Here is a 115,343-nt window from a genome sequence, read left to right on the forward strand (position 1 = left end):
ATGATATCTGTTGCTAAAAAGATATCTAAATTTAAATTTTTAGCAATGTCATTTAGCTCTTTTATATAGGAAATCGAAAGAAACTCAGTTTCAATGAAAATCTGAGTATTTGGACTGATATTTTCTAAAAGAAGATTAAGATCAATAGTTTCTTTTGTGATAACAAAATGAATACTTTCTGCACCTTTTTTAATAGCTTCCCGTGCTTTTTGATTACCAATAGTTGCATCTGATACTTCGATCTTTAGTGAATTATTCCAGGAAGAATTTTCTGAAATTGTTGTACTAATATGCTCCAGATCTTCTTGATGATAAAAAGGTTTAATATCAATTCCTTCTAAAGATTTGAATATTAGAGCTTCATTGTAGTCAGCTCCTTTGAGATCAAATTGAATTTTTTGTTTCCATTGTTTTGCAGAAACGTCATCAAAACTATCAAATAAGGATTTAGTCATCTTTTTTGTTTTTAGGAACACTATCTTCATATTCGATAATGTAAATTTCTTCATTATCTCGTTTCATAAAGTATTCTTCTCGAGCAAATTTTTCAAGTTCACTACTGTCTTTTAGTGTTTTAATATCTTTTTGATCTTTTACAATCTCTTTGATATAGTACTCTTTATTATCCTCAAGTTCGCGAATCTCCTGATCCAATTCTTTATGAATAAGCCATGAGTTTGTATCAAGAAACAACATCCAAATCACAAAAAGAAGAACGATCAACACATATTTATTTAAAAATATTGCGAATATCGGTATCAGTGCCGGTTTGTTTTTAAGTTTCTGAAAATAACTTTTAAGCTTCAATCTCATTAAGAATTATATGGGTTATAAAGGTACAAAAGTTAATTCAAGCGTTCTTTAATAATGGTACGTACTATATCAACTGCTACATTGTTATAATTATTATTGGGGATAATAAGATCTGCAAATTCTTTGGTTGGATCAATGAATTGCTGATGCATAGGTTTTAATGTATTTTGATAACGATCCAAAACCTCATCCATATCTCTACCACGTTCTGCAATATCTCTTTTTAATCTTCGTATTAAACGTTCATCACTATCGGTATGTACATATATTTTGATGTCAAACATATCCCTGATTTTTGGGTTGGTAAGAATCAAAATTCCTTCTACAATAATTACTTTACTTGGAGCAGTTGTGATGGTTTCCTTAGTACGGTTATGCTCTACAAACGAGTATACTGGTTGGTCAATTGTTTTACCATTTCTAAGCGCGATCAAATGTTCACCTAATAAATCAAAATCTATAGATTGTGGATGATCAAAGTTTATTTTTACTCTTTCATCATAAGTGAGATGACTGGTGTCTTTATAGTAGGAATCTTGTGAAATTACACATACCTCATTTTCGGGTAATTCATTTACAATTTGATTGACTACAGTAGTTTTACCACATCCTGTTCCGCCAGCGATACCGATAATTAGCATTTCTATTTTTTTGGCAAATTTACAGAATGAAAATTAATCTTTGACATAAACTTATTCACGAAGGATAATAAATAGTTCCTGAAGAGGAATCTTTCTTCGCTCCGGTTACTGATTGCAGGCAATTGACTTCATTTCTTTCTTTCAATACTCCCATAAAACCAAAGACTAATGCTTCTTTAAAATCGATAATGTTTTCTGGTGGAATAATAACCGTAGTCAATTCATTTAACTTTTGTTGTAAAATTTCTATAAGAAAATCATTTTTTGCTCCACCACCTGTTATTAGTATGGTAGCATGTTTTTTTGTTACTTTTTTTATAGTGTCCGCAATCTGCGTAGCGATATGATGTACAGCCGTATGTAAGAGATCCTGAGGAGAATCTTCAGAAACATTTATAATAGGTATTACTTTTTCTAAAAACCATTCGTATCCTAATGATTTAGGGAAGGGTTGCTTATAATATTCTAAATTGTTTAATGCACTTAATAAGGCCAAATTCAATTTTCCTGTTTTAGCAATTTCTCCACGATTATCATAGGATTTATCGATAGTTGCGCAAATAAAATTAAGTAACATATTTGCGGGCGAAATATCATAGGCAATTCTTTTTCCTTTATTTTCAAAGGAAATATTACTAATTCCTCCAAGATTAAGACAAAAATCATATTGATTGAACAATAATTGATCTCCTATGGGAACGAAAGGAGCTCCCTGTCCTCCTAAAGCGACATCATTAGTTCTAAAATCACTTATCACTTTACATTCACAAGCATTAGCCAAATGCTGTCCAGAGCCAATTTGATAAGTTAATCCAATTTCGGGTTGATGAAAGACAGTATGACCGTGGCTTGAGATAAAATCAACCTTAAGGTTATGGTCAAGAATAAATTTTTTTACCTGATTGCCTAACCAACTTCCGTATTCATTATGAAAAGCCAATAATGAGACTGTATCAAGATTAACCGTGTTTTTAAGTTTTTCTTTAAATGTTATGTCATAATCTACACTTTGGGTGTTGAGTATTGTAAAATCCCAGATATCATTTTTTTTCTCAAAATGACAATAAACGATATCAAGACCATCCAATGAAGTTCCTGACATTAAACCTATGACTTTATATTGGTCTTTATTTGAATTCATGTTTTTTAGATTGAAAGTTGAACTGGCGATATTCCAATAGCCTTATGTTTGCCAATAAAATGTTGTGCCGCAACCTGCTGAAAGGTTTCAAGATCCTGGTATCCAAGAATAATGTTGTTAATATTATCAGTTTGTAATATTCGCAAAGCGTAGGGGTTGCCAAACAGGTATAAAGCTACATTTTTTGTACGGCTTAATTCTGCAATTGTCTCCTTCATTTTTTTGTTTATTCCAAATTCGTTTTTTGGTTTTATAGAATCAGGGAATAGGGCAATAAGGATATTGTTATTTGTAGTCGTTTTAGAAAGATTTATAAAGTTGAAATTTTTTGTTTTTTCGATTTCTGTAAAGAAAACACAGTGGTCTGTATTTTTTATTAAAATAGCATCAAATCCCTCAATCATGAATTTGGATAAACTTTTTTGATCTGAGATATAATGAGTAAGTGATGCTTTGGCTATATTTTGATTTAGAGAAGTTATTTTGTTGATATCGATATTATGTTCTGAAGAGTGTTTTGTAAATGCATTTTCTTTAAATGCTGCGATTCTGCTAAAACTTTCTTCAATTTGATCAGTGGTCGCATTTTTTTCAATAGTTAGTATTCCTTCTTCCACATGCTCCGCAAAGCATAAAACATCGTTACCGGCATCAAAGGCCTTCCATTCTAAAAGTCCTTTTTCTGGGTATAGTTTTGAAACGCTATGCATATTAAGTGCATCAGAAATTACAACACCTTTAAAACCTAATTCTTGCCTTAATAGTCCCTTAATAATATCTTTTGATAATGTGGCTGATATATTTTTTCCTTTAGAAAGAGAAGGAACTGCTAAATGGCCAATAAGTATACTGTCGATACCTTGAGCAATAGCTTTTATAAATGGATATAATTCTGTGTTCTGTAATTCTTGTTTTGATTTCATAATCACAGGAAGACCCAAATGAGAGTCTACTTCGGTATCCCCATGACCAGGAAAATGTTTGAAACATCCTAAAATTCCTGATGCTTTAAGTCCATTGTAAAATGCAATAGACTTAAGTGTTATCTGTTCTTTATTTTCTCCAAAAGCACGATAACCAATTACAGGATTATTAGGGTTGATATTTACATCTGCTACTGGGGCAAGGTTAAGGTGAATTCCAATATTAGCCAAATCATTTCCTACATGTTTTCCTACTTCAAAAATCAAATCTGTTTGGTCTTTTGGGAGGGCTCCTAATGTGATGGCATAGGGATATTGCGGAGTGTTTTCTACACGCATTGCTAGGCCCCATTCTGCATCTATACTTATAAGTAAAGGGTGCGAGGCTATATTTTGATAGTGTTCGATAAGTTCTGATAATCTTTGTGCACTATTTTCGTTGCGTATTACTTTTTTCTTTCCTTCAAAGTTTGTTGCAGCACTAATTCTGCTATGAAAAAAAGTTAACCCTCCTATTTTATAATCTTTTATAAGTCTTTCAATCTTTTTTATTTCTGAATCACTATCATTTATAAATGCAGCGGGAAAGAAGAACTGACCAATTTTTTCTGTTTTGGATACGATATTCATACTGCTATTTTTTATCTTTCTTTCCATAATCATTAGGGTATTGTATATATCTGGTAAGGATGATTCCGGGTACAGCTGCTACTGCAACCCAAATAAAAAAGCCCGTATAACCGATAGCTTCCTGGATAATGCCACTGACCATACCTGGCAACATCATTCCTAATGCCATAAATCCCGTTGCAATCGCATAATGAGAGGTTTTAGAAACTCCTTCGGCTACATAAATCATAAACATTAAATATGCGGCGAATCCAAAACCATATCCAAATTGCTCTATGATTACTACCAATGTTGCAAATAGAGTGGATGAAGGTTGCCAAAATGCAAGCAAAGCATATAATAGATTAGGTAGGTTTAATGCCAATATCATAGGAAGCATCCATTTTTTTAATCCGTGCATTGAGATTACGATTCCGCCAAGAATACCTCCAATAGTTAAGGCTATAAGTCCAAAAGTTCCGTATATAGTACCTACAGCTGTAGTAGATAATGCAAGTCCTCCAACTTCGGTTTGATCCAATAAAAAGGGGGAGGCCATTTTGACTAATTGAGATTCTCCTAAACGATACATAAGGATAAAAGCGATTGCAAGTCCAATTTGTTTTTTTTGAAAAAATGTACTGAAAACATCAAAAAAACCTATTTTCTTCTCTTTATCCAGAGTATTCTCCTGTTCTATTTTTGGAGTAGTGAAGAAATTAGTAAGTGTCAATATCACCATAAAAACAGCAGTGATAGTTATAGTATAGGACCATGCTTTCTGATTATTTCCATAATACTCTTCTAAAAAACCCGCAAGTACAACAATAAGGCCTTGTCCGGTAATCATAGCTAAGCGATAAAATGTACTACGTACACCGAGAAAAAAAGATTGTTTCTTTTCAGAAAGGCCAATTAAATAATATCCATCTGCGGCGATGTCATGTGTGGCAGAAGCAAAAGCAGCAATCCAAAAACAAGAAAGACTTAAAATAAAGAAATTGTTGGTAGGAATCGTTAACCCGACTCCAAGAAAAGCTATAGCAATAAGAAGTTGCATACCTAAAAACCAATTGCGTTTAGTGCTTTTAATATCTACCAAAGGACTCCACAAAGGTTTAAGAACCCATGGTAAATATAGCCAACTTGTATATATACCTATATCGGCGTTACTCACACCTAATTTTTTATACATAATTACAGAAACTGTAATTACTATTACATAGGGTAGACCTTCTGTGAAATAAAGTGAAGGTACCCAAGCCCAGGCATTTTTATCTTTATTTGATGATTCTATCATGAATTGTTTTTAAGGAAAGTAAGATACTCACAAATTTATTAATAAAACTTAGTTTATATTTTATCAATATAGTCTAACTCAAGCTTGTCAAGATGTATCTCGGGGAGTGATTTTTTATAAAAGAAATCAATGATTTGATTTTCAAGATATGAATTGATTTTGTCAATTTTTTTTTCTTCAATCATTGTAAAGATATTCATTGCTTCAGCCTTTTTAAATTCTGCAATAAGCTCGTCTGGATTTTTAACCGCATCCATGCCTCTATATCGTTCTATTTTTTTCTTCATCCATCGATGACTCATTAATTTTATTTGGCTATCATGAAATTCTTTACTCAGTCGATTAATTTCTTTAATATTATTTTTATCTTCTTTATTAGCACGATCCAGAGCTACTTTAGCTTTTGTAAATTGTCTTTCAAACTTAAAATCAAGACGTCGCATATCTCTTTTTAGATGTAAAATCACCGCATAGAGAGCATTGTCATATATGGTTAAGAAATCTTCATAAGCATATAAAGCATCAAGAAATATGATCGCACGTTTTTTATACAATCGGGGTATGGGTTGTTCTCGTACTTTTTTAAAAAGCATATTAAGTTCGACTTGTTTTTCTTCAGGGATATTTACAAACCATGAATTATTCTTTAGCGTCCTTATTTTTTTGGTTATTTGGAGTTTAGTCCCTTTGTATAATTCTGATTTATAACTAAACCGATAGGTATTTGGATTAACTTCCTCAATTTCTTGAGCGCTGCTTTGATATATGAGTATAAATACAATAATGAATGTGAAGAGTTTCATATATCGTCTTTGATTAGTATAAGCCTTATTAAGTGTGTTGTAATGTTAACGTAAGATATGATTTGATTGTTGTATTATAAAATAGACATTGAATTTTAACTCATAAAAACACAATATTTTGAACTTTGTTGTGAAAAAAAGTAAGGTGTAGAACGGCAATTCTACACCTCTTGTAATTAAGAAAAAAAGCTAACTCAGACTTAATTAATAGTTTTTGATTATATATTAAAACACAAGTTTAGTACTCTTCATAGAAGATCTCTTTATAATAAGACCCTAGAAAACACAAAAAGGGTAGTGGTAATATGAAAAAAAAGAATAATGATTTAAAAAAGTTACCTCAATATTGTAATGTAGTTTTGTGTTCTAGGAGAATGATTAAAAAGTTTTGCTTTTTTAGGGTAGCGCCTGGATTGCTTTAGAAGAGTTATTTCTTTTAACCTTTACAAATTGAAGATCATCATTATTTTTAACAACACCAATATACCTTGTATTACCAATAGTGATGAAGGAGAAATCTTTAACATCCCCCTTAAGATATAATCCACATTGATCATTTGGTACTGCAATAAAATTACCATTACCATCACCCTTTAAAAAGGTACCAATACTTGAATCGTTTCTAGGGGTTTCGATTTCAGAAGCATACAAATTTCCTCCAAGTATAATGTCTTTGAAGCCGTCTCCATCAATATCGTCAGAGATTATTTTATTAACCGAAGAAAATTGAGCTTCATTAGGCAATGGAGTTATTTTAAACTTTCCTTTACCTAAATTTTCTATGTAACTACTCGCAAAAGTTTGAACTTTGTAATGTATCTCGGCATTGTCTAGTTTTTCTTTACCATATACTTCATTAACATCTGCAATTGCAAACGAATTATAGTCTTGGAATTTTTTTCTTAATGTTGGCATTTGCTGAGATGAACATGATTTACCACGAACCGGAAATAATTTTCCAAAATTATAATAACTCAGTACTATATCTTTTCTCTTATTACCGTCAAAATCATCTGCATATACTTCAAAAGGTTCATCTTTTGAGGCTTTGTATTTGTAATTTAGACCTAAATTACCAATTATATAATCAATATCGCCATCATTATCAAAATCATCTTGAGTTATGCTTGACCACCAACCATTGGTGTTTTGAAGCCCAGTAGATGTTGTTGTATCTTGAAATGTATTACCATCATTGCTATAAAATAAGATTGGTGTCCATTCACCTACGATAATAAGATCTAGTGTACCATTATTATCAAAATCTGTCCAACTAGCATCTGTAATCATTCCTAATGTTGAAAAATCCGGGGCTATTTCTGCTGTTACATCTTTATAAATACCATTATCATTATTTAAAATATAACTCTTTGCCGGCCAGGGGTATTGTCCAACAACTAATCTCCCACCTACAAATAGATCTAAATCTCCGTCATTATCGTAGTCACCTGCTATTACTCGAGAACCGCTAGTTTCTATGCGAGGTAAAACGCTTATACTTTTAATAAATTTGCCTTTACCATCATTTATATAAAGTCGGTCTTGAAAATTTGCTAAGTCTTGATCACCTTCATTACCACCACTCACGACATATAGATCTTTATCTCCATCATTATCGTAGTCCAAAAATAATGCACTCATATCTTCCATATCCTTATCAGCTTCCCAAATAATATCGTTGGTTCTGTTGAACTTACCTTCAGTATTTTGGACAAATAGTGTTGCTGCTTGTTTTGAAGCACCACCTATGTAAAAATCTTCTAAGCCATCTCCATTTACATCGCCAACCGCAATCCCTGGACCCAACATAGAAGTTTGATGAGGTAATAGAGGCTCAAAATAATAGTCATCATATTTGTTTTCTATATGGGCAAAATCTACACCAATGGTATCTAAAGCTATAGTTTGAAATAGCGGTTTATTTTGAAGAGATTCTTTTTTTGATTTCTGAGCAGAGGAAAAATCTACCAGGAGATTTTGATTTGCTTTTACATCTTTTATTTCAGAAATATCACCATTTGGCCATACTACTTTTACTAATGATACGATTTCTTCTTTCCCTAAACCAAAGTGTAATATAGGAGCTACAGAAGATTGAAATCCCCTGGTTAAGGTAAGTTCATTGAATTGTTGTGATTGATTGGTCGTTATATATACTTTTGCTCCAAGACCATTTTGGTTGTTTTTAGTACCTTTTAGACTTATTGTTAAAAAATTATTATGGTCTAAATTATTGTTTTTATAAATCGAGGGATGCTGATCGATATTATTAATAACAAAATCTAAATCCCCATCATTATCCAAATCAGCATATAGAGATCCATTAGAAAACGTTTTTTCATCCCATCCCCATTCATCTACCATATTTTTAAAAGTAAAATCTTTGGTGTTTTTAAAAATATAATTAGATATTTTTTCTGAAGGGATTTGTTGTACTTCTTCTGCTGATAATGCTGCATTCCCAAAATAGTTCTTCGTTTTTAATTTTGCGAAATAATCCCTGTTATTAATATCCCTTCGTGTTCCGTTAGAAATAGTTATGTCTTTCCAACCGTCATTATCTAAATCTGAAAAAAGTATTGACCAACTCCAATCAGTGGTTGATATTCCGGCTATTCTTGAAACTTCACTAAAAACTGGATTTCCGTTAGCATCATTCCCCCTGTTTAATTGAAGACTATTTTGCATGTACTGATAGTTTAAACCAGAATTTACCATTTTAGTAAATCCCAATGGATTCATGCTTGACATATTAGCTTTAGATCTTCTGTTGTCTTCTGGAGTCATGTCTACCTGGGCTATGTCATGAAGATTATCATTGTTATAATCGGCTATATCTGCCCCCATGCCATATTGAGAAGTATGATTTACAGCTTCTTTAGCAATTTCCTTGAATGTCCCATTCTTATTATTTATGTACATGAAATCTGGAGAATCGAAATCATTAGATACATAAATATCTTTAAAACCGTCGTCATTAAAATCTGCAATGGTTGCACTTAGTGACAGTCCAAAGTTTAATATTCCAGATTCGATAGTAACGTCGGTAAAAGTACCATCACCATTGTTTTTAAATAAAATATCAGACTCTTCTATTTTTGGATTATTTACTTTACGTCGATATAATGATACGGGGCTTTTAAATGGAGTGGGAGGGTAGTTGGCCAGATATAAGTCTAAATCCCCATCATTATCATAATCAAAAAAAGTACTTTGGGTGGTATGCCCGTTATGGTTTATCCCAAATGCTTCAGCCTTTTCTGTAAATGTTATTTGCCCAGAGTTTACTGAAGGACCATTATTAATATATAAAAGATTATTTCTTTTGTTGCTTTTCCCAGAAACACTTACGTAAATATCTAAATACCCATCGTTATTAATGTCAACCATGGTAGTTCCTGTAAACCACCTATCATCTCCTGCTACATTAGCCGCATCTGTAATATCTTCAAACTTAAATTTTCCTTTATTTAAGTATAATGAATTGGATTTCATATTAGCAGTAAAAAACAAATCTACAAGCCCATCGTTATTAATATCACCAGCAGATACTCCTCCTCCCATATACATATATGGGTAAGTAAAGTAATTTAGACTATCCGTCTCAATAATATCATTAGAAAACAAAATACCTGTACGATCACTGGATAGCAAACTAAACTGTTTTTCTTTATTTTCCTGACAAGAAAACAATACTATTGAAAAAAATACGATGCTATATATCCTCTTCATTTTTAAATTTTTTAGAAAATTATAAAAAGGGCCCCAAATAAACAATATCTAAGACCCTTTTAAATCATAATTATATTTTTTTAGTATCCTTCATTCTGTGGAAGTAAGTTCGGATTTATACTTAATTCAGAATTAGGTACAGGAACTAATTCGTGACCTGCAGGTATGGTTTGACCATATCGTTCTTGAATATACCGGGTAGCTTCACCTGACCTTCTAATCACTGGCCATAAAGAAAATTCCCCTCCCAGCTCGTGTCTGTACTCTTCAAGAATAATATCCATCATACTTCCTGTTGGAGTAGGGGCAGTGCCTCCCCAGGCACGATTTCTAATTCTCATTACGTTTTCCATGGCTTTACCGTCATTACCTGATTTATGATAGGCTTCAGCTAAACTTAGTAGTACTTCACCGTAACGTATCCAAATATGACCTTGACCTCCAAAAAGTTGAGTTCTACCCCAACCATCAATATTAGGATCTCTCCAGCTTTTAATTCCCCAATATCCTGTTCTTTGATCAGATTCTGCTTCCCCTGCTGGTGCACCTGTCCAAGGGTCAGCAATTGTACCACAAGTATTGATATCTACTCCCTCATACATATTAATATCAATTAATGGGTCAGGATGTTCTTCACCTGGTCCAATCACTGTGGCTTGCCTCCTTAAGTCTCCAGGTTCAAAAGAATCATATAATTCTTTTCTTGGGATACCTGCAAAACCACCACCACCAGTGATATCAGTTGGCATAGCAAATAATTGTAAAATATTTACTTCATCATTTCTGTTCCAGCTTAAATCACCATTAGCAGCCCATTGTATTTCAAATATTGATTCTTTACCATTTGGGTTTGCTACGGCATGAATATCAAGATAATTTTCTTCTAAAGAAGTAACTCCTCCAGTTTCTATAGCTTCAAAAGCTGTAATTGCCCTATCATATTGTCCTAACCACATATGAGCATTTCCTAAAACGGCATAGGCGGTTCCTTTGGATACCCTGCCTTTTTCTTCATCATATGACCACGGAAGTCTATCTACTGCCTCTTCCATATCAGTAACTATTCGTTGCCAGATCATCTCTTCAGGGTCTCTACCCTTAAAAGGGTCATCATTTTGACTCAACATTAGAGGTACATTTCCATAGGTTGCGGCAAGATATTGATACGATATAGACCTGATTACCAATACTTCACCAATTAGCCTGTTTCCTAGGTCTGCATTTACATTTCCAGCATCAATAGCTGGTTGTAAATTATCAAGTGCATTATTGGCTCTACCAATAGCTCTATAAAGGTTGGGCCATATTTTAACAGCAACATCACCATCGGGACTAAGATCTAATCTGTCATATTCTGATTCTCCCCGTACAGCACTATCTTGCCAATCTAGTGTAATGTTATTAGCCATTCTAAAAATACCTTTAACATTAAACTCATTGGGTAGACCGGGATCACCCTGTGAATCATTTTGTAATCCATCATATACACCTGTTACAGCTGCTAATGCTGTATTATCATCGCTAAAAACAATGTTCTCTGATAAATCTTTTTCATTTTCATCTAATAAGAACTCATCAGAACAGCTCAATACAAAGGTTAGTATTGCAACTCCAAAGAAAACGAAAAGCTTAGTGTTTTTGAGTTTTATATTCATAACAATTTATTTAAAATTTTAAATTAAATCCAAGTGTAAAAAATCTTGATACTGGATAAGCACCAGCATCTATACCTCTGGTAGTAACACTGCTCTGACCTTGGATATCTGAGTTTTGTCCTACTTCAGGATCAGAACCACTATAATCTGTAATAGTGAATAGATTTTGAGCACTTAGATATAGTCTAAAGGAATTTAGACCAATTTTATCGGTTATTTCGCTAGGTAAAGTATACCCTAAATTAATGTTTCTTAACCTAAAATACGAACCGTCTTCTACAAAGTAACTGGAAGCCCTGTTATTTTGGACACTTCCATCATCGATTAAGGCTCTGGAAAAAGTATTTGAAGGGTTACCAACTGTCCATCTATTATTGAAATATTCGGTACTTACATTTGAGAAAGATGCCGAATTACCATAACCTGAGGCACTTTCTAATTCTCGTTTTACAAGATTCAATATTTCATTGCCATAAGTACCGTAGAAATTAAGTCCCAGATCAAAGTTTTTGTAAGCAAAGTTAAGGTTTAAACTTCCATAAAAATCAGGTATAGGACTACCTATAACTTCTCTGTCCTCTCCAGTAATTTGACCATCACCGTTAAGATCTCTAAACCTACGATCACCAGGTGAGGTCTCTGCAGCTTGATAATTTCCATTAGGAGAAGCTGTATTTAATGCATCGATCTCTGCTTGACTTTGGTAAATACCATCTGCTACAAAGCCATAGAAAGATCCTACCTCTCCACCAAGTTCTGATCGTGTTATGTCAAACCAAAAAGCACTTTCATTAAAACTATCTAAGAATTCGTTATTAAATCTGATTTGTCCTACAGGAGAATCAATTTTGGTAATTTCATTTTTGATCGTAGTAATATTGGCATTAATATCAAATGTAAAATCACCTTCATCTTTGCGATACCCGACTAAAAATTCGAATCCTTCATTAACAGCTGTAGCTCCGTTTACAGGTCTTGTAGGGAATCCAGATTGACCAGGCGTTGTTATGTCAAATAGGATATCTTTAGATTTTCTGTTAAAATAATCTACTGTAAAGTATATTTTATTATTCAAAAGTTCTCCATCGAATCCAATATTACTCTGTACTTGGGTTTCCCAGCGTAAATTAGAGTTTGAAGCACTTACAGGAGCTAGTCCTAATGATTGAGTAGTGTTTCCTCCAAAACTATAACTAGAATCATTTCTAGGTGTTCCGTTACTAAAGGTGGTGCCAGATACAAATGGAGCTATTCCAAAGAAGTTACCAGTTTCTCCCCAACTTCCGCGAAATTTCAGGACATTAAAAATACTACCTTCCATGAAGTCTTCTTCATCTATATTCCATCCTGCAGCAAATGATGGAAATACATCCCAGGCATTTTCGACAAGAAATCTATTTCCTACACCATCTCTTCGTATAGTAGCAGTTGCGTAATATTTGCTTTCAAAATTATAATTTAACCTGGCAAACGTACTTGCTAAAGTTTCTCTGGCAAAGCTACCTTGTCTATTGGTAATATCTTGAGCTTGTGCAATATCCCGAATTCTGTTATTTAAGAATCCTGTACCTTCAATTTGAGTAAATTTTGTATACCCTCGTTGTGCAGAATATCCTGCAAGAACATCTAAGTTATGTTTAGTAGCAAAAGTCTTTTTATATTGAAATATATGTTCTGCTAATATTTCATTAAATGTATTCTGCGTAACAGTAAAGACAGCGTTATTTCTTAAATCAATATTTCCATTACTACGGTAATATTGTGGGTTAAAAACCCAACCTGCAAAATTTGTAGCTCGAGCACCAATGTTAACTCTAGTAGAAAGTCCGTCTATTATATCCCATTCTGCACTTATGTTAGCCAGTATATCATTTGTTACATTATCGCGATCATCTTCTAAAGCTCTGGCTACAAAATTTCTACCATCACGAAACGTTTCTGATCCCACATCTGGATAAGCTCCAAAGTTCCCATTTCCATCAACGGGTACATTACTTAAGTTAGGATCTCCATTAAGATTAAGTTCCCCTACTGGTGCTAAATGTGGTATATTTCCATAGAGATTTAATAGACTTCCACGTCCTGATCCCAACGGCTGAAAGTTTTGAGAAGATATATATTTTACACTTCCTTTGAAACGAACCTTATCGGTCACATCAAATTGAGCATTTAATCCGGCATCATAACGTTTGTATTCAGAGCCAATAAGAGTTCCTTCTTCATCATAAAACCCTAAGTTTAATGCTACTCTGGATTTTTCGCCACCTCCTCGTATACTTAATGTAGTACTTTTACTGATTGCTTCGCTAAATACCTCGTCTTGCCAATCTATGTTTCTCAGACTACCAGAATTGTTCCATCCATCATAAGGAATTGCAGAACCGGCAATTTCAGAATCACTGCTTCCGCTAAGTTCGAGTGCAAGTGAGGAAAATCTATTTACATCAAGGACATCAACACTTTTTGGTTTGGTACGTACTCCCAAAAAAGAATTTAACTCAACATTTACTCTTCCTTTTTTTCCTTTCTTAGTTTCAATGATTACAACACCATTACTTGCTCTAACACCATAAAGAGCAGTAGCAGATGCATCTTTTAAAACAGATAAAGATTCTATGGTGTTAGGGTTGATAAAAGAAATATCTTGTGTTGGAAAACCATCTACAATATAAAGAGGTGTAGTACTACCAAAAGAACCTACACCTCGAATGTTTACTGTTACAGATGAACCTGGTGCTCCAGAATTAGCGGTGATTTGTACACCACTAGTTTTACCCTGTAATGCTTGATCTACGGTTGTAGTAGCAAAATTATTAAGTTCTTCTGAACTAATTACAGATACAGCACCAGTAAGATCTTTTTTAGTAGAAGTACCATATGCAACAACAACAACTTCTTTTAAAGCTTCTGCATTTTCTTCTAATTGAATGTTAATTGTAGTATTTGTACCTACAGGAACCTCTTTGGAAGTAAAGCCAATAGAACTAAAGGTTAAAATTGCATTTGCACTAGATACGGTAAGTGAATAATTGCCGTCAAAATCTGTTGCAGCACCATTCGAAGTACCTTTTTCAACAACAGACACACCGGGTATAGGTTGTCCGTTGGTATCTGTAACTATACCTGATATAGATTGTTGAATAGAAACGTAACCTATTTCTACAGATCGTTTTTTAGAGTCCTCAATCGTTTTCGTGTTTGATACATTTTTTAAATCCGGATTTATTTTGATATTCCCTGAATGGGTATTTGCCCGAATTGAAAAAAATGAAACTAATAAAGAAAATAAGGTGAGTCTTATTTTTAAGTTAAATTTAAGCAGATTGAGCTGATATTGCTCAGAGCCTTTAAGGTTTTTCATATATTTGAAATGTTTATATAGTTGCTAATTTTTAGTTGACTATTATATATCGGGAAATGTTGGAGCATTTCTCGATATTTTTTGTAATAATCAGAAATCTTGATGTCAATTTTATTGCATAGGCATTGTTATTTATAAATATTAGATTTACGATAAGTATCTTTTATAAAAGTGTTTAAGATTTTTTTAATAGGTTTCTTTTTAATTTTTTAATTATAATTTAGGTTATATTCATTTGCACACAAAAAATCTAAAAATCCTCTTTATTATAAGACCCAAAAATTGTCAAATCGGGTAGTGTTAAAATGGGAAAATCGTATTTTTTTTATTAAAAAAATGTCATTAAATGAATTATGAATATTTAAGCATATGTATTTCGTAATGCTAAGCGTAATATTTTAAATGATTTTTTTAAATGGAATTTCACTGTATTTATTGAAATACCAAGTGAGTCAGCTGCATTTTGATATTTTTCTCCATCCAAAACGCAAAGCTGAAAAACTTTTTTACTTTGTTCTGGTAATACTTCCATAGCCTTTTGTACTTTGATTTTTGTTTCTGTTTCAATCAAATATTCTTCATAAGAAGGAGAAGAAATTACATTAGAATTTTCTAATTTTTCTAATTTTCTATTTCTTTTAATCCTTTTTAAACTATTGTTTTTTACAGCTGTACTGATGTAATTTTTTAAATCTAAAATTTCGTTTTTAGGTTTTCTTCTCAATATTTTAACAAAAACATCTTGAACCATATCTTCGACTTCAGACATGTTTTCGATATAACTATATGATAGTAAACACCATTCTTGATAGTGTTTTAAAAACATGGCTTCAATTTCTGGTTGATTATTAATCTTTAAATTATTTCCCAACATTACATTACTATTTATCCAATATAAATTTTATCATTACACTTAAGTTCTTTCCTTAATAGCTTATCCTAATTATCTTTTTTTATTAAACAAACCCAATCTCTTTGAAAAGTTTCATCTTTTTGAGTTAAGGGGAGACCTAGTTTTCGTATTCCTTCACCATGTATACTTTCTACAGATCCTTTTTGCAACTGTCCTCCGTTTTGGGGATCAAACCAATGTATTGTAAAATCACCTTTTACATTAGTTAAATTGATGGTGTGTACTTTCGATTTTGGTAGGTAAACAGCATATATTTCTCCTGTTTTACGTAAGCAATATGCTTTTGATGAGTTGATTAGTGTATGTTCTGGTTGCATTTTCCAGTATGGTAAATTGTCTTGAAAAAATGTAATAGCATGATTAGTTAATTCCCAAAGTCGAGTTCGTTCTCTCCAATCTTCAGAATTTAGATCATTGTGTGGGTGTTTTGCGCCAAAATACCATTCCAAACCTGCAGCTCCCGACAATAAAGTTCCCCAAAGAACATATTGTCGTAAGGAATCATGATCGGGGTCTTCATTATCCGGTAAAGCTGCAGTATGCCATAAACCTATTTCGTCCATGGTAATTAACCAATCATGTCCTTTTTCTTTTGCTTTTGTTTTCCAGGTTTCAACTACATGTGATGCAAATTCTCTTTTGTCTTGTTGTAATGACAAGCCATCTAAGTACTGATATCCCAAAATAGAATCTAAAATTTTACTTCTTAGTGGATCATGTGAATGCGTATGTAAAAGAACAGGATGTCTATATGGGTCGGCATTTTTAAGAAATTTAGCCATTGCCTTTCGCTGACTATCATTTTGTCCTATTGGAGACCAGGAAGCTGGACCGTTTTCTTCTCCTAAGTTCCAGTTTAGTGCTAAATGATGTCCGAAGCGAGCAATTAATTCTCTGAAATATAATTGCCTCATAGGTCCTGTATTTCCCTTATCGAGCATTGTTTCATTTTCAGTTTCTTGTAGTACCAGATGTAATAAAATCCCTTTGGCTTGCATGTGCTGAAAGGCAATTTCCCATTGATCTAATTTGCTAACATCAAAACGGGTAAAATCTTCAGGGTGTATATATGGCCATACATCTTTACCATCTCCTAAAATATTCATGGTTAGAAAGTAGATCGAATTCATTCCTTTTGAAGCTAAAAAATTTATAGCTCCTATTAATGATTTTCCTTTGCCGTTTTTCCAACTGGGATCACCAGGCTTCCAATCTTTTAGATGAGGTTCATATTTATGTATTTCTTCTGTAGTACTTGCTTCGCCATCTTTGTTTGAACTCTGTATGCGATAGGTGTCATCAAAATCTACATATCCCAATAAGTTTTCAGGACTATTTGCTCCTCCTTTTAACCAGTATTTTTTTGAATCTTGAAATCGATAATATCCTTTTGAAGCTTCAAGACGACCATTAGCTCTAAAATCAACTCCATCTTTATCAGATTCTGTTACTATAAATTGACCTTTAGCATTTGTGATGTCAACTTGTTCTCCTTTTTTTAAATCATCATCTAGAGCAATACTATCTTTATGATGAAGTGTTGCAGAATAACTCCATTTTCCTATTTGATCTGGGGTGAATCTTGCCTTCCAGATATTTCCTTCTTTAGCTCCCGTTTCAGAAGCATTACCATCCGCAGCAAAAAAACCTCTTATGGTATATTGCGTTTTTTCATGTTTGAATTCTACATTTAAACGATAATTTAAAAATGGATTATCAGAAGCTGTTTCTGATGTTTCTGGTCCGGCAAACGATAAGGTTACGGTATGCCATTGCTTATGAATAGGTATAGCATTTGATTGTGTAACGGTTTCACTATTATCCTTAGAGGGTAGTTTAAGTCGTTCTATTGAAGTAAGCTCTGGTCCACCACCACGATTACCGCTTCCTGATGCTATGTATACATAGTCGCCAATAATGGCAAACCCTGTGCCATGACGCCCTTGTAGTAATGAAGGCCATTTGCTCCATGTTTTTGTTTTACTATTGTAAGCTTCAACTTCATTATGAGCAGCTTCATGCGCCATACTTTCACCTCCACCAATTATAATATCATTATTCCATGAAAATGCAGAATTACCGGCTCTTTGAGTAGGTATTTCTAGTATATTAGTTACTGTTTCCCATTTGCCAGTTTCAAAATCATAGATATTTCCATAAGTATTGGTCAATGCCATATCTTGATTTGTTTTTTTTGAAGTCCTGCGGCCAGCAAAAGCATATAGTTTATTATTGGCCACTACGGCCTGAAAATGATCTCGTGCATCAGGCGCATCGTCCAAAACTTTCCAGGCTCCTGTTTTAGGATCATATTCATCTAACCAGGGTTTGTAGCCATCTACATGGCCATTTGTAATCCCGCCAACCAAATAAATTTTATTGTTATGATACACTACACCTGCGCCTCCACGACGTCGATGTTTAGGAATTGTATGGCCGTATACAAATTCATCTCGTTCAGGGTAATATATGATAACACGATCAAGAGGTTTCTCGTTTGGCCATTTCCCGGTCATTGCACCTATAAGATATACAGCATCCTCTACAACTACCGGTTGAAAATGATGTAACTCGATAGGGGTCTTTGATTTAGCTTCCCAAGTATTTGTTTTTGTATCAAAAACATCAATAGGATTAATTCTTCTACCACCAATCAATAAAATTTTATCTTTAAACGCCACCATCCCTGCTTCATGACGAGCAGTTGGTTTACCCTGTACAGAAATAGTTTCCCATTGACTATTTTCTATTCGTGTTTCCTTACAGTTTACGAATAGGAGCAGGCTTAATAGCAATAGAAAATTATATGTAAGACTAAAAAGACGTTTCATAAGTTTTTACTTCATTTTTAAAGTTTAGTTTTGGTTTTTTTTCCTGAAATGATAGTTATTAGTTTTTGTTTTTTATTACCATCATTACCAACCAAACCAAATTCATCGCTTTTATAATTCCAGTTTGCATATCCAATTCCTGTTTCTTCAAAAAGCTCGATCATATCCTCAGACCAAATAAGACTATCTTTTTGTGGTGCGTCAGAAATAATTCCAAACTCTCCACAGTATAGAGGTAAGCCTAATTCTTTTGCTTTTTGAATGGGCTTTTGCCACATTTTTAATAATATGGCTTTGTTAAATTCTACATTTACCCATTTTTTTACTAATGGTTTTACAGCTTGAGGAAGTTTCTTAAATTCCTTTTCAGTAAGTATTATTCCCGGGTAATGCACAGGGCCTTTGTATTCTTTTAAAGGAGTCCAATGTGTTTTGTAATGACTTAATAAAAAAGGCTTATAAAAATGAAAGCTCAAAAGAATATTTTTATCATTTAGAGGCACTTCAAGAGCATCAAAAGTTTCTACCGATTGCCATCGATTAGAACCTATAACAATTGTACGTTCTGGTTCTAATGTTCTAATGGCAGAAAAAGCACTAACAAGCAATTTGTTCCAGTCATTGTGATCGTCTGCAACGGCTTCATTCATTAATTCATAGGCCAATAAATGATTAGGGTATTTTTTTAACGTTTTTGAAAGATCACGCCATAGGTCAAAGAATTTTTCTTGTTCTAATGTACTAGTCCATAATGGTTTTACTTTCGCATTAAAATGGTGTGATCTTAAAATATGTAAATCGACTATAACTTTTAATCCATATTCAGAACACCAATTCACACAATCTTCCATTAATTGAAATGCATCTTCATATCGATTTCCATTTTCATCCCACATTTGTTCTTCATCAATGGGCAATCTGATGTGATCAAAACCCAGATCTGCAATTTTTTTTACATCTGATTTTGTGAAAAACTTTGTTCGTTCTTCCGTTTTTTTCTTGGTTTGAGATAGCCAATGTGCAATGTTAGTTCCTTTTTTTACTTCAAATTTTTCAAAATCTGTTTGTTTTGAATTTTGACCAAAAGAAAGGGTAGAAGCCAATATTATAAAAATGACCATCATATATTGCATTATTTTAAAGCTTGTCCTCATTGTATTTTATATATATTACCAACCTTTGTTATCAAGAGCTTCTAGAACGACTACTTCATCCATTTCTGCATCCATTGTACCAGCTACAGCAATGGCACCTAGAAGTTCATCATTATGCCAAATGGGATATCCTCCTTTTAAAGGAACATATGCTTCTGATGTAGCACTATCCAGAACCAACATAGGTGTTCTTCCTTCTAATACTACATTTTCGAGATCGATTGTGGGCCTTTTAAAAGCAGCAGCGGTGGCAGCCTTACCAATTGCTATTTTTGCAGCACTACTCATTGTATTTTCAAGACTCTCTAATAATATTAGATTTCCACTGCTATCAACAATTGCAATTGCTCCTGGGACATTATGTTGAAATGCTGACTTTGTAGCAGCATTCATAAGTGATTTTGCGTCACCATACGTTATTTTAAAAGTTTCTTTTGGCATTTTTAAAGTCTATAAATTTCTTTTCGTACTAATTTCATCAAATCCATATGTTTTTCTTCATGCATAAGTCTTCTGTATTTATCACGATCTAGATGTTCTACAATATTCCAAATGGCTTTATTCATTTCTGCATGTTCAGTAAAAAAACCAACCATATCAAAAATACGGGGAGATGCATCGGCTGTAAAATACTTGTTGTAACCAAATTCTTTTGCATAAAAGAAAAACTCTACCGTATGTAAAAAATTTCTAGAACCACCAATTAAATCCCAGTCAAACTGCCAATCATTATCATTGGTGTGTAAGTAATAATCTACGTTTGACTGTTCGCACAGAGCGAGTACCTGTGCTGGATTTTCTTTGGCTAAAAGAGAATGACCAAAATCAATTGTAATTCCGGTTGCAGCATTCTGAACTTCTTTTAAAAACACAATTGTTTTTGCGCAACTATCCAAATGACAGTTTACTCTGGTTTCATTAATTTTATATTCAATAAACAAGGGCATTTCTGGTTTATAATCTGCAGCTTCGGCGACAGCATCAATCATATATTTCCAGGCTTTTTGATAATCTACCTGAAATAAGTTGTCAAACCCATCTGATAGAGGGCAACAAGTAACCAAGGGTGCACCAACGGTAATTGCATAATCTTTTGCATCTTTGATCATTTGAACAGCTTCTTGTCGCAGATTTTCTTTTGGTCTGGATAATGCACCAGGGACCCATTTTGTTTCTTTTTTGATATTGGCATTTACAGCAGCAAATTCTAATCCCATCTCTTGCATTAAAGCTTTGGTTGTATTAGCTTCTTCTGTTTCATAAGGAAACACAATCTCAACACCAGTAACTCCATTAATTTTTTTTACGATTTCAAGACGTTCTCTTAGAGCAGTAGGTTCTTGATATTCAGAAAACCTATCCTGTGTTTTACTTAAAAATGCGGTTATAATACTTTGTTTCATTTATATTTTGTTTGATATTGTTGTTGTATTAATATGTGCTGTTACTAGGTTCTTGCTCGATAATGGTATCTCTTACAATATTTTGATCTGTAAACTGATCCATTAAATCTGTTACAGTTGTTGAAAAAGAATACATTACAGCTCCCTTTTTACCAGCTTGGAACCAATGTTTTGTCCCTGCTGGTAATACTAATTGATCTCCAGGGTTAAGTACAACTTCATTGCGCATGGTGTAGCAATCTTCTTTTCCATCTACAATAAAACCTTGTGTCATGTTATTTTCTCCAGGGATATAGAAATAAAGTTCTCCACTAATAGCTCTTATAACTTCTTCTTTTCCGGGGTCATTTCCTACGGTAGGGTGCCAGTGCTCTGGTTCTGTTTGATTGGGTAATAAAACCAATATTTTACCGGCTATTCTATCAGTCTGAAACATGGTTAGTATTTGAACGCCTTCTTTTTTTATATGATTTAAACCAAAATCTGCAGCTGTTATTTTCTTTTTATCCTCTGGTGTTAGTAATAGTCCAGCAGCTTCAATCATCTCGATGGATTGTTGACAAACTTCTTTAAATTCTTCAAATTTTATCATTCTTTACTTCTTTATTGAGTTAGAGACAATGGTTTTTGTGGTTTTACGATCAGCCACATAGGTATAGCTAATACATTAAGTAGTGCGGCTAAAAAGAAAAAAGGAGTATTAGAACCTGTAAATGCTATCATATAGGGGAAAGCTAATGCAGTAAAAAAAGAACCTAAGTTTCCTGCCATATTCATGGTTCCGCTAACAGTTCCCGAATGCTCTTTTCCAATATCAAGGCAAGCTGACCATGATGGACTTAACGTCATATCTGCTCCAAATACAGCCAGAGATATAAAGATTACGGCTCCCAGGACTTCGTCCATATAGATACTTGCTACTATTCCGATGGCTGCAAGAGCAAATCCTATCATGGCAGGTACCTTTCTTGATAGTCCCCAGTTTCCTTTTTTGTAAATGAAATCTACCATCCAACCTGAAACCCAATTTCCGATGGCACCAAATATAAATGGAGCAGAGGAATAGAAACCAGCTTCAATAATATCTAAATTGTATTTTGCCTTAAGGTGAGGGAACAACCAGGTTAAACAAAAAAAGAAGGTGAAATTACTACAGAAATACTGTCCCATCATTAGCCATACTGCACGAGAACCAAATAATTTTTTAAATGAGATAGATGGCTTATTATTATTTGTTTCTTGCACATTTTCTTTGATGATTTTCAATTCATTTTCTGAAACCGAAGCATGATTTTCTGGTAAATCACGATACCACCAATACCATATTAAGGCCCATAATACTCCAATTAATCCAAGAATAACAAAACTCATTCTCCAACTTGTAATATCAATTAACCATGCTACAATAGGCAATGCAATTGCAGCTCCGATTCTACCGCCAGAAAAATTTATACCGTGTACTAAACCTCTTTCTTTTATTGGAATCCAACTAAAAATTGCTCTCGCCATGGTTGGAAAGGCTCCTGCTTCTCCAACTCCAAAAAGAAATCGGACGATGATAAGAGTGAAAAAATTATAAACCGCTCCAGTAAGTGCTGTGAAAATGGACCAAATACTAACTACTGCGGTAAGAATTTTTCTTGCTCCGTGTTTATCTGCCAAAAATCCTGAAGGAGTTTGAAATAAGGCATAACCAAGAGCAAAAATAGATAATACCCAACCCATTTGTTTATCAGATAATGCAAGGTCATTTGCTACTGGGTCCTTGGCTACCGAAATTAAAATTCGATCAAAAAGGACAATCATAGAGAGAACAAATGTGCCTAGTACCATACGATACCTAACAGGGAAAAAAGTGCTTTTTTTACTCATTTAACTTTTTTAGAATTAGTTGCTTTGTTCTATCTAGATGTGATTTGGAAAGTTCTTCGGCTAAGTCGGAGTCTCTTTTCTGGATTGCGTCAATCATTTCCATATGCTCCTGAAGTGTTTCATCAGGTTGTCTTAATAAACCTATTAAGTCAATACAAACCAATAAATTTCCTTTATGAAATAATTTGTGTAGAAAATTATTTCCGCTGCCAAGCATAATGGCATCATGAAATTTGGCATCTGCTTTTTGATAAGCATCGTTGTCAATTTTTCCATTTAAAAAAGGAAGGAATAGATTTCTAAGTTCATTTATTTCGGCATCTGAAGCGCGGTCTGTAAATAATCGAATGGCAGTTACTTCTAAAGCTATCCTGCAATCGAATATTTCTACAATTTCTCTATCTGTAAATTCTTTTACAATTACACCTTTGCGAGGAACAGATTCTATTAAACCTTCTCCTTCTAACATTTGTAGTGCCGATCGTAAAGGCGTTCTGCTAATACCCAGATTTTCTGCTAGTTTGTCTTGAACAATCTTCTGCCCAGGGACTAGTTTTTTATTTATAATCATTGATCTGACCTCTTTGTAGGCCTGTGCACTTAGTTCATTATTAGAGAGTTTTTCCATCTTATATTTTATTTCGTATACGGTATACAGTATACTAAAGTAGTCTAAACTAATGATTTATACAAATGTTTTTTAAAATTGAATGAAAATTGAGTTTTAAAATAACTTCTAACTGAATAGCAGGAAAGTCTATAAGAAAGAAATATGAAGTTGAATAAGAACCTAATAAATATAGGTGTTTAAAGAGGGGGTATATAGTGTTTGTGTTAAACTATTGTAGCAATTAATTTGTTGTTTTTACACATGGATAATATTTTAAAATATCTTTTATCATCATAGTAGTAATGCTATCAAACTATTGATAGGCTAAATAGTAATCAAGGAAGTTAGTATTATGTAGTATATATTTTGGGAAGAGTATTATTTTTTTACTTTAGAAACTTCCTGAGTTGTAACCATTTTTTTCTGTGTATTTCCCCATGTGTTCATGATATAATTCATAACATCCGCAATTTCTTCATCCTCAAGCCCTAGTGAAGTCATTGCACTATTGTATGATATTCCGTTAACTTCTATAGGGCCATTTAGTCCATACTTTATAGAGTGAATACTTTCTTTACGTTTATTAACTAACCAATCAGATCCTGCAAGGGGAGGGAATACTTTTGGAGTTCCTTTTCCATCTGGAAGATGACATTGCATACAAAAATCAGCATATATCTCTTTTCCACGGGCAATACTTTCTGAAAGTATTGCATCTTGAATTTCTAATTCTGTATTTGAAATGTATGTGTAATCAGTGTTTCCTTTTTGAGCAAGAATCGATACGCTCATAACCAATATTATGATTTCAAAGATTAAAAGTTGTTTTAAACGCTTCTTCATTTTATATTTCTATTTTAGGGAAGGAACTATTTTTACAATACCTTTATTTTCGATAGCAACATAGATAAATCCATCAGGTCCTTGTCTTACATTGCGAACACGTCCCATGCCATCTAATAGTTTTTTTCGTCCTGTAACTTTATTGTTGCTTAACTCTACCAATTCCAAATATTGAAATTTTAAAGAACCTACTACGAGGTCGTTTTTCCAATCGGGGTATTTGTCACTGGTAATAAAATCCATACCACTGGGAGCAATAGAAGGTACCCAATAATATAAAGGTTGTTCCATTCCTTCTTTTTTGGTGATATCTGTTATCGATGTACCACTATAATTGATACCATAAGTGATTACTGGCCAACCATAATTTACTCCTTTTTTTATGGGATTAATTTCATCTCCACCCCTTGGTCCATGCTCATGAACCCAAATTGTGCCATCAGGGTGGATTGCCATTCCTTGTGGATTACGATGTCCATAAGAGAAAATCGCCTTTTTTGCACCATCCTTACTTACAAAAGGGTTATCTTTTGGGATACTTCCATCATCATTAAGACGATATATTTTTCCACCATCTTTGGTAATATCCTGAGGGTTTACATCTCTATTTCCTCTATCTCCAATACAAAAGTATAAGTATCCATCATTATCAAATTCTATTCTAGATCCAAAATGGTGTCCACGGGTAGTATTTGGAGTTCCCTTATATAATTTTTCTATGTTAACTAACTCATTATTTTTAAGTTTAGCTCTTATTAGTGCTGTATTTCCTCCTTTTTCTGGACCTTCTTTAGAAGAGTATGTTATGTATAGCCATCCATTTTCTTTGTATTTAGGATGTAGCTCGATGTCTAATAAGCCTCCTTGATTACGATTATATACTTCTGGTACATTTGCAATTGAAGTTTTAACACCATCTTTAAAGAGGATTAGCTCTCCACTTTTTTCTGTAATTAACATACTCCCATCAGGTAACCAAACCATTCCCCAGGGAATTAATAAATCAGGAACTACTATTTCTGTTGTGTAATTCTTAGGATCTTCTTCTAAAGTAATATCATTTTTCTTTTCCTGAGCACATGAAAAAGTTGTAAGGAAAGCAAAAGTCAATAGGAGAACAAAATTCTTCATAAATTATGTGTTTACTCTGGAAAAATACAAAGAAATATTGTTTATAATCTATAATTTATGTTAATCCCTCCATAGATATTAAATGGTAAACCTGGATAAAAATATCTTGGAGCGTTACCTCCAAAACCTCTTGCGTTAATCTGTAATTGAGAAGCATAGTCAGTGTCTAAAATGTTATTTACACCCAAAAATAAATCATAATTGAAGTGGTTACTAATACTATTCTTAAATCCTATTTTACCATGTAATAATTCATAGTTTTTACTAAAAGTAGTATTGGCGTCATTAACTGGGATTTTGCCTACGGTTTGATAATTAAGATTACCATAAAACCCTTTTTCTGTAATAAATTCGATGCCAGAATTGGTAACTTCTGAAGGAACACCAGTAAGATCGTTACCAGAAAAATTACTGTCAAGATCAATAAAATTATCAAATGTATGGTCATATATAGATGCGTTGAAAAAGAAATTTAAAGTTCTTTTACCAAGATTTAATCTGGCAACGGTGAAATTTAATTCAAACTCAGCTCCATTATGAGTGGTTTTGCCGGCATTAATTGCAAAGAAATTGTCATCTACAGTTCTTCTTGAGACTAACAAATCTCTGGCTCGAAGCGTGTACAAAGATAAAGAACCGTATACTCTGTCGTCAAGTAGTTTGTAACGTGTTCCAATTTCATAATTCCAACCTATTTCGGGCTTTATATTTGGATTAAAAATACCATTAGGTAATAATGTTTCTGATGTTGTAGGAGTGGAGAAACCATGAGCAATAGAACCGTAAAAAGTAACGTTGTAATTTAAAGTATAGTTTATACCAATTTTTGGAGAGAGTATAGGGTCGAAATCAAATTCTCCAGAATTATCTTCTCCATCTGATAAAAACTGATCTTCAATGTCAAAGGAAGTTTGATTAAGGTGTGCCCCAGCATTAAATCTAAGTTTTTTGTTAATTTCATAATTCACTTCGCCAAACAGGTTATAATAATATCGTTTTTCATCAAGATCAGAAAGTTGATTTCCCTGTACACTACCCGTTCCGATAGGGAAATCTTCATAAAGATTTTGAAAAGTCTTACCAGTATAATTTTCAAAAAACAATTCTCCGCCTATGGTCCAATTCAGTTTCTTTTTAGCGACAAGATGTGTGCCTAAAATCCTACTCCTAATACCAAAGCTATTTGTATTTTCTTTAAGAATGTTAAATGGTCTGGGTTCATCATTATTTCTAAAAGAAGTAAATAAACTGGTGTTGTTGGATACTTTTTCATTGAAACGATGTTTCCAGGTTAGTCCTAAAATTCCGTAATTTATGTCTTCAAAACCTTGAGCTCTTCCCCATGTAAATGCAGCTTGTCTGGGATTGTTATCAAAGTCTTCCTGATTTAAGGAACTAGGTATGCCCGCTTTGAGGTCGACATAACTTCCTAATATAGAAAAGCTATCTTTTTCTCCTAAATCAAAATCAGAGGCGAGTGTTATTGTATTTCGATCATACTCATTATTCTCTCGATAACCATCGGTATGGTTATTACTATAGAGTACAATAATATTTGAATTCTTCAGAGATGTAGAGGCTCTAGCGAGAATTCGTCTTAAACCATAACTTCCAAATGACGTAGTAAGTTGACTTTGGGTAGTATTTTCTTCAGCATATTCAGGCTTAAATAATATGGCGCCACCCAATCCGACACCAAAACTACTAGATGAAGGCCCTTTATGAATTTCAATTTGAGATACAGTCCCGAGTTCTAAATCTTCTATTGAAGATTCTCCATTTCCATCAGTTAATGGAATATCACCAAAATAAGCTCTGATATTTGCGGTTCCAAATAAATTTCTGGCACCAATTCCTCTAATTGTGATTCGATTGGTGTTTAATGTTCCGTTTTGCATAAAAACACCTGCCACACGATTTAGAACAGGGTGTAATTCTATCGGATTTCCTCGGTTAATATCATTTGCAGTGATAGTAGAAACAGCATCTGTTGCATATTTATGTGGTTGCGGACGAAAATAGTCTTCAATTAATACCTGTGTTAATTCTGTAATGGGGGATAATGTTATCTCTATATGTTCATCTTTACTATAATTGTCTTTGTTGATCAGGATGTAAACTCCGGCATATCCTTCTTTAGAAAATTCGATTTTACCTAAAGCCTTTATAGAAAATTTTCCGTTCACATCAGTTAAAATACTGACATTACTTCCGACATCAAGAACCTTAGCATTTTCTATGGGCAGGTTATTTGAACTATCAATTACGGTTCCGGTAACATTGAGTTGCGAGTAAGCAGGAAAACTACAAACAAGTATTAGCAATAAAAATATTCTTTTCAAGATTTGTTTTTGTTCAAATATCGTAAACTAAAGATAAATGCTTTTAAAAAACATGATTGTGTTAATGAATTTTACTAAATACCTTTTTAAAATTTAAGAGTTATATCGTTAACAGAGAAAGAAAGAACGTTCACAGATTAAAATTTCTTAAAAGCTGTAAGAGTATCACTTTTGATGTATCAAATTCAAAAAAATGATACGAACAGTAGTTGTTATGTTTTTTTTCTTCATTGGATCTCTAATCATGACCAGTCAAGAGGTAAGAACTTTTAGAGGTACGGTAATAGACGTAGTCACTAAAGAAATAATTCCTTTTGCAACAATCGCAGTTTATAATGATAAAAATGAATTGTTAGATGGTACCTCGACAAATGATAGAGGACATTTTCAGTTAAAAACTAATAAACGATTTACATATTTTGAAATTAGTTTTATTGGCTATGAAAACTTTGTGAAACGACTTTCTGAAATTAATGACCTTACCAATATCTCAATTGAATTAAAACCGACAGTGAGTAATCTCGAAGAGGTTGTGGTAGAAGCTGGCCGAACCACTACACAACTCAAAATTGATAGAAAAATTATTGATATAGGAGCAGATATTCAGCAATCAGGAACTACGGCACTCGAAGCTTTTGACCAAATAGTTGATATCCAAACTGACCTGGGGACAGGTAGTATATCTTTACGAGGAAGTGATAATGTAAGATTATTAATCAATGGGAAACCATCTTCTATGGATGCTGTAGAATTGTTAGAACAAATTCCGTCATCTACTATTAAAAGTGTAGAAATTATTACTTCTCCTTCAGCAAAATATCAAGCAGACGGGTTGTCTGGTGTTATCAATGTCATTCTAAAGAGAAATTTGAATACTGGATTAAATCTTAATCTCAATAGTTCTGTAGGAACAAAACGTTATGGTTATGGAATTGATGGAAACTATAATTTATCGTTTGTAAACCTAAGGTTTAATGCTTCACAATCTGGACGAGAAATGGATAGTAAGCAAACTATCGATAGAACTTTTCTGAATGGTAATACTCAAAGCATTTTTACTCCTCATGATTTTAATGGCCTTGTTAGAAAAGGAACAGTAGGATTGGATTTTTTTATAGATAAATATAATGAGTTCTCGATAGGTTTTGATTATACTGATGATTATCACAGTTTTTATAACAATTCACAATATTTTAATGTGACAGATCGTAATGATTTTGTGTATACCCGAAACTCAGCACATTCACATCTTACTTCCGTTTTTAATGCTAATTATCGCAAAGCGTTTCGTAAAGAAGGACATTTTTTAGAGATAGATTATAATCTTAATGACAATAAAAATGAATATCCTGCTTCTGATTTTGAAGATGCTGTTTTTTTGTTTGATCAAATTATAGAGGAAGATAATACCATTCATGCAATATCATTAGACTACGTTTTACCGGTTTCAGAAAAAATTCAAATAGAAACAGGAGCTTCCTGGAATAGAAGCGATACAAAAAACCAGCAGTTTTTTAGAGCAAATAACACTACCGGAGCACTAGATACATTTGATTATGAAGAAGAATTGTTAGGTATTTACGGACTTGCAAAATTTAGTGCTCAAAATTTAGACTGGCAAGTAGGGTTGAGGTATGAAGATTTTTCTTCGACATCGCAAAACACGTTGAATTTATCTACAACAGATTTGGATTTTTCTAACTTTTTTCCATCAATACATGTTTCCTATAAGTTTAATGAAGATAATACAATCGGTTTAGGATATAGTAAGCGAGTCTCCCGTCCTAATCTACATCACATCAATCCTTTTCAGTTAGGTAATCCTTTCTTCAGGTTTGATGGTAATCCAGAATTAAAGCCAGAATCAAGTGATAATATTGAATTGAATTATCAAAATAATGGCGAAAAAATAAATTGGTCTTTAGCGACATTTTATCGGTATAGGAAAGATGTAATCCTGTGGGTAAATGATATCGAAGACAATAATGTACAGGTAATCTCATTCCAAAATATCGGGGTAAATCATTCTTTTGGAGTTGAAACTACAGTGAAATACAAATTTGCTAAGTTTTGGGATACAGCCCTTACGGGCAACTATTATTATACGGCGATAGATGATAATAACCTGGTTACGTGGGATGAGCTATACTCATCAAATCTACAACTAAAAAATACATTTAAGATTTCTAAAAAGATTAGTACAGATATTACATATCGACATATGCCAAGACGACAAAATGCTTTTAATTTTATTGAACCAAGACATAGAGTAGATTGGGCATTAAGAGCAAAATTTCTAAAAAATAAATTGAGAGCTAACCTTAGAGTCGTTGATGTGTTAGATAATAATTTAATGAAACGAAATACGCGTACCACAGAGTTTAATCAACGTACCGTGTGGAAGTTTCAATCACAAACTCTTGGATTTCTTTTTAGCCTCAATTACATGCTTTTCAAAAATGAAAATAAAGAGAGAAATAGAAAAAAAAGAGAATATAGACATAATAGTTCTAACAATTAAAAATTGAACAATGGTAAAATTTAATGTAATGAAAAGGAACTCTTTTCTATTTATGATATTGGTAGTTTTGGGATTAGGACTAGTAAGTTGCAATTCTAATGAACTTATTGAAGAAAAAGTTAGTTCTCAGGAGCTCTCTGGGTGGGAAACACTAGGGAAAGGTAAAACTTCGATACAAGATCATGAATTTGTTTTTGAAGAGATAGATAGCTCTGATGGTTTCTTTTTGATAAGCCCAAAAAGATATGAAGGTGATATGGTATTAAAGTATAAGATAAAGCCTTTGTCTGAAGCATCGGTATTAATCACATTGTTTTCGGCATCTGATACAGCAGAAACATTACAACTCACCTTACCAGAAAAGAACGCTGATGAAGAGGCAATATGGGAGTGGCGTAGAAAAATGAACCATTATAACTTGACCTTTAATAATGAATCTCATGGATATACTCCATTTTTTTATAAAAACATTTCTTCATTAGATCGAGGTTTTCATCTCCGAAAAGAAGAAAATATAATGAAGTCTAAGGAATGGGTTACCTTAGAAATAGGTAAAAAAGAGAATAGTGTATGGTTTTCTCTTGACGATATTGTTATTTTCGAACGTACAGACTTTTCGCCACTTTTAGGAGGACATGTGATTTTTAGAATAAGCGGCACTACAACCAAAGAAAAAACTATTCTGGCAAAGGCATCAATAAAGGATTTAGTGATTTATCATCAATAAAAATAATAACTTAGTACTCTTCTATGAATAATAACACGATGTATCTAAAACTGAAAAAGACAGAGCCTGTATTGCATTTGTTCTTTTGGGGAATGGTACTCTTTTTTCCGTATGTAAAATATATGGGTAGAGAAGGAGGGTATCCTATGAGTTTTATGCATGAATTGGTAGCATTATTATTCAATATGATTCCCACATATATAATGTATTTGTGGTTCTTTCCATTAAACAATAAGAGAAAATATATTCTTTTAGTATTGCTTGTCTTTATTTGCAACGCTTTGATTCATTACTATGCCGATACTTTTTTTCATCCAGAAGAAGGACATAAGCATCATCGTTGGAGATCTATAACTTCTAGTTTGGTAACATACTTATCTTTTAGTTTGGTTTTTTTTGCTTTACATTCTGTAAAGAAGTTATATGTAAAACAACAAGAGTTAGATGCTACAATACAAGAAAAACAACAAGCAGAACTTAGAGCGTTAAAAGCACAAGTGAATCCACATTTTTTGTTTAACACACTTAATAATATTTATGCAAATGCATTAAAAGGAGATGAAAAAACTCCTGATTTAATTTTAAAACTCTCAAATAATTTTAGATATGTATTGCATGAAGGACAAAAAGAAGATGTATCTCTTGATCAGGAAATTACTCATATAAAAGACTATATTAGTTTGCAAGAAGAACGATTATCTACTAAGGTAAAAGTTAATTTTTTGAGTAAGATGGATAATGCAAAAAAACAAATTGCACCATTACTATTAATTCCTTTTGTAGAAAATGCATTTAAGTACACAAGTATTTTGAAGGGTAATAAACATCCAATAAATATTAAAGCAGTATTAAAAGATAACCAGTTCTCTTTTTATTGCGAGAATCCATACGATGAAAATGGAAAACAAGAGATCGAAATAAACTGGCAAGAGAGCGGTATTGGAATAAAAAATACACAAAAAAGGCTGCAATTGTTATATCCAGAACAGCATCAATTAGAAATTAAAAAAGAAGAGAATCTATTTAGAGTGATACTTACTATTTCATTATGATACATTGTTTAATTATAGAAGACGAGCATGGAGCGCAAGAGGTTTTACAAAATTATATCGAGAAAACCCCTTTTGTGAACTGTTTGGGGGTGTATGAAAGTGGATTGGATGTACCATTACAAGAGCTAGATGAAACAGATTTTTTGTTTTTGGATATTCAACTTCCCGAATTAAATGGTTTATCTTTTTTGAGAACGTTATCAAATCCTCCTAAAGTTATTATTACTACAGCTTATCCAGATTATGCAGTTGAAGCTTTTGAAGAAGCAGTTGTGGATTACCTGGTAAAACCTTTTTCATATGAACGGTTTTTTAAAGCTGTAAACAGGTTACAGGATATAAAAGCATTGGATAATAATGAGAACACAAAACAGCTTTTTATCTATGCGGATAAGGCTATTTATAAGGTAAATATTGATGATATTCTTTTTTTGAAAGCTGAAGTGGATTATGTGAAGGTAGTTACAAAAGATAAAAGTATTTTGATTTTAGATAGCCTTAGAAATTGGGAAGAAAAATTGCATAATTCTAATTTTGTCAGAATACATCGTTCTTATATTATCAATCTGGATAAGATTGAAAAAGTCTTGGGGAATCAGGTTTTTGTTCAAGATACAGTAATGCCGATCGGAAAAACATACAAGAACGATTTCTTAAAACGTATTAGTTATTAATAATTATTTAGCAAGCCATTTTTTGATAACCTCTTTTTCCTTATCCATAGAATAATATTTCATTTGTTTATTGTTTATAACAACTCCAAATTTTACATCATCATTTGGATGTCTGCTTTTATACCCTTCTAATTGATTTATGGTCATTTCTACCATTGGACGATTCACTAACCCTGCTTCAATTGCTTTCTGAACATTAAAATAATAAGAACCAGCCGGACTTGGTTTCCATAAAGGCATTATTTTGTATGGAAGGATCTCATTTTTTATTAAAAAGTCACCATCAATCCAATGCATTTTTTTCGGCATTTGGGTAGCATGTATTAGGCTGGAGACATAATCTTTAAAGGGAGTAGGAGTGTATGCAACATTGTAGTCTCCATAAATTTTATTCTTAGCGCAGTGAATGATAAAATTCACTAAACTTTTTACATCAGTAACCTGGATGTGATGATTGTGGGTTGCAGGTAACAGGATTTCACCTCCTCTATAAAATCTAATAGGCCAAAATGGTTCTGAATTGGGATCTTCGGGTCTTGTGGTCCTAAAATCTTTCATGCCATGAGATCTGTATATTGTATACTTGTTTGTCTTTTCTCTTATGATGACTTCAGAAAATGTTTTTCTAATAGCATACCTAAAATCTTCTTGTATGGTTTTCGGAAATTTTGGAAGTGGATTTAAAGGTTCTGTCTCTGTTATAAATTTCTTGTCCCATTTATCATAAACAGAAATGGTAGAGACATAATGATAGTGTCCAATTTGTCCCTCAAATTCCTCCAGGAAATCTGAAACAGCTTTTGGAGATTTCTGCCATGTGTCTACAACGATATCCCAATACGTTTCTTTATGTTTTTTATCAATAGTTTTAAGCCCTTGTTTGTTTTCCAGTTCTCTATCGCAGATTATTATGGGAAGATTTTTAAAAAGGTGAGGGTTTGTTTTTCCTCTATTTAATAAAGTAACATGATAACCAGATTTTAAAAAAGCACTAACAATAGTTGGTCCTATAAAACCTCTTCCGCCTAGAACGAGAACCTTAGGAATATGGTTTTTATCACTATTTGATGTATATGTTAAAGCTTCTAATGGATTTAAAAATGTAAACGCTGTAGCTGCTCCCATGGTTTTTATAAAATCTCGTTTCTTCATTTTGTTTAATCTTAAATTGAGATACAAACAAAGTGATTTACAAGATGATAACGGAACCTCTTAATTAATCCGAACTTATTCCTTTTACAAATTGACCTGGTGTTTTTCCTGTATGCTTTTTAAAATGATGAAAGAAAGTGGATTTAGAATTAAACCCACATTCATACCCCAACCCTTCAAATGTCAATTGTTTATTATTTCCTTTCCTTATTCTGTGCATAGCATATTCTATTCGTTTTGTATTAATCAAATCATAAAAGGTAGTACCCATGTCCGAATTTATAATCTGAGAAAGGTGATGTTTGGGAATATTTAAAGATTTTGATAAAGTGGTTAATGAAAAATCTGAATGCAAATACATAGTACTTTCTTTAAAAAAGGAATTAATTTTATTTTGAAAAATATTGATCTCATCATTCTTTAAAGGACTATGCTTGTATTTTTTTTCTTCCGGAAATGCACTAAGAGAGATTTCTGGTGTATAGACGATACCATATTTCAAACCAAAAAAACCAATAATTGTAAAAAGACTAACATAAAGTAACACATCCAGAAGTTCAAAGTATGCAACACCAACCAGAAGTTCTGTAGTAAGCCTTAACATCGCAATTCCTGAGCTAATTAAAAACAAGATTGCTATATTTTTAAGCCAGGATAATTCTAATATACTATGATCGGCTCTTTTTGATTTCAAAAATTTAAGTTTTGCATTAAGCGAGAATAATACATATAAAGGGTAAATAATTCTAGAGGCAAGTTTTGCAATAAGAACGATGATTTCTAACGATAATTCTTGATTAGGTTTGATATAAAAGCCAGAAATAGTGAAAACCAAAAAAGGTAAAAAATGTAAAATATCAAATTTGTTGGGGTGTTGATTGAATATAGTTTTTGCGTAATAGTAAAAAAAAGGGCCATGTAGAAAACCAATGGTCATTGTTAGTATTTCTAAAGCATTTATAGAATATTTTTCTTTTACTATAGCTAATACTAAGTGAGTGAAAAAAATTAAAAACCAAAGAACTAGATTCCAATCAGATAATCTTTTGTTCTTTTTTGCTAGTATTAATAATATGAATAAAATACTTTGAATTGCTCCTATTCCACAAAATATTTCTAGCCAATAAGTCATGTAGTCATATCTTTTTTAATATTATCTATTACAGAATTAGGTGAAAAATAAAGTATAATCAACGCTAGATTAATATCTGAAAAGTAATAATTAATAAAAATTTACAAAAATAAAAAGCTTATAAATTAATTCTGTAAGCACGGTAAAGCTAAAACAAAACCTTACTAAACTATAATTGTACACCTCTTTGTAATTTGTGAAACAACTAAAGAAGAGTAAGTATTATAGATTTTGAAACTGTTGACGATAGCTCTTGGGAGACATTTGTTTGTACCGATTAAACCGCCGGTAAAAAAAAGACAAATTGTTGTAACCAGATTGATAACCGATTTCAGAAACAGATAAGTCGGTTTCAATGAGCATCTTACTGGCAATTGTTATTTTGTATTCATTTATGTAATTAGAAAATGTTTTGTCAAAGGTTTTCTTGAAAAACCTGCAGAATGCCTCTTTACTTAATGAAAGCTTTACAGATAACTCATGGAGTAGATTTTGACTATGGATATTGTCTTTGATGTAATTATGAATTACGTTGACTCGATGGCTCTCTTTTGAAGAAAGTACCTTCCCAAATCCTGGCCCAGCTAATAATTGCATGGTGGATTTGGTAGCTAATGTGTGTAGAATATTTAATAATGTTACTAATCTTTCAAAAGGAGCTTGTTTAGCAATAGAAATAAATGATTTTTCTAAAGATGTAGCAATAGTATAATCAAAAGAGACACTTCTAGAAGATTTTTGTAGTAAAGCTTTTATAGCGATAAATTCTGGTTTGTCTAACCAATTTTTGAACAAGGTTTCATCCCATTGTATGATAACACATTTAACGTGTTCATTTTTTGTATCAATGGTCTTCCATGAGTGAGGAACATTTTTACCCACTAGAACCAAATCACCACGTTTAAAAGAATGCATTGAATCTCCCACATACCTTATTCCAGTACTCCTTACCATGTATGTAAGTTCATATTGAGGGTGAAAATGCCATACAGGCTTAAACTCTTTGCCTTCAAAGACTTTAACTTTAAAAGAGCTATCAGGTGAAGTTGTAACCTCTTTAAGGTATGCTTTCATATTTTTTTACGCTAATATTTAAAAACAAAAATGACCATTATTAATTTATGATAAGCTATAAATTAACTTAATAGTCAATATAGTATATAAAATGAACCATATGCTGTATCAATTCTTCAATGAAATCAAAGACCTTTGTATTGCATAAAGTAACTAAGATATTATTATGAATGATTTAGCGATTAGAGACGTAAAAATATATAAAGCGTCTTCAGAGCTTAAAAAACCCATTTCAGATTCAACTCACACATTAACTGAGATCTCCTTTATTGTAATGAGAATTCAGCTAGAAAATGGAATTATTGGAGAATCATACCTGCTGTCTTTTCAATATTCTCCAAATGCTATCATAGGAGCCTTAAAAGATATTGTTCCGGCAGTAAAAGGACATCAATGTTTTGAAACAGGAATTGTACATCAGAAATTAGAAAACCTCTTTGAGTATTTTGGAAATCAAGGTTTATTAAGATGGTCACAAGCTGCTGTAAATATCGCAATGTGGGACGCTTGGGCCAAATCTCAAAAATTACCTGTTCATAAGTTATTAGGTGTCACCAAAGAGAAAGTACATATATATGGAAGCGGTGGGTGGATTTCGTATTCGATTGATGAACTAATAGAAGAAGTTACAGACTATGCAAACCGTGGATTCAAAGCGGTAAAAATCAAGGTAGGATCTCCAAAAGTTAGTACAGATTTAGAAAGGCTGAAAAAAGTACGTGAAGCGGTAGGAGATAAAGTTGATATTATGATGGATGCTAATCAGGGTATGGATTTACCATCAGCAATTAAATTATCTAATGAGGCAAAGAATTTAAATATTCATTGGTTTGAAGAACCCGTAAACCATCAAAATTTTCAGGCTTTTGAAATATTAAAAAATCAAACAGGAGTTTCTTTGGCTATGGGAGAAAGAGAGTTTGATACGCTGGCCTTGCGCGAATTGATTTCGAGAAATGCTTTGGATATTTGGCAACCTGATATTTTAAGGATAGGCGGAGTTGAAGCTTGGAGAGAAAGTGCAGCATTGGCCAATAGCTTTCATCTCCCCGTATTACCCCATTATTATAAAGATTATGATGTTCCATTGTTGTGTACTATTCCCAATGGAGTTGGAGCTGAATCTTTTGATTGGGTAGATCCATTAATTGATAACCCTATGGTCATTAAAGATGGGTATGCAAAACCACATGATTTACCTGGTTGGGGGTTCAATTTTATAGATGATAGATTAACCGAAATTAAATAATATGGCTTTATCTGTATTTTCTTTAGAAGGAAAATTGGCATTAGTTACAGGAGGTGGAACTGGTATAGGTCTGGGAATTTCAAAAGCTTTTGTTGAAGCAGGAGCACGAGTTGTTATTACCGGGAGAAGAGAAGAAGTATTAAAAAAAGCTGTTGCCGAATTAGGAGAAAAATCGACATACCGTGTAAATGATATTACGCGTAAAGAGGGAATACCTGTATTAGTCACAGAAATAGAAGAAACAGAAGGACCCATAGAAATATTAGTAAATAACGCTGGTATACATCATAAGGCAAATGCTCAAGAAACTTCTGATAAAGACTTTGAAAGGATTTTACAAACCAATGTTATGAGTGTTTTTACGCTTACTCGAGAATGCGCCAAATATATGTTGCAGCGAAAATGCGGTTCCATTCTTATGATAGGTTCTATGGCTGGTTTATTCGGGATAGATAAAGTAGTAGCTTATGGGACATCAAAAACTGCATTAACAGGACTAGTCAATGCTCTAGTTACAGAATATTCAACTAGTAACGTTCGTGTAAATGCCATTGCACCCGGTTGGATAGAATCTAATATGTTTTTAAATGCCATTAATAAAGACGAAAAACGTAAACAACAAATCGTTAATCGTATTGCTATGGATGGTTTTGGTCAAACCAGTGATATTGGTAATGCTGCGGTGTTTTTAAGTTCTGAGGCGGCAAGATATATAACAGGAGTGGTATTACCGGTGGATGGCGGTGCTACTGTAAATTTTTAATAGATGAATAGACCTTCTTACATAGAAAACTATGAAATAAGTGATGCTTTTAGAGGAGAAAGTCGCCTGGTTTTTGGCACTTCAGGATTAGGAGGTGTATGGGGAAAAGTAGAAGCGCAGGAATCTGTAGATACCTTACTGTATGCATTTGAAAACGGAATTTCTGTCTTGGATACTGCACCTTCTTACGCCAATGCAGAGAAATATGTGGGTGAGGCAATACGACAATGGAAAGGTAAAAATCCATTTGTTAGTACCAAAATAGGAAGATTAAAAGGAAATGATGCTTTTGAGGTAAAGCTTGATTATTCTAAAGACGGAATGAAAAAAAGTTTAGAAAACAGCCTTGAAACATTAAATACTTCAATTGATTTGTTGTTTCTACATGAACCACAATTAGTCCCTCTCGATCAAATTGAAGATGTGATTGAAACGTTGCTCGAATTTAAATCGCAAGGTTTGGTGAAGGAATTGGGTGTTGGGGGAAATCCTAATTCTACTTTTATGCCTTATGTAAAAAAGAAATACTTTACCGTAGTATCGGGTTTTCTAAAAATGGATGCTTGTAATCTTTCAGTTTTTGATGGAGAAATTCAACAGTATAAAAAGGAAGGAATCGCATACTATGCAGCTTCAGCACTCCACTTTTCTTTATTAGGAAATCGATTCAAAAAATATCAAAACGATGGAGCTGATGGAGAATGGATTACAGAATCAGATCTATTGAATGCCAGAAAGGTAAAAGCAATAGCAGATAAACAAGAAATGTCTTTGGCAACATTAGCACAACGTTATCTCTTTTCGATCAAGGAAGCAGACCGTGTGGTTATGGGAGCAAAAAATCTTACCCAAATAAAGTCAACAATTCATGACTGGAAGTTGGGAAAACTGGATCAGGAAACCTTTGAAGAAGTAAGCAAAGTTATATTAGATTAAACGAGCTATGAAGATAATACGATTAGAAAAACCAGGAGTTTGGAAAAGTTATTCAAAGGAATTTCCAAGCAGGGATTTACAACCTGGAGAAGCATTGGTCAAGGTTCATAAAATGGGTGTCTGTGGTACAGACTTACATGCCTTTAAAGGCAACCAGCCTTTTTTTGAATATCCAAGAATATTAGGGCATGAGTTAGCTGTAGAAGTATTAGAAATAAGTGCAGAAGTATCTAATGTAAAAGTAGGAGATCGATGTTCTGTAGAACCCTATTATAATGAAAAAATTGGACAGGCCGCTAGAAGAGGGAAAACAAATTGTGGGGATTATTTGCGTGTATTTGGTGTACATGTCGATGGTGGGATGCAGGAAGTCATGAAGATTCCGGCAAAAAAATTACACCCTTCAGGTACATTATCCAATGACCAACTGGCTATGATAGAACCATTAGCAATTGGTTGTCATGCTGTCGATCGTGCAGAAGTAAAACAAGATGATATTGTACTGGTTATTGGAGCTGGTCCTATTGGTTTAGGGACTATTCAATTTGCTCAATTGACAGGAGCCAGAGTGATCGCAATGGATATTGATGCCAATAAGCTTAAAAAAGCACAGGAAATTACTCAGGTAAAAGATACCTTATTAGTCTCAGATCACATCGAAGAAGATTTAGAAGAACTATTAGCTGGTGATTTGCCAACTATAGTTTTAGATGCAACAGGTAGCCCAAAATCTATGTTGAATACGTTCAAGTATGTTTCAGCCGGAGGCACCATTGTTTTTATAGGATTGTTCCAGGGAGACATTGTTTTTAATGACCCTTATTTTCATAAAAAAGAATTGACTTTAAAGGCAAGTAGAGCGGCATTAAGCACTGATTTTAATAGGATTATTAAACTCATAGAAGCAGGAAAAATAAACCCTGAAACGTTTATAACACATCGAATGAATTTTGATGATGTGCCAACAAAGTTTGAAGAACTTTATGATTATGGAGGAGCATTGATAAAGGCAATTATTGACTATTAATTTTTTTTAGACCCGTAAGTACTATTTATATGAATATTTCATTTATCGACCTTTCAATTATAGCCATTTACCTAATTGGTATTGTGATTGTAGGTATTTGGGCCGGAGGTGGTTTCAAAAAACAATCTTCTAACAATTACTTCCTTGCTGGAAGATCATTGGGTTGGGGAGTTGTCGGAGCATCACTTTTTGCCTCCAATATTTCAACAGTTCATATTGTAGGTTTCGCAGAGTCTGGATTTACCTCGGGATTATCCGATGGAATTTTCGAATGGATGGCTATTCCATGCCTGGTATTTTTAGGAATTTTTATTGCACCTTTTTATTTTAGAAATCAAATCGCTACAATTCCAGAATATTTTGAGAGACGGTTTGATGGTGTTTCCAGAACCTTTATGGTTGTTTTTGCCATTTTAACAGCCTTATTAATCCATATAGGAATTAGTTTATACGCAGGAGCTACCATCATGAAGGAGTTTTTTGGACTAGACCAATTATGGGGCGTATTGTTAATCTCAGGTTTAACAGCGCTGTATACTATTTTAGGTGGCTTAAAGGCAGTAGCAGTTACTGAATCTATACAATCCGTAATGTTATTGGGAGGAAGTATTCTCATAACCGTATTCGGTTTAATGATGCTACCAGATATAGGTATTGCCGATTTAGCCTCTTTTAAAGAAAGCATCAAACCAGGAAGTTTATCTATGCTACGCTCGGATGCCACAGTAGCTGAGACAGGTGGGATTCCTTGGTATGCTGTATTTTTAGGGTATCCAGTATTAGGTATTTGGTATTGGTTTACAGATCAGACTATTGTTCAAAGAGCTTTAGGGTCAAAATCTGAAAAGGATGCACGTATTGGTCCAATGTTTACAGCAGTTTTAAAACTAGCACCAGTATTTTTTATGCTCTTGCCTGGTTTGATTGCTTATGTGCTTTTTAAAGATGAAATTACTACTGCTGGTACAGGACAAACATTTTCTATTCTTGTTAATAAATTACTCCCGGTAGGATTGGTAGGATTAGTAATTGCTTCTTTGCTTGCTGCGCTTATGAGTTCGGTTGCAGCTGCTCTAAATAGTTCTTCAACGCTAGTTTCTATAGATATCATTAAAAGGCTAAAACCAGAGACTAAAGATGGCCGCTTGGTTTGGTTTGGAAAAATAACTGCTTTTGTGGTAATGATTATCGCTATTCTTTTTTCATTAATTGCTGGATCAAAAGGTGGTTCTATCATCACTATTGTAAACTCTATTGGTTCTAGTATTGCACCATCAATTTCAGCAGTTTTTATTCTTGGTTACTTTTGGAAACGAGGTACTAAAGAAGCAGCAAAGATTACTTTTGGGATAGGGTTGATTATTGGGATATTAATGTTTGCCTTAGATTTTCCGGATAAAAATGGTATAAAATTAATTACCGATACTTGGGGCATCATATTTATGATGCAAGCGTGGTGGGGTTTTGTTATTTGTTGTCTGATCTTTATCATTATAAGTTTATTGACTCCTACGCCAACAGAAGCACAACAAGCTCTTACCTTTTCTGGTAGCGCGTATTTTAAAAAAATAAAATCAACCTTTGATTATCGAATAATTGGTATTGTAGTATTAATAGTATTGGTCGTATTGTGGCTAATAATTGAAATGATTGCATAACTTAAAAATACATAAGAATGAAAAAATACATCGCTATAGTTTTATTGATCTTTACGCTATGTGCTTGTAATCAAAACAAGGGAGATGATGGAAAAGTGAGAAGGTTCACATTTGCTATTTCTTCATCAGTAAGATTACCCTCAAACCTGAATATAAATGATACATCCATAGAGATAGAAGTGTTTAAATTGAATGATAAAGCGTTTTTGATCATTGATGCTCCAGGTAATTACAACTTCGAAGATGTATTAACTACATTACAAAAAAACAATTCTTCAGTATTTGTTTTGTTAGAATCTCTATCTCCCTTAGAAAGAGTTTACAAATTAGATCAGGAACATGAATATACGCCTCTTGAAGGACAACTGATATCCATTCAGGAAAATACAAAAAAGTATGTTTTGACCTTAGAAATCATCAATGATCCTGAATTAAAAAAAGAATATAAACGAGTACATGGTAAGGGAATGGCTTGGCCAGAGATCACCGCCAATATGAAAGAAGTTGGCATAAAAGATATGGAAATCTATTGGGAAGGCTATCAGGCGTACCTAATTATGGATACCAAAATGGATTTTGATTTTGCTACAGATGGAGAAAAATGGAGCACTTTACCTCGGGAGTCTGAATGGCAAGAATATGTGGCAAAGTTTCAAAAAGTTAATCCACAAAGTAAGGCTGCCGAAAAGTGGCAAACTATGATTCTGCAAAAGTAAAAAGGCATTTTTTCTAAAGTATTATGAAACAGATATTAAGTATAACATTGGTTTGCATATCCCTTATTGGATATGGTCAAAAAATACAAGAAACCTATAAACCTACATGGACTTCATTGCAGCGACATGAAATACCACAGTGGCTAAAAGACGCTAAATTTGGAATATACACTCATTTTTCTTTAGAAAGTATGAGGTTTATCAAAGGCAATGAAAATAAATATCAGCATGAGATGATTGGTGATTTCAAGTTTGAAAATTTCGATGCTGCTGAATGGGCAGAACTTTTTAAAAAATCAGGAGCCAAATTCGCGGGTCCAGTTTCATGGCATGGAAGCGGAATGGTACATTGGGATAGTGATTTAACTCAATTAGATGTTGTCGATATGGGACCTAAAAAAGACATATCTGCATTATTAAAAAAAGAAATCACAAAACGTAATATGAAATTCATCATGTCTTTTCATTCAGGATATTGGTATCGCGCTGCTATCGATAGAGATAACCCTGGTAGAAAAGATCCCAATTTTTATGAATTATATGGACCGCCTCATGATGAAGATGTAACAGATGCTATACCTTGGGAAAATCATATTGAAAAACAATCTAAGTATACAGAAGAGCATCTGGATCTTTGGTTAGCAAAAATGAAAGAAGCCGTTACAAAATATAGCCCAGATATTTCTTGGGTTGATGTTTCTTTTGGGGGTAGCGTTCGGGCACATAATATAAACTCCTTTAAAAATGGAAAGGTGGTCTCTAAAGAAATCTATTTTAGTGGTGTTAATGAAAGTAGACAAAGAGAATATATTAGTCATTATTTTAATACAGCACTTAAAAATAAGCAAGATGTAGCATTTGTTTATAAAGAGCATGATATCCCACCAGGTATTGGAATGCGAAATTTTGAAAATGGACTTATTGATCAATTGACATATGATACCTGGATGACCGATATTGACATATGTCAACCTGTTAGTTGGTGGTATCAAGAAGGTATGGGAATTAAAGATGCTAACTTATTAATTGACATGTTAGTAGATGTTACATCAAAAAACGGAATTCTGTTGTTAAATGTACCTCCAAAACCTGACGGTGCTTTTGCAAATTTTATAAAAAAAGAACTGTACGAAATTGGGGATTGGTTAGAAATCAATGGAGAAGCCATTTATGGAACCATGCCTTGGTCTATATATGGAGAAGGCCCATCATTTCTTCCCAATACAGGGCACTATTCAGAAAAGAAAATTAATGCCTCCTATACATCAAAAGACTTTAGGTTTACCCAAAAAGATAATATACTATATGCTACTTGTCTAGGAATACCTAAAGGAGAAATTACTATTAATTCGTTAGGGTCTTATGGAAGATTATATGCAGATGATATACTTTCTATTGAACTATTAGGTAGCGATGTAGAATTAAAATATCAACAAAAAAAATATCATTTAAAAGTTGAAATGCCTACTAATTTTGAAGGTAAATATGCTTGTGTTTTTAAAATTAAAAGGAAGTCTTAACTGAATTTTTTATAAAAGTTTAAAGAATGAAAAAAATAATTTACATACTATTTACTATTAGTTTAGTGGCTTGTCAATCAAAAAAAAAGAATAAAATTGAAGTTGATACAGAAAATCAAAAACTCACAACACAAGCATTCAAGTTTGAAGAAAATTGGGATAGTTTAGAGCAATATAAGATTCCTCAATGGATGAAAGATGCTAAATTTGGAATCTTCATACACTGGGGACCTAACTCGGTAGCCGAACTACATACGGACTGGTATCCCCGTTGGATGTATATGGATTCAGGGCAAATAGACCATATTACAGGAGAATATACCAGTAGAGAGCCTCATCCTGCTGTAGCACATCACAGAGAGAAATTCGGTGACCAAAAGGAGTTTGGATATAAAGATATGATCCCGCTATGGACAATGGAAAATTTTGATCCAAAGGCTTGGGCAGAATTATTTAAAAAGGCCGGCGCACAATATGTAATCCCTGTGGCAGAACACCATGATGGTTTTGCTCTTTATGAATCTGGTATTACACCTTATAATGCAATGGATATGGGACCAAAACGTGATGTTTTTAAGGAATTGATAGACGAGGTTAAAAAACAAGGCTTGATATCTGGTGCCAGTTCTCATTTGGCTTTTAACTGGAACTATTATAACCAACAAGATTACTTTGATACCGGTGATCCACAATATACAGATCTCTATGCCCCAAGGCATGAGCGAAATGCTCCTGTGAGTAAAGAGTGGTTGGCTAATATGTGGTGGCCTCGAACAAAAGAAATTATAGATAAGTATCAGCCAGATATTTTGTGGTTTGATTTTTATCTGGATCGTCCAGAATTTGCCCCTTATCATAAGAAATTAGCTGCGTATTATTATAATTCAGGCCTCGAGAGAGGCAAAGATGTAGTACTTCAAACCAAGAATCTAAAATATGAATCTTATAAAAAAGGAACTCACATGTTGGATTTGGAGAGAAGTAAAATGGATTCCTTACGTAACGAGTATTGGCAGACAGATACATCCATTGGTAAGAATTCATGGTACTACGCTAAAAACTGGATTCCTAAATATGCAGATGAGTTAATTGCAGACCTAGTCGATATTGTTAGTAAAAATGGCTGTTTACTGCTTAATATTGGTCCCAGAAAAGATGGGATTATTCCAGAGGATCAGCAAAAAACATTATTGGATATAGGAGAATGGTTAGCGATAAATGGTGAAGCCATTTATGGATCGACTTATTATGAGGTATATGGTGAGGGTCCAACAGAAACCAAAACCGGTCATCTTTCTGAAGATAAAAATAAAGGTTTTACAGAAGAAGACATTCGTTTTACGATCAAGGATGATTTTTTGTATGCTACGGTGTTGGTCGAACCAACAAAAGATATCAAAATCAAATATCTCACTTCATCAAAAATAAAGGTTGATACTATAAAACTATTGGGATATGATGGTGACATTGTATTTAAGCAGAATGCTGAAGGTATTACAATTTCATTACCATCTAATGTAAATCTGAAACATGCAAGGGTGTTTAAGATGATTAAGAATTAAGAAATTCAAATTGAGTATAATTTAAGATGATTCCTATGAGTACGATACATGTATTTTCATATACTCACGGAGTAGTTACCAAAAAAGATTTTGAGGATGTGAGGTGTCCAAACTGGATTTAGAATATTTAAACGGATGATGAGTAGGTATTTTTATGCAGTAGAGCACTTTGTTTTCCTGGATTGAATATTAAAACTTCCCTCTTGTTTTGTATTGTTTTGGAGCTATTCCAAACCTTTTTTTGAAAGACTGAGAAAAACTAGAAAGACTAGAAAACCCCATTTCTTCATAAATCTCACTTGGATTTTTTTTGTGAACACCGATGAGGTAAGCTGATTTCTCAAGCCTTTTTTCACGAATCCATTTTCCTGGACTGACTCTGTATAAATCAAAAAACACCCTTTTAAATGTAGAAATGCTCATATTACATAGAAAAGCCATTTCTTCTATTGTACTCAAATTGAATATGTTCTTTTCTATAATCTTTTTAAACATACTTTCATTACTGTAGCTAGTGGGCGTCTTAAAAAAATCAATGACAGATTTCCCGTATTGTTCAAGAAGATATAACATAATCTCTTCAAACTTTATAAGTTGTAGCCTAGAGGAGAATGTACTATTGTCATGAAAAATTTCTTTTATAGTAGTCTTAAAGTTATCGAGATAAGAATCTGTGGAAATCGAGATTTTGTTTTGTATAGAAAGTTTAGAATTTGAATGGTTGCATAAATCTTGATATTTATGCCTAATACGTTCTAAAGCAGTAGAGTTGAAAAAAATCAAGATGCTATGATAGGGCTTGTCGGTTGGTGCAATTTTAGTGGATAAATAATTACCAGATTTGAAGAGTAAACAGGAGTTGCGGTCATAAAATAAATTTTTATCCCCTACAATGATGTGCTTTTTTCCGCTTAATAACAGAGTAATACAATGACTATTAAATGTGATTTTTGTTCTATAGTCAACATCATCACTAACATGATAATAAAAAATAACATCATTATATTCAGGCACTCTTGTGCCAATTAAAATATCAGGAAGATTTATTATGTTCATAATAGCATAAATTTACCTCAATCTTTCTGATGAAGATATTGGTTTTTTGTATTTCTTGTTATCATCTTTTCAAAACCGGATCTTGTCTTTATTACTTGTTAGCTCAATAGTATGGATTAAAGAAAGCATCCACTCAGAATCTACTGCTTTTAATTTTAAGATTTATAGATTCATAATCACCAAATTTTCTGAATACTACTCAGATTTTTACAAGATAACCTTGATAAGATACCCGTTTCTATTTCTAAAACATGGTTTGTACCATACGAATATAATTGTAAAAATTAATGATGTGATACTTTTTGCAAGGTAAATTTCTCAAAATATTTGGACATCTATATTGAAAAAATGAAGAAATAATTAAGATGAACTTTTTTCTAAATTTTTTGAACTAATTGAATAAGTTCGTGTGATATCGTAAGCTCTATTTTTGTGAAGGTATAAGCCATCTGATTCAAACACCACATTAAAAAACAATTGATATGAGCCGAAAAATGAACAGACGAGAAATTTTAAAGACCTCTGCGTTAACCATGGGTGGGATGTCTATAGCTGGTTTTAGCCCCAGTAGCATATTTTCTGATGATGCTCATGATTTATATTTTGAAAAAAAAGTTGCTTTTATTACCGGAGGTGCCAGAGGAATAGGTTTTAGCACGGCAGAAGAATTGGCCAAACTAGGTGTTCACATTGCTATTTATGATATAGCCATGAACATAGAAGATGTGCCCTATGAATTGTCTTCAATTGATGATTTAGAAAATGCCAAAAGAAAGATAGAATCATACAATGTAAGTTGTATAATATTTAAAGGTGATGTGCGAAATGAAAAAAGCCTTATAAGGGCACTATCCGAAACGAAGAAAAAATTTGGAAAAATAAATTTTGTAGTGGCTAATGCGGCAGTAACGCGTTTTGGAGATTTGCTGAGTCATGATGAAAATGTCACCCAGACCCTATTGAATATTAATCTAAAGGGAGTAATTAATACCGTTAAAGGGGTTATTCCTATTCTAAAAGAGCAAAACTCAGGAAGAATTATAACCATTAGCTCAATGGCTGGTAGAGAGGGCACAGGTTTTTTTCCAGTATATACTGCTACCAAATGGGGTGTAATCGGTTTTACAAAAAGTATGGCAATCGAATTAGGTGAATATGGTATTACTTGTAATACAATTTGCCCAACTGGTGTGAAAACCAAACTTGTACTAAATGAGCATATGGCTCAAATATTCGGAAAACCAGATGTAGAAAATAGAGGAGAAGGGTTCAATTCTTACTTAAAATCTACTGTTCATACGTTGCCCATTGGTTTGTTAGATCCTATAGAAATAGCAAAAACAGCTGTTTTTCTCTGTAGTGAAGGAGCACGGTATATTACGGGGGCTGCACTAGATGTTGCAGCAGGTTGGAACGCAAGGAATACGGCATAGCCGCAAATAGAACAATAAAATAAATTATAATATTATGTATAAACTCAAATCAAATGAGATTTAAATTACTTGATTCCACCATATGTTTTCTTATATTTTTTCATTGTGCTTTCTCACAACAATCAGCATCTGCTCCCACTAAAACCTTATATGAGATTGAAGATCATGTATATATATTTCAAGGTGGTGGCACGTGGGCTTTGACCTCTATTATATTAGAAGACAATGATACACTTATCCTTATTGATACACATTTTTCTGATGAGAATAATCTGCTGTTAATTGAACAGTTAAAAAACATATTCCCTAAAAAGAAGGTAGGCACAATTGTGATTTCACATCCACATGCAGATCATTTTATGGGAATTAAATTGTTCAAAGAAGCATTTGGTGAAATTGATGTTATCTCAATTAAGGGAGAGAACGATCACATAGAAAAAACCACAAAAATTCTATATCAAGCCTATGAGGAAGTTTCTCCACAAAAACTGGTAAAACCATATGATATAGTTCATCCCAATATAGAAGTGGACAAAAATTTTACTATTCCATTTGCCAATAGATCCGCAGAATTCGAAATTATCGACCAGAATGAGAGTTGGAAATCACTCATAATGTATTTGCCTGACACTAAGCTTTTATATCTAGCCGATCTTTATTGGGGAGGGCTTGCCCTGGATATTGAAGGATTTGGTGCCTCGCTCATACTTTGGGAAAAGGAGCTTAGAAATGTTATTGACAGGCCAACAGGAAAAATCATCCCGGGTCATGGAGTGGGATTATACCATCGGGATAAAATTAAAGAGTTTCTTAACGACATTTCGGGTTTTATTATTACCAGTATAAGAATGATCAAACAAGGAATAAAACGAGATGAATATATACAAAGTGATTTTCATGATAAAATTATCTTCTTTGGAGGGCGTGAGTTAAATCTGGGCCACGCATATGACGAAATCAAAACATCCATTAAAAATGAAAACAAATAAATACTTAAAACTACTATTTTCGCTAATACTAGCAATCATATCGAGTTGTTTTTTAAATGCTCAAAAACTTGATCAAAAAATACTAGAACCACCTTTTATGGCAAAAAGTGAAAATTTTTCGATCGTGCTGTTCAATCTCGATGCCCATGGTGTACAAGAAATTTTGCCTGAAGGAGTTCAACCAAAAATAAAAGAAGATGGCCAGGTAACGGCTGGACTAGAGTTGTATACAACCTCACGTGTACAAGGAATGCCAATTTTTTCCATTGCATTTATTTATGTCGAGGTAGAATTTATGGAGAGTAAAAATGGTACTCCAGGGCATTGGGCCATTTGGGGAGAAACCAATAACAAAGAAGTTTTGGCCAGTATGAAATCGAATTATGGCTTTCCATATCAATATTCTTCAGAAATCAGTATCACAGCCAAAAAAGGAAGTTATATGAGCACGATATTTGGAGACGAAGATGAACGTTTACATATACAATTAAAAAAAGAACAGGCAACAGAACCTTTGATAGCACAAGGAATTGTCAATATGTGCGGAAAGATAAAAAATGGAAATAATGTACAATCAGAGGTTACTTGGTTTACTACTGGTCAGAAAGCAGAAGTAATTTCTATAGAAGTTGAACCAGGTGAAAATAAGGTTTTACAATTGTTAAAGGACTCAAAACCATTTTGGGCCATGGTTAGCGAAGAACAGGTTTTCTGTTACTCAATTCCAATTTCAATCACGCATAACTAATTTATCATATTATACTATGGGATTAACATATATTGACTTTGTTATAGGTCTTACTTTAATAAATACAATTCCGCATTATGTACTCGGAATCTGGAAAGGGCGAATGTTTAGCGGTTTAGGTTTTGGGAATAGTCAAAACATTATATATGGCTTACTCAATTTTAGTACTTCGATTGGTTTGTTTATCTATAAATATGACTTTAAAGGACTTTTAGAGAATGGTATATATTTAGGAAGCGTATTTGTAGTTCTTTGTTATTTTGTAGTTGGTAAATTATGCTATAAGTACTTCCATAAAAAGTATTATCTCAAAAAGGAATAGTGTCTGGGCAAAACTACTTCACTTATAAATATAAATAATGGATAAAGACTATGTAAAACTTTGATCAGAATCTTTATTAGTAAAATAACATCCCTGTATGCAAATAGCAAATACGGGATTTTGTTTTATTACATCATATGAATTCAATTCTTATTTATGATAGTCTGAAAACTATAGAACCTTGTAATTTTAAATTACAAGGTTCTATTTAATTTGTCGGGATGGTAGGAGTATAGTGTTGATGCGCAATGTTTTGTATTTGAATTAGTTACAGATTTAGAAACTCAACTGTTAGCCGATTTGTTGATAATACTATAAATGAACTTAAAGCAAAATGCTTTACTTTCTGATAGTGTAAACATATTATTTATACTATTTCAACCCAATATAAAATAGCATTTATTTTAAGAACTTCGTTAAAAATAGTATTGAGCAATTTGCTTATAGAAGTCCCATCTATCAATTCCACTTTTATGTATATACTTGTGTTTATTAAATTCAGGCTTAATTTCTTTATTGTCTATCATATTTTTTTCTTAAATATTTCAATCATTTTTCTACTTCACCCCATTCATAGTTAGTTATTGAAAAAACAACTGTGTCTCGATAGCTCCCATTATTATTTGATCTATGATTTCTTAATATTCCATCTTGCTCTGCACCAAGCCTTAGAATTGCCACCCTTGAGCGGAAGTTATGTATATGCGTCATAAATTGAACAGATATACAATTCAAGTTCTCAAATGCATGTTTTAATAAAAAAGAGTTTTACATTCTGTATTGACTCCTGTCTTTTGATGTTTTTTAGCGTACCAAGTATATCCAATTTCAAGTCGTCTATGTTTGTAATCTATATTACAGTATCTGGTCGAACCAATAACTTTTCTACTTTTTCTGTCAATTACCACGAATGGAAATTGAATTCCATTTTGCTTTTGTGTTAAAGCAGTCTCGACATAATTGTCAATATTATTGGCTGAAGGAACAGAAGTAAACCATAATTCCCATAATTTCCCATCTGATGCAGCTTGTAGAAGACTGTTTTTATGAGATTTCTTCATTGGAATTAATTTGACATTTTCTCCTATTAACTCTAGTGTTTCAATCCAATTTCGCATTTTAGATATTAAGTTTCTTGAATATATAGAATATGAACTTAAATGTCATTTCTTTCTTAGAAATAAAGGAATCAAACTTCATTTGTAAATTGTTTTGACTCAAAACTAAAACAGTGAGAATGATTTATACTTACGAACTATTTAACTATCGTGAATCTTTAATAAGTGTTAATCCTCTAATTGTGCTTTTTATGATATCCGTTTTTTGTATGTTTCAGTTTTTTAAAATTATACAGTTGTATTGCTATGAACAATAATTCTGAAACCAATACGGGATAAGCTGGGGTAAAAAAACATAAAATATATAGAATGAACAAGAGATAATATGCAATATCCTAAATGGGAGCATTTTCTTCTTGGTTACAGCAAGTAATCCAGTAATTACCCCATATACCCAAGAATATCAGCCATAAATTTTATTTAATGCTATTTCTTATTACCTCTTCGGATGTTAATCCGAATATAGGGGGAGTTTTAACATCAAGCATAACTAAGTAAAGGTATAACTGGCCTCTATGATGAATTTCATGTTCAAGCATAGCGCGTAACCATTTCCATATAGAAATTTCAACACCACTTGGTGTTAGGCATTTTTTTCTTAAATTTCCATCTGTTAGTTTTGAAAGCATTTCTATAGACTCTTTCTTTTTGTTTTTATAGTATTCAATCACATTTACTAATCCAAGTGCGTACTCTTTCCCACATCCAGAATATTTACTTTCTTTGAATTGAACATTCTCAGCAAACATGTACCTTTCAATATTGGCGAGATGTCTTATTAGATCACCTATTGTAAATTTTCCAGTCTTATAAGTCCATTCAATTTTTTCCTCAGGGATATAGTTAAATAGCCTTTCCGTTCTATCCTTTATTTTTGAATAATAGTCTAGGAACTCATTAATGTTAGTTATTTGCATAATTATTTTATTAAGTATTCCAATAATGTAACCTCTAAGTTTCTATGTTGAATTGGTAGATTCTTAGTACCTCCTGTTGTATATTCTTCAACAACTTTAAATCCATATTTTTTATAGAATTCTATAATTGCAGGATTTGCGGTCCAAGTGTCCATTCTAACAGTTTTCAAACGATTTTTAATTGAATAATCGATTGCCCACTTTAAGACTTTTTGAAAAAGTTTTTGGCCTTTAAAATTTGGGTTTACAACAATCCTGTGGAGATAAATAGAGGTTCCTTTTTCCTTTTTTCTCCAAATTAATTGGTCAGAGAAAACCACCCCCCAAGCGCATAAAATAGTATTATTATATACTATTTTATAGTTTAATCCATTCTTTATTTCTTTTAAAAGATACTCTTTGTCAATGGAATCCCATCCGAAGTAGTTGTTTCTCTTTTGATACTTAATTGCCTCTTTATACATCCAGCAGATAAAGTCAAAATCTTTTATTTCAGTATTTTTTATCTGGTACATACTCTTATCTTTTATTACCTACTATTGAAATATAATTTTTCCACGGACCGATTTCTTCTTTGTATTGAAATGCCATAGTCCTGCATATTTGAGAGATATGGCCTAAATCATGTACACACCAGGCACTTATTTGTTGAGCTAAAGTAACTTCCCCAAAATCAGGGTGTATTGCGGTTCTGTTCAAATCATCTTCAGAGATTTTTTTTGATTTTAATTTCTTAATATTCTGAACTCTCAAATTGTTGAAATGCATTAGAATTTCATCGAGAGATTGTTGCTCAATTGTATTTTCTTGTCTTTCAAATGGTTTGTAAGTTTTGTTAATTCTATCCGTTAGGATAATTTCAATTCTTGGTATCCAGTTGTTTTTTTCAGCTAGAATTAAGTGCTTTAATACCATAATAGGGCTCCAAGTGCCTTTACCCTCATTATTCTGAATCCATAATCCACTTTTCCCTTTGAGTAAACCATTTACTACCTTTGGAGTGCTTTCTAATATTTCAATACTATAACTTATACTAAAATTACTTTTGTTCATTTTTACTAGTTTTAATCTCAATTACTCTCGAAAGCAACCCTTTTTGTTCCATTTTTTCTTCAACTATCGCCAATTGTCCTAAAAACTCATTATCAAAAATATCGCGGACAGCTATTTTTATTTGATTCCATTCAGCCTGTAATTTTGGCAATTCCTTATATGCTTTTTCTGTAAGTTCAATTATTTGCTTACGTGAGTCCTTAGCATTTGCTCTGCTAGTTACGTAACCGACTTTCTTCATTTTCTTTATAATTGTAATAACTGATGGATGAGAAAATTCAAGAGCCTTGGATATTTCCGTTACAGAAAGTTGTTTCTGCTCCTTTAATAATAGAAATATAAGATGCCAGTTCGGTTCAATTGGTAATTCCAGATAGTCATATACTCTCCGTGCATCATGCATTAGTGTGTCACTAATTCTTTTGACTCGTGCTGTTACTCCGATTATCTGTAAATTCTTCAAATAGTTCATAGTATATTATGTAGTTGACTACAAATATAATTAAAATATGTAGTCAACTACATATTTTAACAAAAAAAGTAATAAGCTATGTGAGTAGTTAGGAATTAAAGCATACTACTTTACAACGCAAAGAGTGGTTAATCTTCAATAATTCGTAAAATCAAAATTAACTTACTTCCACAACCACCATATTAAGATTCCTGAAGTTTTTTAATCTGCTTACCAAGCCCTCATCATCAAGCTTTTTTTGTTAGCAAAACAACAACATTCAGTTTTGAACTACGGTATAAATCAGGCTCGTTCCTTCCTCTTTTTTATACGTCTTATCAAATCTGAATATTGAATCATACGGGGCATCAAAAAAAGCTAACAACGAAGGGGCTATGGGAAGTAAATCAAAATATCAGACTATGAAATCATCTCAAAATATCCAAAAAGGGAGTGGAGCTAAAAAAATAAAAAAGGAAAACACTCTGGATATAATAAGTAAATCAATTTTTTAATAATTTAAATCTATAATTATGAGTACTATCAAAAATCATGTATAGTTAATCAGAAACGTTGGTATTGAGCCAACAATTACCAATCTTGAAAGCGGTAAAAAAGTAGCCCGTTTATCCTTGGCTACCAATGAAAACTATAAGGATAAAGATGGAGAAAAGCAGACCGACACCAATTGGCATACCATTGTTGCTTGGGGCAAGGTCTTAGATAATAAAAAATAATAAGCAAGTTTCGGGTTTTATTCTAGTTGAATCACTTTTATTTTTGTTATTATAAAATTTCATTTGTATGAACGAACAAGAATATATCAATTATAATCGAATAGCAGAAGCTATCGAATACATACAACATAACTATACGGAACAACCAACACTTGAGGAGATTGCTAAAAAAGTACATTTAAGTCCTTTTCATTTTCAAAAAATGTTTACTGATTGGGCAGGTGTTAGTCCTAAAAAATTCTTACAATTTATAAGTGTTCAACATGCAAAACAAATTCTGAATAATTCACAATCCACATTATTTGAAACGGCATACAAAACAGGACTTTCAGGTACAGGTAGATTGCATGATTTATTCGTGAAAATTGAGGGGATGACACCTGGAGAATACAAAAACAAAGGAGAAAATTTAACTATAAACTATAGCTCTTCAGAAAGTTTATTTGGGCGAATTTTAGTTGCTTCCACATACAAAGGCATTTGTTATATGGGGTTTTCGGACGATAAACAAATTGCTTTTTCTGAATTAGAAAAACGATTTCCCAAAGCAAAATTTATTCAACAAACAGACGAAATTCAACAAAATGCTTTACAAATTTACACACAAGATTGGAGCAAGATTAATAAAATAAAACTACACCTAAAAGGAACCAATTTTCAACTAAAAGTTTGGGAAGCACTTTTGAAAATTCCAACGGGAAATTTAGCAACTTATGGTAACATTGCTAACCTCATTCAAAAACCGAAAGCACCAAGAGCAGTAGGAACTGCTATTGGAAACAATCCTATTGCTTTCTTAATTCCTTGCCATAGAGTTATTCAATCCACAGGAGTATTTGGTGGTTATATGTGGGGAACTACTAGAAAAACAGCCATTATTGGTTGGGAAGCATCAAAAATCAATACTTCAAATAGTATTATATAGCAATGGAAAATCTAAAAACAAAAATTGCTACAACCGATTGGCAATCTGTATCTGAATCAATGAACGAAAAAGGTTATGCAATTATTCCCAAAATTCTATCAGATGAACATTGCAATGAATTAATACAAGAATACAATAGCGAAAACCTGTATCGAAAAACGGTTGTAATGGAACGCTATCGTTTTGGTTTGGGCGAATATAAATACTTCAATTATCCACTTCCTAAAATTATTCAAACACTAAGAAAAACTATCTATCCTAAACTTTCGCCTATCGCAAACCTTTGGATGAAAGTATTGAATATCGATAAAATATTTCCCAAAACATTGGAAGAACTACAATTCCTTTGCCACCAAAATAACCAGTTAAAACCAACACCATTGATTTTAAAATATGGAAAAGGAGGTTTTAATACTTTGCATCAAGATTTATATGGAGACGTTTATTTTCCTATACAATGTGTTCTTTTTTTAAACAAGACTGATAAAGATTTTACAGGTGGAGAATTTGTTTTGACACAACAAACACCAAGAGCACAATCAAAAGCTATAGTTTTAAAACCAAAAAAAGGCGATATGCTCATTTTTACTACAAATTTCCGACCAGTTAAAGGAACAAGAGGTTATTATCGAGTAAATATGAAACACGGAGTTAGTGAAGTAATTAGTGGAGAACGACATACTTTAGGTGTTATATTTCATGATGCAACAAACTAATAAAATGATAAAACATATCGATATTGATGCTGCCGAACTTCATCAAAAAATTAAACGAAAAGAAATTGTTTACGGAGGAAATCTTAACCTAAAAATTTACGGAACTCTGCAATGCAAATCAGGCAAAAGAATGAAAGCCAAAAATCGTGTTTTCTTCAATACAGTAGAACAAGCCAAAGAACTTGGGTTTAGACCCTGCGGACATTGTTTACGTGCCGACTATAAAATTTGGAAAAATGGACTTGTTTAATATCACAAAGAATGCAAACATATTACCTTTTGATGGAGAAGTAAATTATTATGGTTCAATAATGAGCATAGAAAAATCGCAACATTACTTTGACCAATTATTACAAAATATTCAATGGGAAAATGACAAAGCAATCATTTTTGGAAAATTGATTATTACCAAACGAAAAGTAGCTTGGTATGGAGATAAACCATTTAATTACACCTATTCAAAAACCACTAAATCCGCCCTACCTTGGACTAAAGAACTTTTAGAACTTAAAGAAATTATAGAAAATAAAATAGGGGAAAAATTCAATTCTTGTTTGCTTAACCTATATCATAACGGAGATGAGGGAATGGCTTGGCATAGTGACGGAGAAAAAGATTTGAAGAAAAATGGGGCAATTGGTTCATTAAGTTTTGGAGCAGAGCGTAAATTTTCATTCAAACATAAAACTACAAAACAAACAGTTTCTGTCCATTTGGAAAAAGGTAGCTTATTGGTTATGAAAGGAAAAACGCAAACAAATTGGTTACATCGTTTACCACCAACCAAAAAAGTAAAAAATGCAAGAATAAATTTAACTTTTAGAACTATTGATATTTAAGACAGCAAGTATCAGGTTTTATAGGCTTTAGCATGAGTGTAAGTTTGCATGGTAATTATTAATTTAAAGACGAAATATGCAAACATTAAAAGACAAAATTACCCTAATTACAGGAGCAAATAGAGGAATTGGAAAATCACTCGTTAAAGCATCATTGAAAAAAGGAGTAAAAAGGCGTTCAGCCCAGAAAAACCAATAAATTTTTAGAGTAAAAATGGATAACGGATACGAAAAAGAAGAATTTACTACGATTACCTTTAAAGCTTCCGTTACTAAAAAGTTTCGAGTTTTTAGTAAGAAAATGAGAGCATCTAATTCTATGACACTACTTATGATGTTGGACTTTTTTGAAATCAATAATGTGTCTCCAAAAGAATCTATTGGTCCAACAATTCATACGCTTGAAAATTTAATTAAAAAGCGTAAAGCTTCTTATCAAAAATTGGAACAAAAAGTGATTCACAAATTTAAAATGCCAAATCTAGTCAAGACTGGAGAGAAAAAACGGTTTGTGTATGTACTGTCTAAGTTTGTTTTAGGTGATAATGAGAAATTAGAGATTGAGTTTAAGGAGCTAAAGGGAAGTAGGAAGATTGTTTTAAAGAATTAAAAAAATCCAAAAACTAGTTTTTGTTGTATATTACCTAAAAGTAAACAATCTATACAATTCTATATAAATCAAATTGTAAGTAAGTTGTAATTTTAGGCTAACTCCTATGAACAATGTCAATAAACTAAATACATCAGCGTTAAAATATGAGGTGCGAACATTAAAACGAAAAGAATTAGAACCTTTTGTTAAACGCATTTCCTATATAGAAAATGAAACTATAGAACCTCAGTCTCATCTACTTCCTCCACTTGACACCATTGGGTTTACCTTTTTTTTTGGAGACCAGATGAGGACTGCACATAGACAAGAAATAGTTCCTCTTCCTAAAAGAGCTTGTATAGCTGGGATTATAACAAAAGAAGATGTTTCAATAGTGCATCAAGGTATTGTTAAGCAAATTTTTGTAAAATTCACACCTACAGGTTTTTATCGTTTGTTTAAAAAGGAAGGCAAAGAATTTACAAATAAGCCCCCTGCCGATTTATCTACTATAAATGCGCAAGCATTGGAAATGGAGTTAGAAAATTGTCCAAGAAAGATAGAAAATATTCAAGAGGTTATTGAAAACTACTTATTTTCCAAAATACCTACTGCGCTTCCAGAAATACCACTCATAAGTACGGTAATAAAATTGATGAAAGAAGATATTACTGGTAGAAGAAATGTAGAAGATATTTGTGAGAAAGTTGCTGTGAATCAACGTTATCTTTTCCGTTTGTTTAAAAAGGTTATAGGAATCTCCCCTAAAAAATACTACAAAACATTACAGTGGAATACCATCATGAGTATCATCAATCAGAACGAAGAAGAATCATTAACTAGAATCGCATTAGAATGCGGATTTTATGACCATCCATCTTTCACTAGAGAATTCAAAAAAATTATGGGAGTATCTCCAAGTAAGTTCATTAACAATGATGTTCAATTAGCTGAACTAGCTTTAAAAGGAAGGAACTAATAAAATCCTTAAATATATTACAGCCTTTTTGTTTTCATCAAAAAAAATTATCTAGTAAAATACAACATGATTTGTAAAAAAACATTTCACTTAATATCTTTTACTAAAAGTTTTAAAATATGAGAAAAATAATTCTTGCTATATTTTTTATGACTATAACTATAAGTTATACGCAAGATTTATTGTCAATTTCCAAAATTGAAAATTCACCAAATCAATCAATAAATGAAATAATACAAGATAGTTTAGGCTTTATTTGGATTGGAACAAATAATGGTCTTTATAGATATGATGGTTATAGGTTTAATAGTCTACGTCGCTCTATAGAAAATGAAAATTCACTTACAACTAATGCTGTTAATCAAATAGAAGCTTACCCAAATAATGAATACTGGATAGCAACACATGGTGGAGGATTAAATATTTTTAATCCTAAAAAACGAAAAATTGAAAGCTTATTAGATATTAGTTTTAAAAAATCTACCATAATATCTGTGATGCAAAAAATATCTTCTAACCTATTAGCCATGGTAACTGATGGAGGGGTATATATTTTTGATAAAGAGACTAGAAACATTAAAAAAATTATAGAAGGAGCTACAGTAAGTTTAATACAAGCTCAAGGTAATTATTTATGGTTTACTAATAGGAAAACACTATATAAATATAACATCTTGGAAGATAAAATACAATTCTCTCAAACCTTTGACAATAATATTAGAATGATAAATGTGGTACAAGATAATCTTGTATTGTCGATAGGTAAAAGATTGCTTTTTTATTCAGGAAATATCATTTCAAAAGATATACTAGTAGAAGATAAGATAAGCCAAGCTATACAAAAAGACAAATTAATCTACTTCGCTTCAGATAATCATTTATATACATTTAATTCCAAACAAAATCAGTTAATAAAAATTCGCTCAGATTTATCAACCGACAAAGTATCTATTAAAAAATTGTTTATTGATTCTCAAAATAAGTTATGGATAGGTACCTCTAAAGGGGTTTATAGAGAATCGTTAAAGCTTCCTTTATTTAACAAGAAACTTATTCCTTGTGTAGCTAGAAAGATTGAAAAGCATAACAATACTCTATACATAGGAGGACGCAAAGGGTTGCAAAAAGTGAGCAATGATAATACTCTTAAAACCATATTTAGAAGCCACATTTTGGGGCTTCGTGAATTTGGAGATTACTTATACGGAACTAATGTACAGGGGCAATTATTAAAAATTAAAAATGATAGCATTTATCAAAAGGTTTCGCTAAAAGAATCCGATCACAAAAACTTTAGGATCTATGATCTAGAACAAGATGGAAAAAACAGAATATGGATTGGAACCTGGTCCTCTGGAATTACTGTGACGGATAAAAACCTAAAAGTAATTAAACGAATAAAGTTAAATACTGAATCAGATATCGGAGAATCTAAGATTTTAGAAATGCTAATAGATAATAATGACCGTCTTTGGATTGTTACTGCGACTTACGGCATATTTATGTTGCCTAATGTTACATCTATTGATTTATCTATGAAAAAATTTCCTTTTAAACATTACACATTTAATGAAACCGATATACATTCTTTAAATTCAAATATCACATTTTCTATTACTCAAGACAATATTGGAGATATTTGGATTGCAACCGAAAGCGGTATATCTAAATATAATAATCAGGAAAGTAATTTTGAACGATTACGAATTGATAATAATATTTTTGATAAAAAAATCAATGCAATAAGGTCAGATTTTAAAAATAATATATGGATGTCGACCGATAATGATGGGATATACATTTATAATGTTCGAGAGAAAAGGTTAATTAATTATAAAACGGATGATGGGCTTGTGTCAAATTCTTATTTATTTACTTCGGCATATTATGATTCAACTAACAATATGATTTATTTTGGTGGTTCTCAAGGTGTGCAAAGTATAGACGTTAAACACCATCCTATTGATAAAAATAAGCCTAAACCAGTTTTAACAGATATTTTAATAAATGGGAAACAAGAAAAGTATTTATCTAATTTTGAAGCTCCTTTTGTAAATAAAATAACTTTATCACATTGGCAAAATGACTTTACACTCCGTTTTTCAAATTTTGATTATAATCACACAGATAATATTAACTATGCTTACAAGCTAGATAATGAAGGGTGGAAAGTAACAAATAGCCAAGAAATCTATTTTTCAAATATAGTTTATGGAAAACACGTCTTAACAGTTAAGCCTGTTTACAAAGCTTATATAAATGATAAAGATAATGTGAGCATACTACAAATTAGCCTTAAAATAAAACCACCATGGTATAAAACTACCATTGCTTACATTTTATATATACTATTAATTTTAAGTGGTATTGTCTTTGCCGTCTACCTTTTTCTAAAAATCAAAATAGCCAATATAAAAACCCAAAAAACAAGAGAGATAAATGCACTACAATCTAAAATGTATGCCAACATCTCCCACGAATTTAGAACACCATTAACGGTTATTGACGGGCTATCTAAGCGGCTACAAAAAAACTATTCTGAAAAAAGTGTTATCGATAACGCGAAACATATTGAAAAAAGTAGCAATCAATTATTGCAATTGGTCGCTCAAATGCTTGATTTGGTATCGATAGATGCTAAGCAAATGGAGGTGAATTATAAACAGGCAGACATTGTTTTGTTTTTAAAAACTGCTGTTTCGAATTACTATTCCTTAGCGCAATCTAAACATATAGATTTACAATTTTCATCAAAATTAAAAACGCTTATCATGGATTTTGATGATGATAAATTGCAGAAAATAATAAATAACTTGCTTTCTAACGCTGTAAAGTTCACAAAGGAAAATGGTGTGGTTACTGTGATAGTTGAAAAGAAGAGGCAACAATTATGTGTTCAAGTTATAGATACAGGAACAGGAATAGAAGCTAAACACTTACCAAACATTTTTAATCGTTATTACAAAACTTTTGATGTAAATAATAACTTGGGAAATGGCATTGGTATGGCTCTAACCAAAGAATTGACAGAATTAATGCAAGGAAAAATTGAAGTGAAAAGTGAGGTAAGTAAGGGGTCTCAATTTTTTATTTGGTTGCCAATAAACAATAATGCAACTTTTACATCACCTAAATTATCTCAACCATTTATAGAAGCAAGTGAAAACTTGAAAGAAGTAATTAAAAATCAAGAACCAGTAAAGGCTAGTACCAATTTTTCAATACTTATAGTTGAAGATAATCTAGAGATTGGAGCTTATTTAAAACAATTACTTCAAAATATGTATCGTATTTATACAGCAGTGAATGGAGAAGAAGGAATTAGAATAGCTCAAAATAAAACGATAGATTTTATTATAAGTGATGTGGCTATGCCTATAATGGATGGTTTTGAATTTTGTAAAAGAATAAAACAAAACGGAATAACATCCCATATCCCTTTTATAATAGTAAGTGCCAGAACAGAAACAGAAGCAAAATTAAAAGGCTATAAACTTGGAGTAGATGCCTATTTATACAAACCTTTTAATGAACAAGAATTATTACTTATCATTAGTAATTTATTAAAGAAAGTAGAGCGTACCAGAACGTATTTTAGCAAAATACTTCAATTACAGCAATCAGAACAACCCAGTATACAGAAAATAGACATTGATTTTATAGAGCAAATTCAAACTTATGCATTATCTAAAACAACTAAGCTTTCTGTAGATGAGCTAGCAAAATCGTTAAGTACAAGTCGAGCTCAATTGCATAGAAAAATTAAAGCTTTAACAGGAAAATCAATAACATTATATATTAACACAATTCGGTTAGAAAAGGCAAAATCACTATTAGAAAACACGAACCTTAATATAAGTGAAGTTGCCTATGAAGTCAATTTTGAAGATGTAGCATACTTTTCTAGAATTTTTAAGAAGAATTATTCAAGTTCCCCTTCCCAATATCGAGAATACCACAAAACAAAGTAATTTTAATGGTTTTGAGACATTGGTCCATGTGTTTGAAACGATAATACAAAACATCTTTTACTTCCTCACATAGCTTTGACTATATATTAAAAATATACAGTCATGCTACATTATTCAAACTCCTCAATAGTAGAGTTAATCAACTTAATACTTATTGTATTAGGACAATCGATAAAACGAAGCAATGATATCGATGTAAAATCAATCAATAGCCAATTAGGACATATCATATGCTTAAGTACAAACATGAACACCGAGGCTTCAGGTGCTTCAGTGAATGTTATTTATAGTTGTGTAATGTTTAGATTTTCAGGTGTTTATCGGTTTTGTAAATTCTCATTACATCCCAAAATCTTATAAAACAACAGAAGCTGTAAGCTCACTTAAGTCTTCCACTATTTCATTGTCCAAAATGTATAGCACAGTTAAATATGTCTCATTCTGAGCCATAGTTGGGCATTAAATTTTCGAAGACTCTTCCAAAGGTGGTCAAGAATACTTAAGACCAATCAAAATGCTTTAAATCCTAAAATTACAAGCTATGTCAAATCTTAAATTTACAATCCTACCATTACAACAAAATGCTTTAACACCCTTTGTAAAAAGGATATGTTATATCGAAAACGAAACTTCTGATCCCCAGTTGCACCCAATAACACCTTCAGATACAATTCGGCTTACCTTTTTCTTTGGAGACTTAATGCGGACTTTATCTGACCAAAAAGATGAAGTTCTATCTAAAAGAGCTTATGTCTTAGGGGTTACGACAAAAGAAGGTGTTTCAATGGTGCATCAGGGTAGTATTAAACAGATTTCTATTGAGTTTACACCAACTGGGTTTTATCGTTTGTTTCATAAACATGGATGCAAATTTACTGATAATCCTCCTGCCGATTTTTCTATTATAGGTGCCCAAATTTTGGAAGACCAACTAGAAAACTGTCCCAGAAATGTAAACAATATTCAAGAGGTTTTTGAAGACTATCTATTAAGTATAATCCCCAACGCTCTTCCTAAAATTTCTTTGATAGATACAGTTATAGAATTTATGCAAACAGATATTCTAGGTAAAAGAAGTGTAAATAACCTTTGTGAAAAAGTCGGCGTACATCAAAAATATCTTCTGCGTTTGTTTAAAAAAATTATAGGAATCTCTCCAAAACAATATTACAAAACATTACAATGGAATACCATCATGAGTATCATCAATCAGAACAAAGAAGAATCATTGACAAGGATTGCATTAGAGTGCGGTTTCTATGACCACCCTTCTTTTACAAAAGAGTTTAAAAAATTTATGGGAGTATCCCCAAGTAAGTTTATTAATAATGACGTTCAATTAGCTAAACTAGCTCTTAAGAGAAAAAGTCAATAATATTTTCGGGCATTCAAATCACGTCATATTTATTGATAATCTTTACAATTAAATATAACAATATTGTTTTTCTTTTTTTTAAGTAGATGTCCATTTTGTACAAGACTTAGTTGATAATGACACCTAGATTTATCGGTTAGTTTAAAAATAAAAAACATGAAAAAATTAATTGTAGTATTATTATTGTGTGCCGCTCCAATTTTTGGACAACAAAATAAGACAATAACGGTAATCGGCGAAGCTTCCAAAAAATTTGATGTTAATGAGTATGTTATTCATGTCGATTTTAAAGACATTGTTACTAATGTATATCAAAATATTGACCCCATAAAAAAGGAGCAAGTTATTGAAGAGTATAAAAATCAATTAGAAAAAGTAGGTATTGATTTTAAAAAGTTTAAACTAAATAAATTGTATAATTTTTCAACATCAACCTATAATAGAATTTTAACTTATCAATATATAACAGCATCTTTTGAAGAAGCAAAAAAAGTGTTGGAGCAGCGAATGAATGGAGTATCAGCTGTGGTGGATATTTTAACTAAAAACAATACAAATTCAGATCTTGCGATACTTGATGAAATGGCTATAAAAAATGCTATAGATAGAGCTAATTTAACAGCAAAAAAGATTAACAAAAAGATTGGTACTATTCAGCATATAGAAACCTCGCCTAATACCAATAAAGCTACATCATATTTTAATGCAGCAAGACCTTACGAACTTCAAAAACATTATGTTAAAGTAACTTTTGCTTTAGAATAGTTTTTAAAATCTCAAAAAGGATTCTACTCTTAAAGTTTTATTGTCAAAAAAATCAATAGATTATTGACAGTGTGATGTTATGTAAAGACTTTGATAGAAAGGCTTCTTTGATTTCCGCCAGATTATGATGATGAAATTAACAAGAAAAGTATTTACTCTTTTAGTATGCCTAATGAGCGTATTCTATATGCAAGGTCAGGAAGTTAGAAGTACTGAGAAAACCTCGAAAAAATTTCAATTTAATTTTTATTTAAGCCCTGCTGCTTTTGGTAACCAAGGAGTAGCATTGCCCCTTATGATGACTAAACTTTTGCCAAGTGTAGAATATAGCATTACAAAAAAAACATCGACATATGCGTCATCAGGAATTACTATAGGAATAGCGCCATTTACTGTTTTACATTTTGAAACAGGAATAGCATTTAAAGGTTTCACGGTAGATTATAGTACTAATGCATTCATAAGTTTAGTGAAAGAAGAAGATGATGAAGATGATAAAGCAAAACGAACAGCCAGTAATGGTAATATCAATTTAGGGTTCAGATTTAGATTAGGCAAGAACAAAGGAACACTACTATGGTTAAAGATAGGTAAAAGTATTTCAGGAAAAGGGTTTGATGGTGTACATCCAATTTGGAATGGAAATCATGCAGAAATTAGAATATTAATGGATTAATAAATGCAGATAGGCAAAAGTATTTCAGAAAAAGGGAATGATGGATGTACAATCAGTATGGAATGGAAATCATTTAGAAGTTAGGATAGTATTACCACTTTAGTTATAAACGAAATAGGTTAAGTATGTGCAAAAAAATAAAAAAATAAGATGAAACATAAAATTATAGTACTCATTTTTTTAGTGATGAATATTGTTGGTTTTTCTCAAAAGGGAATCAATTATAAAGCTTTAATAAAAGATACCAAAGGTAATGTTCTAGCTGATACCAGTGTGGAGTTACAGTTTACAATCCAACAAGATGAGACAACTGTGTACAAAGAGATACAATCATTTAAAACAGATGCCAATGGTGTTTTAATTGTAAACATAGGAGACGGATCTCCAGTGTTTGGAGAGTTTAATCAGATAGATTGGTCAACAAAAAATCAAATGCTAAATGTTCAAATAGATATAGGTGAAGGCTTAGTAGATTTAGGTACAACGCAGTTTATGACTGTACCTTATGCGGAGTATGCATCTACAGCAGCCAATGTTTCAGGTTTAGAAACGGTTGAAGAAGCAAATAATGTTGGTTGGCGGTTAATAGGTGTTAATGCGAACAATTATGGTACTATAGGTAATAATGCTGTTGATTTGAGTTATTCAAGTGTGCCATCAAATGTTTTTGGGGCTACTGGAGATTTTTCAAATGCATTTGGGACTCAAACAATTGCTTCAGGGTTTGGATCTACAACTATGGGGTTTCAAACAATAGCATCAGGAGATAATTCAACGGCAATAGGTCTTAACAATACAGCTTCAGGAAATTATTCAATGGCATTTGGTTTTGGTGCTATAGCTTCAGAAGAATCATCAATGGCATTTGGCGTCAATACAAAATCATCTGCACTGGGAGCTGTTAGTATGGGAATTGATACAGAAGCATCCGGTTATAGTGCTATGGCAACAGGAAATCAAACAGTAGCGTCTGGAGGATATGCTGTAGCGATGGGAAATGCAACTACAGCATCGGGTATTAATTCAGCGTCAATGGGAGTAAAGACAAAAGCATCAGGAGAAAACTCAATAGCTATGGGAAATGAGACAGTAGCTTCTGGTTCTAATACAACTTCAATGGGGGTATATACAAAGGCAATAGGAAGTAACTCTGTAGCAATGGGAAATAGTACAGAAGCATCAGGTATTAATTCAACTTCAATGGGAAGATATACAAAGGCAGTCGGTAACAATTCTACTGCTATGGGAGATTTGACATTTGCTATAGGAAGCAATGCTACTGCTATGGGGGATGAAACATTTGCCACAGGAGATAATTCGGTTGCTATGGGGAGAGGATCAGTAGCTGGGTCTAATTATTCAGTAGTTGCTGGTATAAAATCTTCTGCATCAGGTATTGCAGCGGTGGCTATGGGGAACAGGACAGATGCTTTAGGTGAGTTTTCAATATCAATGGGGAATAATACGATATCAAATAACGAAGCATCTGTAGCTATGGGAGGGCAAGCAGTTGCTACAGGTTATCGTTCAGTATCTTTAGGAGACAAGACAAGTGCTCTAGGAGAGAGTTCAGTGGCTTTAGGGGACCTGACAAGAGCAACTGGTGAAAACTCTATGGCAGCAGGTTTAGAAACAGTAGCTAGAGGAAGAGGAGCAATAGCTATAGGGGCTTTTACTGAAGCACGAGGTAATCATTCATTAGCTATGGGATATGCTACAACAGCTTACGGAAATAGTTCAACTGCTTTAGGGGATAATACCATAGCACAATCATACCAAACAGTGATTGGTCGATTTAATGTAAGTACAGGTAGTTCAGATACCTGGGTGCATGATGATCCTTTATTCATAGTGGGTAATGGTAGTAATTCAAATAGAAATAATGCATTAACCTTACTTAAAAATGGAAATTTAGGAATTGGAGTTAATGACCCAGACGAGCGCTTACATATCGATGGTATTTTAAAAATAGGTACCGAAACGATAGAAGATACAGGAGTTAATCAATTATCTTTTGATGCCAGTTTGTTACCAAATGAAGATAATTTAATGAGTTTAGGCAATCAGTCTAACCGATGGAGAGCTGTTTGGTCCGTAGATGGAACTATCAATACTTCGGATAGACGCGATAAAACAAATATCACCTCCCTCGATTATGGTTTAGAAGAAATTTTACAATTACACCCAGTTAGTTTTAATTGGAAACAAACACTAGATCAAAATTTAAAATTAGGATTGATAGCCCAAGAATTACAAGATGTTATCCCAGAGGTTGTAAAAACATCAAATAAAAATAGGCATACGAGTCGATTAGGAGTTTATTATTCAGATTTAATTCCGGTGCTAATTAAGGCTATCCAGCAACAGCAAGAACTTATTACAAATCAAGATGATGAAATTGAAGAACTGACTTTGCAGTTAAACGAACTAAAATCAGTTGAATTACGTCTAGGAAAATTAGAACAACAGTTTAAAGAATAATAAGATGACAAAATTAGTTACAATCATCATGTTGTTGCTTAGTACTTCAATAACAGTAGCACAAACTATAGAGAAATTTAGTGTTGATAGTGGAGGAGCAAGTGCTGTAGTGAGTGAGTTACAGGTGCTGTATAGTATTGGAGAAGTCAATATACAAGAGCTCTATTTGGAAAGTACTACCATATCAATGGGGTTCATTACATCTCCAATACCACCTTCTTCAGTAACCAATACAATAGAAGAAGACGAGGGAATCTCTATATACCCTAATCCAGTATCCGATCTATTGTATATAAAAAGCAATAGCCTTCTTAAAAAAGCTCAATTATTTGATGCTTTGGGAAGGTTAGTTTTAACAACAAATCAGAATATAATCGACGTGAAAAATTTGTTTAGTGGAGTATATATCGTAAAAATTATGATGGCAGATAAACTGATAAAAAAGAAAATAATAATTCAATAAATGTCAAGGTAAAAGAAAAATAAAGGAACACTACTATGGTTAAAAATAGGTAAAAGTATTTCAGAAAAAGGGTATGATGATGATATACAACCCATTTGGAATGGTAATCACGCAGAAGCTAGAATAATAATACCCCTTTAGATAGTTAAAAACAAATTACAGGTTTTGCAAACATGAATGTTTATATCAGTTTATGATGACGAAATTAACAAGAAAAGTGTTAACTCTTTTAATATGTTTAATGAGTGTATTCCATATACAAAGTCAGGAAATTAAAAGTGCTAACGAAGCTTCTAAAAAAGTTCAACTTAATCTTCAATTAGCCGACTTTTCCCTTGGTTACCAAGGGGTCGCATTTCCCATTTTAGCTAATAAAGTATTATTAGGTACAGAGTACAACGTAATAAAAGAAGTGCCAGTATATACCGCAATAGGAATGACATTAGTGCCTATTATACCCACAAACTTTCACTTAGAAACAGGATTTGCATTTAAAGGTTTTACAGTAGACTATAGTACAAACTTTTTTACAAACGAAGTTTGGATAGAAGAAGAAGAACGAAGAGAACGACGAAAAGGTAGTAATGGTAACCTTAATTTAGGATTCAGGCATAGGTTCGGTAAATACTTGTTTTGGTTAAAAGTAGGTCAAGGTATTTCTGGAAAAGCATGGGGTAGTGATGATGATGGAGCATTTGGTGCGAAAGGTACTCATATAGAATTTAGAACAATAATACCCCTTTAGATAGTTAAAAACAAATTACAGGTTTTGCAAACATAAATGTTTATATCAATTTATTATGAGAAAATTACCAAAAAAAGTTATCCTTTTAATATGTGTAATGAGTGTATTCTATATGCAAAGTCAGGAAATTAAAAGTGCTAACGAAGCTTCTAAAAAAGTTCAATTTAGTGTTTATTATGCCACAGCCTATGGTAATCAAGGTGTGGCAATACCCATTTTATTAAATAAATTATTAGTAAGTGCAGAGTACAATATAATAAAAGAGGTACCAGTATATGCATCAATAGGACTTACAGGGGGGGTGGCTCCACTTTTTGGAACTCATCTTGAAACAGGAATAGCATTCGGGAGGTTTACAGTAGACTATAGCACAAATTCATTTATAGGAGAAGTATGGGATGAAGAAGAAGAAGAACGAGAAGAAAGAAGAATAAGTAATGGGAATCTTAATTTAGGGTTCAGGTTTAGTTTTAAAAAAAATGGAAGATTGTTATGGTTAAGAATAGGTAAAAGTATTTCGGAAAAGGGCTATGATGATAAGGTTCAACCTATTTGGAATGGCTATCACGCAGAAGTTAGAATGAGACTGTAAATTAAACTCTGTCTAAGTTGAGAATTTCATTAATTTTATTAAGACAGATTACAATGACAAACAAAGAATAACAATTATTAGAAAAGAAGGCAATAGAACAATTTATGCCTGGTAAGAGTTTATTTGGTAAAAATAGAACTACAATAGTTCGAATGTTTTGAATGTCAAATATTTCGTGTGTCCAGAAGCTTCGTCGGTTTTAATTTTGTTTCAAAACTTTATAAATAACAAAACTGTATACTCGTTTAAATCTTCTACAGTTATGTAAGTCAATTAACTTTATAATATGTCAAATCTTAAATTTTCCATACTACCATTACAAGAAAAAGCTTTAACACCCTTTGTAAAACGCATGTCTTACATAGAAAACGAAACTAAAGAGCCCCAGTTGCATCCAATACCTCCCTTAGATACAATGGGGCTCACTTTTTTCTTTGGAGACTTAATGCGAAATGTATATAATGGAAAAAATGAACCTCTGCAAAAAAGAGCTTATGTGTTAGGAATAACAACAAAAGGAGGTGTTTCAATAGTGCATCAAGGGACAGTTAAGCAGATTTTTATTGAGTTCACACCTACGGGATTTTATCGTTTGTTCCATAAAGAAGGAAGTAATTTTACTAATCATCCTCCTGCCGATTTCTCTACCATAGGTGCACAAATATTGGAAAAGGAATTAGAAAACTGTACCAGAGATATAAAAAGCATACAAGAAGTTTTTGAAACTTATCTATTGAGTATGATACCTACCGCTCTTCCTGAAATTCCTTTGATAGATGAGGTTGTAAAATTGATGCAAACAGACGTTGTCGGTAAGAGAAGTATAGAAGACATTTGCGAAAAGGTAGGTGTACACCAAAAGTACCTTTTTCGCTTATTTAAAAAGGTAATAGGTATTTCTCCTAAAAAGTACTATCGAACCCTACAATGGAACACGATCATGAACATCATCAATCAGAATGAAGAAAAATCATTAACCAAATTGGCATTAGAATGTGGATTCTACGACCACCCATCTTTCACAAAAGAATTTAAAAAGTTCATGCAAATTTCTCCAAGCGAGTTTATAAATGGAGACGTTAGTTTAACAGAAATGGTTCTTAAGTATAATTCTTAATAATAAAGAGTAATCCTTAATAGTATTAAGAAGGCTTAAATAAGCAACAACAATACCTCTAAACAGAAATTTTAAGTACCTCAATAATTTTAACTAGGATTTAAGAACTGTGTCCATTTTATACAAGACTTCACTAATCTTCACAATTAAATTTGACACTTCATGTTAAAAATTTAAAATTATGAAAGCAAAAAAGAAATTAGTTAGATTATTAATGGTACTTATGGTGTCAATTTCAATCTTTTCATGCTCAGATGGTGAAGATGGAGTTGATGGGATAAATGGAGTTGATGGTACTGATGGAGTAGATGGTCAGGATGGTCTAGATGGTTTACAAGGAGAGCAGGGAGATACAGGGACGGCGAATGTGATATATTCGGAGTGGATGAACCCAGGATTTCCTCCTAATGTAGTAGGTAATGATGAAGTAGAATCAACAATCGCTGCGCCCCAAATCACAGAAGAAATTATTAATTCAGGGACGATTTTGGTTTTTGGTAGATATTCTGGTTTTGGCAGCAGAATCTATCAATTACCCGCACTTATAGGACAAAAATTTCATCAGTTTAGATTAAATCCGGCGGGAGGAGAGTTTGATTTAAGAATTAATACGTTAGACGGAAGTGATATTGGACTTAATAACTCATTAACTTCAGTACGTTATGTAATTATTCCTGGCGGAGTTACAATTGACCCTGCTTCTTCTGCTTCAAAATCTGCAAAAGACTATTCATCTATGTCATACGAGGAAATTAAAGCCCAATTTAATATTCCAGAGTAAGATTTATAAGAGTTCCTCCAAATTTTACAGAAAACAACTACCCCTCATGAAGCTATGCCTGGTGAGGGGTAAATAAGTTATAGTTAATATTTAAAATTCCTAAAAAGAAACAACAATACCTCCAAACAAAAATTTTAAGTACCTCAATAATTTTAACTAGGATTTAAGAACTGTGTCCATTTTATACAAGACTTCACTAATCTTCACAATTAAATTTGACACTTCATATAAAATTTAAAATTATGAAAGCAAAAAAGAAATTAGTTAGATTATTAATGGTGCTTATGATATCAGCTTCAATTTTTTCATGTTCAGATGGTGAAGATGGAGCTATAGGGCCAGCTGGTCCAGCAGGAGTTGATGGTACAGATGGGGTAGATGGTCAAGATGGCGTCCCAGGAACAGCTAATGTTATTTATTCTGAATGGATTGATAACGGATTTGAACTTGGTGATGGTTTAGGGGTTTCTTCAGCAAGTTTTGTTATCGAGAGTCCTGAAATTACTGAAAAGGTATTAGAACAAGGAGTTGTTTTGGTATTTGGCCGAAGACTTACTACTGTAGCTGAGGAAGTAGAGATTGATATCTATCAACTACCTTATAATTTTTATAATTTAAATCTACAATATCGCCATAGAATTGAGCCTCAAACAGGGGATAAGGCTATTGGAGGCATTGTAATCGAAGTAGTATCAACTGATGGCACCACTGTGAGTGGAGCTGTGACCTTAATTCAACAATATAGATACGTCATAATACCAGGTGGGGCTCCAGTAGCACCGTCTTCTTCTGGGAAATCATCAAGTGTTGACTACTCTAAAATGTCTTACGAAGAAATTAAAGCTCAATTTAATATTTCAGAATAGTAGAGTGGTATAAGAAATCAAAAGTTAGAAGTTTGCCCTAATTTCTAATTTTTGCTTGAGCCCCTTAGGAAGTTATAAGTCCCGAGGGGTTTTATTCTTTTTTGATGAAAAAAGAATAAGGAAAAAAATATTAGTCTATATAAGTTTTATGTATTCTATCTTAAAATAAACCCCTGTGTTGGATAGAGCATTAACCTATTTTAAAAAAAAATCACAATGAAAACAATCAAAATTATTCAATACTTGAGTCTTGTCTTTTTTGTTTTTGTTACTTCATGTGGAAGTGACGACAATAATACTCCGGATCCAGTTTCAGAACCTGACCCAGTAACAAATCCAGACCCTGTAGAAGAAAATAAATCTCCTGAAACCTTTAATCTTATTGCGCTTGCAGATGGGGAGGTAGATGCTGATATAAAACCAACTTTTAGTTGGGAAGTGGCAAATGACCCTGATGGTGATGCGGTGACTTATGACTTGTATCTTGATTCTAAAAATCCTCCAGAAACCTTATATGGTGAAAACATAAATACTACCAACCTTGAAACAACAGAGCGCTTAGGATTATTAAAAAATTATCATTGGAAAGTAGTGGCAAAAGATGATAAAGGAGCGAGTACAGAAAGTGCAATACACAGCTTTATCACACGAGATTTACAAATGCCAAATGAACCTATAACCTTAAATGCAGAATTTAGGACAAGACGCAGAGCATCTGTTGTAGAATTTAAGGATAAATTATGGGTCATTAGTGGAAACACAGATGATTTCTCCGATTTAAATGATGTTTGGCAAAGTGAAGATGGAATTAAGTGGGAACAAGTAACAGATGAAGCTCCATTCCCTGGTAGGCGCGAACATACCTCTGTTGTGTTTGATGATAAAATATGGGTTATCGGTGGGTATAATGGAGATGAATACTTAAATGATGTATGGTACAGTAACGATGGTCAAAATTGGACGCAAGCGGCTGCGACTGCTCAATTTTCGGGAAGAGGTAGACATACATCTGTGGTCTACAATAATAAAATCTGGGTCATTGGGGGGTATAATGGCACTAATAACAATGAGGTTTGGTCTAGTGAAGACGGAATAACATGGACGGAAACAAAACCTGTAACTTCAATTTTTTCAGAAAGGTCACTTCATACCTCCGTAGTATTTGATGATAAATTATGGGTAATTGCAGGAACAGATGATACCCGTCAAAATGATGTTTGGTATACAGAAGATGGAGAAAATTGGACAGAAGTCATTTCTTCAGCTCCATTTGCTAAAAGAATCAGGCATACTTCAGTAGTATATGATAATAGAATTTGGCTGCTTGGTGGCGCAGCGCCTAGTAGCCTAAATGATGTTTGGTATAGTACCAATGGTACCGAATGGAATCAATTCACGAACAATGCACCTTTTTCCAAGAGATTCGACCACATTTCAACGGTATTCAAGGAAAAAATTTGGGTCATAGCTGGCTATGATGGGAGTTACCTAAATGATGTTTGGGCATTTGATTAATCAAAAAGTGAGTTAGGAAATATCTGAATGTTAAATCTAAAAAAACATAAAAGGTGAAAACAGAAAATAAATTAGCTAGCACATTAATGATGCTTATGGTATTGGTTTTTGTTACCTCATGTTCAAATGACGACGATAACCCAGTAGCAGAAAACAAACCACCTGAAACCTTTAATCTTATAGCTGTTGCAGATGGAGAAGGAAATGTTGATGTGCAACCAACTTTTAGTTGGGAAGCGGCAAACGACCCTGATGGGGATGTACTAACGTATGATATATATCTTGATGTTAAAAACCCACCAGAAGCTTTATATCATGAAAATTTAAGCACAGTTAATTTTGAGGCTACAGATCGTTTAGGAGTGTCAAACGATTATTATTGGCGTGTAGTGGCAAAAGATAATAAAGGTGGTTATACAGAAAGTGTAATACATAGTTTCAGTACACGATATTTAAGAATACCTAATGAACCAATAACTCCGAACACTGTATTTAATGGAAGACAAGAAGCCTCTGCTATAGTATTCAGTGATAAACTATGGATAATTGGAGGGTCTGATGGGCAGCGTTTCAATGATGTTTGGTATAGTGAAGATGGAGAAAATTGGACTGAAGCAACTTCAAGCCCTCAGTTTTCAAGGCGCACAGGACACACTTCTGTAGTGTTTGATAATAAAATGTGGGTTATTGGGGGGTATGATGGTGCTTATAATAATGAAGTTTGGTCTAGCATAGATGGAGAAAATTGGACTCAAAAAACTGCAAACGCTCAATTTTCAAAACGCAGCAGCCATACTTCTGTAGTGTTTGATGGTAAAATGTGGGTCATTGGTGGACAAGGAAAAGGGAAGCGCTTTAATGATGTTTGGTATAGCGAAGATGGAGAAAATTGGACAGAAGTAACTACAAATGCTCAATTTTCTAAACGAAATAGTCATACCTCTGTAGTGTTTGATAATAAAATATGGGTCATTGGAGGATATGACGGTAATTATAACAATGATGTATGGGTAAGTGAAGATGGAGTTGGGTGGAATCAAGTTATAACCGAACCTATCTTTGACAAAAGGGGCGGACATACTTCTGTCGTATTTGATAATAAAATTTGGTTGTTTGGAGGTGATACTCCTGATAATTTTTCCAATGATATTTGGTATAGTGCCAACGGCAACATGTGGGAGAAAGTCACTGATAATACTCCTTTTTCTGAAAGATTTGGCCACACTTCAACAGTATTTAAAGAAAAGGTTTGGTTAATTGGTGGGTATGATGAGAACATATACTTAAATGATGTTTGGGTATTTGATTAATCGAAAGGTAGTTCTATTGGAATTCTGAATGTACAATCAAAAAAAAGAAAAAGATGAAAGTAAAAAATAATTTAGCTAATGTACTAATCACGAGTGCAACAAGTGCAATACATAGTTTTAATACAAGAGATTTAGGAATGTCTAATGAACTAATAACATTAAATGCGCAATTTTCAGAGAGAAGTGGACATACTTCTGTAGTGTTCGATGATAAATTATGGATAATAGGTGGACGCGATGTTGATAATTTAAATGATGTTTGGTATAGTGAAGACGGTAAAGATTGGACAGCAGCAACCCCAAATGCTCAATTTTCCAAACGAACAGAGCACACTTCTGTAGAGTTTGATGGTAAAATATGGGTGATTGGTGGATATGATGCTAATCACCAATATTTAAATGATGTTTGGTATAGTGAAGACGGTAAAGATTGGACAGAAGCAACCCCAAATGCTGAATTTTCAGTACGTAGCGGGCATACTTCTGTAGTGTTCGATGATAAAATATGGGTGATTGGAAGTGATTTTTTAAATGATGTTTGGTATAGTAAAGATGGAAAAAATTGGACTGAAGCAACTCCAAATGCTCAATTTTCTGGTAGATACCTCCATACTTCTGTAGTTTTTGATAATAAAATATGGGTGATTGGCGGACTTGATGCTAACATTCAAGGCTTAAGTGATGTTTGGTATAGTAAAGATGGGAAAAATTGGATAGAAGCAATTTCAAGCGCTCCATTTTCAGGCAGACACAGTCATGCTTCAGTAGTATTTGATGATAAAATTTGGGTGATTGGTGGCTTCATTAGTAACGATGTTTTTTTAAATGATGTTTGGTACAGTGTCGACGGTGCCGAATGGAAACAAGCAATTGATAATGTACTCTTCTCCCAAAGATATCACCATAAATCGATAACATTCAGAGAAAAAGTTTGGGTCATTGGAGGACGAGATGGTGATTATCAAGGCTTAAATGATGTTTGGGCATTTGATTAATAAAATAAGTAACTAAGAGACACCTAAATGTAAAATCAAAAAAATAAAGCGATGAATACAAAAAAAACAATCAATTTGTTAATGATACTTATGTTGTCGGTTTTTGTGACCTCATGTGGTAGTGACGACAATAATACTTCAGACCCAGTAGAAGAAAATAATCCCCCAACCTCTTTTAATCTAAATGAGATTACTAATGAAGCAACAGACATAGATATATTACCTGTTTTTAATTGGGAAACAGCAAACGACCCTGATGGAGATACTGTAGTCTACGATATGTATTTGGGTACAGAACAGGCTGCAACAAATTTGTATGTAGCCAATTTAACCACTACTAGTTTTAACGTTACAAATCAATTGAATTTTTCTGAAACCTATTATTGGAGAGTAGTAGCAAAAGACAATCAAGGCGGAGAAACTAGTAGTACTGTATATAGTTTTACAACCAAACCAGAAGAAAACAATACGGTCTCAATTGTAGATGATTTTGATGGTACTGGTCCGTTAATAGATTATGTAACAAATAATGCCGAAGTATTGCCTAACGTAGGTAGGGTTTCGGGACGATATCATGCACTCCTAGATGATAACACAAACAATCAGACTCTGCATTTTAACCAAGAACAAGGAAGATTAGATGCTAAATTAATGACCTTTCCTTTTGAGGTTATTGCAAGAAATATAGGTATTGGTATAACCACAGATTCGCAAACAGCACCATCTCATAACGGAACGCAATACAATTTTGCAGGAATCCAAGTACATGCAGAAGATTTTAATTCTATAAACTCTTCGCATATAGTAGTAGGGCATAGAGGAACAAGACAATTTACCATAGAAGGAAAAAACACTGTTGATGGAGTTTCCACTGTAGATGATGCTGGTATAGATACAGCGCCTTTAGGACGAGTAGATATACGTATTGTTGGAGATGAAAATAATGAGCTTACTTTTTATTGGCAACAACCAAACCTAAACAGTAATAGCACTCCAGATGAATGGGTGTTGTACCGTAGTACAGGTAAGTTGCCAGGAACAGAACCTTCATATGACAATCAGGTATACGTAGGCCTTATTACTTATGCCTTTGGAAATGCAGGAATTCCATTTGTAGGTACTTGTGATGCTATTGAGTTTAACAATCTATAAATAAAAAATGATAAAAACGGAAATATATACCAGTAAAAAAAAAGCAATAAGACTTCTTGTCATCTCATTACTATTTGTTGCTATTAGTCTTTGTTTTATAATGAATCCTAAAGTTTTTATAAACCCATTTTTACAGACTCCTTACCTTATTCAAGGAATAGGTTTATTGAGTGTATTACTTTTTGGATTTGGTATGTACGTTGCAACTAGGCGTATAGTAAAAGCGGAACTTGCATTGGTTGTAGATGACGAAGGGATTCATATGCACCCTCAAAAAACAAATAATAAAATAATTGACTGGGGTTGTATAATGGGGTTTTCTGAAATTAAAATTAATAGTCAAAAAATTCTAATCATTAGGGTTTCCAATCCAGAGTATTGGTTATTACAAGAAAGCAATATGATTAATAAAAAAATGATGCAATATAACTTTGCTAATTATGGCTCTCCATTAAGTATTTCAACAGGTTCCCTGGCAATCAGTCAAGAAAATTTGATGTACGTATTAGAAGATGGTTTTAAAAAGAAGAAAACAAATACAACTAGCAGTGAAGGTAAATTTTTTATCTCAGAAACGATATTAACAAAGAAGTAAAACCATTGTGGTAGCATTTCAAAATTGTAAGCATGATTATTTATGATTTTAATGGATTAAAATAATGAGAATAAAACAATTGATCATTTTGGTTTTTAGCCTATCGATAGCACTTTCGTGTAGAGAATATATTGACAAGAAAACAACCAATCATCAATATTTTGATAAATCGATATCAGACACTATCTCAACAGAAAAGTTGATAGCCGTTACAGATGAAGAACACCTTCAATATGGTGTAAGAGTAGCATATGTAAATGAAAAGAATGATACGATAATCCCGTTTGGAAAATATGCTTACTATGGAACAGATACTTTAGAGTATTATGCCAATGTTATTGAACACCCAAGCGATAGTACTTACGGTAGACAAATTGCTATAGACAGAAATCAGAATATTTTATTTGATGTTGTGATGTTTGACAATGGTCCAGAACCCTTTGTTGAGGGATTAACCAGGGTACTTAGAAACGGAAAAATGGGATATGCTAATAAATTTGGGCAAGTCGTTATTCCTTGTGAATACGATTTTGCCAAATCATTTCAAAACGGGAGGGCAGAAGTAGCATATAATGCAAAAGAATATTTTGACCTAGAGGAACATAAACAAGTGGAAAGTGATAAATGGTTTGTGATAGATAAAAAAGGAAACATATTAAAAAAGGATTGCGATATTGACTATAATCTTGTTAAGAAAAATGATAGTATAATAGCGTCTTTTGACATGAAAACTACTATGGAAGCAAGATTTTGGTGGAATAGATGGAATAACATGAATGAACCAAACTTAAGAGAAGCGACTATTGAATCATATCGTTTGACTATAATAGGCGATGCTATAACAGTTTTTAGAATCCAAAAAAACAAAAAGGCTATGAAGCTAATAGAAAAACTGCAGTTAGCAACATCAAAATATAGACCTGAACCCGAAGACTTTCCCCCCTTTCATTATTCTGAAAAAAAAATAAAAGCTAGTGAATGGAATGACTTTGTTGAGTTGATAAACCAAATGAATTTTTGGACAATGCCTGTTAATATTGATAATACGGTACTGGTGAACAACGATTCTCCTTTTCTGTTGTTAGAAGGAATTACGCCCGAACTTAATAATTGTACAAAAAGAAATTATCACATGGTTATTCGTGAGACATCAATGGATACAACAATCATTAAAAAATTATATGAACTTGGTAATAAATAAAAAAGAGGTAACAGTCTTGATAGAAAACTCTAATCTGTTATTGATACTTGAATAAATCGTTTGTAAAAAATAAAAAAGAGTAAAAATGAATACATTTTCAGAATACGAGAAAATGCCCAGTAATTTTGAAAAATTAGGGTTAAATGTCCGTGATTTTGAAAAAATGGAAAAGCTTCAATGGGTTGTTACAGAAAAAGTTCATGGCGCAAATTTTAGTTTTGTTTACGAAAACGGGAACTTAAAATATGCAAAAAGAAAAGAGTATTTATCCTGGAATGATGACTTTTTTGGTTTTCAACTTGTGGTAAACAATATTGAGAATGCCATTATACAACTATTTGAAGATTTAAGCTTCAAAATAAAAGCCACTAAATATATAGTTTACGGAGAGCTTTTTGGTGGAGAATATCCGCACCCTTCTGTAGAATCAATTCCTAATGTGCAAGCTATTCAAACTGGAGTATATTATACCCCAACAATTAATTTTTGTGCCTTTGATATTGCCATGGAAACAGATGGTATACAGACCAAATTATATCTAGACTATGAATCATCACTCTTTTACTTTGAAAAGCACAACGTATTTCATGCCAAACCCTTATTTATTGGAAAGTTTGGAGAGGCCTTAAATTTTAATACAAGAATTAATTCTACCATTCCAAAGCAGTTAAAACTCCCTGAAATAAGAGAAAATCTAATAGAAGGTGTTGTCATAAAACCCTTTAATCAAGTTGATTATAAAACGATTCATTTAAGACCTATAATCAAATTAAAAAATAAAGAGTTTGACGAAGAAAAGAAATATCATCAAGCCGAAAAATGGACATACATTCCTAATATTTCATCCAAATCGGAAGATTTATCTTTCTTATTAGATGAATTAAGAGATTATATCACTGTAAACAGATTACAAAGTGCTATATCTAAAATAGGAGCATTAAACTTTACTAATGAGCAGAGAGTAACTGATATTGAATCTGAATTTTTTAGAGATGTATTAGTTGATTTTAACGAAGACAATGAGAATCTTTTGAATGAGCTATCTAATGATGAAAAAAAATGGATTGATGAGAGAGTTTATGCTGAAATAAAGAAGGTAATAACTTTTGTAAAGGCTATTTGAGAATGAGTTTTATAGGATATGGTAACGATATACAGTTGTTGGCAAACATTAGGTTGAACAAGAAATGATGTTTCCCGAATTGATATTTGGAATTATAGCATTAATTCTTGTTAGACATACGATATGGAATATAAAAGTATATATGCGAAAAAAGAACTTGAAAAGATTAATTCGGAATATTATTCTATCAATTATGATTGTTGGATTTAGTTGGATTTGGTTTGTTCCTATTCATGTAGGGCAAATTGGAGAGTCACCAGTTTGCAAGTTCAGATTTCAAGTGTTTGAGTACGAAGTTCATGATTATTCTGGATACGGAAATATCCAAGATTTATTGATAAGAACCGTGCCTGTAAAATATGGAGCATTTGATTTTTACAAAAAAATAGGTGGGTGGAAAGAATATTTTGGATTAAAAAAAGAAGAATATCAAACTTATGAAGAGTATTTTGGAAAGGAAGCAGAATAGTAAAACGTTTGTTAACATGGGGTATAAGTAATAGCGGTTTAAGTGATAATGCTAAAGGTGAAATATAATACAGAGGTCAGTGCTAAACAGAAAGGTTTTTAGTAGGAACCAGCTACTAATATTCAAAACAATGAGAACACAATGAAAACAAAAATCAGCATATTAACCATTAGTTTGTTAGCAATTTTCAGTTGTTCGAAAAGTAAAAAGAAAGTAAAGCAAAACTATAGTGAATCTCAAACAACATTCTTTCAATTAAGACATGGAGATTGGACATCCAATCAATGGATTAGAAACCCTCAAAATCTTAAAACGATTCATGAGACATTTATGAAATTTGGCTATATAGACTTGATAGGAAATCGATTAGGCGACAATCCGTTTATTCTTCAAGACTTATACATTAAAAAAGAACCATCCCATTTGATAGACAGCTTAATTCTAGCATTTAAGAATAAAGAATTGAATGTAAAGTATTATCGAGAATTTTGGTTTCGAAGAGAACAAGAAAAGAATGATAAAGTAGTTTACGAGATTCTCAAAGACATAAAGCACTCATTCAAGTCCAAACATTCTTCAACTAAACAGTCAATGAATGTGAACGAAGATTTTGTTAATGATACCTTATATCAACTCATAAAAGTTGAATACTTTGAATCTCCTTTGACTAAGGAAGTAGCTATAAAGAATTTTGAAAAATTAGTCGACCTGGGATTTCATGAATCTGCTTATAATTTACTATACGAACGTTCTGAATATTCTGAAATTGATTGGAATAAGGAAGAACTAATAAAGAAATTAAAAACAACAGAAACTTATGTGTACCCATGGTTTGAGGATAATACAAAATAAAAACATCTATCATAACAAGCAATGTAAAATTGCATTAAAAAGCACTATCCAAACGTTGTAAAAATTATTAAAAACCATGTTTTATAGATTCACTTGTAGTATTTTATTTTGTTTATTTCTTATAAGCTGTGAGACATCTCCAGAAAGAGAATTAATACATCATGAATTTAAATCGGGAATATTTAGAATTACGTATCGCGAACCAGGTGCCCCTTTTTCTGCCCACCATATGACTTTGAGTTACACAGATAGCCTTAGTAAAACTATATTTGAAAAGAAGACAGAATTATTCAATGACGGAAAAAATTTGACTCATAATAATGTCAAGATTCAAAAGGTTAATGCAAGTATTGAATTTGTATTGATAGGAGAAGAACAGCAACCGGAACATTGGAAGTTACACCCATTATCTGGATTTGAAAAACTAACAAAACCTACTTTTTAAAATGAAATTACGATGAACACAGCTTTACATAACATACTACTATTACTAATTGTTTTGACAACTTTAGCTTGTAATGATGACAAAACCAATATTGTCGTAACGGGGCAAATAATTGACGAAATAACAGGGAAACCCATCCCAAACGCCGAAGTACTTGTTCATTGTTGGTATCGTCACACTATAGATGATAATAATCTTGATGAAGAGACGCTAACAACAGATGACTATGGTTGTTATAAAATTAAGTTTAGTAAGGGACATAGAATTGATGTGGCCTCTATAGCAAAGGATTATCAACCAAGTAGGAGCCATAATAAACTTAAAAACAATGTAATTGAAGTTAATTTAAAACTACGTAGAATAAAAGAAAACTCTACTTTAAACAGTAATGTTCTGTATTACGACCCTTCATATCTTAAAGTTCGTATTCCAGCAGTTAAAAATGGAGAAAGTATGGATTTTGGCAATGCGCAGACATTCGGTTTTGATTTTAAATCCTTAAAAACTAATTCTGACACTACACAAACTGACCTTTGGTATAAAATTGACAACAAAGAAGGGTTGCCTTCAACAATCGTAACTTCCCATAAAGGAGGATTAATTCCAATATTTAGCAATGAACTTAAATCCTCTTTTGTTTATGACTTGCTTTATGAAAAGACTACCGCACCAGTAATAGGTTATGTTTCTTTATACAAATTAACAGGTAAGGAAAAAGGTTTTTTTATTCGTTGTAGAAATGGGAATTATGGGAAGATGATTTTTGGAGGAGAAGAGCTTAGCGTAAGTGTACCAGATGGACAAGGAGGTTATTACAAAGAGTTCGGAAAAGATATTATTTGTTTATATCAGTCAAACGGAACAACAGATTTAACCTATCCTCAAACAGATATTGATTTAAAAAGTTTTCTGCGAGGTTTTTTTTAGAAAGACAAAAATGAAAACCATTGAGAAAATTAAAAACTTAGCAATTACTATGCTAAGGAGTGTAACTAAGACTTTTTTATTTACTCTGTTAATTCCTTTCATAATAATTCTTTTTCCTGTAAAATATTTTTGGCGGAAAAAGTTTGAAAAAAAATATGCCAATTTTCTAAATGTAAATCATGGAAAAAATTTCTTTTGTTATAACAATCGAAAGGATTCAAAAGATTATATAGAAGAAAATATAATTCCTGAGCTTACTAGCACAATTGAAATAGTATATCTAAAAGGAAAAGAAATTAAATCAGATTACAACATTGAGTTTATCTCGGAATCTCTATACAAATTAAAGACCTACAATAGGTTTCCTCATTTAATGAAAATTAGGAATGGAAAGTTAATTGATAAGTCAATTAATAACCTATTTTACAACGTGCTAAATATGAGCAAATCGAAAACAGAATTATTGAATGAGATTCACTTCTTTTTTAAATATTGAAATAGATATGTCTCTGTGTCGACATAATTTACTTGGAGTCTTTATGAATTAATAAAGGACTCTAAAATGAAAATAACTTAAACCTGTATTATTCTTTTAGCATTAAATTGATGTGTCCATTTTGTACAAGACTTGATTTAGTTTCGCAACTAGATTTGCCGATTCATTTTAAATAAAAAATCATGAATGTAAAATCAAATTTAGTAACGTTAATAGTGATGGTTATAGTATCAGTTTCAATTTTTTCATGTTCAGACGGAGAAGATGGAGCGATTGGTCCTACTGGCGCAGATGGAGCGATTGGTCCTACTGGCGCAGATGGTGAACAGGGAGAACCAGGTACTGCAAATGTTATATATTCTGACTGGATAGCATCAGAAATTCCACAAACTATGCCTTCTTCTTTTCAAAATTTTCCAATAGCAGAAAATATAGAAGATGATATTATTGATTCCGGTGTTATTCTAGTATATGGAAGAACTGCTAGTAATGCGGTTTGGGCTCTACCTACAATTCTTGATTTTTCTAGTCAGGTTAATTATTCTTTTGCTGTAGGTAGTAATAAAGAGTTAACGGTAGCAGTCTCATTGGTTTCAGGGTCATTAGACCTACCTAATAACGCTTATCTTACAGATTATCGTTATGTACTTATTCCTGGTGGACAATTAATGGGAGGTGGTGCATCGGGAAGTAAATTTGCCAAAAATAAAAATGTAGATTACTCTAAAATGTCATACGAAGAAATTACAACTCAATTTAATATTCCAGAATAAAAGTTGTATATCGTAAGTTAGAAAATTCACTTAATTTTTTCCCGCCCTTCAATAGTTACAAGTATATATGAGGGGCTTTTTCTTTTCAACTTATGAGAAAAATATATAATCCTTAAACTGTTATGTGTATTCATAACACAATCAAAAAATGGAAAATATAAAACATGACTAAATAATTGAAGCTTAAACTATATATGTATATAAGGTAATAACTCAAGAAGAAGATTTAAAAGAATTGGTTGACAAATGATGCCATGCAAAACCAGAAGTAGGGAACGTCAATCATTTCAAATTTGGTGATGAATATTTCAATAAAATAAAAGTTGTAAAACTGAATTCACCAAATGAAGTTCATTGGGAGTGTGTAGATGGAGATAGAGAATGGATTGGGATTAATTATTTATCCTTTGAACTACAAGAAAAAGACGGAGGAACGTTTCTTAAGTTCTCCCATTTAAATTGAGCAGAAGAAAGTGAATTCTTTGGGTTTTGTAATCACCATTGGGGCAGGTTTTTGGATAGCCTTAAATCACTTTGTGAAACTGTTGTATATCAGACGAAAGTCAAATCACTTATAAAGATACATTTATTTATCGATTAGTAGACCGTTGGCTACAAATCTGGTCAACACTTTTTCAAATTTTAATTTGTTATCCGATTTGTTGTCTTTTTTAATCAAATCGTATCAATTGTTATGATACTTTTAAAAACAGAAAAACCCGATAATCATACGATTAACAGGTTTTTAGTATAAATTGGTACTATAATTTGTCGGGGTGGCAGGATTCGAACCTGCGACCTCCGCGTCCCAAACGCGGCGCGATAACCGGGCTACGCTACACCCCGAAAAAAGGTTATCCTTTTGAGGGTGCAAATATAAATAAATCATTTAATATAAGGCCAAATAAAATTGAAGAAAATAATGTATGAATTTACTTTTAGCATATCGTAATGCATAAACAATTCAAAATATAGAGGTTGGAGTACTTAATATCGATAGTATAAGATAGAAAAAACCCTTGTAACAGGCACAAGGGTCTCATTCATATAAATAAAAGTATGAGTTTATACAATTATGCATGATAATAACGTTCTCTGTAAATTTTTCCATCTCTCCATTCAGTTACTACGGTTTGCTCTGAAAGCATAGTACTGCCATCTTTTAATTTTAATTCCATTATTGCGTCATAAAAAGAATGGTTACCATTGACAGCATAATTGTTTACATCATATCGAATAAACTCTGTAAGTTGATTATCTATAAAATCTTGTTCGAACTTAACATTAAATGCTTTTCCTTTTTTTGGTGCATCATTAGCTTCTTGTAATTCTACATCATCATGTAAATAAGTTTCCATCGCTTCTATAAATTGTCCTTTTGATAGTAATTCATGAACATGTTTTAAGTTTTTCTCAATTGTACTTTCCATTTTGTAGTGTTTTTATATTAATTTTTTAGTAGAATACCTACTCTTATAATTTGATATGGTAAAGATGCGTTGATATTCGTTGCTTCAAAATGTAGTTTTTACCCTAATTCTTGTCGATTTTTCCCTGTATATAAAAAACATAATGTTCTTTGGTATTATGAGTAATTTAATTCTAATGCTTCTATTTTATGAAATACATAAACGAAATCTTTATGATGAAAGTTGATGTAATGAATGTTTTGAATTTTGGCTATTTAAATAAGTTATTGTTAATTTTTTAACTATAAAATAAATAAATTATTAACAATCAAACGTTTGCGTAAAAAAATGGTTATAAAATGCCGTTTTTTTTTCGAAATCTTTATTACAACGTTTGAGAAACTATTTAAGAAATAGATTATCAAGTAGTTACTTATTAATCAACAAATAATGTATTATGAAAAAATTATTTTATTTAGGGCTTTTATTGGCTTTTTGCATACCTAGAATCAGTATTGCTCAGTCCAATAAGAACATACCATTTGCATGGGAGAATGCAACGGTATATTTTGTACTTACCGATCGTTTTGAAAATGGAGATACTTCTAACGACTTTTCTTATGGAAGACAAAGAAATGGTCCACCATTAAGAAGTTTTGAAGGTGGAGATCTTCAAGGATTAATCAATAAAATTGATAGTGGATATTTTGATGACTTGGGAGTGAATGCACTTTGGGTTACTCCACCGTATGAAAACATACATGGTTCTATTGGTGGAGCGGGGTATGCTTTTCACGGATATTGGGCAAAAGACTGGACGACCATAGATCGTAACCTGGGAACAGATGCTCTTTTTAAAACCTTTGTGGATAAAGCTCATGATCACGGTATTCGAATCATTATGGATGTGGTTTTAAATCATGTAGGACCCGATAATTCTAGCGATGAATCATGGCCATCAGAATGGGTTCGTCGTGAACCTACTTGTAATTTTCAAGGACCAGGAGGTAGTATTCCCTGTGAATTGGTTGATAATTTACCAGATATAAGAACAGAATCAAATGGAAATGTTTCAGTTCCTGGTTGGTTACTTAATAAATGGAGCCAGGAGGGGAGGAGACAACAAGAAGAGAACGAATTAAATAATTTTTTTAACAGAACAGGTTATCCAAGAGCTCCAAGGTTTTATATAATGAAATGGCTAACTGATTATGTTAGAGATTATGGAGTAGATGGATTTAGAGTAGATACAGTTAAACATGTCGAAGAGTTTGTTTGGAAAGAGCTAGAAACAGAGGGCTTAATTGCCTTAAGAGAATGGAAAAATAATAATCCAGATAAAAAATTAGATGATTTAGATTTCTGGATGACAGGAGAAGTATTTGGTTATTCTGCACCAAGTATGGGAAGAAGATTTACTGGAGATGGTTTCAATGTAGATTATTATGATAATGGATTTGCTAACCTTATTAATTTTGAATTTCGGTTTAATGCTAATGACGGATTAGAAAGTATTTTTAGTAGATATGATAATCTTTTACAAAACCAACTGGGAAATGGTAAAAGTGCTATGAATTTTTTGGCAAACCATGATACAAATGAAGTTTTTGATAGAAATAGAACCAGAACTTTTGAAGCAGGAACCAAATTATTATTAACTCCTGGACCTGCACAGATTTATTATGGTGATGAAACTGCAAGAACTTTAACTCCTGGAGGTGGAGCTTCTGGCGATGCTACACTACGTTCAAATATGAATTTTAATGAATTAAATAACCCTAATTCTAAAGCAACTCTTACCTTAATACATTTTCAAAAGTTAGGCAAGTTTAGAAGAGAACACGTTTCTGTTGGTGCAGGAAAACATACTAAGTTACAGGATACTCCTTATACCTTTAAGAGAGAATATAATAATGGGGGAATTACAGATAAATCATTGGTATATACAGGAAATGATGGTGATTTCTCTGGCGGGTTGAATGTTTTTGGTATGTGGCCAAATGGAACAACTTTAAAAGACTACTTCTCTGATAAAACAGCTGTAGTATCTGGAGGTAGTGTTAACTTCGGGACCTCTTTTGGGCTCGTATTGATAGCAGAACCTTTAACGATTTCAAATTCAGCATCTTTATCTGTATCTCCTGCCTCAGGTTTTTATACAAGCGCTGTAAGCGTAGAGATGACAGCATCAACTACAACTCCAGGAGCTTCAGTAAATATTTTTTATACAGATGATGGATCAACCCCTTCTTCTTCTAGTACAGCCTATAATAACTCGTTTACGATAAGTGAGAATACTACTATAAAAGCGATAGCGATAGATTCAGAAGGGAATCAATCTTCAATAATCACAAGAGATTATGTATTTGGAGGTCCTTTTGATGTGTATTTCAAAAAACCAACAGGCTGGTCTTCGGCTTTTATTTATGTATTTAATCAAAGTACAGGAGCAGCCATACCAGGGTTCCCGGCTTGGCCTGGAGTTGCTATGGAAACCGTAAGTGATACACCGTGGTATAAGTATAACATTGATCAAAATGTTCAGGTTGGTATTGTATTTAATGATAATGGAGGTGCTCAGACTGATGATTTAACCAGAATTAAAAATGGTTGGTATGATAATCAATGGTTTGATAATTGCCCGGGAGACTGCCCGGATCTTATTGAGTTGCCTGTAGTATCAGTATCTCCTGCTTCTGGATCTTTTAACGGAAGTGTAGACGTGTCTATGAATGCAACAAATTCGGGATCAATATTCTATACTTTGGATGGGTCAATGCCAGATAGTTCAAGTACTCCTTATACTGGTGTTTTTACCATATCTGCAGAAGGTAGTACTGTGGTCAAAGCTATTGCAATTAATACTGCAGGAAATTCTTCTATAGTAAGCAGAACCTATACTATTGAAGATACGTCTGGATATACTGTTAATTTTAAAAAACCAAATAATTGGAGTACGGCTTACATTTATTTGTACGATAAAAATGCCAATACAGCAATCCCAGGATTTCCTAGCTGGCCAGGGATACAGATGTCAAAGCTAGGTAGTTCTCCTTGGTATGCATATACTATTGATCAAACTGTAGAAGTTGGAATTGTGTTTAACGATAATGGAGGAGCGCAGACCGATGATTTATTTAGAACAACAAGTGGCTGGTATGATAACCAATGGTCAGATACTTGTCCTAATGAATGTCCAGATATTGTGGATACTTCGTTTATGGTATATTTCAAGAAACCGAACAACTGGAACACAGTTTATATTTATATTTATGATAAAAACGCAAATGATGCAATACCTGGATTTCCAGCTTGGCCAGGAATACAAATGTCTAAATTAAGTAGTTCTCCGTGGTATAAATATACTATAGATCAGACTGTAGATGTTGGTATTGTGTTTAATGATAATGGAGGAGCGCAGACTGATGATTTATTTAGAACAACAAGCGGATGGTATGACAACCAATGGTTTGATAATTGCCCTGGAGAATGTCCTAATTTAAATGCTTTAAATGGACCTTTTTCTAATATAACCTCAGATAATGATAGACTAAACTTTATAAGTGCATGGCCAAATCCTTTTAAGGAAACGCTATCACTTTCGTTTACAAAGAATATGAATAAGAATAATTTAAAAATAGAAATGTATGATCTTTCTGGAAAATTAACTAATGTAGTTCCTGATAAGAGTACCAAAGAAAATACGGTAACGATACAAACGTCCAACCTTTCTAAAGGAATTTATTTGCTTAAGATAACTTCTGATGACAATGTAAAAATGATAAAAGTCGTTAAGTAATCTATTATTTTTTAGATATAAAAAACCTGTTGAGGATATTATTTTCTGAGCAGGTTTTTATAAGATAAAAAGATTATACCAATAGCCCTTTTTCAAAAGCAACACGAATCAAACCCGCAGTATTACGCACTCCCATTTTTAGAATCAAATTACTTCGATGGGCTTCTATCGTTTTTACAGTTATAAAAAGTGTTTGTGCTATTTCTTCATTTGTATGTTCTTTAGCAATTAATTGCAATACTTCTTTTTCTCTTCTGGTTAATTTTGGTATAAATGAAGAAGATTTTACACCGATACTTTCGTTCAATAATTTATTTTTTAAGATAGATGGTAGGTAGGTTTCTCCTTTATGTACCGTTTTAATGGCTTCTTCTAATTCATCTTTTGAAGTATTTTTTAGCAAGTATCCTTTTGCTCCATTGCGTATCATATTTTTTATAAAACCCGTTTCACTATAATTGGATAGGCCTATGATGGATATATTGGGGTATGTCTTGGTAATACGTTTACATAATTCAATGCCATTGATGTCTGGTAAATTTATATCTAATATCAGCACATCATAACTATTGTTTTGTAAGTTTTTCAATAATTCCTGCCCTTTCTTATACGTAGCCTTTACTTTAATACTATTAGAATCCTCAAGCATAGTTTCAAGTCCCCTTAGTACCATTGTATGATCATCCAAAATCGAAACTGTTATCATTTTTTAAATTTTATCAAGATATATTTCTATGTTGAAGGAAGTTCCTTCAGCACTTGAATGAATATCTAAGTTAGCATTTAAGAGACTGACTCTTGATTTTATATTCTGCAATCCTATTCCGTGACTTTTTACATCAGGATCAAATCCAATTCCATTGTCTTCAACAGTAATATGAAGTTTGTTTTCATAACTATTGATTTGTATCAAAGCTTCGGTAGCATTAGCATGTTTTATGATATTATTTGTGAGTTCCTGTATGATTCTGTAAATAACAGTTTCTTTTTCCTTTTCAAGTTTGAATTGTTTTCCAAAATATTGAAAGCTTGTATTTAAAGGATTAGAAGAATTGATTCTATCACAAAATTGTTGTATTACTTCGACCAGATTAAAATTTAACAAGGAAGAAGGAGCTAGATTATGCGAAATTCTACGTACTTGCTCTACTGTATTATCAAGCATTTGAATAGCCTCATGATGTATGATTTTTTCTTTTTCATTTAACTTAGAAGGTGCTATAGAGGTAATTTTATATTTAATTGCAGATAAATCACCATTAATACCATCATGTAAGTCTTGAGCTAATCGATTACGTTCTTTTTCCTCCCCATCAATAAGTGATTCGAGTTTAATTACTTCCTGTTGATGTTGTAAGGTTATGATCTCATTATTCTTTATTTTCTGACGTTGTCTATAGATAAAAAGTAGCAAAATGAACCCTAGTATTGCAGATAGTATTGATAGCGTTAAATAAATTTGATGTTTTTCTTTTTTTAGTAACTCATTTTCTTGTGTTTGGATTCTAAAGTTCTGATTTACAATTTCCTCATTCTTTTTGGCTAGCTGATATTTCTGATCCAAATCATAGGCAGTATAGATGTGTTGCCTGGTATTAATCTTTTCTTTTATTTTAAAGTATTGATTTTGTTCATGATAACTTTTTTCAAAATCTTTGACTTCTGCCCAATACAATGATGATAATTGATGAAAGGTTTGTTTTAAATTAAGATCACTGATATTTGGGATTAGTAAATGTAATTTTTCTATAAGTACACGTGCTTCTTTCCATTTTTTTTCATGAACACTATACTTCAATTTTGCTAAATAAAAATCGAATAAGGTACTGTTAGTTATTTTTTTGTTTTTGATATCGGTGACATCTAATACTGGTATCTTATGAGGTTTTCCTATTTGTCCATTCAATTTGAAAAGTAAAACCTCTATTTGTACCTTATAGTTGGGTAAATCTTTATTTTTAATTAGATCTAAAGCTTTATAGGCATATAATTTAACTTCTTGATATTGCTTTAGAGCAAGTAAAATATTTCCTTTTAAAATATAAGCTTTACAGGTAGCGATAGTAAGGTTACGTGGATCTTTAGAAAAATAATGAAGTGATTCATTGATGTAGTTTAATGCCTTTTTCAGATCATTAACTTTATAAAAGTTTTCAGTTAAGATTAAATAAGAGACTCCTAATTGAAAATAATTATCTTCTTCAATTAAGCCTATTCTTTTAAAAGAATAATGTAATGAAGAATCAATTCTTCCTGCTACTGAATGAGATGCTTCTTTTTCATTATAAAAATATCGTAAACTTCCTTTAGATACGGTATCTGATATGTACAATCTATTAATTTTGTTTAAGGTATAAAAACAAGAGTCTAATTTACCTTCATCTCTCAGTGTTTTGGCGAGATATGAATTTGATTTTATCAATTCACTATAATGGTGATATTTTTCATAAATAGAAATGCCTTTTTTCACATTAATTTTGGCATTACGAATGTCTCGCTTAAATCTATAGAGTGTCGTTTTTGCATCGTAAGCAATAGCCATATAAATACTATCCTTATTCTTGATGCCGTAAAGCTCCATACTATCTGTTATTTCCAAAGCTTTTTCATAATCAGATTGATCTAATGACTTTCGTAATTGATATTCCATTCTTTTTTTTGAGGTAGAAGTGTCAGTATTGTTTATATGTTGCGCAGATATTGTGTTAAAATTTAATAACACAAACGTCCAATATATATGAATATAACTCAGTCTCATTATCAATATAATTAGCTGACAAAATAGTAGGGGTTACATTAAAGATACATATCTTCTTATCCAATTAAATCCTATTTGCTAGAGGATTTTACCCCTTTTTGTGAAAAGAGATAGAGATTTTTAAGGTATAGTTAAATGTAGAAGAATTAAACGACCTGTTTTTTTAAAATAAACAGGCCGTAAAAAAGGTTTTGGAATCAATTTTATGATTAGAAATTAACACGAGAATAACTGAGGCCTTCTGCATGGTAATAATCCCACCCTGTTTCAGTTTGATTGTCCATCCATAAATTTGGATTTGATAACAAGAATGCGCCATTACTATCAGATGTTGCAGGTACAGTTTGGTCAGATTTCCATATTGCGACGTCAAATGACTTGACAAACCAATTATTAGTACCTCTTAATCTAAGATGCGCTTCATCTACTTCTATCCAGGATATAGCAGTATTATTAAACTGAAGATCGAAAAGATAAACATCGACTTGATCTGTATTTCTATCATCACCATTATCCAACGCTAAATATCTAGTGATGCGTCTTCCCTGGTCATGAACAAATTCTACTTTGGCCATTACATCACCGTTAGTATCATGATTAGGTTGCGACCCAGTATGAGTAATTATTTCATATACTACATGAGTACTTACTCCCTTATTTTGATTAGCATTTTTACTAACATATTCTTTAACCTTTTTTTTCCACTTGAGCTCGTTTTCTTCTTTACTTAGGTTTTTATCAAAACTCATATGAAGTAAAGGTTGTTGGATTTCTTCATTCTTAATATCCAAAACTTGATCATGATTACCGGTTTCACTTGTAAATTCTTCTTCATTAAACTCAACGATTTCTGTCTTTACTCCTTCTTTTTCGCAAGCAATAAATACGATTCCTAACAGTATTGCTAAAATTGACATTTTAAAAATTGATTTTTTCATAATAAATAGTTTTAAGATTTCCCTACTCTTTTGATATGGGTTTTCAGATTCCCCCTTACATACAAATTTGTGTTTGCTAAATTACTGTTGTTCAGCGCTTTGTTTGTGAGTGTAAAACCTAGGATTTAAAATCTAGGGTTTTCCCTAGGTTGGTAAAAAGGATATGGATAAAAGTTTATGGATTTTGGGGTAAAACAACAGCTTTTTTTCTTTAAAAAACCGTGTTTAGATCGTATCTTTATAGCATAAAAGAAACTTCCGGGAAAACAATCTTTTTTTAGACATATGTAACCAAGGTTACTTAGTATTATGATGTCTAAGAGTATATTTATACAATAAAAAGATTAAAAAAATAATCTATGGAAAACCTTGATGCTGCAAGACTTCAAATGGCATTTACTCTTATATTTCACATTGTTTTTGCTTGTATTGGTATGGTAATGCCTTTTTTTATGGTCGTATCCCATTATAAATGGTTAAAAACTAAAGATAAAATCTACTTAACGTTGACTAAAGCATGGCAAAAAGGAGTTGCCATATTTTTTGTAACCGGTGCCGTTTCAGGAACAGCTTTATCATTTGAATTGGGATTGCTGTGGCCAGAATTTATGAAACATGCAGGACCAATTATCGGAATGCCTTTTTCGTTAGAAGGAGCAGCTTTTTTTGTAGAAGCACTGGCATTGGGTTTTTATTTATATGGATGGAATAAATTACCGGAGAAATTTCACTGGTTTACTGGTGTTATTATAGGAATATCTGGAGTAGCTTCAGGAATTTTGGTGGTAGCGGCTAATGGATGGATGAACGCACCAAGTGGATTTGATTATATAGATGGCGAATTTTTGAATATTGATCCTATTAAGGCGATGCTTAACCCCGCATGGTTTACTCAAGCATTGCATATGACTCTTGCAGCGTTTACGGCAACAGGTTTTGCAGTAGCTGGTATTCATGCTTATCAGGTGTATAAGGGGAGAAGAGTAGAATTGCATAAAAAAGCATTTAAGATAGCAATTACATTTGGAGCAATAGCTGCAATATTACAACCAATAAGTGGTGATATCTCTGCAAAAGATATTGCAGAACGACAACCTGTAAAATTAGCAGCCATGGAAGCTCATTATAATACCGAAAAAGGAGCTCCTTTATATATTGGCGGAATAGTAGATACAGAACACCAAGAAGTAAAGTATAAGATCGCAATCCCAGGGATGTTATCTTTTCTGGCTTTTGGAGATTTTGATGCAGAGGTAAAGGGATTGAATGATTTTCCTGAAGATGAACGACCAAATGTTAGTATAGTACATTATGCTTTTCAGGTTATGGTGGGTATAGGAACGTTGTTATTGTTTGCTGGGGTTTTATATTTTGTTTCTTTGAAGAAAAAAAAATGGTTTACTACCAATAAATACTGGTTACTTTTTGTGATGCTGGCTCCTATGGGATTCATTGCACTGGAAGCGGGGTGGATTGTAACCGAAGTAGGAAGACAACCCTGGATTATTCATAAAGTAATGCGAACAAAAGACGCAGTCACTCCTATGCCTGGTATAGTTTTTAGCTTCTATACTTATGTCGCAGTATATACAATTTTATCAGTAGCGGTAACCTGGTTAATGCTACGTCAAATAAGAGTTCTTAATTCCTCAAACTAAACCTATAAATATGTTATATGTCGTTTTGTTTTTCTTGATATTTTCATTGTATCTCTATGTAGTTCTTGGTGGTGCTGATTATGGAGCCGGTATTGTAGAGCTTTTTTCTTCTGAAGAAAATCAAAAAATTACTAAGAAAACTATCTATCGTGTAATGGGGCCTGTATGGGAAGCAAACCATATATGGATCATTATTCTGATTGTGATTTTATGGGTAGCATTTCCTGTTTACTATAATATCATGGTTGTCAACCTACATATCCCATTAACCATTGTATTGTTAGGAGTTACACTAAGAGGAGTAGCATTTGTTTTTAGACATTATGATGCGGTAATTGATAATTCGCAGAAATTATATGATACCATGTTTAAGATTTCTAGTCTTATCACTCCCATCTTTTTAGGGATGGTCTTTGGTGGACTGATAAGTGGTAAAATAAAAGTAGTAGATGATGTTACTACCTTAACTTTTTATGAGGCTTTTGTAGCGCCCTGGTTTAATGTATTTAGCATCTTAATAGGGTTGTTTTTTGCATCTCTCTGTGCGTTTTTATCTTCGGTTTTATTAATCGGAGAATCAGAAAAAGCAAATATTTATATCAGAAAAGCGGGAATTGCTACGATCATTGTTTTTGCAATTGGGTTGCTGACTTTTATATATGGATACAGTTACGATTATATCTTTGTACATGATTTTATTAAAAATCCGTATTCAATAACGGCGATGTTATTTTCTGGACTATTATTAATACCTCTTTGGATTACTATTAAAAAAGGAAGAAGAATATTAAGTCGTTTTTTTGCTGGTCTCCAGGTATTTTTAATTTTGTTGGCAGCATTATTAGCTCATTTTCCCGGAATTATTCTTTTGGATGAAGGGAGCGTTAGTATATTAGAAAATATAGCTCCGGATAGCGTAATAAAAGTTTTAGGAATAACACTTATCATTGGTGGTACTGTGATTTTACCAGGATTATTTCATTTACTAAAATCCTTCAAAATGATAAAAATTTTAGAACAAAATAACAATCCGTCTATATAATTTTAAAGTTATTATCCGTCACACGTAATTTTGAAAAAAGATAATTATGTTTTCTCGAGAGATAAACAAATTCTTTTTCTCTCGAAGTACTTTTTTGCTAGCATAAAAGCTTAAAATATATTTAGAAATTATATTTTCCTGTAAAAAGGCAGAGCTATCTCATTAGTATGCAAAATCATTTTCTCATGTAGGGTAGAGAGGATTCGAACTTCCGATCTCTGGTCCCTAGATTACTATATTTAAACTGATTATCAATTATTTAACTTTGTAAAATATAAAAATGATATACTCTACATTGAGATATTGAAAGAATATTACATTCATCCCTTAGTTATTAGTACACCCCAGGTAAAAACCCCTATACCTAAATAAAACCCAATAACAGTGAGCCCATAGAATAACTGAGGAAATCGTCTGACACCTTTATTATTTCCTCTTATAATCTTTCTTGTTGCTATATCCTGATACCAAATACCGCACCCTATAGATATTAATAAACTAATCCAAGAAAATTTTAATTGCCAATTTGCAACGTTCATTATCGAAATAGTCTCTTGTACGCCAATTATATCTCTATAGAATACTATTGGAAGAATTAAAGACGCAACTGCCATTTGAGTAATATACTTAATGATCGACCTGAATTCAGACATCATCCTTATATATTGTTTTTTTTCATTTTCACCATTGTTCATAATAGCACAAGATATGAGAGGGTTAGTACTTAACTTTGCAGTACATACTAAGCTGAAATTCTAGAGGAATTTTCAGAGTATGTAAAACAAGTATTTACTTATTGCCATTGTTAGGCACGATTTTAATAATTCCACATTGCTATGGGGTTTTTTTTCTGTTCGTGCATATCTCCACCGCTAATTCTGTCCCAAAATCGGCCTCCCACGATTTGTTCAGCGTCATATGTGACAACTAAATAATCTTCTAGATTTCCGTCCAATTCTTTATTCTCCATTTCAAAAGTCCAAAGTTTTAGTTTACCTCTTTTATCTTCTGCTAATACACTCTTAATAAATGCGTGAGGAATAGGAATATCTATTCCGTAATCATCATTTTTATCTCCAATTGTTTCAATCAATCTATCAAAATAAAATACAGGGCAGGTTAGAACATAAGTTTCTAATATCTCATCTTGATTATTCAATGTTCTGGTTGCTTCTTCCAAATTTTTCCAAATTCTTCTATTAAAATTTGGTTTTTGTGGAGACATATTTGACATTAAAAAAGTTTCACTATTTTGAATTTCCAAAATGTTGCTATTAGCACTTGCGACTAAGTGTCCTCGATCGTATCCGCTTCCTACATAGGGGTTTAAACCAGCTCGAAATCTTTCTGGTATTCTTGTATCTGCACGAAAGTTATTCATTCTTTCTACTTCACTAAGAAGATAATCATTTCGGTTTATTATTTCTAAAGCCCATTTTGCTTGTCTGAAATACCAAGAATAGCCTATTGTAAAATATCTGCCTATTAAAATTTCGTCGCAAACTGGCGCTCCATATCTAAGTTCTCTTTGAATGTGAAATGGATTGTTCATATCTGTTTTGTTTTTAGATTATTAATTATAATTCGGTTACTGAAATTGTGCCTAACTGTTTGTACAAAAAGCAGCGAAGCTATCCGTAGGATGTTATTTACTATACGCTTAGTTAGGCAAAGTTTTATTGATTGATTTTTATTGTTTCAATTTCTTTCTTGAATTTTTCTAAATTCTTTATTTCTAATTCATTTAAGTTTTCAAGTTTTAATTTGTTTTGACCGAGTTTTTTCAAAACTAAAAAATCGTTTAAATCAGATAAAGAAATGTTGTCTTTTCTAAGGCTCATAAAATCATCAATTTCTTTGTTTGTGAACCCTGGAGATTTTGGAGGGTTATTCAAAGAGATAACAATCCCTTTGCTAATATTAAGATTTGAACTTTTAATTGAATCAAAATAGGTTGAATATGTAGGGTGAATATTATGATCTGCTTTGATTTTATCTATAGTATTAGAAAATATTACCATTGATTCGATATCTCCTTTTTCTTTGGCCTTTGCTATTAATTCCGAGAGCACAAAGCAAGTTGTATTAATATCGGATTGGTCAATATTTTGGGAGTTTAAATACATCGTATTCATTATGAATAATGTAATAATTAGAAGATGTGTTTTCATACCATAATTATTTTACTCGTCCAGGGCTTTTCTCGGGCCCATTAATTTTTATTCCTATTTTATCTGAGTCTTCAAAATTTGGAAAATCGTCTTTACTTTTAATAGTACTAATTATAAGGAATGCACCTAAAATCATCGCGACTATACCTGGTGAAGCAGTAACAAGACTGGCTGTTATTCCAGCACCTTCCAAATTTAAGGTGGTTTGTCTTTTTAAAGAATAAAAAGCAACACCTATACCTAAAAACATTAGAGCAAATCCAGAAAATAACCCCACAGAACGTTTTATCATACTTAAATGCATCTGATAGGCATACACCTTGTATTCTAAATTCAAATCCGCCTTGTTTTCAAAGACTCCTTCTTTAAACCAATTAATATTATTAATTAAAAAAAAACCTATTGCAATTAAAACTATGCTACTTGCTATAGTTAAAAACCAGGGGATGTATTTTTCCCAACTTGTTTGTTCTTTCATAATTTCAATTTTGCCTAACGGTCTAGTGTATTAGTAGTAGCGGATTTCTGTTTACAAACCTTTGGGTTTTGCACTAACCTTTGTTTTTATGTTTATACTTTCATTTTATCACTTAAAGCGCTATTATTACTTATACGACGTGTTGTAGCCAGTTATTCTTTATCTTCCAATGTTAATCTGCCAAGTATATCATAATTTTTATTTTCCAGATTGGTTTTGATCTCATCATCAATCTTCATCAATTTATCTATCAACTCACTTTGTAGCTCAATTATTTTTTTTGCTGCTTCTTCTGGTTTAGTTTCTTTCAATCCTAAAATAGGCCTAATTCTATTCGTATGAATACGGACGACTTCTCTTCTAACTCGATTGAAAGCGTTTTTTGCTGCTACAGTGCTTAACAGTTTGTCTAAGTTTGCAAATACTCTTTCAATTGCCGTTATTAAAAGTACAACGGCTCCTATTATTTGAACAATAATATCAGCATCTTTCAAAAAACCAGAAGCTATAACAATTCCACTAATTACAACTATCAATTTTAAAATTGTTGCCGTGTATTTTCTCGTTTTAGTTGTTTTATCTAAGTTTTCAACTTCAGTATCCAAGTTTACTAGCCATTCTTTGAATTTACTATTAGAGAATTCCAATTCTTTCTGTAGTCCCTTATTGATATTCAATATTTTAGTCATAGATTTATTTTTTAAGCTAACATAGGTGGTTCAATATTTATTTTTCTCTGCCATACATCACCAGATTGATTCTGAATAATGAGTTTCATATGGCCTTTCTTTTTTTCAAAAATTGAAGGGCTAGCATTAAAGAAGAACTTTTTGCCAGAAATTAATGGGAATTTTCCACATTCATCACAGGGTTTCAGTTCTGGTGGTCTCGGTGGTTGTGTAAAACATAAGATAGAGAGTTCCATTTCACTATCAGAATGTGCAATCAACGAATTTTGTTGATTTGCAAATAATCGAATATTTTCCAGTTCAACTTTCAACATACTTTATTATAATTTTATTTTTAAGCTTATTACATAAAAAGATTGCTCTTCGAAATTCTTCGTTGGATTTTCACCATTAACATAGTCTAATCCAATTTTTGCTGATTTCTTATCGTCATCAGTTTTAAAGAAGATATAGTTAAAACTTGTAGTAAAGTACTGATGCTCTGAAGTGTTTAGGCTTTGGATATTTTCACTAAAATTATAACGATATTGCCAATCAACATTGAATTCAAATCTGTTTTTTAACTTTTCATTTATAGGAAATAATAAGATGTTTGATGAAATCCTAAAATATCCACGATAGATATTACCTTCATCAATATTTTCTTCTGTTGATATTCTATTTTCATTTTCTAAACCTAAGTATGGCGTGTAAACAAATTGAAACAACTTACCAAAGTTTACAGTTGTATTAGGCAGCCAAAAATATTTCGCTTCGAGTGCTTTTCCTTTAAACAATGGCGTAAAGTATATGTTTCCTTGAAATGAAGATATGTCTTTTATATTATCATTATTGTACTTAATGGATGAGATCAATACTGGTGTCCAACCGTTCGTGGAAATATCTGAAGTTTGCCATTCAAGGGCTAGTCCTGTTTGAAAATTATCTTGTTCTTTGTCAATTAAGGTATTTCTATGATATTCTATGTATGGGGAAAGAGTAAGGACTTTTTTTGTTTTTGGTAAAACATTTATTCCTACTGCACCATTTATTAACCAAGAAGCTTCTTTTTCCTTAGGGTTTGAATAGGTTATTATTGCAGGTTCAGCTTTGTCATTTTTACTCTGGAATGACTTTCTTAATGTAACTTGATTGAAGAAACTACCTTTATTTTCTTGGGCCGTTGTGATGAAGTGATAAATATAAAATGTAATCAATAGTATAAGTTTTTGCGACTTCATATTTTTGATTTTATCAATTTGATACAATCTGATACTTTGGTGAGTTTTTCACACTCCTGCACAGTTACTGCTTTTTTGGAATCCAAATCCTTCACAATTCTTTGAAAATAAACCTTTAACGATTTTTTATGGTAGTTAGTTAGACCTAAATCGGTTTTTAAATTATGGGAGAGGGTTATAAATTCAATCTCAAATCCGCTCAAATCAGAAAGTGCTTCTTTAACTTTTCTAGTTATATACTTTTCAGGATTATCCTTTGATATAACAAGGGTAACTAGTTCAGAAAGTTTGTTTATACCACTATTATCCAAAGCTTCTTCAAACTTATTCAGTTCTTCTTTGTTGAAGGTTAGTATTATTTTCTGTTTCATTTTCTACTGGTATTATTTTCTCAATGATATTGATATAAAAAATTCAATTCAATCCCTAGTATTGGGTATTTTTAATTGGTTAAAACAATTGGATACAATTACCCTAGTAACTACATGCTAAATATGGTAGATATAAGCTATCATGACAACCATATTCTTAACTATAAATACCAATTATGACAAATGCAGGGGTGCTTAATGTATTTAAAGTTTGGGAGGGATTTCATTATCTAAAACAATAGATAACTGAATTACGTTAAAATCAAAAAAACCTCACAACAACACTTGTAAAGTATTGATTATGAGGTAATTTTTAACTAATTTATTAAAATTAGTTAATTGAAATATTAATTTAATTTTTCCTTAACAATTTAAAATAGTCCTTACTTGTAAAAAGGAATAATTAAATTAGAAACCACCGCCAAAACAATTTTCTGCAGTTAAACTGATAAAACGAGCTGGACTAACTTCCCCATCTTGAACAGCCTTAACGGAAACAACATATTCTCCTGGTTGGCTAACTTTTAATAGTGCTGTATTTGGACTTATCGGGCTTTTCTCTAAATCAGTCCCAAATACAGTTGGAGAAATAGACCATATGTAATCTGATACACAATCCACATCATTCACCCTAAGTACATTTGCTGTAGTGTTTATACAAAAATCACCATTGACAGGGTTTGACCCTAAAAAATTATCAAAAATTATTGGGCTAGGTGTGGTAAGTGGTTGAGGATTACATATACAAGGAGGATAACCTTTTGTTGGTGTTACATCGCAATCACATATACTGCCTGCAGTAGTAACATAAAAAGTATCAGTACATCCATTACCCGTTGTGAATGTTATTTCACCACAAGTGAATGATGGTTTTATTTCTATAGATACCTTCCTAGATCCACCAATTCTAGATTTCTTTTTCCAAAGGTCAGGATTATCAGGATTAAGGCTAATTATACCACGAGTTAATGATAATAATGTCAAACTAAAACTTACTACAGTACCAGGTGTTACAACTGTAGCCCCAGAGATAGAACATCTACCAGATGAACTCTTAGCATCAGATTCTTTAATTTCGATAGAAGTTAAACCTTGATCATTGGTAAGTTCATCGGCACTTTCTTTTTCGCAAGAAACAAGTAGAGTAATAATGGTTAATAAATAAATAAGTTTTTTCATTTTTTGAGGTTTTAAGTTAAACACAAAATTGTGAGTTCAGTATTTAGTGTTTTAACTCAAAAAAATGATACCCTATATTTTAAAAATTAATACCGATATATGATTGACAATGATTAAATATATAAACTAAAAGACTAAAATTTCATATTCCACTGGTTGGGTTATTTCTTCAATACTACCAATATATGCTTTACCTCTTAATCTATCTACAGTATAACAATCTAGAAACCCATTTGGTAACGATATTGCATAACTACCTCACTTTTCATCATTGCGCACTCAAACCATAGCTCTTTTACTATAGACAAATTACTACTATTGATTTTAACAAAATTTTAGAGGTAACGATTTGATACACTAATACATTAAAGGAGAATTCACAATACTATTGTCAATAGTAAATTAATTATTAACCCTTAAATATTATTAAAAATGAAAAGTTTAAGAAGTTTATCAGAATTTAAAATTCCTAAAAAAGAATTAAAATTCATTAACGGATCAGGCGGGACAAACGGTTGCTTAAAGTCATGTTCTGAAGCATGCGATATAGTTGACACATCTTCTAGATCTGACAACTTTGTGGGAGAAGGAGGCTCTGATGATTGTAAAAAAACATGTAAAGAGTTATGTGGTGTTGCATAAACTTATTCATATAGATAAGCAAATGCAGAAGTTAAAATCTTAAAATCAAAAGAAATGAAAAGAATCTTAGAAAAAAACACGAATTGGACCGAAAGGACTTTGAGTCGAAATGAACTAAAACAAATAAACGGTGGTGCGAATCATGATTGCTATGATGACTATAATAGTGATTTTAATTATTGTATTGAAACAGATGGTGTTCTTTATGGAGTTTTCACCGATTCAGATGGACAAATCTGTATTGACAAAGGCGCTGACTATTGTGCAGCTTAAACTTTGAATTTATTTTATTATGATACTCCACATGGGCTGATTCGTTTTGTAAATCTGTCCAGTGGATTATCTTACCCAGAAAATTCTTATTGAACCATTTGAAGAAATGCTCTACAGATCGAAAACCGTCATTGATTGCTAATTGTTCTATACTCCGTAGACTAAGAAATACTCTGGTAAAAGAAGCAAACGAGTATCCATTAAAATATTTACTGAGCTAATTGATAGACATAAGAATTTTGAATGTGATGATATTCTATATTACTTTAATGATAATAGTGGGGTTTGAATGTCTCAATATGTAGATTAAACTTGCCCTAATTTGGATCTTATACTATAAAAAACCTCCTGAATTTCTCCAGAAGGTTTTTTACTAAATTTTAATTAGAAACCTCCTATGCCTCCGCCATTACAATTTTCTGCAAATAAAACATACTGTTCTGTTCTCTGTCCAGCATTGTTAGATGTAACAAGTCTGACGACATATTCTCCTGGTTGTTTAATAATCACAACAGCTTCATTTCTCGATGGAAGAATTGTTGCTAGATGAGTTCCACTAGGAGTAATTGACCATGAATAACTTGAGCAAGAATCTAATGGAACTGATAAAGTATTATCAATTGTATTAGTACAAATACTATTTCCTCCTAAATTTCCTTGAACATATCCAGGAGGCACTGGAGTACCAAACCGCGAATCAATTGCTTCCGGTGCAGGAGGTGTAGTAATACAAGTACAATTATCCCCAGTACTTATATCTATAGAAGTTTCACATGTTTCACCAAAATCATTACTCAGATTCACATTAAAAGATCCACATTTAAAATTTGATCCGAAAAATATCCTGGCTGTTATATTTCCGCTAGCGTCAGGTGCAGTAACACCGGCAAACCTCCAAATGCTACTATCATCTGTATCAAGCCTGAGAGTACCTCCATAGACTTGGGTATTCCTGATTATATATGTTTCAAACGTATTGGGCTGTACAATTGTAGGTCCAGAAATAAAACAATTAGATGAATTCTTTTGAATAAAGTTTTCTGAGCCATTTGCTTTAAGATAAATAGTAGTTAAATTTTGATCATTTGTAAGTTCATCGTTACTATCTTTTTCACACGAAATGAATAGAGTAGTAACAAATAGTAAATAAATAAGTTTTTTCATTTTTAAGGTTTTAAGATTAATTATACTTTTTAATATTCAATTACTAGTGTATGTTCTAATACGATAAGATGTTACTCTATATTCAAAAAAATTAACACTTTTATTAAATTGATTGTCATAAAGTGTATAAACTAGAAGACTAGATTTTCGTATTCCACTGGTTCCTTTTATAGTAACGATTAAAAATGAATCCCATATTTTATTTGCTTTTCAAACTTTCAACTTACACTAAATAAATTTAAAAACCCTCTAATTAAGGTGTTAGAGGGTTTTTCTCATTTATAATCTATACAAGTTTATAAATATAGTCTGTTAAAAATATTTCGTTACACTAGCAGATAAATATGTATTTGATGGTATACCCGAATTTTGTCTAGAAGAACAAACAATTCCTACCGATGTTAATCCTGGTTCTATTTGTATATTTAAATATTCTCCCTTTGGTATTTTATGAAGTTTATATGTAGGTGGTTTGTTAGAATACTTTAGATCAATCCTTACTGTAATATCCTTTGGAGCATTCTCTGACGGAAAAGTTTGATACCTTATAGAGATATAATCAAAGTTTCCTTCATACCACGTATAACTTACAAATGAACTATTTGTTATCGTAGCGTAAAAGTGTCCCAACAATCTTTCACCATGCCTAAAACCTTTTTGCAAAGTTTCAATATCTAATTCTTTAAGCTGTGAGTAATCTAATTCCTTAGTTTCCATAAATCATAATTTAAAAGGTTAAAACAAAAAGGGCTTATCTGTTATCTATCAGAGATTTAACCAAAATTAAATTAAATATTTATGAGGATATATTTCATTCTATTGCACTATAAAATCAGTAAAAAAATACAGAAATACCTCCATTTTTTCTAGTTTTAAAGTTCACTCAAACTTATATTGAATCAACTTTTCAGAGACTACATCAAGCTTGTTTTCTATTATCGTAAAACCTTTGTCTTCAAAAGATTTCCTCAGGTCATCACTTATAGGATGTTCTACAATAACACTAACTCTTTCTTTAGGGTTTGACGATCTTATACTAACAATACGTTCAAACAAGTCAATATCTATTGACCCTTTAAAACCAAGATTCATAATAATTCCAATTAAATTTTACCCCACGTAAATCTACTAAATTTTTAAAAACCTTGAACCCAACAAACATTTCACTCTTTACAACTATTATATCTTGTTACAACTTCTATAATGTCTTGTTCCCTTAGCTTTTTTTCTTTTATCAATTCAATTAAGCTACCACAAGATTGAAAAACAATTAAACTCTGCTTTCTGAAAGATCTTAATGGACCATTAGAGTTCATAATGGTAGCAATACTGTCACCTTCTTTAATTGTATAATAGTAATATGGAATCATACCGAAATGTGAGTATGCTGTATACAATGAGCATTTACCTTTAACTAAACTCTGTAATAAAAAATATCTTTTATCCGAAACTCTAACACTGTTATAAATAACATTATTTGATTTAGAGTTAACAAACGATACTTCATCAATATCTATGGCTTTAATTTTTCTTTTTTTGGATTTCTTGTTCTCCTTATAGGATAAAATTTGATTAGAGCTGAAAGAAGAAGGTCCTGGAGCAAGGTATAATTTAAAAAGACCTTTTAAAGTATCTCCTTTTTTCAGAATAATAGTTCCATTTTCTATCCAAGTATTATACATGGTTTCATGCTTAATAATTTCTTGAGAAATTATAGAATTTAAACTTAGTAGAGTAATAATGTAGAACATTATTTGTCTTTTCTTCATCGTATATTTAGATTTTACGTTTTTTATCTTTTTTTAATCTTCTAAGGTAATGCATTTCCTCTATTCTTACAGGTATGCATAATTCTTTCACACTAGTTTTACGTCCTCTTTAAATAGTTCATGAATATATTCAGCATATATAATATCTACATGGTTCTTATTCTCTACGCAATAAAACAATAAGTGTATCCATCCATACTCTTAAAGTACTTTGTATTCGTGATGTTCATTATTCTTAACTAAGAGATAAAACAATGAAACCCCTTTATAAAAGAGGTCTCATGGGTGTGGGGTAGAGAGGATTCGAACCTCCGATCTCTGGTCCCCCAGATTACTATGTTAAAATTGATTTTCAAATAATTAACTTAACAAAATATATTTTTGTCAAACATTTGTCAAACTTTAATGTATTTACCATTCATAGTTTTTTTAAAATATTAAGTACTCCTCTACTACCTCCTAATTTATTCTTTATTTTTCTTCTAATTGCTTTAAATGAAATACGATGAAATATTTTTTTTGAGAAGTTTTTATTTTTTTCGGCCAAAGAGTTAGTCTTTAAAAATTTGAAGATATCATGAATAATAGGCAAATGTGGATAACCGTAAAAACGATAAAAAACACCATTGTATTTTTAAAGCAGAATAAATAATAATCATTTGTACACGCTTACAAGCATTTACAAATACCTAAAAAATATATAGTTACCATGGTAACTATATTCACTTGTTAGGTGCAATTACAAGATAAAACTTGAAAAATCAATTAGAAACAATATTAGTTGGGGCAATCTTAGAGTTTACCGATTCTAAAATTGACTTTATGCCAAAGTGCTTGCATTCTGCAATGTCAGTTTTTTTGGATTATGAATCTATTTTCGAAAATATCCCTAAACAAGTAGTCAAGTTATCTGAAGATTTTGCCAAAATTGATAGTAAATTGCCTATGACTGGGTTAGAAAAAGATTTATTGACCAATTTTGGAGAGGAAAATGACAAGGAAATCCAATATTTTAAAAAGAAAGGAGTATTAATATATGATGGTATCCATGCATCAGCTTTTGGACGGATGAATTATTTTTATAGATCAAAAGGTATCCGAATTTACCTTCTTGAAAATTCAAAAATAATGACTGTGAGTCCATATTCCTATATAGATCATCATGGATTCTCGTTTGTTCAAGAGAAGTTAGATAGTATAAAATTTAAAAAACTTAAAACTGAAGAGGAAATTCAAGATTTATTGGTTTATACAAAGGAAGACATCAATATAAAAGGGCCTATTAAGATAAATGAACAACTAATAAAAATGCTAACATCTATAAAAGAACCTTTCCATAGAGACTATTATCTTGAATATTTATTAACGCCGCCTGACGTGGATAAGCTATCGGCTTTTTCTGAGAAAGTTAAACGTGAATTTTGGGATGTTTGTTTGTCCAAATCCTTTAAAAAACAATGGGGTAAAGAAATGCAGGAAAATGCTATAAGCTTTTTGTCTTATATGCAAATACCACCATCACCAATTCAAATTTTAGATTTTATTAAACAAAATTCCAAAGATGGTAAATCAGATACTATTTTGGAAGAGATTGAATTGCTAAAAGATCACTTAATGAATCAAAAGGAAGATGTTTTTGAGTTTAAACCAAATATGGGAGGATTTGGAATAAACCTGAACGAAATATATAAAAGGTTTATTGCAAAGCTTAATCAATAAATAAAAAAGCACCTAACAAGTTGTATATTGCATATGCTCCCTTCGGGAAGCAAACGCATCATACAAGGAACGTTAGGTGTAATTAAGAAATATGTACGACAGAAAATATTCAGCAAACTTAATTATTAGTTGTTCTGGAAATCAAACCTCCGAAATTTTTAATACCCCTTATGGTGAAGCAAGAAGCCGGAATGGAGCGAAACTTAAGTATGTACAAAATGATTCTAACGCAATTCAAAAAGTATGGAATAAGCATAGTAGAATTAAAAACGGAACAATAATATTAAGTGAGCCAACTAAACAAGAGGTATTAAATTCAATAAATTATTTAAATGAGGTTCTTTCTGAATATCCTCAAAATCAAACTGGAATAGATTTATTTTTTGCAGGACATGGTGATACAAATGGAGATTTGGTTTTAACTGATGAAAGTATTAGCGCAAAAGAAATTTTAGATTGCATGTCTGAGCCACTAGTTAGTGATATTGGGGATAGAGGAATTTCAGTTTTTTTAGATTGTTGCCATTCAGGAGGCTTTTTGATTAACCTTGTGATAGAGGTTGAAAACAAAGAAATGAATATTCGTTTGTATGATGCAAAAATCTCGTCTCTTTACAATGAGAGATCATATGAGTTATCATTTTTGGAGTCAGGTGTATTAACGTTTACCTATTGTAATTATGGCAATGAATATGTTAAACCAGGTGAATTGAGTAAAGCGATTGAAGAACAAGATCAAAAAACAATCGCTAGATGTATTCAAGGATTAGTTGCCACTATGGCAAGTCCCGTTTCATATTTAACATGTGGTAAACAACATGCTATTGACGTTTCAAAGGGTAGATATTTTTCAATTCATGGCTTTGGTGAATTTGAACTACCTAATGACAAAAAAATTACAAGAGAACTACTTGTTGAATTATTTGAAAAAGCAAAAAGGAAATATTAAACCACACCTAAGTGCGTAACTTCCTTACGGAAAAGTTACAACACCACGCATAGAACGTTAGGTATAATTATAAAAATATGCCAGGAGCAACAGCAACAAATATTAGAAAAGCAGATTTAGCGGAAGATTTAGGGAATTTATTATTACGAAACTTTTGCGCAATTGCCCCTATATCTAAAGCAGATGACTTTGGAATAGATACGATAGCAACTTTATTAGAAATTGATTCCTCTAGTCATTTGAGAGAACTTGCTGATAAAACTTTTGGTATCCAATTTAAAGCTAAATCAGTAAGAAAGATTGAATTCCTTAAAGATTACGAATATAACTGGTTATTGAATCTGAACTATCCTTATTTCGTTGGTAGCGTTGATATTAATAATACAAAAATGGAAATCTACTCATTGCATTTAGTTAGTGCTATGCCTTCAATAAATGAAAATTGTGATGGATTAATTATATGTCTTGATGATGAAAGCGAATCGGTAAATGGGATATTGAAGTTAAATCTCGGTGACCCAATTATAACATTATCAACTGAAGATATTCAAGATAAAAAACTACTCGAAAAGAAAAGGGAAATTTTAAAAAAATGGATTTTAGGAGAATATGAAAATATAAAAGTTAGAGATATAGGGTTAACAAAAGCATTTAAATGGGAAACTAACAAAATGCCTCAACTTGATGCAGTAAATAAAATATTTACCAATTCTGAGAATAAGAATATCTATGATCAAAGCTTTGACTTTATTGACGCTACACTTACTGAATTAAAACTATTTAATGAGTCTAAAGAGCTTGATGAGAGTATCGATATTATAAATAGTATTCTCTTAAGGAAAGGAATAGAACTGTTTCTTACTAATAATTTCGATTTTAATAATTATCGAAATAAAATAAAAAACACCTAACAATGGCTATAATTAATACGGGTTTTGGTGTTTAACTCAAAGTTCTGTTATTCTTAACCAAGTCCGCCAAATCTTTTTGATTTGGCTAAGTATTTAATCGAAAGTTCACTACTTTTAATTCCCGTACTAACCATAGCCGAAACGTTGTGAGCAACCTGAAGAAACCATCGTAATTTGAAAAATTTAATTTATTATCCAAGTTTTGAACCAACCGATTTAAATTGGTTGAAGTATGCATTAATATATATCGATGATTTTTCGCCCATTGTTCCCAAAAGAGGACGAAATCAATTTTCAGACAATTATAAAAAGATATTAGATAGTACTGATTTAATAAAAATACATAAACCCGAATGGTGGCAAGGAGATAATGCGGCAACGAAAGCCCTCAAAGAGATGGAATTTATCCAAGCACATCCTGAACAGTTTAGAGATAAATTAAATTCAGTCAATATAAATAGAACTTGGAAAGACCCAGAAAATTGGAATTTCGATATTTACGAAGAAAAGTTTAATGTTCCTTTTAAACATCATTGTATCGAAAATGGATTAGGAGTTGAGTCGGATAAAGGTATCACTGTATCAAGAGAATTGGCTCAATTATATATGACTTTTTTAGCAGAAGAAATTGCTTTTGAAGAAAAAGCAATTCCAATAACAGATAACTCTAAATTTGATAGATTATCTACCTATTTAAGGGCAAAAAACCCCGAGAAAGAAGAATTATTACAATATGCGCAAACAACTATTGACATATCTATCCCAAAACATATAAGCGAAATTAATATTGATAAACTAATTGAGTTTAGAGAAGATACAGAAGTTAAAGAATTGAGAGTTTCATTCAATAAGTTACTGAATAAGTTTTATGAAAATTTAGAAAATGAATTTGACCCTAAAGATTTTTTGAATTCACTGGGCGAAACTAATACTGAATTTATAAAAAGAATGGTTCTTTTTTTCGGTGGTGCAACTGCAACTTATCTCGGAGGAATGATATTAGCAGAAAATCCTGATAATATATCAATAGCAAAACAAGTCATCCAAGGTTCTATTTTATCGATTACAGGAATAGAAGGAATAAAAAAATCTTGGTCTAAGGGAAATGATAAAAGGTCGGCTCGTAAATTCCTAAGTAAAGTGAATGAACTAAGATAAAAGGCAGCTCACAACACCGTGTATAAAACATAGCTAGTAAGTGCTAAAACGCAAGGTTTGTGCTTATTTACAAAGACCGCCAAATTTTTAATTTGGCTTTTAAAAAGAGTAAAATTAAAAACAAAATATAAAAATTCGGCTCTGTGTTAATCTGAAAAACTATATAACAATTACCTAAACTATGCTAAAATTTATTATCACCCCTAACATAAAACACCTTGCCACTATAGAAAATTGGCTAACTGATGAATGGAATAAAACAGGCAAAGGATTTTATTGCAATTGGGTTTCTGGTTTATCGGATTTATGAACTTAGTGCAGTAATTGATATTGCAGAAATTAAACCATCTGAAAGAAAAAAAGGAATCGCGAAAGAATTAATTAACGAAACTTTGGAGCATTTTAAAAAGAAAGGTGTTTTAGTTGCTAGACTTTATTGTTCGCCTGAAGATTCAGAACCTTTTTGGCAAAGAATTGGTTTTGAGAATTTTCCTAATTTACCTCATGACTCAAAAATCAATATGTTTAAACCACTTGTTGAGACTTTGCAACCAATCGATAAGATAGAAACGGATTCAATAATAAATTTATGGGATTGCGAGCCTCATCTAGCAGATTACATAGATCCAAAATGGATCTGGAATTTAAGTTTTTTAGATGATAATGAAACCTTAAAAAAACCTATAGTTTTTCCTGTTTCTAGTGATTGGCAAGTAGAGCTGATAAGAAACGGCCAAAAAATCATATCGAATAAAGTCAAAAGATTTCCAATAGATTTAGCGGACTATGGAACATTTATGATAATTCGAAAAGTCAATACTTGAAAAAAGCCCGACTAATAGCCGGGCTTTCTCAACAACAAAAAACACACTTTTACAGCGAACGAACAATAAGTTTGTTTTTTAAAGGCTCAGTCTTTTTTATAGGAAGTTTCTTCATTTCTTCTGAGTCTCTTATAAGTCTTTGATGATAGATGCTATATTTCAGTATAGGGATTTCATTATATCTATTTTTACGAGCTACCAGGTAGTTATCTCTATAATCTTCGTTTGGCTTCTCAACTTGTAAGATTACATCTCCGTCAAATTCAGAATCAGAACCGCCACGCATCGTTTTGCCTGTAGTTCTCTGGAAAATCAAAAAGAAAAGTGGTTAAAAACAACGAAACCCCTTTATAAAAGAGGTCTCGTGGGTGTCGGGTAGAGAGGATTCGAACCTCCGATCTCTGGTCCCCCAGACCAGCACTTTAACCGGACTAAGCTACTACCCGTTTTTACTTAATTACTTCTAAAAACCAGTTGTTTTCAGTGCATTTAAGTTTTAATAAAAATTCCTAAAATTGTTTGAAAATTAATTCGATTCTATTTTTGTGATTAAAAAAACACAATGAATTGTTAATTATAGAAGAGCAACTTCAAAAGGTTATTCTATAAAAATCGAAGTATATATTCAAGGCGCAAATATAAATATTTAGGTTTAGATAAATATTAAAAATCCAAAAAGTCTAAACAGATCTATGGCATAATAAAAAAACTAAATTAATGGCTCGATTGTAGTGATTATTCTTAAAGAAGTTTATGAGTATATAAGCGTTTTGAGCATATAATGCCACCGATAGAAATCTCAATCAAGACCAAAAACAATCACTTTTTTATCCATGTAGATTAATTTATGGTCTATAAACAAGATAAAAAAATAAATAGGCATAAGATATTCTAATTCATGTCAAGTCTCTTGAGTTTAAACATGGTAGACACTAGTTAGCAGAATATTAAATGAACACTATCAATCAACTCATTGCTATACATGAACTATAATTCTTTATTGAAGTTTTACCAATTCTAAATGTATTTTTATTTTGCTTCCAGAAATTGTAGCATATATTTTGTCTCCTTTTTTTTTATATTTTATTTTATTAGGAGAATCAAGTTGCTTATTAGGAAAATTGCGTGCATTATTTTCGCAAATAAATTCATGGGCGTTAGAACTTGTCATTTTAAATGAAGAAGGTTTAGTTTCGCCCTGTAATTGAATTTGAAAATTCCAGTGATTATCTAATTTTATAAGCCCAAATTTTTCTTTTTTTATTGTATCCCCATTTTGTACTGTAAACCCTAATCCGACATACTCGGTTTTACTTTTTTTATCCCAATTTTCAAACATTTCTTTACCAACCTCCTTAGTATTGATTTTCCATGTACCCAACAACCAATCAAAATTATCCGCTTCTTCAGTCAACTTAGGAGTATCCTCACTGATTACCGATTCTTCTTTTTTATTTTGATTACAAGAGATAAGTAAAATTGTAATCAATAACACAAATGTTTTTTTCATAATTTTTGATTTTGCTATACTATTGATAAAAAGATATTATTAATCTTATCATTTATATTTTTACTTAAAATTAGATGAAATGGATAAGGAAAAATATTTCACCGTATTGCACTGAAAAACCTGTAAAAAAACCAAAGAAGAATGTAAAGGTTATTATTGAATACGTCTTGCTCAATTAGAAAAGTAGTGTACTATTCTTATCAAGCTTGTATCATTTTAAAGTTTGTTATAGAGTAAAGAAGCTGTATGACTTTATAATTTCTAATAGTATCACTGGATTGATTTATTAATAATACAATACATAAAACCCCTCTAGTTAAGGTGCTAGAAGGGTTTTCACAATCAATATTAAATAAATTTATTATAAACTTTAAAACCTATTATAAAGATACTAATCATTATTACATCGATTTTACGGGTTTCCTTAATTTGAGATCTTTTTTGATAAAAAGATAAAGACGAATTTCCAGTCTTAATTATTCTCAAGATTTATGTAAAAACGCACTAGTTATTCGGTTTAAAACTTACGGCTATATTTTATATACGTTGTTCTTAAATAAATTTTCTAATATTAACCATGAACCCTAAGTGTAATCCTTCGTGATAATTATTAAATTCAAAAGCATCTTTTAGCGAAGTTAGATAAAACCCAGTCCCCGTCATTCGTTCATTATAGTTGACAAATTTTCCGTCATAAAAATCTGTTTCTGTTTTTTTGATTAAGGATAGTAATAGTTCTTTCAGTTCTGTTACCTCATTTTGAGAAGTTTTTCCAGTTGGTTTTGTTCCAGGTTTATAAAGTCCAAATAGTTCATTTGGGATATAACCTTCCAAATCTGAATCTTTATAGATTAATGCTTGTTGAGCAACAATAATATGGCCAATATTCCAAATCAGATTATTGCTAAATCCATTCGGAATTTTATTTAGTTGCTCTAAAGTATAGTTATTAAAATAGTCTAAATAAAGTTCTCTGCTTGTTTTCCAAGTTCTAAATACAGATTCCATTCAGTTTGTTTTTCAAATGTTTTACAACGTTAAATGTATGTGTCATAATAGAGCAAAATGTTGCCAGATTATTGACATTTTTGTTGCATTGATCGTCAACTTTAACTTTTTGCAAGCACTGCACTTTACCAAAAATACAAAGACCTTTCGATTTATCACTTAACGGTTATGATCATATTTATCGTGTTGGGCAATGTCCTTATTTACTGTCGTAACTTTATTACTTGCTTTTAAGATATACACTACATAAAATAACCATAATGTTTCTCCATTTCCTTTTTTTAATCCAAATCAGATAGAGCGTTTATGAATACCATTGATCAAATACTAAAGCCAAGATTTTTGACATACCATGTTAACAATAGATGTTTGGTTTACTGTGACTATTTTACAAATATTAAATACGTTTAAAGGTAATCTAGAAGTACTTAATCAACTTTGATGTACTCAAGCGTTTGAAATTAGAGAATCTTTTTGTTGGAAAATATAATAAAACAGATACTATAATCGAAATTAACCAAAGTTGATATACATGACTTACTTGAATAACTTCACCTTTATTTATGGTAAAGATTAAAATTGCATGAAAAACCAGAAGAACGTACAAATGAATAATATAAAAGAACATAGGAGCTGCACCATATACTTTTAAAACCTGAGAAAATCGACCATTAATTCTTTCAAAATAAGAAAGCAGTAGAAATCCGATACCCAAAGTAAATAACAAAAAATGTAGGGAAGGAGGGTATTTTGTGTAATTTAAAAATGACATCACTGATTTTAAGACTGAATTTTGTGTCTCCCATGGCAAAGTTTCACCATAGATATTCCATCCCCTTAATATCAAAAGCAAAGTAAGAGTTGAAAGTCCAAGGAATACTAGTATTTTTTGCCTCCTTGCTGCTACCATATGATGATGATATAATGGTCCTGTAAAGTATCCCAATAAAATTACACCTACCCATGGTAGTAAAGGATAAGAAACTCTGATGTCTATAAAACTATCGGTTACTAAATAACCTCTATCGTGAAGAATAGTCCAAAAATTATAACCTAATTCAGTAGTATCGAATGTAATTGGAGTTAATAAATTGTGTCCAAAAACAATGATGAATCCAAGTACTCCAATCCAAATTCTTGGAAGTTTACTCAACAATGCCAAACAAATCATACATATGCCTATTGCCCATATCACTTGCAAATACAAAGTGTTATAAGACGCAGACCATGAGAAATTAATTAGTGTGATTTCTAATAGAATTAAAAAAAGCCCTCGTTTTAGTAAGAAAGCGGTTGCCGATCTG

The 115,343-nt window shown here is 32.1% G+C and carries 107 protein-coding genes, 2 tRNA genes and 1 pseudogene (2 of these 110 only partly in view); 57 read left to right on the plus strand and 53 right to left on the minus strand.

Features of this window, described 5'->3' with window-relative positions; translation table 11 throughout:
* The 21 genes from DK442_RS22450 to DK442_RS22550 all read right to left on the minus strand — a co-directional run.
* Window positions 1–455, minus strand: the 5' end (the start) of a protein-coding gene (locus tag DK442_RS22450) for a methylmalonyl-CoA mutase subunit beta (RefSeq protein ID WP_109438155.1). It extends 913 nt beyond the left edge of the window; 455 of the gene's 1,368 nt are visible here — the first part of the coding sequence; it begins with the start codon at window positions 453–455; its stop codon lies off the left edge, out of view.
* Window positions 448–813, minus strand: coding sequence for a septum formation initiator family protein (locus tag DK442_RS22455; RefSeq protein ID WP_109438156.1), 366 nt, complete (start codon window positions 811–813; stop codon window positions 448–450). The genes DK442_RS22450 and DK442_RS22455 overlap by 8 nt, the downstream gene beginning before the upstream one ends.
* A gap of 32 nt (window positions 814–845) precedes the next feature.
* Window positions 846–1,454 (minus strand): uridine kinase, encoded by a 609-nt coding sequence (gene udk, locus DK442_RS22460; RefSeq protein WP_109438157.1) that lies wholly within the window; start codon window positions 1,452–1,454, stop codon window positions 846–848.
* 55 nt (window positions 1,455–1,509) lie between these two features.
* Window positions 1,510–2,595 carry an anhydro-N-acetylmuramic acid kinase gene (locus DK442_RS22465; protein ID WP_109438158.1) on the minus strand — a complete coding sequence of 362 codons (1,086 nt, stop codon included), beginning with the start codon at window positions 2,593–2,595 and terminating at the stop codon, window positions 1,510–1,512.
* A gap of 5 nt (window positions 2,596–2,600) precedes the next feature.
* Complete coding sequence (locus tag DK442_RS22470; RefSeq protein ID WP_235011012.1) at window positions 2,601–4,175, minus strand: glycoside hydrolase family 3 protein; 1,575 nt, start codon at window positions 4,173–4,175, stop codon at window positions 2,601–2,603.
* A complete protein-coding gene (locus DK442_RS22475; protein WP_109438159.1) occupies window positions 4,153–5,427 on the minus strand; it encodes an MFS transporter in 1,275 nt (424 codons plus the stop codon). Before DK442_RS22475 ends, DK442_RS22470 begins: the two co-directional genes overlap by 23 nt.
* 53 nt (window positions 5,428–5,480) lie before the next feature.
* The gene (locus DK442_RS22480; protein ID WP_109438160.1) at window positions 5,481–6,230 is read right to left on the minus strand and encodes a hypothetical protein; all 750 of its coding nucleotides are present in this window, start codon (window positions 6,228–6,230) and stop codon (window positions 5,481–5,483) included.
* Window positions 6,231–6,626: 396 nt separating this feature from the next.
* On the minus strand, window positions 6,627–9,962 hold the full coding sequence (locus DK442_RS22485; protein WP_109438161.1) for a VCBS repeat-containing protein: 3,336 nt from the start codon (window positions 9,960–9,962) through the stop codon (window positions 6,627–6,629).
* A gap of 80 nt (window positions 9,963–10,042) precedes the next feature.
* Complete coding sequence (locus DK442_RS22490; protein ID WP_109438162.1) at window positions 10,043–11,617, minus strand: RagB/SusD family nutrient uptake outer membrane protein; 1,575 nt, start codon at window positions 11,615–11,617, stop codon at window positions 10,043–10,045.
* Window positions 11,618–11,627: 10 nt separating this feature from the next.
* A complete protein-coding gene (locus tag DK442_RS22495; protein WP_109438163.1) occupies window positions 11,628–14,978 on the minus strand; it encodes a TonB-dependent receptor in 3,351 nt (1,116 codons plus the stop codon).
* Between the two features lie 361 nt (window positions 14,979–15,339).
* The gene (locus DK442_RS22500) at window positions 15,340–15,849 is read right to left on the minus strand and encodes an RNA polymerase sigma factor (RefSeq protein ID WP_160114302.1); all 510 of its coding nucleotides are present in this window, start codon (window positions 15,847–15,849) and stop codon (window positions 15,340–15,342) included.
* A 68-nt stretch (window positions 15,850–15,917) separates the two neighbouring features.
* Window positions 15,918–18,722 (minus strand): DUF5060 domain-containing protein, encoded by a 2,805-nt coding sequence (locus tag DK442_RS22505; RefSeq protein ID WP_109438165.1) that lies wholly within the window; start codon window positions 18,720–18,722, stop codon window positions 15,918–15,920.
* A gap of 17 nt (window positions 18,723–18,739) precedes the next feature.
* The gene (locus DK442_RS22510; RefSeq protein ID WP_235011013.1) at window positions 18,740–19,876 is read right to left on the minus strand and encodes a glycoside hydrolase family 5 protein; all 1,137 of its coding nucleotides are present in this window, start codon (window positions 19,874–19,876) and stop codon (window positions 18,740–18,742) included.
* A gap of 15 nt (window positions 19,877–19,891) precedes the next feature.
* Window positions 19,892–20,317, minus strand: a complete 426-nt coding sequence (locus DK442_RS22515) for a heme-binding protein (RefSeq protein WP_109438166.1) — start codon at window positions 20,315–20,317, stop codon at window positions 19,892–19,894.
* 2 nt (window positions 20,318–20,319) lie between these two features.
* Window positions 20,320–21,279 carry a sugar phosphate isomerase/epimerase gene (locus DK442_RS22520; RefSeq protein WP_109438167.1) on the minus strand — a complete coding sequence of 320 codons (960 nt, stop codon included), beginning with the start codon at window positions 21,277–21,279 and terminating at the stop codon, window positions 20,320–20,322.
* Between the two features lie 28 nt (window positions 21,280–21,307).
* Complete coding sequence (locus DK442_RS22525; protein ID WP_109438168.1) at window positions 21,308–21,871, minus strand: D-lyxose/D-mannose family sugar isomerase; 564 nt, start codon at window positions 21,869–21,871, stop codon at window positions 21,308–21,310.
* 11 nt (window positions 21,872–21,882) lie between these two features.
* On the minus strand, window positions 21,883–23,151 hold the full coding sequence (locus DK442_RS22530; RefSeq protein WP_109438169.1) for an MFS transporter: 1,269 nt from the start codon (window positions 23,149–23,151) through the stop codon (window positions 21,883–21,885).
* Window positions 23,144–23,779: a GntR family transcriptional regulator gene (locus DK442_RS22535; protein ID WP_109438170.1), complete on the minus strand. Its 636-nt coding sequence runs from the start codon at window positions 23,777–23,779 to the stop codon at window positions 23,144–23,146. The genes DK442_RS22530 and DK442_RS22535 overlap by 8 nt, the downstream gene beginning before the upstream one ends.
* A 360-nt stretch (window positions 23,780–24,139) precedes the next feature.
* On the minus strand, window positions 24,140–24,553 hold the full coding sequence (locus tag DK442_RS22540; RefSeq protein ID WP_109438171.1) for a cytochrome c: 414 nt from the start codon (window positions 24,551–24,553) through the stop codon (window positions 24,140–24,142).
* A 60-nt stretch (window positions 24,554–24,613) separates the two neighbouring features.
* Complete coding sequence (locus DK442_RS22545; RefSeq protein ID WP_109438172.1) at window positions 24,614–25,735, minus strand: PQQ-dependent sugar dehydrogenase; 1,122 nt, start codon at window positions 25,733–25,735, stop codon at window positions 24,614–24,616.
* 41 nt (window positions 25,736–25,776) lie between these two features.
* The gene (locus DK442_RS22550; RefSeq protein ID WP_109438173.1) at window positions 25,777–28,077 is read right to left on the minus strand and encodes a TonB-dependent receptor; all 2,301 of its coding nucleotides are present in this window, start codon (window positions 28,075–28,077) and stop codon (window positions 25,777–25,779) included.
* Window positions 28,078–28,270: 193 nt separating this feature from the next.
* On the opposite strand from DK442_RS22550, the gene DK442_RS22555 reads away from it, so the two are divergent.
* Genes DK442_RS22555 through DK442_RS22570 form a run of 4 tightly spaced genes read left to right on the plus strand, consistent with a single transcriptional unit; the run spans window position 28,271 to window position 33,051 of the window.
* Window positions 28,271–30,598, plus strand: a complete 2,328-nt coding sequence (locus DK442_RS22555) for an outer membrane beta-barrel family protein (protein WP_109438174.1) — start codon at window positions 28,271–28,273, stop codon at window positions 30,596–30,598.
* A gap of 28 nt (window positions 30,599–30,626) precedes the next feature.
* Window positions 30,627–31,325 (plus strand): hypothetical protein, encoded by a 699-nt coding sequence (locus DK442_RS22560; RefSeq protein WP_160114303.1) that lies wholly within the window; start codon window positions 30,627–30,629, stop codon window positions 31,323–31,325.
* Between the two features lie 23 nt (window positions 31,326–31,348).
* Window positions 31,349–32,377, plus strand: a complete 1,029-nt coding sequence (locus DK442_RS22565; RefSeq protein ID WP_109438176.1) for a sensor histidine kinase — start codon at window positions 31,349–31,351, stop codon at window positions 32,375–32,377.
* Window positions 32,374–33,051, plus strand: a complete 678-nt coding sequence (locus DK442_RS22570) for a LytTR family DNA-binding domain-containing protein (RefSeq protein WP_109438177.1) — start codon at window positions 32,374–32,376, stop codon at window positions 33,049–33,051. The genes DK442_RS22565 and DK442_RS22570 overlap by 4 nt, the downstream gene beginning before the upstream one ends.
* Window positions 33,052–33,054: 3 nt before the next feature.
* Here the strand turns inward: DK442_RS22570 and DK442_RS22575 are convergent, their stop codons facing one another.
* From DK442_RS22575 to DK442_RS22585, 3 genes are all read right to left on the minus strand, one after another.
* Window positions 33,055–34,203 carry an NAD-dependent epimerase/dehydratase family protein gene (locus tag DK442_RS22575; RefSeq protein WP_109438178.1) on the minus strand — a complete coding sequence of 383 codons (1,149 nt, stop codon included), beginning with the start codon at window positions 34,201–34,203 and terminating at the stop codon, window positions 33,055–33,057.
* A 64-nt stretch (window positions 34,204–34,267) separates the two neighbouring features.
* The gene (locus DK442_RS22580) at window positions 34,268–35,335 is read right to left on the minus strand and encodes an AraC family transcriptional regulator (protein ID WP_109438179.1); all 1,068 of its coding nucleotides are present in this window, start codon (window positions 35,333–35,335) and stop codon (window positions 34,268–34,270) included.
* 222 nt (window positions 35,336–35,557) lie between these two features.
* Window positions 35,558–36,409, minus strand: a complete 852-nt coding sequence (locus DK442_RS22585) for an AraC family transcriptional regulator (protein ID WP_109438180.1) — start codon at window positions 36,407–36,409, stop codon at window positions 35,558–35,560.
* 166 nt (window positions 36,410–36,575) lie between these two features.
* On the opposite strand from DK442_RS22585, the gene DK442_RS22590 reads away from it, so the two are divergent.
* Genes DK442_RS22590 through DK442_RS22625 form a run of 8 tightly spaced genes read left to right on the plus strand, consistent with a single transcriptional unit; the run spans window position 36,576 to window position 45,840 of the window.
* Window positions 36,576–37,658, plus strand: a complete 1,083-nt coding sequence (locus tag DK442_RS22590) for a mandelate racemase/muconate lactonizing enzyme family protein (RefSeq protein WP_109438181.1) — start codon at window positions 36,576–36,578, stop codon at window positions 37,656–37,658.
* Between the two features lies 1 nt (window position 37,659).
* Window positions 37,660–38,421, plus strand: coding sequence for an SDR family NAD(P)-dependent oxidoreductase (locus DK442_RS22595; protein WP_109438182.1), 762 nt, complete (start codon window positions 37,660–37,662; stop codon window positions 38,419–38,421).
* 3 nt (window positions 38,422–38,424) lie between these two features.
* Complete coding sequence (locus DK442_RS22600; RefSeq protein ID WP_109438183.1) at window positions 38,425–39,357, plus strand: aldo/keto reductase; 933 nt, start codon at window positions 38,425–38,427, stop codon at window positions 39,355–39,357.
* Window positions 39,358–39,364: 7 nt separating this feature from the next.
* Window positions 39,365–40,384, plus strand: coding sequence for a zinc-binding alcohol dehydrogenase family protein (locus DK442_RS22605; protein ID WP_109438184.1), 1,020 nt, complete (start codon window positions 39,365–39,367; stop codon window positions 40,382–40,384).
* A gap of 29 nt (window positions 40,385–40,413) precedes the next feature.
* Window positions 40,414–42,042 carry a sodium/solute symporter gene (locus tag DK442_RS22610; RefSeq protein WP_109438185.1) on the plus strand — a complete coding sequence of 543 codons (1,629 nt, stop codon included), beginning with the start codon at window positions 40,414–40,416 and terminating at the stop codon, window positions 42,040–42,042.
* 17 nt (window positions 42,043–42,059) lie between these two features.
* Complete coding sequence (locus DK442_RS22615; RefSeq protein ID WP_109438186.1) at window positions 42,060–42,758, plus strand: L-rhamnose mutarotase; 699 nt, start codon at window positions 42,060–42,062, stop codon at window positions 42,756–42,758.
* Between the two features lie 23 nt (window positions 42,759–42,781).
* On the plus strand, window positions 42,782–44,278 hold the full coding sequence (locus DK442_RS22620) for an alpha-L-fucosidase (protein ID WP_109438187.1): 1,497 nt from the start codon (window positions 42,782–42,784) through the stop codon (window positions 44,276–44,278).
* 26 nt (window positions 44,279–44,304) lie between these two features.
* Window positions 44,305–45,840 carry an alpha-L-fucosidase gene (locus tag DK442_RS22625; RefSeq protein WP_109438188.1) on the plus strand — a complete coding sequence of 512 codons (1,536 nt, stop codon included), beginning with the start codon at window positions 44,305–44,307 and terminating at the stop codon, window positions 45,838–45,840.
* Between the two features lie 189 nt (window positions 45,841–46,029).
* Here the strand turns inward: DK442_RS22625 and DK442_RS22630 are convergent, their stop codons facing one another.
* Entirely contained in the window at window positions 46,030–46,896 is an 867-nt protein-coding gene (locus DK442_RS22630; RefSeq protein ID WP_109438189.1) for an AraC family transcriptional regulator, read from the minus strand.
* 482 nt (window positions 46,897–47,378) lie between these two features.
* Here DK442_RS22630 and DK442_RS22635 point away from each other — a divergent pair, with 482 nt between their 5' ends.
* The 4 genes from DK442_RS22635 to DK442_RS22650 are packed head-to-tail and all read left to right on the plus strand — an operon-like array spanning window position 47,379 to window position 50,388.
* On the plus strand, window positions 47,379–48,329 hold the full coding sequence (locus DK442_RS22635) for an SDR family NAD(P)-dependent oxidoreductase (RefSeq protein ID WP_109438190.1): 951 nt from the start codon (window positions 47,379–47,381) through the stop codon (window positions 48,327–48,329).
* Between the two features lie 53 nt (window positions 48,330–48,382).
* Window positions 48,383–49,318 (plus strand): MBL fold metallo-hydrolase, encoded by a 936-nt coding sequence (locus tag DK442_RS22640; RefSeq protein WP_109438191.1) that lies wholly within the window; start codon window positions 48,383–48,385, stop codon window positions 49,316–49,318.
* Window positions 49,305–50,066, plus strand: coding sequence for a hypothetical protein (locus tag DK442_RS22645; protein WP_160114304.1), 762 nt, complete (start codon window positions 49,305–49,307; stop codon window positions 50,064–50,066). The genes DK442_RS22640 and DK442_RS22645 overlap by 14 nt, the downstream gene beginning before the upstream one ends.
* Before the next feature lie 16 nt (window positions 50,067–50,082).
* Window positions 50,083–50,388 carry a hypothetical protein gene (locus DK442_RS22650; RefSeq protein WP_109438193.1) on the plus strand — a complete coding sequence of 102 codons (306 nt, stop codon included), beginning with the start codon at window positions 50,083–50,085 and terminating at the stop codon, window positions 50,386–50,388.
* A gap of 752 nt (window positions 50,389–51,140) precedes the next feature.
* Here the strand turns inward: DK442_RS22650 and DK442_RS28685 are convergent.
* The 5 genes from DK442_RS28685 to DK442_RS22675 all read right to left on the minus strand — a co-directional run bounded on the left by DK442_RS28685 (window position 51,141) and on the right by DK442_RS22675 (window position 53,879).
* Window positions 51,141–51,506, minus strand: a complete 366-nt coding sequence (locus DK442_RS28685; RefSeq protein WP_235011014.1) for a GNAT family N-acetyltransferase — start codon at window positions 51,504–51,506, stop codon at window positions 51,141–51,143.
* Between the two features lie 416 nt (window positions 51,507–51,922).
* Window positions 51,923–52,423 carry a DinB family protein gene (locus DK442_RS22660; protein ID WP_109438194.1) on the minus strand — a complete coding sequence of 167 codons (501 nt, stop codon included), beginning with the start codon at window positions 52,421–52,423 and terminating at the stop codon, window positions 51,923–51,925.
* 2 nt (window positions 52,424–52,425) lie between these two features.
* Window positions 52,426–52,938 carry a GNAT family N-acetyltransferase gene (locus DK442_RS22665; protein WP_109438195.1) on the minus strand — a complete coding sequence of 171 codons (513 nt, stop codon included), beginning with the start codon at window positions 52,936–52,938 and terminating at the stop codon, window positions 52,426–52,428.
* 4 nt (window positions 52,939–52,942) lie between these two features.
* The gene (locus DK442_RS22670; protein ID WP_109438196.1) at window positions 52,943–53,476 is read right to left on the minus strand and encodes a DinB family protein; all 534 of its coding nucleotides are present in this window, start codon (window positions 53,474–53,476) and stop codon (window positions 52,943–52,945) included.
* Window positions 53,463–53,879: a MarR family winged helix-turn-helix transcriptional regulator gene (locus tag DK442_RS22675; RefSeq protein WP_160114305.1), complete on the minus strand. Its 417-nt coding sequence runs from the start codon at window positions 53,877–53,879 to the stop codon at window positions 53,463–53,465. Before DK442_RS22675 ends, DK442_RS22670 begins: the two co-directional genes overlap by 14 nt.
* Before the next feature lie 611 nt (window positions 53,880–54,490).
* Here DK442_RS22675 and DK442_RS22680 point away from each other — a divergent pair.
* The 31 genes and pseudogenes from DK442_RS22680 to DK442_RS22830 form a co-directional block, all read left to right on the plus strand.
* Window positions 54,491–54,652, plus strand: a pseudogene (locus tag DK442_RS22680) (single-stranded DNA-binding protein); the annotation flags it as partial.
* Window positions 54,653–54,731: 79 nt separating this feature from the next.
* On the plus strand, window positions 54,732–55,589 hold the full coding sequence (locus DK442_RS22685) for a methylated-DNA--[protein]-cysteine S-methyltransferase (protein WP_109438198.1): 858 nt from the start codon (window positions 54,732–54,734) through the stop codon (window positions 55,587–55,589).
* Between the two features lie 2 nt (window positions 55,590–55,591).
* Entirely contained in the window at window positions 55,592–56,305 is a 714-nt protein-coding gene (locus tag DK442_RS22690) for a 2OG-Fe(II) oxygenase (RefSeq protein ID WP_109438199.1), read from the plus strand.
* 4 nt (window positions 56,306–56,309) lie between these two features.
* The gene (locus tag DK442_RS22695) at window positions 56,310–56,555 is read left to right on the plus strand and encodes an Ada metal-binding domain-containing protein (protein ID WP_109438275.1); all 246 of its coding nucleotides are present in this window, start codon (window positions 56,310–56,312) and stop codon (window positions 56,553–56,555) included.
* A complete protein-coding gene (locus DK442_RS22700; RefSeq protein WP_109438200.1) occupies window positions 56,542–57,144 on the plus strand; it encodes an alpha-ketoglutarate-dependent dioxygenase AlkB in 603 nt (200 codons plus the stop codon). The genes DK442_RS22695 and DK442_RS22700 overlap by 14 nt, the downstream gene beginning before the upstream one ends.
* A gap of 214 nt (window positions 57,145–57,358) precedes the next feature.
* Entirely contained in the window at window positions 57,359–57,754 is a 396-nt protein-coding gene (locus DK442_RS22705; RefSeq protein ID WP_109438201.1) for a BfmA/BtgA family mobilization protein, read from the plus strand.
* A gap of 106 nt (window positions 57,755–57,860) precedes the next feature.
* Window positions 57,861–58,715 carry a response regulator transcription factor gene (locus DK442_RS22710; RefSeq protein WP_109438202.1) on the plus strand — a complete coding sequence of 285 codons (855 nt, stop codon included), beginning with the start codon at window positions 57,861–57,863 and terminating at the stop codon, window positions 58,713–58,715.
* Window positions 58,716–58,834: 119 nt separating this feature from the next.
* Entirely contained in the window at window positions 58,835–62,686 is a 3,852-nt protein-coding gene (locus DK442_RS22715; RefSeq protein ID WP_109438203.1) for an ATP-binding protein, read from the plus strand.
* Window positions 62,687–62,788: 102 nt separating this feature from the next.
* Entirely contained in the window at window positions 62,789–63,046 is a 258-nt protein-coding gene (locus DK442_RS28345) for a hypothetical protein (RefSeq protein ID WP_160114306.1), read from the plus strand.
* Window positions 63,047–63,227: 181 nt separating this feature from the next.
* Window positions 63,228–64,061, plus strand: coding sequence for a helix-turn-helix transcriptional regulator (locus DK442_RS22720; protein ID WP_109438204.1), 834 nt, complete (start codon window positions 63,228–63,230; stop codon window positions 64,059–64,061).
* A 156-nt stretch (window positions 64,062–64,217) separates the two neighbouring features.
* Window positions 64,218–64,826 (plus strand): SIMPL domain-containing protein, encoded by a 609-nt coding sequence (locus DK442_RS22725; RefSeq protein WP_109438205.1) that lies wholly within the window; start codon window positions 64,218–64,220, stop codon window positions 64,824–64,826.
* 172 nt (window positions 64,827–64,998) lie between these two features.
* Window positions 64,999–65,502 carry a hypothetical protein gene (locus tag DK442_RS22730; protein ID WP_160114307.1) on the plus strand — a complete coding sequence of 168 codons (504 nt, stop codon included), beginning with the start codon at window positions 64,999–65,001 and terminating at the stop codon, window positions 65,500–65,502.
* A gap of 150 nt (window positions 65,503–65,652) precedes the next feature.
* Window positions 65,653–67,983 carry a tail fiber domain-containing protein gene (locus tag DK442_RS22735; RefSeq protein WP_109438207.1) on the plus strand — a complete coding sequence of 777 codons (2,331 nt, stop codon included), beginning with the start codon at window positions 65,653–65,655 and terminating at the stop codon, window positions 67,981–67,983.
* 4 nt (window positions 67,984–67,987) lie between these two features.
* Entirely contained in the window at window positions 67,988–68,446 is a 459-nt protein-coding gene (locus DK442_RS22740; RefSeq protein ID WP_109438208.1) for a T9SS type A sorting domain-containing protein, read from the plus strand.
* Window positions 68,447–68,687: 241 nt separating this feature from the next.
* A complete protein-coding gene (locus DK442_RS22745; protein ID WP_109438209.1) occupies window positions 68,688–69,191 on the plus strand; it encodes a hypothetical protein in 504 nt (167 codons plus the stop codon).
* 55 nt (window positions 69,192–69,246) lie between these two features.
* Window positions 69,247–69,783, plus strand: coding sequence for a hypothetical protein (locus DK442_RS22750; RefSeq protein WP_109438210.1), 537 nt, complete (start codon window positions 69,247–69,249; stop codon window positions 69,781–69,783).
* A 286-nt stretch (window positions 69,784–70,069) separates the two neighbouring features.
* Window positions 70,070–70,900 carry a helix-turn-helix transcriptional regulator gene (locus tag DK442_RS22755; RefSeq protein ID WP_109438211.1) on the plus strand — a complete coding sequence of 277 codons (831 nt, stop codon included), beginning with the start codon at window positions 70,070–70,072 and terminating at the stop codon, window positions 70,898–70,900.
* Window positions 70,901–71,081: 181 nt separating this feature from the next.
* Entirely contained in the window at window positions 71,082–71,681 is a 600-nt protein-coding gene (locus DK442_RS22760) for a hypothetical protein (protein ID WP_109438212.1), read from the plus strand.
* A 242-nt stretch (window positions 71,682–71,923) separates the two neighbouring features.
* On the plus strand, window positions 71,924–72,547 hold the full coding sequence (locus DK442_RS22765; RefSeq protein ID WP_109438213.1) for a collagen-like protein: 624 nt from the start codon (window positions 71,924–71,926) through the stop codon (window positions 72,545–72,547).
* A 216-nt stretch (window positions 72,548–72,763) separates the two neighbouring features.
* Window positions 72,764–74,062 carry a kelch repeat-containing protein gene (locus DK442_RS22770; protein WP_109438214.1) on the plus strand — a complete coding sequence of 433 codons (1,299 nt, stop codon included), beginning with the start codon at window positions 72,764–72,766 and terminating at the stop codon, window positions 74,060–74,062.
* A 53-nt stretch (window positions 74,063–74,115) separates the two neighbouring features.
* Window positions 74,116–75,372, plus strand: coding sequence for a kelch repeat-containing protein (locus tag DK442_RS22775; RefSeq protein WP_160114308.1), 1,257 nt, complete (start codon window positions 74,116–74,118; stop codon window positions 75,370–75,372).
* Between the two features lie 53 nt (window positions 75,373–75,425).
* Window positions 75,426–76,367, plus strand: coding sequence for a kelch-like protein (locus DK442_RS22780; protein WP_109438216.1), 942 nt, complete (start codon window positions 75,426–75,428; stop codon window positions 76,365–76,367).
* A 51-nt stretch (window positions 76,368–76,418) separates the two neighbouring features.
* The gene (locus DK442_RS22785) at window positions 76,419–77,519 is read left to right on the plus strand and encodes a hypothetical protein (RefSeq protein ID WP_160114309.1); all 1,101 of its coding nucleotides are present in this window, start codon (window positions 76,419–76,421) and stop codon (window positions 77,517–77,519) included.
* Between the two features lie 7 nt (window positions 77,520–77,526).
* On the plus strand, window positions 77,527–78,114 hold the full coding sequence (locus DK442_RS22790) for an STM3941 family protein (RefSeq protein ID WP_109438218.1): 588 nt from the start codon (window positions 77,527–77,529) through the stop codon (window positions 78,112–78,114).
* Between the two features lie 64 nt (window positions 78,115–78,178).
* The gene (locus tag DK442_RS22795) at window positions 78,179–79,315 is read left to right on the plus strand and encodes a WG repeat-containing protein (RefSeq protein ID WP_109438219.1); all 1,137 of its coding nucleotides are present in this window, start codon (window positions 78,179–78,181) and stop codon (window positions 79,313–79,315) included.
* Between the two features lie 85 nt (window positions 79,316–79,400).
* Entirely contained in the window at window positions 79,401–80,438 is a 1,038-nt protein-coding gene (locus DK442_RS22800; RefSeq protein WP_109438220.1) for an RNA ligase family protein, read from the plus strand.
* Between the two features lie 64 nt (window positions 80,439–80,502).
* Window positions 80,503–80,907 carry a hypothetical protein gene (locus DK442_RS22805; protein WP_160114310.1) on the plus strand — a complete coding sequence of 135 codons (405 nt, stop codon included), beginning with the start codon at window positions 80,503–80,505 and terminating at the stop codon, window positions 80,905–80,907.
* A 141-nt stretch (window positions 80,908–81,048) separates the two neighbouring features.
* Window positions 81,049–81,759, plus strand: a complete 711-nt coding sequence (locus DK442_RS22810; RefSeq protein ID WP_109438222.1) for a hypothetical protein — start codon at window positions 81,049–81,051, stop codon at window positions 81,757–81,759.
* A 76-nt stretch (window positions 81,760–81,835) separates the two neighbouring features.
* Entirely contained in the window at window positions 81,836–82,204 is a 369-nt protein-coding gene (locus DK442_RS22815; protein WP_109438223.1) for a hypothetical protein, read from the plus strand.
* A 12-nt stretch (window positions 82,205–82,216) separates the two neighbouring features.
* Window positions 82,217–83,131, plus strand: a complete 915-nt coding sequence (locus tag DK442_RS22820; RefSeq protein ID WP_109438224.1) for a hypothetical protein — start codon at window positions 82,217–82,219, stop codon at window positions 83,129–83,131.
* A 678-nt stretch (window positions 83,132–83,809) separates the two neighbouring features.
* Window positions 83,810–84,400 (plus strand): collagen-like protein, encoded by a 591-nt coding sequence (locus tag DK442_RS22830; protein ID WP_109438226.1) that lies wholly within the window; start codon window positions 83,810–83,812, stop codon window positions 84,398–84,400.
* A 771-nt stretch (window positions 84,401–85,171) separates the two neighbouring features.
* Here DK442_RS22830 and DK442_RS22835 read toward each other — a convergent pair.
* Window positions 85,172–85,246: transfer RNA gene (locus DK442_RS22835), tRNA-Pro, on the minus strand.
* Between the two features lie 227 nt (window positions 85,247–85,473).
* Window positions 85,474–85,830 (minus strand): hypothetical protein, encoded by a 357-nt coding sequence (locus DK442_RS22840; RefSeq protein ID WP_109438227.1) that lies wholly within the window; start codon window positions 85,828–85,830, stop codon window positions 85,474–85,476.
* A 436-nt stretch (window positions 85,831–86,266) separates the two neighbouring features.
* Between DK442_RS22840 and DK442_RS22845 the strand changes: the two genes are divergently transcribed.
* On the plus strand, window positions 86,267–89,608 hold the full coding sequence (locus tag DK442_RS22845; protein ID WP_109438228.1) for a starch-binding protein: 3,342 nt from the start codon (window positions 86,267–86,269) through the stop codon (window positions 89,606–89,608).
* 73 nt (window positions 89,609–89,681) lie between these two features.
* On the opposite strand, the gene DK442_RS22850 is transcribed toward DK442_RS22845, so the two are convergent.
* The 3 genes from DK442_RS22850 to DK442_RS22860 all read right to left on the minus strand — a co-directional run bounded on the left by DK442_RS22850 (window position 89,682) and on the right by DK442_RS22860 (window position 93,304).
* Window positions 89,682–90,314 (minus strand): response regulator transcription factor, encoded by a 633-nt coding sequence (locus DK442_RS22850; protein WP_109438229.1) that lies wholly within the window; start codon window positions 90,312–90,314, stop codon window positions 89,682–89,684.
* A 3-nt stretch (window positions 90,315–90,317) separates the two neighbouring features.
* The gene (locus tag DK442_RS22855; protein WP_160114311.1) at window positions 90,318–92,258 is read right to left on the minus strand and encodes a sensor histidine kinase; all 1,941 of its coding nucleotides are present in this window, start codon (window positions 92,256–92,258) and stop codon (window positions 90,318–90,320) included.
* A gap of 317 nt (window positions 92,259–92,575) precedes the next feature.
* Window positions 92,576–93,304 carry a hypothetical protein gene (locus DK442_RS22860; protein WP_109438231.1) on the minus strand — a complete coding sequence of 243 codons (729 nt, stop codon included), beginning with the start codon at window positions 93,302–93,304 and terminating at the stop codon, window positions 92,576–92,578.
* 359 nt (window positions 93,305–93,663) lie between these two features.
* Here DK442_RS22860 and DK442_RS22865 point away from each other — a divergent pair, with 359 nt between their 5' ends.
* Both DK442_RS22865 and DK442_RS22870 read left to right on the plus strand, forming a co-directional pair.
* Window positions 93,664–94,962 carry a cytochrome ubiquinol oxidase subunit I gene (locus DK442_RS22865; RefSeq protein ID WP_109438232.1) on the plus strand — a complete coding sequence of 433 codons (1,299 nt, stop codon included), beginning with the start codon at window positions 93,664–93,666 and terminating at the stop codon, window positions 94,960–94,962.
* 10 nt (window positions 94,963–94,972) lie between these two features.
* Window positions 94,973–96,004, plus strand: a complete 1,032-nt coding sequence (locus DK442_RS22870; RefSeq protein WP_109438233.1) for a cytochrome d ubiquinol oxidase subunit II — start codon at window positions 94,973–94,975, stop codon at window positions 96,002–96,004.
* Window positions 96,005–96,324: 320 nt separating this feature from the next.
* Here the strand turns inward: DK442_RS22870 and DK442_RS22875 are convergent, their stop codons facing one another.
* The 9 genes from DK442_RS22875 to DK442_RS22915 form a co-directional block, all read right to left on the minus strand.
* Entirely contained in the window at window positions 96,325–96,699 is a 375-nt protein-coding gene (locus DK442_RS22875) for a hypothetical protein (RefSeq protein WP_109438234.1), read from the minus strand.
* Window positions 96,700–96,821: 122 nt separating this feature from the next.
* Window positions 96,822–97,556: a DNA/RNA non-specific endonuclease gene (locus DK442_RS22880; RefSeq protein ID WP_109438235.1), complete on the minus strand. Its 735-nt coding sequence runs from the start codon at window positions 97,554–97,556 to the stop codon at window positions 96,822–96,824.
* A 124-nt stretch (window positions 97,557–97,680) separates the two neighbouring features.
* Window positions 97,681–98,175 carry a hypothetical protein gene (locus DK442_RS22885; protein WP_160114312.1) on the minus strand — a complete coding sequence of 165 codons (495 nt, stop codon included), beginning with the start codon at window positions 98,173–98,175 and terminating at the stop codon, window positions 97,681–97,683.
* 7 nt (window positions 98,176–98,182) lie between these two features.
* A complete protein-coding gene (locus DK442_RS22890; RefSeq protein WP_109438237.1) occupies window positions 98,183–98,653 on the minus strand; it encodes a hypothetical protein in 471 nt (156 codons plus the stop codon).
* Window positions 98,654–98,805: 152 nt separating this feature from the next.
* Window positions 98,806–99,342 carry a hypothetical protein gene (locus tag DK442_RS22895; protein ID WP_109438238.1) on the minus strand — a complete coding sequence of 179 codons (537 nt, stop codon included), beginning with the start codon at window positions 99,340–99,342 and terminating at the stop codon, window positions 98,806–98,808.
* Window positions 99,343–99,353: 11 nt separating this feature from the next.
* Complete coding sequence (locus DK442_RS22900) at window positions 99,354–99,656, minus strand: hypothetical protein (RefSeq protein WP_109438239.1); 303 nt, start codon at window positions 99,654–99,656, stop codon at window positions 99,354–99,356.
* Between the two features lie 6 nt (window positions 99,657–99,662).
* Window positions 99,663–100,562, minus strand: a complete 900-nt coding sequence (locus tag DK442_RS22905; protein ID WP_160114313.1) for a hypothetical protein — start codon at window positions 100,560–100,562, stop codon at window positions 99,663–99,665.
* Window positions 100,559–100,933: a hypothetical protein gene (locus tag DK442_RS22910; protein ID WP_109438241.1), complete on the minus strand. Its 375-nt coding sequence runs from the start codon at window positions 100,931–100,933 to the stop codon at window positions 100,559–100,561. Before DK442_RS22910 ends, DK442_RS22905 begins: the two co-directional genes overlap by 4 nt.
* Window positions 100,934–101,341: 408 nt before the next feature.
* Window positions 101,342–102,112, minus strand: a complete 771-nt coding sequence (locus DK442_RS22915) for a hypothetical protein (protein WP_109438242.1) — start codon at window positions 102,110–102,112, stop codon at window positions 101,342–101,344.
* A 432-nt stretch (window positions 102,113–102,544) separates the two neighbouring features.
* Between DK442_RS22915 and DK442_RS22920 the strand changes: the two genes are divergently transcribed.
* A complete protein-coding gene (locus tag DK442_RS22920; protein ID WP_109438243.1) occupies window positions 102,545–102,754 on the plus strand; it encodes a hypothetical protein in 210 nt (69 codons plus the stop codon).
* A 54-nt stretch (window positions 102,755–102,808) separates the two neighbouring features.
* Complete coding sequence (locus DK442_RS22925; protein ID WP_109438244.1) at window positions 102,809–103,027, plus strand: hypothetical protein; 219 nt, start codon at window positions 102,809–102,811, stop codon at window positions 103,025–103,027.
* A 384-nt stretch (window positions 103,028–103,411) separates the two neighbouring features.
* Here the strand turns inward: DK442_RS22925 and DK442_RS22930 are convergent, their stop codons facing one another.
* The 4 genes from DK442_RS22930 to DK442_RS22945 all read right to left on the minus strand — a co-directional run bounded on the left by DK442_RS22930 (window position 103,412) and on the right by DK442_RS22945 (window position 105,960).
* A complete protein-coding gene (locus tag DK442_RS22930; protein WP_109438245.1) occupies window positions 103,412–104,191 on the minus strand; it encodes a hypothetical protein in 780 nt (259 codons plus the stop codon).
* Window positions 104,192–104,503: 312 nt separating this feature from the next.
* Window positions 104,504–104,908 carry a hypothetical protein gene (locus tag DK442_RS22935; RefSeq protein ID WP_109438246.1) on the minus strand — a complete coding sequence of 135 codons (405 nt, stop codon included), beginning with the start codon at window positions 104,906–104,908 and terminating at the stop codon, window positions 104,504–104,506.
* 162 nt (window positions 104,909–105,070) lie between these two features.
* Window positions 105,071–105,283, minus strand: a complete 213-nt coding sequence (locus tag DK442_RS22940; protein ID WP_109438247.1) for a hypothetical protein — start codon at window positions 105,281–105,283, stop codon at window positions 105,071–105,073.
* 71 nt (window positions 105,284–105,354) lie between these two features.
* Entirely contained in the window at window positions 105,355–105,960 is a 606-nt protein-coding gene (locus tag DK442_RS22945; RefSeq protein WP_109438248.1) for a hypothetical protein, read from the minus strand.
* Between the two features lie 753 nt (window positions 105,961–106,713).
* Here DK442_RS22945 and DK442_RS22950 point away from each other — a divergent pair.
* From DK442_RS22950 to DK442_RS22970, 5 genes are all read left to right on the plus strand, one after another.
* Complete coding sequence (locus DK442_RS22950; protein WP_109438249.1) at window positions 106,714–107,679, plus strand: hypothetical protein; 966 nt, start codon at window positions 106,714–106,716, stop codon at window positions 107,677–107,679.
* A gap of 91 nt (window positions 107,680–107,770) precedes the next feature.
* Complete coding sequence (locus DK442_RS22955; RefSeq protein ID WP_109438250.1) at window positions 107,771–108,628, plus strand: caspase family protein; 858 nt, start codon at window positions 107,771–107,773, stop codon at window positions 108,626–108,628.
* 77 nt (window positions 108,629–108,705) lie between these two features.
* Window positions 108,706–109,539 (plus strand): hypothetical protein, encoded by an 834-nt coding sequence (locus tag DK442_RS22960; RefSeq protein ID WP_109438251.1) that lies wholly within the window; start codon window positions 108,706–108,708, stop codon window positions 109,537–109,539.
* Between the two features lie 174 nt (window positions 109,540–109,713).
* Complete coding sequence (locus DK442_RS22965; RefSeq protein WP_109438252.1) at window positions 109,714–110,697, plus strand: hypothetical protein; 984 nt, start codon at window positions 109,714–109,716, stop codon at window positions 110,695–110,697.
* 245 nt (window positions 110,698–110,942) lie between these two features.
* Window positions 110,943–111,521 carry a GNAT family N-acetyltransferase gene (locus tag DK442_RS22970; protein ID WP_109438253.1) on the plus strand — a complete coding sequence of 193 codons (579 nt, stop codon included), beginning with the start codon at window positions 110,943–110,945 and terminating at the stop codon, window positions 111,519–111,521.
* A gap of 49 nt (window positions 111,522–111,570) precedes the next feature.
* Here DK442_RS22970 and DK442_RS22975 read toward each other — a convergent pair whose 3' ends face one another.
* From DK442_RS22975 to DK442_RS22995, 5 genes are all read right to left on the minus strand, one after another.
* On the minus strand, window positions 111,571–111,837 hold the full coding sequence (locus tag DK442_RS22975) for a hypothetical protein (RefSeq protein ID WP_160114314.1): 267 nt from the start codon (window positions 111,835–111,837) through the stop codon (window positions 111,571–111,573).
* Between the two features lie 55 nt (window positions 111,838–111,892).
* A tRNA-Pro gene (locus DK442_RS22980) sits at window positions 111,893–111,967 on the minus strand.
* A 551-nt stretch (window positions 111,968–112,518) separates the two neighbouring features.
* Complete coding sequence (locus tag DK442_RS22985) at window positions 112,519–113,031, minus strand: DUF6265 family protein (protein ID WP_109438255.1); 513 nt, start codon at window positions 113,029–113,031, stop codon at window positions 112,519–112,521.
* A gap of 552 nt (window positions 113,032–113,583) precedes the next feature.
* Complete coding sequence (locus DK442_RS22990) at window positions 113,584–114,039, minus strand: DinB family protein (RefSeq protein WP_109438256.1); 456 nt, start codon at window positions 114,037–114,039, stop codon at window positions 113,584–113,586.
* Between the two features lie 418 nt (window positions 114,040–114,457).
* Window positions 114,458–115,343, minus strand: partial view of a DUF1624 domain-containing protein gene (locus DK442_RS22995; RefSeq protein ID WP_109438257.1) — the 3' portion only. Its footprint extends 254 nt past the window's final position; only the last 886 of its 1,140 coding nucleotides appear in the window; its start codon lies beyond the right edge, outside the window; the stop codon is at window positions 114,458–114,460.

Source organism: Aquimarina sp. AU119, assembly GCF_900312735.1.
Lineage (GTDB): Bacteria > Bacteroidota > Bacteroidia > Flavobacteriales > Flavobacteriaceae > Aquimarina > Aquimarina algiphila.

Coding starts and splice junctions, on each gene's coding strand:
- DK442_RS22595 (WP_109438182.1), top strand. CDS start 37,660: ATGGCTTTATCTGTATTTTCTTTAGAAGGAAAATTGGCATTAGTTACA.
- DK442_RS22875 (WP_109438234.1), bottom strand. CDS start 96,699: ATGAACAATGGTGAAAATGAAAAAAAACAATATATAAGGATGATGTCT.
- DK442_RS22915 (WP_109438242.1), bottom strand. CDS start 102,112: ATGAAAAAACTTATTTATTTATTAACCATTATTACTCTACTTGTTTCT.
- DK442_RS22620 (WP_109438187.1), top strand. CDS start 42,782: ATGAAACAGATATTAAGTATAACATTGGTTTGCATATCCCTTATTGGA.
- DK442_RS22700 (WP_109438200.1), top strand. CDS start 56,542: ATGGACTTGTTTAATATCACAAAGAATGCAAACATATTACCTTTTGAT.
- DK442_RS22640 (WP_109438191.1), top strand. CDS start 48,383: ATGAGATTTAAATTACTTGATTCCACCATATGTTTTCTTATATTTTTT.
- DK442_RS22530 (WP_109438169.1), bottom strand. CDS start 23,151: ATGAGTAAAAAAAGCACTTTTTTCCCTGTTAGGTATCGTATGGTACTA.
- DK442_RS22890 (WP_109438237.1), bottom strand. CDS start 98,653: ATGAAAGAACAAACAAGTTGGGAAAAATACATCCCCTGGTTTTTAACT.
- DK442_RS22590 (WP_109438181.1), top strand. CDS start 36,576: ATGAATGATTTAGCGATTAGAGACGTAAAAATATATAAAGCGTCTTCA.
- DK442_RS28685 (WP_235011014.1), bottom strand. CDS start 51,506: ATGCGAAATTGGATTGAAACACTAGAGTTAATAGGAGAAAATGTCAAA.
- DK442_RS22840 (WP_109438227.1), bottom strand. CDS start 85,830: ATGGAAAGTACAATTGAGAAAAACTTAAAACATGTTCATGAATTACTA.
- DK442_RS22945 (WP_109438248.1), bottom strand. CDS start 105,960: ATGAAGAAAAGACAAATAATGTTCTACATTATTACTCTACTAAGTTTA.
- DK442_RS22625 (WP_109438188.1), top strand. CDS start 44,305: ATGAAAAAAATAATTTACATACTATTTACTATTAGTTTAGTGGCTTGT.
- DK442_RS22785 (WP_160114309.1), top strand. CDS start 76,419: ATGAATACAAAAAAAACAATCAATTTGTTAATGATACTTATGTTGTCG.
- DK442_RS22695 (WP_109438275.1), top strand. CDS start 56,310: ATGATAAAACATATCGATATTGATGCTGCCGAACTTCATCAAAAAATT.
- DK442_RS22725 (WP_109438205.1), top strand. CDS start 64,218: ATGAAAAAATTAATTGTAGTATTATTATTGTGTGCCGCTCCAATTTTT.
- DK442_RS22560 (WP_160114303.1), top strand. CDS start 30,627: ATGAAAAGGAACTCTTTTCTATTTATGATATTGGTAGTTTTGGGATTA.
- DK442_RS22930 (WP_109438245.1), bottom strand. CDS start 104,191: ATGAAAAAACTTATTTATTTACTATTTGTTACTACTCTATTCATTTCG.
- DK442_RS22660 (WP_109438194.1), bottom strand. CDS start 52,423: ATGCAAATAACTAACATTAATGAGTTCCTAGACTATTATTCAAAAATA.
- DK442_RS22675 (WP_160114305.1), bottom strand. CDS start 53,879: ATGCATGATGCACGGAGAGTATATGACTATCTGGAATTACCAATTGAA.
- DK442_RS22780 (WP_109438216.1), top strand. CDS start 75,426: ATGAAAGTAAAAAATAATTTAGCTAATGTACTAATCACGAGTGCAACA.
- DK442_RS22600 (WP_109438183.1), top strand. CDS start 38,425: ATGAATAGACCTTCTTACATAGAAAACTATGAAATAAGTGATGCTTTT.
- DK442_RS22880 (WP_109438235.1), bottom strand. CDS start 97,556: ATGAACAATCCATTTCACATTCAAAGAGAACTTAGATATGGAGCGCCA.
- DK442_RS22710 (WP_109438202.1), top strand. CDS start 57,861: ATGAACAATGTCAATAAACTAAATACATCAGCGTTAAAATATGAGGTG.
- DK442_RS22850 (WP_109438229.1), bottom strand. CDS start 90,314: ATGATAACAGTTTCGATTTTGGATGATCATACAATGGTACTAAGGGGA.
- DK442_RS22490 (WP_109438162.1), bottom strand. CDS start 11,617: ATGAATATAAAACTCAAAAACACTAAGCTTTTCGTTTTCTTTGGAGTT.
- DK442_RS22645 (WP_160114304.1), top strand. CDS start 49,305: ATGAAAACAAATAAATACTTAAAACTACTATTTTCGCTAATACTAGCA.
- DK442_RS22515 (WP_109438166.1), bottom strand. CDS start 20,317: ATGCCAAAAGAAACTTTTAAAATAACGTATGGTGACGCAAAATCACTT.
- DK442_RS22860 (WP_109438231.1), bottom strand. CDS start 93,304: ATGAAAAAATCAATTTTTAAAATGTCAATTTTAGCAATACTGTTAGGA.
- DK442_RS22750 (WP_109438210.1), top strand. CDS start 69,247: ATGAGAAAATTACCAAAAAAAGTTATCCTTTTAATATGTGTAATGAGT.
- DK442_RS22755 (WP_109438211.1), top strand. CDS start 70,070: ATGTCAAATCTTAAATTTTCCATACTACCATTACAAGAAAAAGCTTTA.
- DK442_RS22475 (WP_109438159.1), bottom strand. CDS start 5,427: ATGATAGAATCATCAAATAAAGATAAAAATGCCTGGGCTTGGGTACCT.
- DK442_RS22790 (WP_109438218.1), top strand. CDS start 77,527: ATGATAAAAACGGAAATATATACCAGTAAAAAAAAAGCAATAAGACTT.
- DK442_RS22735 (WP_109438207.1), top strand. CDS start 65,653: ATGAAACATAAAATTATAGTACTCATTTTTTTAGTGATGAATATTGTT.
- DK442_RS22910 (WP_109438241.1), bottom strand. CDS start 100,933: ATGAAACAGAAAATAATACTAACCTTCAACAAAGAAGAACTGAATAAG.
- DK442_RS22685 (WP_109438198.1), top strand. CDS start 54,732: ATGAACGAACAAGAATATATCAATTATAATCGAATAGCAGAAGCTATC.
- udk (WP_109438157.1), bottom strand. CDS start 1,454: ATGCTAATTATCGGTATCGCTGGCGGAACAGGATGTGGTAAAACTACT.
- DK442_RS22955 (WP_109438250.1), top strand. CDS start 107,771: ATGTACGACAGAAAATATTCAGCAAACTTAATTATTAGTTGTTCTGGA.
- DK442_RS22885 (WP_160114312.1), bottom strand. CDS start 98,175: ATGAAAACACATCTTCTAATTATTACATTATTCATAATGAATACGATG.
- DK442_RS22970 (WP_109438253.1), top strand. CDS start 110,943: ATGAATGGAATAAAACAGGCAAAGGATTTTATTGCAATTGGGTTTCTG.
- DK442_RS22820 (WP_109438224.1), top strand. CDS start 82,217: ATGAACACAGCTTTACATAACATACTACTATTACTAATTGTTTTGACA.
- DK442_RS22855 (WP_160114311.1), bottom strand. CDS start 92,258: ATGGAATATCAATTACGAAAGTCATTAGATCAATCTGATTATGAAAAA.
- DK442_RS22715 (WP_109438203.1), top strand. CDS start 58,835: ATGAGAAAAATAATTCTTGCTATATTTTTTATGACTATAACTATAAGT.
- DK442_RS22480 (WP_109438160.1), bottom strand. CDS start 6,230: ATGAAACTCTTCACATTCATTATTGTATTTATACTCATATATCAAAGC.
- DK442_RS22565 (WP_109438176.1), top strand. CDS start 31,349: ATGAATAATAACACGATGTATCTAAAACTGAAAAAGACAGAGCCTGTA.
- DK442_RS22605 (WP_109438184.1), top strand. CDS start 39,365: ATGAAGATAATACGATTAGAAAAACCAGGAGTTTGGAAAAGTTATTCA.
- DK442_RS22670 (WP_109438196.1), bottom strand. CDS start 53,476: ATGAACAAAAGTAATTTTAGTATAAGTTATAGTATTGAAATATTAGAA.
- DK442_RS22470 (WP_235011012.1), bottom strand. CDS start 4,175: ATGGAAAGAAAGATAAAAAATAGCAGTATGAATATCGTATCCAAAACA.
- DK442_RS22720 (WP_109438204.1), top strand. CDS start 63,228: ATGTCAAATCTTAAATTTACAATCCTACCATTACAACAAAATGCTTTA.
- DK442_RS22540 (WP_109438171.1), bottom strand. CDS start 24,553: ATGAGCGTATCGATTCTTGCTCAAAAAGGAAACACTGATTACACATAC.
- DK442_RS22935 (WP_109438246.1), bottom strand. CDS start 104,908: ATGGAAACTAAGGAATTAGATTACTCACAGCTTAAAGAATTAGATATT.
- DK442_RS22575 (WP_109438178.1), bottom strand. CDS start 34,203: ATGAAGAAACGAGATTTTATAAAAACCATGGGAGCAGCTACAGCGTTT.
- DK442_RS22730 (WP_160114307.1), top strand. CDS start 64,999: ATGAGCGTATTCTATATGCAAGGTCAGGAAGTTAGAAGTACTGAGAAA.
- DK442_RS22535 (WP_109438170.1), bottom strand. CDS start 23,779: ATGGAAAAACTCTCTAATAATGAACTAAGTGCACAGGCCTACAAAGAG.
- DK442_RS22990 (WP_109438256.1), bottom strand. CDS start 114,039: ATGGAATCTGTATTTAGAACTTGGAAAACAAGCAGAGAACTTTATTTA.
- DK442_RS22830 (WP_109438226.1), top strand. CDS start 83,810: ATGAATGTAAAATCAAATTTAGTAACGTTAATAGTGATGGTTATAGTA.
- DK442_RS22510 (WP_235011013.1), bottom strand. CDS start 19,876: ATGAGGACAAGCTTTAAAATAATGCAATATATGATGGTCATTTTTATA.
- DK442_RS22925 (WP_109438244.1), top strand. CDS start 102,809: ATGAAAAGAATCTTAGAAAAAAACACGAATTGGACCGAAAGGACTTTG.
- DK442_RS22705 (WP_109438201.1), top strand. CDS start 57,359: ATGGATAACGGATACGAAAAAGAAGAATTTACTACGATTACCTTTAAA.
- DK442_RS22630 (WP_109438189.1), bottom strand. CDS start 46,896: ATGAACATAATAAATCTTCCTGATATTTTAATTGGCACAAGAGTGCCT.
- DK442_RS22760 (WP_109438212.1), top strand. CDS start 71,082: ATGAAAGCAAAAAAGAAATTAGTTAGATTATTAATGGTACTTATGGTG.
- DK442_RS22465 (WP_109438158.1), bottom strand. CDS start 2,595: ATGAATTCAAATAAAGACCAATATAAAGTCATAGGTTTAATGTCAGGA.
- DK442_RS22665 (WP_109438195.1), bottom strand. CDS start 52,938: ATGTACCAGATAAAAAATACTGAAATAAAAGATTTTGACTTTATCTGC.
- DK442_RS22690 (WP_109438199.1), top strand. CDS start 55,592: ATGGAAAATCTAAAAACAAAAATTGCTACAACCGATTGGCAATCTGTA.
- DK442_RS22485 (WP_109438161.1), bottom strand. CDS start 9,962: ATGAAGAGGATATATAGCATCGTATTTTTTTCAATAGTATTGTTTTCT.
- DK442_RS22815 (WP_109438223.1), top strand. CDS start 81,836: ATGTTTTATAGATTCACTTGTAGTATTTTATTTTGTTTATTTCTTATA.
- DK442_RS22795 (WP_109438219.1), top strand. CDS start 78,179: ATGAGAATAAAACAATTGATCATTTTGGTTTTTAGCCTATCGATAGCA.
- DK442_RS22770 (WP_109438214.1), top strand. CDS start 72,764: ATGAAAACAATCAAAATTATTCAATACTTGAGTCTTGTCTTTTTTGTT.
- DK442_RS22985 (WP_109438255.1), bottom strand. CDS start 113,031: ATGAAAAAAACATTTGTGTTATTGATTACAATTTTACTTATCTCTTGT.
- DK442_RS22580 (WP_109438179.1), bottom strand. CDS start 35,335: ATGACTTATTGGCTAGAAATATTTTGTGGAATAGGAGCAATTCAAAGT.
- DK442_RS22570 (WP_109438177.1), top strand. CDS start 32,374: ATGATACATTGTTTAATTATAGAAGACGAGCATGGAGCGCAAGAGGTT.
- DK442_RS22525 (WP_109438168.1), bottom strand. CDS start 21,871: ATGATAAAATTTGAAGAATTTAAAGAAGTTTGTCAACAATCCATCGAG.
- DK442_RS22520 (WP_109438167.1), bottom strand. CDS start 21,279: ATGAAACAAAGTATTATAACCGCATTTTTAAGTAAAACACAGGATAGG.
- DK442_RS22745 (WP_109438209.1), top strand. CDS start 68,688: ATGAGTGTATTCCATATACAAAGTCAGGAAATTAAAAGTGCTAACGAA.
- DK442_RS22740 (WP_109438208.1), top strand. CDS start 67,988: ATGACAAAATTAGTTACAATCATCATGTTGTTGCTTAGTACTTCAATA.
- DK442_RS22940 (WP_109438247.1), bottom strand. CDS start 105,283: ATGAATCTTGGTTTTAAAGGGTCAATAGATATTGACTTGTTTGAACGT.
- DK442_RS22455 (WP_109438156.1), bottom strand. CDS start 813: ATGAGATTGAAGCTTAAAAGTTATTTTCAGAAACTTAAAAACAAACCG.
- DK442_RS22900 (WP_109438239.1), bottom strand. CDS start 99,656: ATGTTGAAAGTTGAACTGGAAAATATTCGATTATTTGCAAATCAACAA.
- DK442_RS22505 (WP_109438165.1), bottom strand. CDS start 18,722: ATGAAACGTCTTTTTAGTCTTACATATAATTTTCTATTGCTATTAAGC.
- DK442_RS22610 (WP_109438185.1), top strand. CDS start 40,414: ATGAATATTTCATTTATCGACCTTTCAATTATAGCCATTTACCTAATT.
- DK442_RS22800 (WP_109438220.1), top strand. CDS start 79,401: ATGAATACATTTTCAGAATACGAGAAAATGCCCAGTAATTTTGAAAAA.
- DK442_RS22545 (WP_109438172.1), bottom strand. CDS start 25,735: ATGAAGAATTTTGTTCTCCTATTGACTTTTGCTTTCCTTACAACTTTT.
- DK442_RS22810 (WP_109438222.1), top strand. CDS start 81,049: ATGAAAACAAAAATCAGCATATTAACCATTAGTTTGTTAGCAATTTTC.
- DK442_RS22765 (WP_109438213.1), top strand. CDS start 71,924: ATGAAAGCAAAAAAGAAATTAGTTAGATTATTAATGGTGCTTATGATA.
- DK442_RS22870 (WP_109438233.1), top strand. CDS start 94,973: ATGTTATATGTCGTTTTGTTTTTCTTGATATTTTCATTGTATCTCTAT.
- DK442_RS22905 (WP_160114313.1), bottom strand. CDS start 100,562: ATGAAGTCGCAAAAACTTATACTATTGATTACATTTTATATTTATCAC.
- DK442_RS22635 (WP_109438190.1), top strand. CDS start 47,379: ATGAGCCGAAAAATGAACAGACGAGAAATTTTAAAGACCTCTGCGTTA.
- DK442_RS22585 (WP_109438180.1), bottom strand. CDS start 36,409: ATGAAAGCATACCTTAAAGAGGTTACAACTTCACCTGATAGCTCTTTT.
- DK442_RS28345 (WP_160114306.1), top strand. CDS start 62,789: ATGCTACATTATTCAAACTCCTCAATAGTAGAGTTAATCAACTTAATA.
- DK442_RS22845 (WP_109438228.1), top strand. CDS start 86,267: ATGAAAAAATTATTTTATTTAGGGCTTTTATTGGCTTTTTGCATACCT.
- DK442_RS22650 (WP_109438193.1), top strand. CDS start 50,083: ATGGGATTAACATATATTGACTTTGTTATAGGTCTTACTTTAATAAAT.
- DK442_RS22495 (WP_109438163.1), bottom strand. CDS start 14,978: ATGAAAAACCTTAAAGGCTCTGAGCAATATCAGCTCAATCTGCTTAAA.
- DK442_RS22895 (WP_109438238.1), bottom strand. CDS start 99,342: ATGACTAAAATATTGAATATCAATAAGGGACTACAGAAAGAATTGGAA.
- DK442_RS22920 (WP_109438243.1), top strand. CDS start 102,545: ATGAAAAGTTTAAGAAGTTTATCAGAATTTAAAATTCCTAAAAAAGAA.
- DK442_RS22960 (WP_109438251.1), top strand. CDS start 108,706: ATGCCAGGAGCAACAGCAACAAATATTAGAAAAGCAGATTTAGCGGAA.
- DK442_RS22805 (WP_160114310.1), top strand. CDS start 80,503: ATGATGTTTCCCGAATTGATATTTGGAATTATAGCATTAATTCTTGTT.
- DK442_RS22865 (WP_109438232.1), top strand. CDS start 93,664: ATGGAAAACCTTGATGCTGCAAGACTTCAAATGGCATTTACTCTTATA.
- DK442_RS22615 (WP_109438186.1), top strand. CDS start 42,060: ATGAAAAAATACATCGCTATAGTTTTATTGATCTTTACGCTATGTGCT.
- DK442_RS22555 (WP_109438174.1), top strand. CDS start 28,271: ATGATACGAACAGTAGTTGTTATGTTTTTTTTCTTCATTGGATCTCTA.